The organism is Pseudoalteromonas phenolica (genome assembly GCF_001444405.1).
Classification (GTDB): Bacteria; Pseudomonadota; Gammaproteobacteria; order Enterobacterales; family Alteromonadaceae; genus Pseudoalteromonas; species Pseudoalteromonas phenolica.
The window spans coordinates 2,422,203-2,537,545 of sequence record NZ_CP013187.1 but is presented as its reverse complement, the minus strand read 5'-3'; the positions used below and the strand labels follow the sequence as shown (position 1 = coordinate 2,537,545).

General features: G+C 41.0%; 93 protein-coding genes (1 of these 93 only partly in view). 67 read left to right on the top strand and 26 right to left on the bottom strand.

The window, feature by feature from the left end:
- The 3 genes from PP2015_RS11080 to PP2015_RS11070 all read left to right on the top strand — a co-directional run.
- On the top strand, positions 1-180 hold the end of the coding sequence (locus PP2015_RS11080) for an Lrp/AsnC family transcriptional regulator (protein ID WP_058030403.1). 282 nt of this gene lie to the left of the window's left edge; the window shows 180 of its 462 coding nt (coding positions 283-462); the start codon falls outside the window, past its left edge; it ends in the stop codon at positions 178-180.
- Between the two features lie 196 nt (positions 181-376).
- Entirely contained in the window at positions 377-2,479 is a 2,103-nt protein-coding gene (locus PP2015_RS11075) for a TonB-dependent siderophore receptor (protein ID WP_058030402.1), read from the top strand.
- 141 nt (positions 2,480-2,620) lie between these two features.
- Positions 2,621-3,787, top strand: a complete 1,167-nt coding sequence (locus tag PP2015_RS11070; RefSeq protein ID WP_058030401.1) for an acetyltransferase domain-containing protein — start codon at positions 2,621-2,623, stop codon at positions 3,785-3,787.
- An 86-nt stretch (positions 3,788-3,873) separates the two neighbouring features.
- Here the strand turns inward: PP2015_RS11070 and PP2015_RS11065 are convergent, their stop codons facing one another.
- Together PP2015_RS11065 and PP2015_RS11060 are read right to left on the bottom strand one after the other, a co-directional pair.
- A complete protein-coding gene (locus PP2015_RS11065) occupies positions 3,874-4,626 on the bottom strand; it encodes a penicillin-insensitive murein endopeptidase (RefSeq protein WP_083496574.1) in 753 nt (250 codons plus the stop codon).
- 63 nt (positions 4,627-4,689) lie between these two features.
- Positions 4,690-5,565: a LysR family transcriptional regulator gene (locus PP2015_RS11060; RefSeq protein WP_058030400.1), complete on the bottom strand. Its 876-nt coding sequence runs from the start codon at positions 5,563-5,565 to the stop codon at positions 4,690-4,692.
- Between the two features lie 146 nt (positions 5,566-5,711).
- Between PP2015_RS11060 and PP2015_RS11055 the strand changes: the two genes are divergently transcribed.
- Positions 5,712-6,767: a LacI family DNA-binding transcriptional regulator gene (locus tag PP2015_RS11055; protein ID WP_058030399.1), complete on the top strand. Its 1,056-nt coding sequence runs from the start codon at positions 5,712-5,714 to the stop codon at positions 6,765-6,767.
- Positions 6,768-6,837: 70 nt separating this feature from the next.
- Here the strand turns inward: PP2015_RS11055 and gtfA are convergent, their stop codons facing one another.
- Positions 6,838-8,307 (bottom strand): sucrose phosphorylase, encoded by a 1,470-nt coding sequence (gtfA, locus tag PP2015_RS11050; protein ID WP_058030398.1) that lies wholly within the window; start codon positions 8,305-8,307, stop codon positions 6,838-6,840.
- 201 nt (positions 8,308-8,508) lie between these two features.
- Here gtfA and PP2015_RS11045 point away from each other — a divergent pair, with 201 nt between their 5' ends.
- From PP2015_RS11045 to PP2015_RS11025, 5 genes are all read left to right on the top strand, one after another.
- The gene (locus PP2015_RS11045) at positions 8,509-9,705 is read left to right on the top strand and encodes an MFS transporter (RefSeq protein WP_058030397.1); all 1,197 of its coding nucleotides are present in this window, start codon (positions 8,509-8,511) and stop codon (positions 9,703-9,705) included.
- Between the two features lie 238 nt (positions 9,706-9,943).
- Positions 9,944-12,340 carry a TonB-dependent receptor domain-containing protein gene (locus tag PP2015_RS11040; protein ID WP_058030396.1) on the top strand — a complete coding sequence of 799 codons (2,397 nt, stop codon included), beginning with the start codon at positions 9,944-9,946 and terminating at the stop codon, positions 12,338-12,340.
- Between the two features lie 24 nt (positions 12,341-12,364).
- Positions 12,365-13,315 (top strand): carbohydrate kinase family protein, encoded by a 951-nt coding sequence (locus PP2015_RS11035; RefSeq protein ID WP_227009238.1) that lies wholly within the window; start codon positions 12,365-12,367, stop codon positions 13,313-13,315.
- Positions 13,316-13,611: 296 nt separating this feature from the next.
- Positions 13,612-14,286, top strand: a complete 675-nt coding sequence (locus tag PP2015_RS11030) for a type 1 glutamine amidotransferase domain-containing protein (protein WP_058030395.1) — start codon at positions 13,612-13,614, stop codon at positions 14,284-14,286.
- 35 nt (positions 14,287-14,321) lie between these two features.
- Positions 14,322-14,930 carry a glutathione S-transferase family protein gene (locus PP2015_RS11025; protein ID WP_058030394.1) on the top strand — a complete coding sequence of 203 codons (609 nt, stop codon included), beginning with the start codon at positions 14,322-14,324 and terminating at the stop codon, positions 14,928-14,930.
- Positions 14,931-15,035: 105 nt separating this feature from the next.
- Here PP2015_RS11025 and PP2015_RS11020 read toward each other — a convergent pair whose 3' ends face one another.
- Entirely contained in the window at positions 15,036-16,061 is a 1,026-nt protein-coding gene (locus PP2015_RS11020) for an ankyrin repeat domain-containing protein (RefSeq protein WP_058030393.1), read from the bottom strand.
- Between the two features lie 175 nt (positions 16,062-16,236).
- Between PP2015_RS11020 and PP2015_RS11015 the strand changes: the two genes are divergently transcribed.
- From PP2015_RS11015 to def, 7 genes are all read left to right on the top strand, one after another.
- Positions 16,237-16,530: a hypothetical protein gene (locus PP2015_RS11015; RefSeq protein WP_058030391.1), complete on the top strand. Its 294-nt coding sequence runs from the start codon at positions 16,237-16,239 to the stop codon at positions 16,528-16,530.
- A gap of 30 nt (positions 16,531-16,560) precedes the next feature.
- On the top strand, positions 16,561-17,268 hold the full coding sequence (locus PP2015_RS11010; protein WP_058030389.1) for a helix-turn-helix domain-containing protein: 708 nt from the start codon (positions 16,561-16,563) through the stop codon (positions 17,266-17,268).
- 122 nt (positions 17,269-17,390) lie between these two features.
- Complete coding sequence (locus PP2015_RS11005; RefSeq protein WP_058030387.1) at positions 17,391-18,320, top strand: DMT family transporter; 930 nt, start codon at positions 17,391-17,393, stop codon at positions 18,318-18,320.
- A gap of 111 nt (positions 18,321-18,431) precedes the next feature.
- The gene (locus PP2015_RS11000; RefSeq protein ID WP_058030385.1) at positions 18,432-18,836 is read left to right on the top strand and encodes a hypothetical protein; all 405 of its coding nucleotides are present in this window, start codon (positions 18,432-18,434) and stop codon (positions 18,834-18,836) included.
- Positions 18,837-19,331 carry a nuclear transport factor 2 family protein gene (locus PP2015_RS10995; RefSeq protein ID WP_058030384.1) on the top strand — a complete coding sequence of 165 codons (495 nt, stop codon included), beginning with the start codon at positions 18,837-18,839 and terminating at the stop codon, positions 19,329-19,331.
- Positions 19,332-19,421: 90 nt separating this feature from the next.
- Complete coding sequence (locus tag PP2015_RS10990) at positions 19,422-19,613, top strand: hypothetical protein (protein WP_058030382.1); 192 nt, start codon at positions 19,422-19,424, stop codon at positions 19,611-19,613.
- Positions 19,614-19,697: 84 nt separating this feature from the next.
- Positions 19,698-20,198, top strand: a complete 501-nt coding sequence (gene def / locus PP2015_RS10985) for a peptide deformylase (RefSeq protein ID WP_058030380.1) — start codon at positions 19,698-19,700, stop codon at positions 20,196-20,198.
- A 95-nt stretch (positions 20,199-20,293) separates the two neighbouring features.
- On the opposite strand, the gene PP2015_RS10980 is transcribed toward def, so the two are convergent.
- A complete protein-coding gene (locus PP2015_RS10980; protein ID WP_058030378.1) occupies positions 20,294-20,932 on the bottom strand; it encodes an NAD(P)-dependent oxidoreductase in 639 nt (212 codons plus the stop codon).
- 129 nt (positions 20,933-21,061) lie between these two features.
- Here PP2015_RS10980 and PP2015_RS10975 point away from each other — a divergent pair, with 129 nt between their 5' ends.
- Positions 21,062-21,955: a LysR family transcriptional regulator gene (locus PP2015_RS10975; RefSeq protein ID WP_058030377.1), complete on the top strand. Its 894-nt coding sequence runs from the start codon at positions 21,062-21,064 to the stop codon at positions 21,953-21,955.
- A gap of 105 nt (positions 21,956-22,060) precedes the next feature.
- A complete protein-coding gene (locus tag PP2015_RS10970; RefSeq protein ID WP_058030375.1) occupies positions 22,061-22,876 on the top strand; it encodes a DUF4437 domain-containing protein in 816 nt (271 codons plus the stop codon).
- 26 nt (positions 22,877-22,902) lie between these two features.
- Here the strand turns inward: PP2015_RS10970 and PP2015_RS10965 are convergent, their stop codons facing one another.
- Positions 22,903-23,781: a LysR family transcriptional regulator gene (locus PP2015_RS10965; RefSeq protein ID WP_058030373.1), complete on the bottom strand. Its 879-nt coding sequence runs from the start codon at positions 23,779-23,781 to the stop codon at positions 22,903-22,905.
- A gap of 100 nt (positions 23,782-23,881) precedes the next feature.
- Between PP2015_RS10965 and PP2015_RS10960 the strand changes: the two genes are divergently transcribed.
- A complete protein-coding gene (locus PP2015_RS10960; RefSeq protein ID WP_058030371.1) occupies positions 23,882-24,250 on the top strand; it encodes a DoxX family protein in 369 nt (122 codons plus the stop codon).
- Between the two features lie 15 nt (positions 24,251-24,265).
- Here PP2015_RS10960 and PP2015_RS10955 read toward each other — a convergent pair whose 3' ends face one another.
- Positions 24,266-25,126, bottom strand: coding sequence for a hypothetical protein (locus PP2015_RS10955; RefSeq protein WP_138559184.1), 861 nt, complete (start codon positions 25,124-25,126; stop codon positions 24,266-24,268).
- Positions 25,127-25,762: 636 nt separating this feature from the next.
- Between PP2015_RS10955 and PP2015_RS10950 the strand changes: the two genes are divergently transcribed.
- Genes PP2015_RS10950 through PP2015_RS10940 form a run of 3 tightly spaced genes read left to right on the top strand, consistent with a single transcriptional unit; the run spans position 25,763 to position 30,738 of the window.
- Entirely contained in the window at positions 25,763-26,716 is a 954-nt protein-coding gene (locus PP2015_RS10950; RefSeq protein ID WP_058030368.1) for an ABC transporter ATP-binding protein, read from the top strand.
- Complete coding sequence (locus PP2015_RS10945; protein ID WP_058030366.1) at positions 26,706-29,639, top strand: Gldg family protein; 2,934 nt, start codon at positions 26,706-26,708, stop codon at positions 29,637-29,639. The genes PP2015_RS10950 and PP2015_RS10945 overlap by 11 nt, the downstream gene beginning before the upstream one ends.
- Before the next feature lie 10 nt (positions 29,640-29,649).
- Positions 29,650-30,738 carry a DUF4340 domain-containing protein gene (locus tag PP2015_RS10940; protein ID WP_058030365.1) on the top strand — a complete coding sequence of 363 codons (1,089 nt, stop codon included), beginning with the start codon at positions 29,650-29,652 and terminating at the stop codon, positions 30,736-30,738.
- Positions 30,739-30,891: 153 nt separating this feature from the next.
- Here the strand turns inward: PP2015_RS10940 and PP2015_RS10935 are convergent, their stop codons facing one another.
- Positions 30,892-31,815: a histone deacetylase family protein gene (locus PP2015_RS10935; protein ID WP_058030363.1), complete on the bottom strand. Its 924-nt coding sequence runs from the start codon at positions 31,813-31,815 to the stop codon at positions 30,892-30,894.
- 147 nt (positions 31,816-31,962) lie between these two features.
- Between PP2015_RS10935 and PP2015_RS10930 the strand changes: the two genes are divergently transcribed.
- On the top strand, positions 31,963-32,577 hold the full coding sequence (locus tag PP2015_RS10930; protein ID WP_058030361.1) for a flavin reductase family protein: 615 nt from the start codon (positions 31,963-31,965) through the stop codon (positions 32,575-32,577).
- 106 nt (positions 32,578-32,683) lie between these two features.
- Here PP2015_RS10930 and PP2015_RS10925 read toward each other — a convergent pair whose 3' ends face one another.
- On the bottom strand, positions 32,684-33,265 hold the full coding sequence (locus PP2015_RS10925; protein WP_058030360.1) for a DUF7010 family protein: 582 nt from the start codon (positions 33,263-33,265) through the stop codon (positions 32,684-32,686).
- Positions 33,266-33,478: 213 nt separating this feature from the next.
- On the opposite strand from PP2015_RS10925, the gene PP2015_RS10920 reads away from it, so the two are divergent.
- Positions 33,479-33,928: a nuclear transport factor 2 family protein gene (locus PP2015_RS10920; RefSeq protein ID WP_083496573.1), complete on the top strand. Its 450-nt coding sequence runs from the start codon at positions 33,479-33,481 to the stop codon at positions 33,926-33,928.
- On the top strand, positions 33,925-34,437 hold the full coding sequence (locus PP2015_RS10915) for a hypothetical protein (protein WP_058030358.1): 513 nt from the start codon (positions 33,925-33,927) through the stop codon (positions 34,435-34,437). Before PP2015_RS10920 ends, PP2015_RS10915 begins: the two co-directional genes overlap by 4 nt.
- Positions 34,438-34,543: 106 nt before the next feature.
- Here the strand turns inward: PP2015_RS10915 and ltaE are convergent, their stop codons facing one another.
- The gene (ltaE, locus tag PP2015_RS10910; protein WP_058031615.1) at positions 34,544-35,548 is read right to left on the bottom strand and encodes a low-specificity L-threonine aldolase; all 1,005 of its coding nucleotides are present in this window, start codon (positions 35,546-35,548) and stop codon (positions 34,544-34,546) included.
- 227 nt (positions 35,549-35,775) lie between these two features.
- On the opposite strand from ltaE, the gene PP2015_RS10905 reads away from it, so the two are divergent.
- Complete coding sequence (locus PP2015_RS10905; RefSeq protein ID WP_058030357.1) at positions 35,776-37,320, top strand: FAD-binding oxidoreductase; 1,545 nt, start codon at positions 35,776-35,778, stop codon at positions 37,318-37,320.
- A gap of 47 nt (positions 37,321-37,367) precedes the next feature.
- On the opposite strand, the gene PP2015_RS10900 is transcribed toward PP2015_RS10905, so the two are convergent.
- The 3 genes from PP2015_RS10900 to PP2015_RS10890 all read right to left on the bottom strand — a co-directional run bounded on the left by PP2015_RS10900 (position 37,368) and on the right by PP2015_RS10890 (position 40,943).
- Positions 37,368-38,774, bottom strand: coding sequence for an alanine/glycine:cation symporter family protein (locus PP2015_RS10900; RefSeq protein ID WP_058030355.1), 1,407 nt, complete (start codon positions 38,772-38,774; stop codon positions 37,368-37,370).
- Positions 38,775-38,869: 95 nt separating this feature from the next.
- On the bottom strand, positions 38,870-39,790 hold the full coding sequence (gene ctlX, locus PP2015_RS10895) for a citrulline utilization hydrolase CtlX (RefSeq protein WP_058030354.1): 921 nt from the start codon (positions 39,788-39,790) through the stop codon (positions 38,870-38,872).
- 31 nt (positions 39,791-39,821) lie between these two features.
- A complete protein-coding gene (locus PP2015_RS10890; RefSeq protein WP_083496571.1) occupies positions 39,822-40,943 on the bottom strand; it encodes an ornithine cyclodeaminase in 1,122 nt (373 codons plus the stop codon).
- 178 nt (positions 40,944-41,121) lie between these two features.
- On the opposite strand from PP2015_RS10890, the gene PP2015_RS10885 reads away from it, so the two are divergent.
- Positions 41,122-41,562: an Lrp/AsnC family transcriptional regulator gene (locus PP2015_RS10885; RefSeq protein WP_058030352.1), complete on the top strand. Its 441-nt coding sequence runs from the start codon at positions 41,122-41,124 to the stop codon at positions 41,560-41,562.
- A gap of 32 nt (positions 41,563-41,594) precedes the next feature.
- On the opposite strand, the gene PP2015_RS10880 is transcribed toward PP2015_RS10885, so the two are convergent.
- A complete protein-coding gene (locus PP2015_RS10880; RefSeq protein ID WP_058030351.1) occupies positions 41,595-42,479 on the bottom strand; it encodes a LysR family transcriptional regulator in 885 nt (294 codons plus the stop codon).
- A 113-nt stretch (positions 42,480-42,592) separates the two neighbouring features.
- Here PP2015_RS10880 and PP2015_RS10875 point away from each other — a divergent pair, with 113 nt between their 5' ends.
- The 9 genes from PP2015_RS10875 (at position 42,593) to PP2015_RS10835 (ending at position 55,157) form a co-directional block, all read left to right on the top strand.
- Positions 42,593-43,768, top strand: coding sequence for an MFS transporter (locus PP2015_RS10875; protein ID WP_058030349.1), 1,176 nt, complete (start codon positions 42,593-42,595; stop codon positions 43,766-43,768).
- Positions 43,769-43,955: 187 nt separating this feature from the next.
- Complete coding sequence (locus tag PP2015_RS10870) at positions 43,956-44,960, top strand: cytochrome-c peroxidase (RefSeq protein WP_171041592.1); 1,005 nt, start codon at positions 43,956-43,958, stop codon at positions 44,958-44,960.
- Positions 44,961-44,969: 9 nt separating this feature from the next.
- The gene (locus tag PP2015_RS10865; RefSeq protein ID WP_058030347.1) at positions 44,970-46,574 is read left to right on the top strand and encodes a methyl-accepting chemotaxis protein; all 1,605 of its coding nucleotides are present in this window, start codon (positions 44,970-44,972) and stop codon (positions 46,572-46,574) included.
- A gap of 29 nt (positions 46,575-46,603) precedes the next feature.
- Positions 46,604-47,509, top strand: a complete 906-nt coding sequence (locus PP2015_RS10860; RefSeq protein ID WP_058030346.1) for a helix-turn-helix transcriptional regulator — start codon at positions 46,604-46,606, stop codon at positions 47,507-47,509.
- A 131-nt stretch (positions 47,510-47,640) separates the two neighbouring features.
- Complete coding sequence (locus PP2015_RS21640; RefSeq protein WP_083496570.1) at positions 47,641-49,134, top strand: alpha/beta fold hydrolase; 1,494 nt, start codon at positions 47,641-47,643, stop codon at positions 49,132-49,134.
- Between the two features lie 104 nt (positions 49,135-49,238).
- Complete coding sequence (locus PP2015_RS10850; RefSeq protein WP_157599084.1) at positions 49,239-51,593, top strand: InlB B-repeat-containing protein; 2,355 nt, start codon at positions 49,239-49,241, stop codon at positions 51,591-51,593.
- A 43-nt stretch (positions 51,594-51,636) separates the two neighbouring features.
- The gene (locus PP2015_RS10845) at positions 51,637-52,755 is read left to right on the top strand and encodes an HD domain-containing phosphohydrolase (protein WP_058030342.1); all 1,119 of its coding nucleotides are present in this window, start codon (positions 51,637-51,639) and stop codon (positions 52,753-52,755) included.
- Between the two features lie 119 nt (positions 52,756-52,874).
- Complete coding sequence (locus PP2015_RS10840; RefSeq protein WP_058030340.1) at positions 52,875-54,080, top strand: low temperature requirement protein A; 1,206 nt, start codon at positions 52,875-52,877, stop codon at positions 54,078-54,080.
- 72 nt (positions 54,081-54,152) lie between these two features.
- The gene (locus PP2015_RS10835; RefSeq protein ID WP_058030338.1) at positions 54,153-55,157 is read left to right on the top strand and encodes an acyltransferase family protein; all 1,005 of its coding nucleotides are present in this window, start codon (positions 54,153-54,155) and stop codon (positions 55,155-55,157) included.
- A 92-nt stretch (positions 55,158-55,249) separates the two neighbouring features.
- Here the strand turns inward: PP2015_RS10835 and PP2015_RS10830 are convergent, their stop codons facing one another.
- Positions 55,250-57,466 carry a TonB-dependent receptor gene (locus PP2015_RS10830; protein ID WP_058030337.1) on the bottom strand — a complete coding sequence of 739 codons (2,217 nt, stop codon included), beginning with the start codon at positions 57,464-57,466 and terminating at the stop codon, positions 55,250-55,252.
- Between the two features lie 494 nt (positions 57,467-57,960).
- Here PP2015_RS10830 and PP2015_RS10825 point away from each other — a divergent pair, with 494 nt between their 5' ends.
- On the top strand, positions 57,961-59,187 hold the full coding sequence (locus PP2015_RS10825; protein ID WP_227009246.1) for a Xaa-Pro dipeptidase: 1,227 nt from the start codon (positions 57,961-57,963) through the stop codon (positions 59,185-59,187).
- Between the two features lie 48 nt (positions 59,188-59,235).
- On the opposite strand, the gene PP2015_RS10820 is transcribed toward PP2015_RS10825, so the two are convergent.
- A complete protein-coding gene (locus PP2015_RS10820) occupies positions 59,236-59,679 on the bottom strand; it encodes a hypothetical protein (RefSeq protein ID WP_058030335.1) in 444 nt (147 codons plus the stop codon).
- 342 nt (positions 59,680-60,021) lie between these two features.
- On the opposite strand from PP2015_RS10820, the gene PP2015_RS10815 reads away from it, so the two are divergent.
- The 3 genes from PP2015_RS10815 to PP2015_RS10805 all read left to right on the top strand — a co-directional run bounded on the left by PP2015_RS10815 (position 60,022) and on the right by PP2015_RS10805 (position 65,506).
- Positions 60,022-61,059 carry a tetratricopeptide repeat protein gene (locus PP2015_RS10815; protein ID WP_058030334.1) on the top strand — a complete coding sequence of 346 codons (1,038 nt, stop codon included), beginning with the start codon at positions 60,022-60,024 and terminating at the stop codon, positions 61,057-61,059.
- A 321-nt stretch (positions 61,060-61,380) separates the two neighbouring features.
- Positions 61,381-63,825, top strand: a complete 2,445-nt coding sequence (locus PP2015_RS10810; RefSeq protein ID WP_058030332.1) for a TonB-dependent receptor — start codon at positions 61,381-61,383, stop codon at positions 63,823-63,825.
- A 406-nt stretch (positions 63,826-64,231) separates the two neighbouring features.
- Positions 64,232-65,506, top strand: coding sequence for a hypothetical protein (locus tag PP2015_RS10805; protein WP_083496568.1), 1,275 nt, complete (start codon positions 64,232-64,234; stop codon positions 65,504-65,506).
- 89 nt (positions 65,507-65,595) lie between these two features.
- Here PP2015_RS10805 and PP2015_RS10800 read toward each other — a convergent pair whose 3' ends face one another.
- Positions 65,596-66,261, bottom strand: a complete 666-nt coding sequence (locus PP2015_RS10800; protein ID WP_058030331.1) for a DUF1826 domain-containing protein — start codon at positions 66,259-66,261, stop codon at positions 65,596-65,598.
- Between the two features lie 281 nt (positions 66,262-66,542).
- On the bottom strand, positions 66,543-66,890 hold the full coding sequence (locus PP2015_RS10795; protein ID WP_058030329.1) for a winged helix-turn-helix transcriptional regulator: 348 nt from the start codon (positions 66,888-66,890) through the stop codon (positions 66,543-66,545).
- Between the two features lie 104 nt (positions 66,891-66,994).
- Between PP2015_RS10795 and PP2015_RS10790 the strand changes: the two genes are divergently transcribed.
- From PP2015_RS10790 to PP2015_RS10780, 3 genes are all read left to right on the top strand, one after another.
- Positions 66,995-67,762, top strand: coding sequence for an SDR family NAD(P)-dependent oxidoreductase (locus tag PP2015_RS10790; RefSeq protein WP_058030327.1), 768 nt, complete (start codon positions 66,995-66,997; stop codon positions 67,760-67,762).
- A 35-nt stretch (positions 67,763-67,797) separates the two neighbouring features.
- Positions 67,798-68,448, top strand: coding sequence for a cupin domain-containing protein (locus tag PP2015_RS10785; protein WP_058030326.1), 651 nt, complete (start codon positions 67,798-67,800; stop codon positions 68,446-68,448).
- Between the two features lie 80 nt (positions 68,449-68,528).
- A complete protein-coding gene (locus PP2015_RS10780) occupies positions 68,529-69,437 on the top strand; it encodes a sensor domain-containing diguanylate cyclase (protein WP_058030324.1) in 909 nt (302 codons plus the stop codon).
- Positions 69,438-69,459: 22 nt separating this feature from the next.
- Here PP2015_RS10780 and PP2015_RS10775 read toward each other — a convergent pair whose 3' ends face one another.
- Positions 69,460-70,116, bottom strand: a complete 657-nt coding sequence (locus tag PP2015_RS10775; protein WP_058030322.1) for an NAD(P)H-dependent oxidoreductase — start codon at positions 70,114-70,116, stop codon at positions 69,460-69,462.
- Between the two features lie 200 nt (positions 70,117-70,316).
- Between PP2015_RS10775 and PP2015_RS10770 the strand changes: the two genes are divergently transcribed.
- The gene (locus PP2015_RS10770; protein ID WP_058030321.1) at positions 70,317-71,276 is read left to right on the top strand and encodes a sensor domain-containing diguanylate cyclase; all 960 of its coding nucleotides are present in this window, start codon (positions 70,317-70,319) and stop codon (positions 71,274-71,276) included.
- A gap of 12 nt (positions 71,277-71,288) precedes the next feature.
- Here the strand turns inward: PP2015_RS10770 and PP2015_RS10765 are convergent, their stop codons facing one another.
- Positions 71,289-72,236 (bottom strand): LysR family transcriptional regulator, encoded by a 948-nt coding sequence (locus PP2015_RS10765; RefSeq protein WP_058030319.1) that lies wholly within the window; start codon positions 72,234-72,236, stop codon positions 71,289-71,291.
- A gap of 253 nt (positions 72,237-72,489) precedes the next feature.
- Between PP2015_RS10765 and PP2015_RS10760 the strand changes: the two genes are divergently transcribed.
- Positions 72,490-73,491 (top strand): zinc-binding dehydrogenase, encoded by a 1,002-nt coding sequence (locus tag PP2015_RS10760; RefSeq protein ID WP_058030317.1) that lies wholly within the window; start codon positions 72,490-72,492, stop codon positions 73,489-73,491.
- A gap of 281 nt (positions 73,492-73,772) precedes the next feature.
- Here PP2015_RS10760 and PP2015_RS10755 read toward each other — a convergent pair whose 3' ends face one another.
- The gene (locus PP2015_RS10755) at positions 73,773-74,315 is read right to left on the bottom strand and encodes an acyloxyacyl hydrolase (protein WP_058030316.1); all 543 of its coding nucleotides are present in this window, start codon (positions 74,313-74,315) and stop codon (positions 73,773-73,775) included.
- Between the two features lie 234 nt (positions 74,316-74,549).
- Between PP2015_RS10755 and PP2015_RS10750 the strand changes: the two genes are divergently transcribed.
- From PP2015_RS10750 to PP2015_RS10705, 10 genes are all read left to right on the top strand, one after another.
- On the top strand, positions 74,550-75,170 hold the full coding sequence (locus PP2015_RS10750) for an MlaC/ttg2D family ABC transporter substrate-binding protein (RefSeq protein ID WP_058030314.1): 621 nt from the start codon (positions 74,550-74,552) through the stop codon (positions 75,168-75,170).
- Between the two features lie 279 nt (positions 75,171-75,449).
- The gene (locus PP2015_RS10745) at positions 75,450-76,241 is read left to right on the top strand and encodes a PhzF family phenazine biosynthesis protein (protein ID WP_058030312.1); all 792 of its coding nucleotides are present in this window, start codon (positions 75,450-75,452) and stop codon (positions 76,239-76,241) included.
- A gap of 243 nt (positions 76,242-76,484) precedes the next feature.
- Positions 76,485-78,119: a methyl-accepting chemotaxis protein gene (locus PP2015_RS10740; protein WP_058030311.1), complete on the top strand. Its 1,635-nt coding sequence runs from the start codon at positions 76,485-76,487 to the stop codon at positions 78,117-78,119.
- 122 nt (positions 78,120-78,241) lie between these two features.
- Positions 78,242-79,564 carry an MFS transporter gene (locus PP2015_RS10735; RefSeq protein ID WP_058031609.1) on the top strand — a complete coding sequence of 441 codons (1,323 nt, stop codon included), beginning with the start codon at positions 78,242-78,244 and terminating at the stop codon, positions 79,562-79,564.
- A 107-nt stretch (positions 79,565-79,671) separates the two neighbouring features.
- Positions 79,672-80,202, top strand: coding sequence for a TIGR00645 family protein (locus tag PP2015_RS10730; RefSeq protein ID WP_058030309.1), 531 nt, complete (start codon positions 79,672-79,674; stop codon positions 80,200-80,202).
- A 344-nt stretch (positions 80,203-80,546) separates the two neighbouring features.
- Entirely contained in the window at positions 80,547-82,448 is a 1,902-nt protein-coding gene (locus PP2015_RS10725; protein ID WP_227009239.1) for a methyl-accepting chemotaxis protein, read from the top strand.
- A gap of 127 nt (positions 82,449-82,575) precedes the next feature.
- Entirely contained in the window at positions 82,576-84,597 is a 2,022-nt protein-coding gene (locus tag PP2015_RS10720) for a S9 family peptidase (protein WP_058030306.1), read from the top strand.
- 658 nt (positions 84,598-85,255) lie between these two features.
- Positions 85,256-85,537: a hypothetical protein gene (locus tag PP2015_RS10715; protein ID WP_058030305.1), complete on the top strand. Its 282-nt coding sequence runs from the start codon at positions 85,256-85,258 to the stop codon at positions 85,535-85,537.
- Between the two features lie 608 nt (positions 85,538-86,145).
- Positions 86,146-86,598 carry an Hsp20 family protein gene (locus tag PP2015_RS10710; RefSeq protein ID WP_058030303.1) on the top strand — a complete coding sequence of 151 codons (453 nt, stop codon included), beginning with the start codon at positions 86,146-86,148 and terminating at the stop codon, positions 86,596-86,598.
- 163 nt (positions 86,599-86,761) lie between these two features.
- Positions 86,762-87,109, top strand: a complete 348-nt coding sequence (locus tag PP2015_RS10705; RefSeq protein ID WP_058030302.1) for an HIT family protein — start codon at positions 86,762-86,764, stop codon at positions 87,107-87,109.
- Here PP2015_RS10705 and barA read toward each other — a convergent pair.
- Positions 87,106-89,865, bottom strand: a complete 2,760-nt coding sequence (gene barA / locus PP2015_RS10700; protein ID WP_058030300.1) for a two-component sensor histidine kinase BarA — start codon at positions 89,863-89,865, stop codon at positions 87,106-87,108. The genes PP2015_RS10705 and barA overlap by 4 nt on opposite strands.
- 81 nt (positions 89,866-89,946) lie before the next feature.
- Here barA and rlmD point away from each other — a divergent pair, with 81 nt between their 5' ends.
- The 12 genes from rlmD to PP2015_RS10640 all read left to right on the top strand — a co-directional run bounded on the left by rlmD (position 89,947) and on the right by PP2015_RS10640 (position 110,833).
- Complete coding sequence (gene rlmD, locus PP2015_RS10695; RefSeq protein WP_058030298.1) at positions 89,947-91,260, top strand: 23S rRNA (uracil(1939)-C(5))-methyltransferase RlmD; 1,314 nt, start codon at positions 89,947-89,949, stop codon at positions 91,258-91,260.
- Between the two features lie 5 nt (positions 91,261-91,265).
- A complete protein-coding gene (relA, locus tag PP2015_RS10690) occupies positions 91,266-93,422 on the top strand; it encodes a GTP diphosphokinase (protein WP_058031608.1) in 2,157 nt (718 codons plus the stop codon).
- Positions 93,423-93,493: 71 nt separating this feature from the next.
- A complete protein-coding gene (gene mazG, locus PP2015_RS10685; RefSeq protein WP_058030297.1) occupies positions 93,494-94,294 on the top strand; it encodes a nucleoside triphosphate pyrophosphohydrolase in 801 nt (266 codons plus the stop codon).
- 166 nt (positions 94,295-94,460) lie between these two features.
- Positions 94,461-96,095, top strand: coding sequence for a CTP synthase (locus PP2015_RS10680; protein ID WP_058030295.1), 1,635 nt, complete (start codon positions 94,461-94,463; stop codon positions 96,093-96,095).
- A gap of 229 nt (positions 96,096-96,324) precedes the next feature.
- On the top strand, positions 96,325-97,617 hold the full coding sequence (eno, locus tag PP2015_RS10675) for a phosphopyruvate hydratase (RefSeq protein WP_058030293.1): 1,293 nt from the start codon (positions 96,325-96,327) through the stop codon (positions 97,615-97,617).
- Between the two features lie 136 nt (positions 97,618-97,753).
- Positions 97,754-98,884 (top strand): sensor histidine kinase, encoded by a 1,131-nt coding sequence (locus PP2015_RS10670; RefSeq protein ID WP_058030292.1) that lies wholly within the window; start codon positions 97,754-97,756, stop codon positions 98,882-98,884.
- On the top strand, positions 98,877-99,710 hold the full coding sequence (locus tag PP2015_RS10665) for a LytR/AlgR family response regulator transcription factor (RefSeq protein ID WP_058030290.1): 834 nt from the start codon (positions 98,877-98,879) through the stop codon (positions 99,708-99,710). The genes PP2015_RS10670 and PP2015_RS10665 overlap by 8 nt, the downstream gene beginning before the upstream one ends.
- A gap of 497 nt (positions 99,711-100,207) precedes the next feature.
- Positions 100,208-102,874: a glycoside hydrolase family 16 protein gene (locus tag PP2015_RS10660; protein ID WP_058030289.1), complete on the top strand. Its 2,667-nt coding sequence runs from the start codon at positions 100,208-100,210 to the stop codon at positions 102,872-102,874.
- Positions 102,875-102,941: 67 nt separating this feature from the next.
- Complete coding sequence (locus tag PP2015_RS10655; RefSeq protein WP_058030287.1) at positions 102,942-105,899, top strand: TonB-dependent receptor; 2,958 nt, start codon at positions 102,942-102,944, stop codon at positions 105,897-105,899.
- 125 nt (positions 105,900-106,024) lie between these two features.
- The gene (locus PP2015_RS10650) at positions 106,025-107,272 is read left to right on the top strand and encodes a sugar MFS transporter (RefSeq protein ID WP_083496566.1); all 1,248 of its coding nucleotides are present in this window, start codon (positions 106,025-106,027) and stop codon (positions 107,270-107,272) included.
- Between the two features lie 4 nt (positions 107,273-107,276).
- Positions 107,277-109,823 carry a glycoside hydrolase family 3 protein gene (locus PP2015_RS10645; protein ID WP_058030283.1) on the top strand — a complete coding sequence of 849 codons (2,547 nt, stop codon included), beginning with the start codon at positions 107,277-107,279 and terminating at the stop codon, positions 109,821-109,823.
- 2 nt (positions 109,824-109,825) lie between these two features.
- On the top strand, positions 109,826-110,833 hold the full coding sequence (locus PP2015_RS10640) for a glucokinase (protein WP_058030281.1): 1,008 nt from the start codon (positions 109,826-109,828) through the stop codon (positions 110,831-110,833).
- 6 nt (positions 110,834-110,839) lie between these two features.
- On the opposite strand, the gene mutH is transcribed toward PP2015_RS10640, so the two are convergent.
- From mutH to PP2015_RS10620, 4 genes are all read right to left on the bottom strand, one after another.
- Positions 110,840-111,514: a DNA mismatch repair endonuclease MutH gene (gene mutH, locus PP2015_RS10635; RefSeq protein ID WP_058030280.1), complete on the bottom strand. Its 675-nt coding sequence runs from the start codon at positions 111,512-111,514 to the stop codon at positions 110,840-110,842.
- A 212-nt stretch (positions 111,515-111,726) separates the two neighbouring features.
- Positions 111,727-112,086 (bottom strand): hypothetical protein, encoded by a 360-nt coding sequence (locus PP2015_RS10630; protein ID WP_058030278.1) that lies wholly within the window; start codon positions 112,084-112,086, stop codon positions 111,727-111,729.
- Between the two features lie 9 nt (positions 112,087-112,095).
- Positions 112,096-114,099: a HAMP domain-containing methyl-accepting chemotaxis protein gene (locus tag PP2015_RS10625; protein WP_058030276.1), complete on the bottom strand. Its 2,004-nt coding sequence runs from the start codon at positions 114,097-114,099 to the stop codon at positions 112,096-112,098.
- A gap of 179 nt (positions 114,100-114,278) precedes the next feature.
- Positions 114,279-115,085 (bottom strand): sulfite exporter TauE/SafE family protein, encoded by an 807-nt coding sequence (locus PP2015_RS10620; protein WP_058030275.1) that lies wholly within the window; start codon positions 115,083-115,085, stop codon positions 114,279-114,281.
- Positions 115,086-115,343: the final 258 nt, after the last annotated feature.

Genomic DNA, 115,343 nt, shown 5'->3' with positions numbered 1-115,343 from the left:
GTTTTATCTTGTCACAATACGACGGGAGATGCCGATTTCTTATTACAGGTAGTCGCCAAAGATTTAGATGACTACAGCAATTTTATTGACGGTGTTTTAAGAAAATTCAAAGGCATATCAGGGATTAAATCGAGCCTATCACTCAAAGAACTTAAATCATCATCTCGGCTGCCGATCTAACAACAGCAGCCATTTGCACTCAAATAACTCTTTCAATCATGTCTGCATTTTTTTAAAGCATCCGTCACGTCTATCAGTCAGTAGTTTTCGACTAAACGCAAAATAACGCGTTAATTTACTTTTTAGGAAATGACAATAATATAGTGGGTTATGTTATATTGTATCGAATTAATCATTCCTAAAAATAGAGATTTGTGTGAAAAAGAAATTACTACTCTCACTTTTGGTGGCATCGAATGGTGTCATTGCGCAAGATGCTGTTAAATCAAACGAAGACATTGAACACATTGAAGTTAATCGTGTGTGGCAACCTTATCGAGGAAATGTACCTTTAGTTCAAACTCCACAAGCTGTCGATACGATTAGCGCTGATGTGCTTGAAAGTGAAAGTATCACCCGCTTTATGGAAGCGCTCGAGCTTTCACCGAGTATAGTTAGGCAGAATAACTCAGGCGGTATGTTCGATAGTTTTGCTATTCGTGGTTTCTCGGGAGACGAAAATAACCCATCGGGTTATCTTGTGAACGGCTTTAACTCTCGCGGTTATAACGGTAATAGAAATACCGCTAACATCGAGAGCATTGAAGTGATGAAAGGCCCAGGCTCTGCACTTTATGGGCAAGGTGAGCCGGGTGGTACTATTAATATCATCACCAAAAAGCCGCAGTTTAATGAGCAAGGCTATGTTCAAGCAACGCTAGGTAATTACAGTAAAAAACAGTTTGAATTTGATTACACCAACGCACTGAATAAAGAGGCTGCATATCGACTAAATGGTTCGTATGAAGACTCAGATACACATAGAGATCATGTTTCAATTGAAAGCTTACATTTATCGCCATCGGTATTGTGGAACATTTCTGATGACACCAGCCTGAGCTACGAAATGGAAGTGCTAGATCAGAAAAAGCCTTTAGATAGAGGTGTATACATTCTGAATAATGACTTTGACGGTGTGAAAGCTGATGCTTTTTACGGTGATATCCGTGATGGCGCGCATCAAGTTGAAGCGCTCGGTCATCAGCTCGTGTTAAATCATAAGTTAAACGACGATTGGCATTTACTGACAGGCTTTGCTTATCGAGATTCTTCGTTTAAAGGTGTGTCTTCTGATACTGAATTATCAGGTGGTAGACAGCTGGTGTATAGCGACGAAAATCTACTGTCTCGCCAACGACGTGCGCGTGATTATCAAGCGCTTGATGTATCGGCCCGCTTTGAATTAAGTGGTGAAGTTAAGCTTGGCAGTCTAACGCATAATATTTTAGTGGGTGTGGATCACTATAATTTTGATATTGATACCGACTACAAAGTATGGCGCACAGCATGGGGCTCAGGCGATACGACTTATACCATTGACCCTAGCAACCCTGACTACACTCAAGCTCAACCTGAGCCAGTACAAAAAACGCTGACTGAAGAGAATCAAAAAGGTTTAGGCCTTTATGCCCAGGATCTGATTGAACTGACTGAAAAGTCAAAAGTATTAGTGGGTGTACGTGTTGATAAATTTGAACAAGACATTCTTAACTTACGCAGCGATGAAGCGCAAAGCCAAGAGCAAACCGAATTTACCCCACGTTTAGGCTTTATTTATAGTGCGAATGACCAAGTTAATCTTTATACGAGTTATGCCGAAGGTTTTAGGCCAAATCCGGGTCTTGATTCAAACCGCAATGCGTTTGAGCCAGAAGAAACTAAGTCATTCGAAATTGGCGCAAAGTGGCAAGATGTTGCGGGGCGTTTCTCGGGTAGCATAGCCCTTTTTGATGCGCAAAAAACCAATATGCTCACTGCTGAGCCAGATACGGGGTTATCAGCAACATTAGGCGAGGTTGAAAGCCAAGGTATTGATTTTCAGCTAACCACTGAGCTGACAGATAACACAGTACTTGAACTTGCTTACGCTTACACAGATGCAAAAACAGCAAATGATGTGATTAATGCCGATTGGGGCGTGCCAATTCCAAAAGGCTCGCGCTTAATTAATATTGCTGATCATATCGGCCATGTTTCACTAAAGCATTACACCACACTGTTCGGTAAAGCATCTTACCTTGGTGCAACCGTAAATTATGTGGGTGATCGTTTAGGCGAAACAACAGATGCAAACTTTATTTTGCCATCATATACGCTTGTTAACTTGTCAGCGTCGATTGAGGTAAATGACAAGGTAAGTATGAAGTTCGATATCAACAATCTGTTTGATAAGGCTTACTTTGAAAATTCTTACCATAAACTTTGGACTATGCCGGGCTCACCGACAACTTACAGTGCAACGATTAAATATCAGTTCTGATCTTTACTGTGAGTTAATGTCTTAGTGTGTTCTAAGTCATATTAGTAATTGAAAATAGCAGTCTGAGTAATTGTACTTAACCAAACCTTGGTTAAGTGGTTATTTAGGCTGTTTTTCGTTTAAAACACGAGAAAGAGTGTAATGAATCATCTTCAAAACAGTAAAACGCGCTTGCCGTCCATCGATATACTTCGTGGCATCGTGATGTTATTCATGTTGGTTGATCATGTCAGAGAGCGTTTTTTCTTACATGCTCAAGTGCTTGATCCAATGGACATTCAAACGACGAGTCCTGATCTTTATTTTACCCGTTTAAGTGCCCACTTTTGTGCGCCAATTTTTGTGTTTTTAACCGGTCTATCAGCATGGTTATATGAAAACCCCGCAAACGGTGCAAAGCGTTCAGCTCAATCATTTTTGCTAAAACGTGGCTTATTTTTAATTCTGCTTGAAATGACATTGGTCAATTTCTCTTGGTTTGGCGCTTATCAAACACTGTACTTGCAAGTTATCTGGGCGATAGGGGTGAGCATGGTGGTTTTAGCCATTGTGGTCGCTTTACCTCGAAGTATTATCGCCATATTAGGTATAAGCATAGTTGCAGGTCATAACTTATTATCGCCCATTGAATTTGCGCCAAATGAGATGGGTTATTCGCTATGGACGATTTTGCATGACCGAGGATATTTAGTCACAGATGCTTTCATCAAGGTAAAAGCCTCTTACCCCGTTTTACCTTGGATCGGGGTTATTTTGTGTGGCTATGCAGTGGGGCCTTTATTTTCGAGCTCGGTACCTTCGCAAAAGCGTAAAACGATTTTGTTGCAAAGCGGAACCGCGTTTTTACTAGGTTTATTAATTTTAAGAGGGCTAAACATTTACGGTGAAACTCTTGATTGGTCTCAACAGGCAACCTTGCTTTTGACTGTGATGGACTTCTTTAATTTCACCAAGTATCCGCCATCTCTTGATTTTATTCTACTTACATTGGGAGTAGGTGCCTTTGTGTTAGCGGTGTTAGAAACGAGCGTATTTAAGGTGTTAGAGCCTGTCAGAATATTGGGTTCTGCGCCTATGTTTTTCTACATCACGCATTTATACGCACTGCTTGTTGCTAGCATAGTGGCACAGTGGCTATTTGGCACAAATATGCATTATGGAAGTGCTCAGACTGCATATTTTGGCTTTTATCACGTCTGGCAAGTGTGGCTGTTTGCAATGTGCTTAAGTGTACTTTTATACCCACTATGTAAATGGTTTGCGAGTTATAAACGCAAAACATCAGCGCGCTGGGTTAAGTATTTTTAGTTGCATTTAAAAGTTAAATATTGGTTTTGCGAGCATATGCATGAATGTATGCTCGCTTATTTACTTCTTTAATTTATCGGCGTGATTTAAAGACGATATTTTAGCTTGTTGGCTTTTTTAATTGTGGCAAGGCAAGGCACGGCAAAGTCCACATGATAGTGTTCATCATGCCTCACCCATGAGCGCTTCTTTGAAAACTGTATATGCGTTTTAAGGTAATCTCCATATTTGGTTTTAAATAAATTGGGCTGTAGCTTTGGATCAAAAATAACTCGCCATAAATCCACACCAAGTTCTTTTGACGACTTGTGTAATGCAACCAGATGTGCTGAAAGCGCGTCATAATCTATCCGATATTCATCAAATTGACTTACACTATCAAACTCAATGTTATAACCGAATTTGTTAAAAGGGTGGGTAGGAAGATGGACTGATTCACCATTCTCATTTAATACAGGGGTCATGAAATCTACAGATAAACCATTTTGATGTGTTTTATGAGGTCGAAACTTTCCACCATCAACAAAACCTGTTTCAGCATACTTGAATACTTTATCAGGTTCTGTCTTTTCTAAACGAGAATAAGCATCAAGGATGATATCTTTGACTTTTGAATGCACGTATGTGCGCCCAGCTAATCTTGCTATTTCACTATAACCAACAAAGTTATTGCCTTCTTTTGGTAGCTGAACACCATTTTGTAAACTTCCGTTTGATGTCGTGCCATAGCAAACGCTTGAACTGGCCAAAGACGAAAAGGTGCTCAAGAGAAAAATAGAGCATATTGATAGCGTTTTGAGCTTATATAAAGCAGGTATAAAGAGAGTGTATAAATCCATTTGTATGTCGTTGTTTGAAAACGTACTAATAGTTTAAAAACCTAATCTGAATGCAGCTTTAATTTACCACTTTGCAAACCGCTCCAATAAAAAATCTATGGCTAGGCGTGCCCTGAGCGGCATAAATTGCTTGTTTTGATAAACAATCCAGCTGGTTGCGCCTTTAATGCAATATGAGTCTAAAAGTGGTACCAGCTTTTGCTGTTTTATTGATTCTGTGAAGGTGCTTTCGGGCATATAGGCGATACCTAGACCTTGTTCGCAGGCTTCGCGTACCACATTGGCGTTATTGCTACGCCAGTTACCTGTAACTTTTACACTTTGTTTGGTTCCGTCGATATTAAACGCCCAGTGGTCGTTATTAGCGATAATGCAACGATGGCTTTTTAGTTGGTTGGGATGGTTTGGTATGCCATAGGTTTTGAGGTACTCAGGGCTGGCAACCACCATCATAGAGCGGCTAATTAACTTACGGGCGATGAGGTTTGAATCATTCAATTCGCCGTAGCGAATAGCAAAGTCGATACCATCTTCAACAAAATTAACCAGTCTTGAATTGAAATCTATTTCTATATTGAGCTCAGGGTGCTGTTTGGCAAACTCCATCAGAGCAGGGGCGATGTAACTTTCGGCAAAGCCACCTGCGGCACTGACTCTGAGCGTGCCAGATAACTGATATTGCTGCTGGCTTAATTGCTCGTTGGCTTGCTGTAAGCCGGTAACGAGTTGTTTGCACTGTTGATAGTAAAACTCGCCATTTTCAGTCAAGCTAATTTGGCGTGTGGTACGTGCTAAGAGACGCGAGCCTAAACGTTCTTCTAAGCGAGAAACTTGTCGGCTGACATGGCTGGTGGAGCAGTTTAACTTTTTTGCAGCAGCCGAAAAGCCACCGCTTTCAGCAACAGCCACAAACTCAAAAATGCCTTCAAAACTGTCCATCACTACTTTGCCTATTTCGTAAATATTTGCAGATGTTATTTAACAATCACTTATCCTAAATAGCAAAGAAGATTGGCTGTCTTTTAATAGGTAAATTTATTACTATCTTCACTTATAGGAATTGTTTACTAAGGGTTTCAACGTCAATGACCGACAGAAAATGGACGCTAAAGAGTATCGCTGCACATTTAGGTGTGTCGAATGCCACTGTTTCAAATGCTTTTAATCGACCGGACCAACTGTCGAAAGCAAAGCGTGAAGAAATCCTCGCTGCGTGCCATGAACTCGGTTACTTTGGGCCAAATAAAGCGGCACGTTCGTTGCGAAAAGGCACGTTCAACATTGTTGCGCTCGTGCTTCCTGACAGCGTTGAATACATGGTGTCAGATCCGGTGGCGAGCAGCTTTATGCGTGGTGTTGCCAAAGTGCTTGAACCTCAAGGCATTAATTTATTGCTTTTCTCGGGTAATGCTGAAAGCGTCAATGACATTGTCGATTTTGTTGATGGCTTTATTTGCTATGGCCGTCCTCGTAATACCAAATTAATCACCCACCTTGAAGCGCTCAGCAAGCATGTCGTGACGGTCGACTTTGAGTTAGACAACAAAGCCAGTGTGAATATCAATAATCATGAGGCCGCTTACACTGTCGCAAAACAAGCATTTACAGGTTTTGAAACGACCAGTGATAACACAAGTGATAACATTGAAGCAGCTATTTTAGGCCTTCGCTTACTTGATACTGAGCTTATCTGCCGTGTGTATGACCATCATTTGCCTGAACTTAATACTTCGATTGCACATCAACGTCTAGCTGGATTTCGCCAAGCTATCAATGAGTTGGGTGTCGTTATTGCGGATGATAAAACTTGGAATATACCTGAGAGTAGCGAACGTTATGCGCGCATAGCTGCTAAAGAAGCATTAAATACATCGCCTCGACCCAATGTGTTGTTATGTATGAGTGATTTAATTGCACTCGCCGCAGCGAGAGAAGCCCAGGCGCAGGGCATTAAGATCCCTGAAGAGCTTAAAATTGTAGGCTTTGACGGTATTGATGAAGCAGAGCTTTTTCAACCAGCCATTACCACCATTCACCAAAACAGTGAGAATAAAGGGCAACAAGCGGCCGAGCTTTTTATAAATAAAGAAAAGCAGCAAGTTATGCTGCCTTTCAATCTTAAGTTAGGTCAGTCGACCTAACACCTTTGGAGTAATTAACAGATACGAAGTAGTCTGAGCTTTGGTTATGAGACTATATCTAGAGCTCAGGTTACTTAAGTAAATCTGCGATATTAAAACGTTTAGCGCCTTTTCTATCAGCAAAGGTCATTTCAATTAGGTGTGTTTCAAAGTCAATTTTCAAACAGGCCGTGTGCTGCTGGTTTTCCCACTCCATGATCAATAAACTGTCAGCGCCTTGCAAAGAGAATGCACCATTAAAAGCTTGGCTTTCATTACGCAATTTAATGAGTTTTGATAGGGCTTTAACCACAGGTTTTTGTAATTGAATATCGACCTTTTCTGGCGTTAAGTAGCTGCGGTTAATATCGCGGCCAACATTGGTGCTATCAAGTAATGCCATGTCATTATGCAATGCAAGTAAACCACCGTAATAAACCTGCGGTACACCCGGTGAGAAGAACTGAATAGCTCTTGCTGTTAGGTAGTCTAAGTCATTGCGGGCGAGGGCATCATAATAGGTGCAGTTCACTTGATATAAGTCGACGTTACTGGCTGCTGCGCCGGTCGCTTGACGGCTTTGTGAATTGCTATTTTCATGGATTTGTTCAACTAAGTTGTCGACTTGTGCTGCATTGAGCAACCCCGGTTTTTCACCTTCAGGACCCGCATCAACAATGCCAATACCATCGTGGGTGTCGAGCACAGTCAAGCAATTACGCGGCGCAATGGTTAGCCAAGACACCAAGGCATCCACATTTTGCGTAAACAAAGTGTGTAAGATGAGTGGTGGCAGCGCAAAGTCGTACACACGGTCAACTTTTTCTGCAACCGCAATTTGGGTCTGATAATGACTGTGAATTTCGGCAATGGTTTCCATGCCCATCTCATTGGCTTGTTTTGAGAGTTGTTTAATAAAAGCAAAGGCTTCATCGGTCATAAAACAGCTAGTACCTGCACGCTTAATAGCAAAACCTGCGGCATCTAAACGAATGATCTTCACTCCATTGTTGGCAAATAAGTTGAGTACTTTATCTAAGTAATTTTTACCCGCTTCGGTTTCAACATTTATATCAATTTGGTTGTCGGTAAAGGTCGTCCAGAAATTAACAACTTCGCCTGAAGCCAATGTTTTTGGTGTAAAACAGCTGGTAGGTCGAGGTCTAAAAATAGCGGCGGCTTCTTCGTCTGTGATGCCATTCGGAAACACATCTTGCTCTTTTAAAAACATACTCCAATACTTAGACGCCGTGCCATTTTCAAGCACATCCAAAAACTCTGGAGATTGACCAGAAGCGTGGTTAACGATGAGATCAGCCATTATTTCATAGCCTTCCCCTAGCGCTTTTAAGTCTGGCCAGCTACCTAAGCGACTATCAATTTGTGCATGGTCAATTGGGTCAAAACCCGCATCGCTACCATCGATAGGGTAGTAAAAAGGCAAAATATGTACGCCAGAGAATAGACCTACCAGTGGCCCGTCAAGCATCTGCTTTAACACTGGTAGGCCACTCCCTGTAAGCCTGTCTGCATAGGTGATCAATTGCACTTGGTTTTTCATAGTCGCACTCAATATCTCAAAGTTGATTCTTAATCGATTAAGTTATATCTTTAATCAGCAATCAAAGATATTCAAGTACTATTTACAATAAAAATTGGCTGAAGCTGGCCTGATTCAGGCTAGACTTATTTAAGATCAGCCAGTTATATCAACTGAATTAACCGCTTAATAAAGTTGGTATTAACCCTCGAGGTAACCATTATGACAACACACAACTTATCGACGCTTCGCTGGTTGACCTACATGATGTTTTTCATGTTTGCGATGACCTCAGACGCGGTGGGCGTGATTATTCCAGAGCTGATCAGCGAATATAACCTGACCATGACACAAGCCAGTGCCTTTCATTATGCGCCCATGATTTGGATTGCCATTAGTGGCCTGTGCCTTGGCTTTTTAGCAGATAAAATAGGGCATAAGCCCACCATAATTATTGGCTTTTTATTATTCTCAGTGGCGTGTTTTGGTTTTGCTTTCGGCAATACATTTACGTTATTTGTCGGCCTATTAAGTATGATAGGTCTGGCAATTGGCTTGTTTAAAACTGCGGCGCTGGCCTTACTTGGTGATTTGACGCCATCAAGTAAAGCGCATACTAAAACCATGAATACCGTAGAGGGATTCTTTGCTGTGGGTGCCATAGTGGGTCCGGCAATTGTTAGTTATATGTTGGTTGCTGGCGTCAGTTGGAAGTACCTATATTTACTGGCAGGTGTCATGTGTGTATTGCTATGTTTGGCGACTTTTAAGGTGTCTTTCCCAGCTAAAACAGAGAAAAAAAGCAACGAGCAGGCGAGCTTTAAACAAACGCTTGCGATGTTAAAAGACAAGCATGCCCTTGGTTTTTCTGCTGCCATTGCGCTTTATGTGGCGACTGAAGTCGCGATCTATGTCTGGATGCCAACGTTACTTAAAACCTACCAAGGTGATTGGACGTTACTGGCGACTTATGCGTTGACTATTTTCTTTGTGCTGCGTGCTGTGGGTCGATTTATGGCTGTATGGTTGTTGAATTTATTCTCATGGCAGAGCGTGATGCTTGCACTCAGTAGCGCGATATTCTTATGTTATTTAGCAACTTACCTGTTTGGTGTAGATGCGGCTGTGTTTACATTGCCACTGAGTGGCTTATTTATGTCGATGATTTATCCGACCCTGAACTCAAAAGGGATCTCCTGTTTTGAAAAACATCAACATGGCTCTGTCGCTGGGGTGATTTTATTCTTCACCGCGTTGTCGGCAGCGGTTGCGCCTTTATTGATGGGTATCGTGAGCGATCACTTTGGTCATATTGAATATGGCTTTGCATTGGCAACCGGCTTTGCTGCATTACTTATGTTAGGCATGTTGTACAACTATTTTAAAGATCCAGCAAAAGCGCGTTTAGCTCACGCTTAACTTAAATTTAAATCAAATCCCCTTGTCAAAGTGTTCAACTGCACCAAATCTGCCAATTTGGATGCACCGAGTTGGACACTTTTTTGTTATATATAACAACCACTTAATAAACTAAGCACAATAATCGAGCACTTTTTTATTGCAAAAGATGACATTTTTGCTAACTTACTTAATCGATTAAGTAAGAAAATCCACATTCGTGGTGCCATACTTTAAATTGACAACAATGAGGCACATTATGAGAACACATAACCCCACTTGGTTTGCCCTAAGCGCTATCGCACTCGCGATCAGCACTCAAACACTGGCTGAAGAACAACAAGCAAATATCGCAAAGCCACAAAATGAATTAGAAAAAATAATTGTTACTGGTGTGCCTCAACGTCGCACCGTGATGGCATCTAGTGTGTCAGTGAGCAGCATTTCTGCAGAGCAGATCAATGTATCAACACCAAGAACCACCGCTGAAGCATTTAGAATATTACCGGGTGTGCGCTCTGAGTCGACGGGTGGCGAAGGTAATGCAAACATTGCCGTGCGTGGCCTACCAGTGGCATCAGGTGGAGCTAAGTTTTTACAGCTTCAAGAAGACGGGCTGCCGATTTTACAGTTCGGTGATATTGCATTTGGTAATGCTGATATCTTTTTACGTTTAGACAACACTGTACAATCAGTCGAGTCTATTCGTGGTGGCTCAGCGTCTACGGCGGCAAGTAATGCACCGGGCGGTATCATCAACTTTATTTCTAAAACAGGTGACAGCGAGTCAGGCAGTATCGCAACAACCTTTGGTTTAGACTATGACGAGTTCAGAACTGACTTCGAATTTGGTACTTATTTATCAGACAGTGTGCGCTTTCATATCGGTGGTTTCGTTCGCCAAGGTGAGGGGCCAAGAGATACAGGTTACACAGGCAATAAAGGCGGTCAGATCAAAGCTAATTTAACCAAAGAGTTTGATAACGGTTATGTGCGTTTGTATCTAAAGCATTTAGACGACCGTAGCACCAGCTATTTACCAATGCCAATGCGCTCAAATGGCGATTCGTTAGCCAACTTTGACGCTTTATCTGATACACCACACTCAGCGTACTTTATTAAAACACAAGGCTTAGGCGCAAATAATGAAATTCGCCAAGGCGATATGCGTGATGGTATGCATCCACAAGTAGACAGTGTGGGTGTAGAAGCCAGTTTTGATCTCAGCAATGATTGGAAAATAGAAAATCGTTTTCGTGTTGCAAGTGTGAAAGGTTCTTTTAATTCTCTTTTCCCTGCTGAAGTTGGCAGTGCATCGAACATCGCTGCAAGTATTGCTGGAGAAGGTGCCACCTTACAATATGCAAACGGTCCACAAGCAGGTTCAGCCTTTAATGACGACACATTGATGCGTATTCACACCTTTGATGTTGAAATGCGTGATTTCGGCTCAATGGTCAATGACACCAAGTTAACTAAATCATTAAGCGATGATACGTCAGTTACATTTGGTTTTTATGCATCTGAGCAAACCATTGCCATGTCTTGGCTTTGGAACTCTTATTTAATGGAGTTACAGGGCGATAATGCCGCGCTCGTTGATGTATTTGCTGCTGACGGTACTGCATATTCAGAAAACGGTTTGTACGCCTATGGCACGCCAGCATGGGGCAACTGTTGTCAGCGTAACTACGACACAGACTATTCAACGCGAGCACCTTATTTGGTGATATCTTCTCAATTTGACGATATCACCCTAGATGCAAGTGTACGTTATGACTCGGGTGAGGCCAAAGGCACGTATGCAGGTGCTGTAGTGTCACAACGAGACATTAATGGTGACGGTGTTATTTCAAAACCAGAAGAGCAAGTAGCTGGCATCGATATCGCAAACCCAAGTGCTGTGAACTATGACTGGAGCTACACCAGCTATTCAGTCGGTGCGAATTATCAAATCAACCCAACACAAGCTGTGTTTGGCCGTGTCAGTGAAGGTGCACGTGCAAATGCTGATAGATTACTGTTTGGTAAAGTAAACGCCGACGGTAGCGTGGCCAAAGAAGATGCCATTGATGAAGTAACCCAATATGAGTTTGGCTTAAAGCAACGTTTTGAAAACGGCAGTTTATTTGCAACGGCATTTTATGCTGAAACAGAAGAGCAAAACTTTGAAGCAACCAGTCAAAAATTCTTTGATCGCCAATACGAAGCAAAAGGCATTGAGCTAAATGGGGTTTACTTTGTGGGGTCATTCGACTTCAGAGGTAACATGACTTGGACGGATGCAGAAATTGCCAAAGATGCGTTAACACCTGAGGTGGTTGGTAACACGCCTCGTCGTCAAGCTGACTTTATCTACTCACTGATGGCGCGTTACAACATGGAGCAAGGTGCCGTTGGTTTAAGTTTTATCGGCACCACAGATGCGTACGCACAAGATAATAATGACTTAAAGTTCGATGGTTACACTCAGGTTAATGCATTTGCAAGCTATGACGTGACTGACAACTTATCTGTCTCACTAAACATCAACAACCTGTTTGATACGGTGGGCATAACAGAAGCCGAAGAGGGCAGCGTACCAGCTAATGACATTATTCGCGCACGAAGCATTAATGGCCGTACCACGTCGTTCACATTGAACTATCAATTCTAAACCGCATATTGAGTTGGAGTTATTATGACTGAACAAACGACCATGCAACTAACTTGCTTTGGCGAAGCATTAATGGACCTTTTACCTCACGATGGCGAAGCTTTGCTTCCCATTGTGGGTGGAGCGCCCGCCAATGCCGCTGTGGGCTTTGCCAAATTAGGTGGTCACAGTGCGTTTTTAGGTGGGCTATCGAATGATGCATTCGGGCAGACCATTGCTAAGACATTGCAACATTATGGGGTAGACACGGCACATTGCCCGGTTATCAAAGCAGCAAACACCGCGCTGGCGGTTGTTCAGCTCGATGAGCACAAAGAGCGACAATTTAGCTTTTATCGTCAACAAACGGCAGATATCAGTGTATCAATGGATGACTTTAATGAATTCAATTGGCCGCAATCAGGTATTTACCATTTTTGTTCGAATACCTTAACGGACTCGTCAATTACAGCAACGCATATGGCGCTATTAGAGCAGGCCAAAGCGCATGGGCAAATTATTAGTTTTGATGTCAATCTTAGATTAAATCTCTGGCACGATTTAGCTGATTTACCGGCTCGCGTTGAAGCCTGCTTTTCGCTGTGTGATATCTTAAAATTCAGCTTAGAAGAGCTTGCATATTTAAGCCATGCGGCGTCGCTTTCAATAGAGCAATATATTCAGCGATTATGCGCGCTGGGTGTTCAGGTGATCTTGGTGTCAGATGGTAAAAATCCGGTGCAATTGATCACACCGCAACAGACGCAGTCAATTGCAACCCCGAGCATTAACGCTGTTGATACCACAGGGGCAGGAGATAGTTTAATAAGTGGCTTTTTGTTCGCTTTAGCTCAGCAGCAATTAAAGCAATCCCAGTTGAACGCAAATCTTGAGAAGCTGATTGATGCCGCTGAGTTTGCAGTCAAGTGTGGGGCCTTTACCTGCGCAAAGCTTGGCGCAATGCCGGCACTGCCAACTTACGACGAAGTGAATTAATTACTTTCTTTGTCTATATTATTTTGATTGAAGGCCATTCGTTAAAGCGACTGGCCTTTTTTATTTTAGGTTTTTAAAGAAATAAATAGAAAAGCGATCTTCCTGTGGGCTGCGTCGTATCTTATAAGCTTTAATCAATTACTTGTATTGATTGTTGCTAAATAGCAAAAGAGTTTCACTGATTTAGCTAATTATCATTCAATAGGGAACAATATACAGTGTCCTTATCGTCTTTTTAGCAGCTTGCACAAAGGCAACAAACAACTTTATGACAACATTGAGTTAAGGTAATCATCATGAAAAAAGTACTTATTCCAGTCACTAATCACGCAACACTAGGCAGTACAGATCAAGCTAATGGTACCTATGCACCAGAGCTAACGCATGTTGTTGATGTATTAAATGCGAATAACATTGGGTTTGATATTGTCTCTATTCAAGGTGGTAAAGCACCACTGTATGGCACCGACATTGAGGGTGACGAGATAAATAATAAAGTATTAGGTGACGCGTCATTCCAAACGCAGATCAACAATACCGTGCCTGTCTCTCAGGTCAACGTAGACGATTACGATGCTATTTTCTACCCAGGTGGCTTTGGCTTACTGTCAGATTTAGCAAGCAACGAAGAAGTCGCAGCAATGGCAGCCAAGCATTATGAAGCGGGTGGGATCATTGCAGCAGTGTGTCACGGCCCAGCTGCATTATTGCCAATTACACTCAGCAATGGCGAATTGTTAATTGCCGACAAAGAAGTCACTGCATTCACCCGAGAAGAAGAAGTCGACTTTGGTACCATCAATGATATTCCTTTCTTATTAGAAGAAGCGTTGACACGAAAAGCGGCTCAATATAGCAAGGTACAACCTTGGAATGAGTTTGTCATTCAAGACGACCGTTTAGTGACAGGTCAAAACCCAGCAAGTGCCCATGCGGTAGGTGAGTTTTTGGTGAAATTGTTAGCTGAGTAATTGGCTAGCAACATCTGTTAAATAAGGAATGATTTATGATTAAAGTACATCATCTTAATCAATCGCGTTCAACCCGCGTGTTATGGCTGCTAGAAGAGTTAGGTATGGCATATGAAGTTGAGAAACACGAACGCGATGCTGCAACGCGTTTAGCGCCCGCAAGTCTAGGTAAAGTACATCCATTAAATAAAGCGCCGATCATTGAGCACAATGACATAGTGATCTGTGAATCAGGTGCAATTATGGAGTACATTCTTGACCAAGACACAGAGCAACGTTTACGCCCAGAAAAAGGCAGCAAGGCCTACTATCAATATGTAGAGTGGTCGCACTTTGCAGAAGGCTCTTTGGGCTTACCGGTGATCACAAGTTTGCTGATGCAAATGGAAGAGCGCAGTGGCACAAACCCGATGGACGGGTATATTGCTAAAGAACTAAACCTAGACTTCTCATACATAGATTCGGTACTCGCTCAGCAAACCTACTTTGCTGGTGATGAGTTCTCAGCGGCCGACATCATGATGACTATTACACTTGAAATTGCAGGTAGCTTAAACTTGCTAGAAGGTCGTGAAAATATTGCCCGTTATCTTACTAATGTACAAAGCCGAGAAGCGTATTTGAAAGCGCGTTCATTCGGTTAGAAAGTTTTATTCTTTAGATTAGAAAGCCCGTTCAATATATTGAACGGGCTTTCTATGTCGCCAATTTAACTTCTTTTAATCCAACAGAAGATGTTTGTATTTAACCTATAAACTCCCTTTGATTAACTTAATAATCTCATCGTATTGATACCGCTCTGCTAGTTGCAGTGGCGTGTCTTTTTCGTAGGTAATCAAGTTTTGCTTAGCACCGCCTTTTAGAAATACTTTTGCGGCTTCAGTGTTGCCATGCCATATTGCGTCGTGAAGCGGTGTGTAGCCGTTATTAGGGCCTTGCGCATTAAGCACCAAAGGTGCGAGTTTATCTGCTAGTAGTAATTCAACAACCTTTGGATGACCCATGTAACCGGCTTTATGAAAGGCAATTGCATTCATAGGATAACCTGGAATAGTTTGATCAGCGCCATGCTGAAGTAGAAGCTTTACGATTTTGCTGTAACCCTCACGTGCAGCAATCAGTAGTGCGGTGTGCCAATCATTTTGGCTCGAATACACAGGGCGGCGTTGATTAACATCTTGTCCGTTGCTTATCAAAACAGCGATACGTTTTACTTTCTCGTCTTCGTCTAATGCGCTATCTTCAACGATATTTAAAATTTTTTGTTTACTCAGTTGCAGCTCTAATTCAGCTCGTTTCGCTAAGAATATTGCGTTTAAATGGTTATAAAGCTCTGCTTCGTGCGGCTCAATATGCCTATCCCAGCCACCGATCATATCTTCTGCCATCGCACCAGTACGGGTTTTGAGGTTAATGTTTAGCTCGTCGTATTCAAACAAAGCTTTGATATTAGCTTCTTTGGAATACCAGGCTGCGACCATAAGAGGCGTAAAGCCAGAACGAGGTGTTTGTAAATTGATAAATGCTCCCTGTTCAATAAGATATTTTACTATCTCTGTATGGTCTGTTTGAGCTGCAATATGGAGTGGTGCATTGCCCATTTTACTGTCAAGCTGATTAATATCAGCTCCATGAGACACTAGCCTTTTAACTTTTGCTAAATCTCCTGAGATAACTGCTTGATGAAGTGCGGGCAGCGAGTTATTTTGTGCCATTGATTTTGGTGCAAGCGAAATGAAAATTAATAATGAAACAAGAAAAAGATGCTTATGCATAAATACCTCTTTTATTAGTGCCGCCGAATTGTTAAGAGCGGCAGTATACGCTAGAGATTACGTTTGCATTAGAAGGGTAATGGCTAATTAATTAATAGCGAAAGGCTAATAATGAACATATTGTCTGAAGCAGTTTTACCTTGCATAGTCAATTGAGTAGAGAAGTATAAAGTTTATGGTTAAAACTGAATATGTCGCGGTTAGCGCATCAGGTGAGCAAATTAGGCTGTGCATTGAGGTTTCACCTTCAGAGCCTGATCCATTACCTGGTGGCGATTTTCGTTGTAGGGTTCGAATTAATGCATTTGACATAGATGAGTTTGCATATGGTGTCGATGCGCTACAAGCTTATTGCTTAAGCGTTAAATTACTTAAAATACGATTAGACGAAAAGCAACAACAAGGTTGGCAGTTTTACTTTCCGGGTCACCTTGACCATGCTATAGACTTTAATGAGGGTTACTTTTAGGTTTGAGTCACTAAATGTTTATATAAGATTATGAAAGATCTCTTATCAATTCGCTCTTATAGCACTCGCCCGACAGAGCATGCGCATAGCTATAACCAACTAGTATTGCCACTGCAGGGTATGATTAATATTCGAGTTGGGACGTTTAATGGCAAAGTGTCACCCAGGGAGTGTGTTATTGTGCGCTCAAATGAGATGCACCTCTTTACCGCAGAGAAAGAGGCGCGATTTATTGTCGCCGACTTGAAAAAACTACCAGATCTTATCGAAGATAGTCCCCATATCGTATTCGAAATCAGCAAACCGCTCTCACAATATTTGCTATTTATTGAAAGCCAGTTAGAGAATGAGCTTAGTACTGCCATAGAGCAAGCGATGTTAAACACTTTTAAGCTGCTGCTTTGTGAGCAACGTTTAACGCCTAAATTAGACATCAGGATAAACAATGCCTTGCTCTACATAGAACAAAATATGTCTGAGCCAATCATAATCTCAGACTTAGCTAAGGTCGCTTGCCTGAGTCCAACCCAATTCAAAAAGAACTTTAAAAAGCAGCTAGGTATCACTGTACTGGAGTACATAACCAGTTTAAGAATGAAGAAAGCCCAAGCACTACTGACGCACACCGATTACCCACTGCAAATAATCGCTGAACAAGTTGGTTACACTAGTTTGTCTGCTTTTAGTCGCAAGTTTTCTCAATTCTTTGGTTTATCACCAACCAAGTTTAAGCAGTAAATAACCTAAGCTCAGGTTAAATAGCGTCTTTGGAGTGAACTAAAGCGTCTGAATTGTCAAAACATACAGTCTTTTAAAGTTTATTTTCTTATCCATCAATGTTTTTGAAATAGACAAAATAAATGAATGACACTCAATACTTTAAAGGGGTAGCAGCTATCGTTTTTGCCAGCTTAGTGTGGGGCACAACAGGAACAGCTGCGAGTTTATCTGCAAATATCAGTGCATTTTCCATAGGTGCATTTTCAATGGGTGGTGCTGGCTTACTGTTTATCCTTGCTAACTTAAGAAAACTTCTCTTTTATCACAAAAAGTTTATTGAAAACTCGAAGCTTGTGCTTTTCGGTGGACTGTCTGTTGCCATATATCCATTAGCATTTTATTCCTCGATGTCCTTCTCTGGAGTTGCGGTGGGAACGATTGTTTCTATCGCCAGTGCGCCGTTATTTACCGTTATATTTGAGCGTTTTTCTGGTCAAGCAAGTGTATCGCTGCGCTGGTGGTTAAGTTTTATTTTAGGTGTAGCTGGAGTGTCACTTTTAGTAATTGGAAAACAACACGGCAACACTAGTGCACTGATAAGTTTAAATGACCAATTTGGTGTGATATTGGGATGCATCGCAGGTTTGACTTATGCCTGTTATACCTGTGCGATTAAAAGGCTAATTGGGCATGAGATTGACTCACAGACTGCAATGTCTGGGCTATTTGGGCTTGCAGCATTAATATTACTCCCTGCTGCCTTAGTTTGGGGTGACAACCTATTCGCAACAGTGACCAATACGGCGGTGTCTCTTTATATGGTAATTGTACCTATGTTCTGTGGGTATTTATTGTTCTCTTATGGGCTAAAAAATGTCAATGCCAGTGATGCAACATTAATCACCTTACTTGAACCACTCATCGCCACACTGTTAGCAATTGGTTTTTTGGGAGAGCGATTTAGTCTAGTTGGATTAATTGGTGCGGTTTTATTATTAATAAGCTTACTTACAAATTCGATAAAACAAGGAAAAAGTTTGGCTTACCAAGCAAAAAAGCAGTTTAACTAAGGTACGAGTTTACATAAGCGTATGGGCATGCAAATATGGGTACAAATGTAATGAGGGCAATCCACACTACTCATTGAACCAACTTGTTTGACGAAAATTTCAAGGAAGAATATGTTAAATTTCAAAAAGATAAGCACTTTTACCGCCTCAATCGCATGCTCTTTGTTTGCAGCATTTTTACTTTATCCTGAATTCCCCTTTAGTTTATTTGGCATAGAGCAAAGCAGCTCAGCACTTTTTGTTGGTCGAAGAATGGCAATGTTGTTTTTGGGATTAGCCATATTGCTATGGGTAGGCCGAAATGCTGAGCATTCAGAATCACGACAAGCAATATGCCTGAGCGTTGCCGTTTCGATGTGTGCACTTGCTGGGTTGGGGGTTTTTGAGTTTCAACAGGGGCTAGCAGGGCCAGGCATTTTGCTGGCGGTGATGATTGAATTGGCTATCGCCTTTTTATATCTAAAGGTATGGCTTAGTCATAAACAAGTGGCAGTTGATTTAATAAAAGGAGCTTAAATGACAGTCTTAAAATTAATTTTTACTTTATTTGTATGTACTTTTGTTTCGAGCACTTTTGCTACAAGTGCACTCGCAACTGAAGTGACACGAACAGAGCTAGAGCAAAAAAATTTAGATAAAGCTCTATATTGCATGGAAATCCTAGAGAATCGAAACGATCTTAAGCCCGCCAAACGCCTTGAGATTTTGAAAGCAGATTGTATTGTTGAAAACTATATTCAGCACTCGCCCCATGTGCCCGATGGTCGAGAAGCATTGTTAGCAATTTTTGCTAAGCGCTATAAAAAATTTCCGCAGTTATCAATGTCAGTAAAGCGTGCCGCATCAGAGGGCGATTTAGTTTGGTTGCATCTTCATGTAAAACGCACGCCTGATTCACTTGGCTCAGCAATTATGCATGTGTTTCGCATGGAAAATGGCAAGTTTGCAGAGCATTGGGGTGTGAGCCAACGCGTACCTGAAACTTCTAAAAATAATAATACGATGTTCTAGCTTCAATTAAGATTTGTTATTAATTTAAAAGTACGGCTAAATTGGGGAAGAGCTTAATTATTAACTTGATAAAAATAATAAGGAAACGGTATGTGGGAGCTGGTGTCATTTATGTTAGGTCTTGCGGTCTTCATGTTCATTATTAATTATATGTTCGAACCGCAGAAGATAATTGAAGATTTGAAGTCGATGAAAGGCTCAAATACAAAAATTGAAGCGCTTGAAAAAAGAGTCGAAGAGTTGGAGAGTACAGTTCAAGCCTTAAAACAAAAAGAGTTATAATAGAAAAAATTTAGCTGAGTAAACTCGTTATAGAATAAACTCAGTGTGAATAAGTCACTCAATAGCAAAAAACATAGAGGTAAAATGGCTGTTTTAGAGATTCTAAAAGCTCCAAATGAAAAATTGAAAGTCGTTGCTGAGCAAGTAACTGACTTTGAAAGTGTGCAAACTTTGATTGATGACATGCTGGATACCATGTACAACACCGACGATGGCATTGGTCTGGCAGCGACCCAAGTTGGCCGTAAAGAAGCCATCATCATCATAGATATTTCTGAACAAAGAAATGAACCGTTAATATTGATTAACCCAGAAGTGGTGAGTGGGTCTAACAAAGAGATGGGTCAAGAAGGCTGTTTGTCGGTGCCGGGATATTATGCTGATGTAGAACGTTTTACCTCTGTGCAAGTAAAAGGGTTAGACAGAACAGGTAAAGAAGTGTTTGTTGAAAGTGATGACTTTTTAGCAATTGTGCTACAGCACGAAATTGACCATTTGAAAGGTAAGCTGTTCATTGATTACTTGTCGCCTTTAAAGCAAAAAATGGCGATGAAAAAGGTTAAGAAAGCGATTAAAGCAGCTTAATCGCTTTTGGTAAATTAGCTAGAAATATAGCCTGTTATGCTAGCAAGCTTGAGTACTTGAAGCCTTGATGTTCACTGAACATCAAGGCCTTTTTCTTAGTAAGCCACACCCATTCTTTTGTTGATGTGCGCTGCTTTTTCAATTTCATCTACGAATGCGACGGCATAGTCGGCGACTGAAATACGGCTATTTCCTTGCTCATCGGTAATAAGTTGCTCAGCACCAGTACGATATTGGTTTAACTTATCACCCGGGAAAATCTCAGCAGCAGGGCTAATAAACGTCCAGTTTAATGGGCTACTAGAGTGTTTAAACACGTCAAGTGCTTCACCTTGCGCAATGGCCTCATCTTTATACTCAGCAGGAAATTCAGGGGTATCGATTAACTTTAAGTTTGGTGCCACTTCTAGCGAGCCTGCACCACCGACCCATAGCAAACGTTCAATGCTGGTGTTTGGTAACTCATTGAGTAATCGCTTAGCGGTATTTTTTACAATCTCGTGATTGCCCAAAGCTCGGCCGCCAATGGCCGCAACAAACACTGTTTCATCACTGATTAAAGCGCTTAAGTTATCTGATGCGTCATTTAAGTCGAATGACTTTACGGTGACGTTAGGTACGTCGTATTTATCATGTGCTCGAACTAGCGCTGTGATCTCATGACCTCTTGATTTTGCTTCTGCCACGATATGAGAGCCTATCCAACCTGATGCGCCTAATACGATTAGTTTCATAATATTTTCCTCTTGGGTAAGTGTTTTGAGTTGTGTCTAGGTTAGAAGAAAACTAAGATGAAATAATCGAGCGAAAATGAAATAGATTGTTTCTCATTTTCTATCTAATGATGGGGCTAAATTTTTAATATGGATCGTATTACTGCCATTAAAAGCTTTGTTGAAGTGGCGCATTTATCTAGCTTTACGAAAGCCGCTGAACGTCTTGATTTAAGTCGTCTTCAAGTAACACGTCATGTGCAAGAGTTAGAGCAATGGCTAGAACAAAGGTTATTGCATCGTACCACCAGAAAGGTGAGCTTAACCCAGCATGGAGAGCAAGCTCTACATAGGTTTGAGCGAATTCTCGATGAAACCAGCGCTTTAATTGCTGAGAGTACCGAAGGCAGGCAAACATTATCGGGTACGGTTCGCATTTCGAGTCCTATCGGTTTTGCCCAAAATATGTTGGTCAATGCCGCCAGTCAATTCATAGCGCAGCATCCAAACGTTAAAATTGATATTCATGCCAGTGATAGTTTTTCGAATTTAGTTGAACAGCGCATAGATATTGCGCTCAGATATACCAACACGCCCGATGAAAACTTGATTGCCAGACGACTGATGGTGATAGGCGCGTGTGTTTGTGCATCTCCAGAGTATTTGGAAAAACATAGAGCCCCCGAAAAACCTGAGGCGCTTGTAGAGCACCCTTGTTTAGTACATTTGTCACATGATAAATGGCGATTTATAAAAGCAGAGCAAAGTGTAGAGGTGAAAGTCAGCGGGCCATTAGTTTGTAATGATGTACCTACACTTGTGCAAGCTGCAATGAATGGTACGGGCATCGCGTGGCTGCCTTATGATATTGCCCGCAGCTACATAACAGAGAAAAAGCTCGTGCCTATTTTGCAAGATTATAAAATTGAGAATAATCAACTTTGGGCGGTGTACTTATCGAGAAGCTACCAATCGCCAGTTGTGCGTGCTTTTATCGATTTTGTCGCTGAGCTTTGGCAAGAGGACATAGTGCCATTCAATTAATTATCAAAAAAATGTTGAAACTGTTTTCGTGACTACAGGGCTAAAACAGTTTAATGCAAACCTTTAAAATCGTGTTCTATCGACAATCGATGAGTCACAATATTTATGCGTCATGTAGTTAAAACCCTTGTTATAGTCACATTCTTTCTCACTTTTATATCAACAAACGCTTTCACTGCAGAGCTCAAAGTAATTAAAGCGCAATCAGTAGAATGGGGCTATCTGAACCCACTTCGAGGTGCCAAGAGCCCGGGAGCTGCAGAGCTGTGGGGGGACAGAACAAAAAATAACGCGACAGGTATGCTTGTTCGATTTAAAAAAGGCTTTTCGTCACCTCCGCATATCCACAATATCTCTTACCGTGGCATTGTGATCAAAGGGTTAATACATAATGCAGATCCAAATGCAGAACATTTATGGATGCCTTCAACTTCATATTGGACGCAACCTGCGGGTGGCAATCACATTACCGCAGCAAACGGTGATGAAAATCTCATTTATTTGGAAATAGATAGTGGTCCTTATTTGGTTAAGCCAAGTGAAAAGCAGTTCAATAATCAGGAGTATCCACTCAACTTTCATGCTGATAATTTGGTGTGGCAAAGTGCAGATGAACTGACAGCGTTGAAAACAAGGCAAGCTATGTTTTTAGCACCTTTATGGCAGTCAAATGATGGCAGAACAAAAGGGCAGCTATTAAAGTTACCCGCTGATTTCAGCGGTAATGTGCATGTTATGTCAGAAGAGTTTAAAGCTGTGATCATTCAAGGTGCTGTAAACCTTGCTAGTTCAAAGGACAATGATTTATTAGAAGCTGGGAGTTATATAGAGTTAAACGGAGTTGGTAAATTTAACCTTTCTTCGTCACAACCTGCAATTTTATATATTCGTTCAAATGGTGAGTTTGACGTAAGGGATTAACCGCCTTTTAGAGCATGAATAAGAGACTATTCATGCTCTTTTAAATGAGCACTCAAGAAATCAATAAAAGCCCCAATCTTGTGAGGAATGTAATTGCTATTTTTATAAACTGCATACATTGGCAGCGAAAAAGCCTGCTTTTGAGGTAAAATTTCAACAAGTTCACCATTTTCAAAATACTCTGCGACCATCCATTTGGGCATAGCAGCTATGCCAGCCCCTAACCGTGCCATTTTCACTATCATGTCTGGGCTATCGCTTTTTATCACTTCGTTTACTTGTACTTTTCTGCCTTCAAAACTCCAGATATTAGAGGGACGCATTAAAGAGTAGGTAATGCATTGATGATTGCGTAATTGAGACGGATTTTGAGGTATGCCATTTTCAGCTAGATAACAGGGAGAGGCGAAGTAACATAATGAGTGCTCGATTAATTTTTTTGCTTTTAAGTTTGAGTCTTCAAGGTGAGCAGCCCTGATCGCAATATCAATATTGTCTTTGAATAAATCAGCGTGTTGATCATTCACTGAGATATCAAGTTCGAGCCCGGGGTGGAGTGCCATAAAGTGTTTCAAGGGCTCAGCGAGACGCTTTGTGGCAAACGCCGAGGGAGCAGAAATTCGCAGCTTGCCAACGACTTTAGATTGCTCGTTACGGATCTGGTGCTCAGTTAACGACAGTTTCTCAAGCACTTCTTGACTACAAGCTAAATATTCACTCCCAGCATCTGTAAGTGTGATCTTTCTAGGTGTTCGGTTAAATAAAGTAAAGCCCAAGTCTTGTTCAAGCCAGGCAATGCGCTTACTGACTGCGCCTTGAGTCATGTTTAATTCGTCTGCGGTTGCCGTAAAACTACCCAAACGTGCTGCGGTGGCAAACACCGAAAGGCATGTGAGTTTATCCATTATGCATTCCTATTTGGAATATCAATTATGTAATTAATAGCATTTATAGATAATTTTAGGAATGCTTAAATAGCACCAGTATTAAATACGGAGTTTAAACATGACGATTATTTCATTGGTGTTATTCGCGTTCTTTTCATTTGCAAGTTCAATTAAATTAACGGGGTGGCAGAAGACGATTTTTCAGATCCAGTTAGGTTTTTTCAAAAACTATGGCTTGAATCGTACCCATATGTTCTTAATTGGGTTGATAGAAAGCGCATCAGGACTGTGTTTGTTGTTATCAGTATTAACAGGTAACAGCTTACTCAATGCGTTCGGTGCAATTGGTATTTTATTTACATCAATAGGCGCTATTTTCTTTCATCTACGTTTTGACACACTAAAAGATGCGCTGCCTGCAATAGTCACTTTGTCTTTATCGGGAGCTTTACTTTTTAGTAATCAATATGTGTATAACGCCATATAACACCTATCGAAAAACTTAATCACTGAGCAATTTATATTTCAAAAATAAGTCGCTGATCCTGCGAGTTAACAGGCTTTGCTCAGTGTTTGGCACATGGTGTAAGTGCATCGATAAATATTCCTCAGTAGGATATATCTTTAAAAGAGCTTTATTTATTTCAGCGATGATTTTTTCAGACCTTGGTGTGCTGCTGCACGCAATATGGCCCGCAATAAAAAGAGGGTGTCTTGCTATGGCTACAGACGCAATATTACTCTGGTTATCAGAGTAATATTGCTTAAAAATGGTGGGGTATGAAATTAAAAAGTCTACGCGATGGCGCTGAAATAATTTGATCATGGCTTCATAGGCGTCGCTACCTGCACGAAACAAAATGTTCTCTTGATTTAGCTTAGTTAGTTGTTGATCAAGGTTTTTGCCATAAGAGCGGCCGGTTTCAATAGCAATATTTGCGGAAGTGTAATGTCCAAAAAGCTTGTTTAAATTAATGAGCTCTCCAGTCTGCGTGATCATACTATCAAGTAATGGAGTTCGATCTTTGAAGTAGTAAAGGCGATGACTAGGATATAAATGAACAGGATAAGAGTACAGGTTATAAAGAAGACGTTCTTCTGTTTTTATACGGTTTACTGCACAAATGGTTTTGTTTTGCCTGAGAAGCGAATCTATACGTGCAGTCGGTGCTATTTTTAGTTCAAACTCTACGTCCACTAAATTTTGCAATAATAATCGATATGAATCGCTGGCAATATCGTAGCGGCCATCTTTAAAAAAGAGTTCTAGATCTTTTGGGTCGTCACTTAAAAGTGTAATCGGCTTAGCTTCAACACTCATCGACAATAATATTAAAAGGCACAGCGAGAGAAAATACTTCATAAACACCACTTGAAGTTGATTTATTCCATTATAGCCAATAAACACAATAACTGATGGAGAGTTTTAAAACACGCTAAAAGTGGTAGGTGGTGTATTTGCACTAACGTCATATTCTAATTTTTGTTATTTAAAATCATGTGGTTGTAGATTGAGCCCGTAGAATAAAGAAGAGGCATAAACTTGAATAGATAAATTTAAAATTTCTCTCTTGAACTTTTTTAGTTTGCCCATATCAAAAAATGCGATTCGTTCTTTACTTTGTTTTGGGGACAAACCCAGCAACTATGGAGATAATAACAATGTATTTTTCGATAACGTCTCGAGCACTCTTTTCAAATAAAAATCTATTTATAAACAACTAGAAACTAAGCTGAGCTTTGGTTAAGAGATTTACTGACATAGCGATATTTAATCGATAAGCGTCATTTAAGTCTGCAGCCGGAAACTTTTAGGGATAACACCGCTCACGCGTCCTGCTATCGCCAAGGTACCTACTTCCATGTAGGCAAGGCGAATTTGCGCGTCAATAGCAGGCCTATTGCAAGTAAATTTAACGCAGTTAGCGTTGAAAGTAGCCGCTGCAGATAAATTTATTATCCAGAGTTCAGGTTAATTTAGCTTAATTCGGAGACTTCCATGTTAGAGGTGAGTAATTTAACTCGCAGCTATGGCAGTTTTAAAGCTGTAGATTCTGTGAGTTTTAAAATCCAAAAAGGTGAAATTATCGGGCTGCTTGGGCACAACGGCGCGGGTAAAACCACCATAATGAAAATGATCAGTGGCTATCTCGAAGCTGACATCGGTGATGTTAGCTTAGATGGCGTAACGCTTTCTAAAGACCCTAAAAAACTTCAAAGCCAACTTGGTTATTTACCAGAAAGTTTACCCGTCTACCCAGAAATGAGCGTGGCCGAGTACCTAGATTACGCCGCTGATTTAAAAGGGTTAAAGGGCAACACTAAAGTAGCCGAAATCAAACGTGCCATCAAAGCCACTGACTTATCGGCAAAATTGTTAGCCCCCATCGAAACTTTATCACGTGGTTATAAGCAGCGTGTGGGTGTGGCACAGGCAATTTTAGGGCAACCAAAACTATTGATTTTGGATGAGCCAACCAATGGCCTCGACCCAGAGCAAACACAACATATGCGTGAGCTGATTAGAGACATCGCTAAAAAAGCCACGGTGATTTTATCGACCCATATTATGCAAGAGGTGAATGCTTTGTGTGATCGCGTGTTGATCTTGAAATCGGGGCAACTGGTCCTCGATGAACAACTCGAAGCATTGCAGCACAGCAAACAGCTGGTGGTCGAAAGCGACTTAGCAGAAGTGAAAAAGCTCACAGACATTAAAGGCATTTTTGCTGTTGAACACGAGCCACAAAAATTTATCGTGAGCTTAGAAGACTTGGCGAACATGCAGCAAGTAGCAGCCACTATCAGCAAAACCATTATTGAAAGTGGCGCGCAATTGTTTGCCATTTACCCGCAAAAACGTGACCTAGAAACCGTCTTTAACCAAATCAATAACGACGAATTTGTCGCGACCACGAATAACACTAAGGGAGGAGCCGTGCATGCAGCCTAGTCAATCTGCGCAGTTTAATGCTGTTCGTATTGCGCAAAAAGAAATCGCGCTATTTTTCTCATCGCCCATTGCTTACTTGTTCATTGGCGCATTTGTGGGGTTAACCTTATTTATCTTCTTTTGGGCTGAGGCATTTTTCTCTCGTAACATTGCCGATGTGCGCCCGATGTTTGAGTGGATGCCCATTCTATTGATCTTCTTATCGGCAACCTTAACCATGAAGCTCTGGAGTGAAGAACGACGTAGCGGCACCATCGAATACGTGCATACCTTATCGGTGCCACTGTGGCACTTTGTATTGGGCAAGTTTTTAGGTTGTTTGGCACTGCTGGCGATAGCGTTAGTGATCACACTGCCTTTGCCGATCACCGTTAGCTTTTTAGGCGAGTTAGACTGGGGCCCCGTTATTTCGGGTTATTTGGCAGTGTTGTTATTGGGTAGCGCCTATATTGCCATTGGTTTAGCGATATCAGCGCGCAGTGACAATCAAATAGTCAGTTTGATCACCGCATGTGTGATTGGCGGACTTTTTTACTTTATTGGTACCGCTGCAATCACTGACTTTTTCTCTCATGAAGGGGCTGAATTTTTAAGACAACTCGGCACTGGCGCGCGTTTTGACGACATCACCCGTGGTGTCATTGATGTGCGAGACTTGGTCTATTATGTGTCGTTAACTTTGGTGTTCTTGGCTTTAAACACTTACTTTTTAGAGCAAGAGCGCTGGGCGAAAAACGACAACAAAGCAAATACACAATCAAGTCATCATAAAACCTGGCAGCTAGTAACAGGCTTGCTGGTGGTAAATTTACTCACAGCTAATGTTTGGCTTAGTCAGTTACCACAACTGCGCTTAGACACAACTGCAGGCAAACAATACTCGATTTCTGAGGCGACAGAGTCTTATTTGGCGCAATTACAAGAGCCTATGTTGATCCGAGGATATTTCAGTAATAAAACCCACCCGTTACTTGCGCCACTGGTGCCACAAGTGAAAGACTTATTACAAGAGTACGAAGTTGTTGCCGATGGCAGAGTGCGCGTAGAATTTATTGATCCGCAAATGCACCCTGAGCTTGAAGAAGAAGCCAACACCCAATTTGGCATTAAACCAATGCCGTTTCAGGTTGCCGACCGTTATCAAGCTTCCATTGTCAGCTCTTATTTTAATATTCTGGTGCAATACGGTGACGAGCATCAAGTACTAGGGTTTAGAGACTTAATCGAAGTTAATGCTCGTGCCGAGTCAGATGTTGAAGTGCTGTTACGTAACCCTGAACATGACATTACCCGCGCGATTAAAACCGTACTGCAAAACTATCAAAGCGGCGGTAACTTATTCGACACTGTGAAGCAAACACTGACGTTTAATGCCTATGTGTCGGCAAATGATAAACTGCCTGAGCAGTTACAAACCTTAAAGCAGGGCATTGAAAAGCATTTAAATGATGTACAAGCTAAGTCTTACGACAAGTTGGCTGTTAATTTTATTGAGCCAGAAGCCGAAGGCGGTAAAGTTGCAACTCAAATAGCCGAAGACTATGGTTTTGAGCCAATGGCAACCAGCTTTTTCTCAGATCAAACCTTCTACTTTTATCTGACTTTAGCGGGCGAAGATCAAATTGTACAAATTCCACTGGATGACTTTAGTGACGCAAGCTTTGAGCGCAACCTCGATGCGGCAATCAAGCGTTTTGCCTCTGGATTCACTAAAAACTTAGCGCTGGTAAAACCCGCCTCAGCCCCGAGCTATGGCTACGGCATGCCAAGCAGCAGCTTTAGAGAGCTAGAGCGCATGTTAGGCAGTGAGCTGAACATCATCAATGAAGATTTAACCGATGGCAGTGTTTCGGGTGAAGCCGACATTCTAATGCTCGTCGCGCCTAAATCACTGGATGAAAAACAGTTATTTGCTGTAGACCAATTCTTAATGAAAGGCGGAACGGTGATCGCAGCGACGTCGCCTTACAGCATCAACCTTGCCGGTGGCAGTTTGAATATGACCTCAGTCGACAGTGGGCTGACAGACTGGTTGGCACATCATGGTTTAAACATTGAAAACAGCCTAGTGATGGATGCTACAAATGCGGCATTCCCAATTCCAGTAACCCGTAATGTCGGTGGTTTCCAGCTGCAAGAAATGCGTATGTTGGATTACCCTTATTTTGCAGATATACGCGATGGGTTAAATCAAGACAATTTAATCACTTCTGAGCTACCGCAGCTGACCATGGCTTGGTCGTCGCCCATTACCCTTGCAGAGAATAAAGGCAATGTGACTTTCACTAAATTGATTGAAAGCTCTGATAAAGCGTGGACGTCATCGTCTCTTGATGTGATGCCGCAGCTAAACGCGCAAGGCGAGGCGAGTTATCTCTCAGAAGGTGACACCGCGAAGCAGTTAATGGGTGTGATGGCACAAGGTAAATTTACCTCATACTTTGCAGATAAAAGCTCTCCGCTTTTAGGTGCAAAAGAGTCCAATTCTCAAAGCGATGCATCGGCTGACAACGTTGAGAATGAGTCTGAAAACAGTGAAGCCCAGAGCGACACACAGTTTGATGTCAGCAGTGTGATTAAGCACGCGCCAGACAGTGCACGCATTATCTTGTTCAGCTCAAATGATTTTGTACAAGACCAAGTGTTGCAACTGACCGCAGGCGTATCGCAAAGCGATTATTTAAATAGTTTGCAGCTAATGATGAACGCCGTAGATTGGTCGCTGGAAGATCGAGCGCTCATGAGCATTCGCGCGCGCGGCAATTTCAACCGCACCCTACCACCAATGGAGCATGACCAACAGCTTATTTGGGAATACGGAAACTATGCGCTGGCCTTCGCATTGTTAATGGGCTTAGCCCTTTCTGATCGTCAACGTAGAAAGCGCAAGCAGCGTGAGTATTTAACTTGGATTTCGCAATAGGAGTGAAACCATGAATAAAGCAGTAACTATTTTATCTGTTGCCCTAGGCGCACAAGTGATTCTAGCTGGCTCACTATTTTATAGCGGTCAAAATAGCTTTGAGACGCAAGCGCCAGTGTCATTGTTAAGTCTAGAGCAACATGCCATCACCGAAATTACCTTGCAAGAAGGTGATAATGATAAGCCGCTTACATTGGTAAAAAACGGTGAAAGTTGGCATTTGGCTGAATATCCAAACTTGCCTTTACTTGATTATAAAGTGTCAGCTCTGACCGACACTTTAATCAACAGCAAGGTGAATTGGCCTGTATCAAGCTCACAAGCCAGTCATGAACGCTTTAAAGTGGCCGATGACAACTTTGAAAAACGTATCACTTACAAGCTAGGTGATGATGAAGTTGACATACTATTAGGTGAGTCACCCAGCTTTAAAAAGCTCTACGCGCGTAATGGCGACAATAATGATGTGTTCACCATAGAGTTCAGCGGCTATCAGCTGAGTGTTGATAAAAATGATTGGTTGAATAAGTCGTTGTTGTCGGTAAAAGATATCAGCGAAATCAGCCAAGCAGGATTAGCATTTGAAAAAGCCCAAGTAAAGCAAGACGCTGACCTAGACGAGCGCACAGAGTCAGTTAAAAACACAAGTGCAGATAAAAGCGCTGTTTTACCAGATATCATTAAGGCAAACGCCAGCTCAAAGACCCGTGTTGAAACCATATGGCAAGTAAAAGCGCCTGCAAAATTGCCTGAAGGTCAGACACTCGACACCGAGCGTATTGATGAGCTGCTTGAGCAATTTTCTAGCTTAACGGTGACGGCAATCGCCGAGCAAGAAATCGCTTTTTCAGAGATTGAAAAGCTCAGCGTGAAAGATGCCGACGGAAAGCAGTTCGACTTTGAGTTTGCTGAACATGAAGACAGCTATTATGTAAAACGCAGTGACTTTGCACCTTGGTTTAGCCTTGGCAAAGCGCAGTTTGACAACCTAGCTAATATTAAAGCCAATGATTTTTTCATTACCCCAGATGATGACGAAAATTCGCAGCAATTGAGTAATGAAACAAATCAACAAACGGACACTGAAACATCAGATTAATTCGCCGTAGCTCTACTCCAAAGTAGGCAAAGGTGCGACCTCAAAGGGTTGCACCTTTTTTATTTTGCGCGATATAAAATCATGCCTACCACTCAGAGCAAGCCTTGTAGGCGTTGGTTTATCCAACGCTTCTAAATCTTTTATATCACCTTTCTATAATAACGCCGCTTGTTTCACTACAATCGCATGACGCTTTGCCAATCGTAAATGATCTTTATCGTAACCACCACCGATCACAGTAGCCACTGGCACGCCTTTGCTTTGGCAGGTTTTAAGCACTAACGCATCACGCTTTTCTAATCCTTGCCATGAAATATTGAGCTTACCTAGGGTATCTTGCTCCCATACATCAACGCCTGCATCGTACAGCACCAAGTCGGGATTTAGATCGTCAATCAGCCCCGTTAAGGTTTCTTGCACAATATTTAAATATGCAGCGTCTTCTAAATGATTTTCAAGACCGATATCTAAATCACTGTCGTGTTTTCTAAACGGAAAGTTCTTCTCGCAATGAATAGAGCAGGTAAACACGTATGGGTTGTGTTTTAACATGGCGGCGGTGCCATCGCCTTGGTGCACGTCTAAATCAAAAATCAGTACATTATTCACTTTGCCTTGCTGAATAAGCGTTATCGAAGTAAATGCAAGGTCGTTTACCATGCAATAGCCTGAGCCAAAATCATAATGCGCATGGTGGGTGCCACCAGCAAGGTGACAGGCAACCCCATGTTGAAGGGCTAATTCTGCGGTTTTTAACGTACCAAGTGGTGCGGTAAAAGTACGCGCCATTAATTGCTCTGACCAAGGTAAGCCAATCCGACGCATGGTTTTGTCATCGAGCTGGTTACGCCATAGATCCCAAATATAGTCTTCGCAATGCACCAGCTCAAGTGGTGTAGGTGAGCCAAGTTCTGGTTGAACTAGGTTGTCACCAATTAAGCCCATGCTTTTTACTTCATTAAATAAATTAGCGAATTTACTCATCACAAAGCGGTGTTTCGGATCAAAACTAAACGAGTAATTTGGATGATAAACAAGCGGTAAACGGGTGTTGAGCGGGCTATGATTTGAGAGCATTAAAGACGGTACTTAGTTTAAATTGCGATAATTTTAACTGATATACGTATTAGGTAATAGTTGAGATTATTATCTGCACCTACAGGTATTTTTATCGCATGGTTTATGCAATCATGTTGGTCTTATTTTTCAAAGTGGTAAAGACAAATGGAACTGAATTTCTCTGACTTTTCTGGCAATCAAATCTATCACTTAATGACGCAAACCATTATCCCGCGTCCTATTGCTTGGGTGTTAACTGACTCGGGCGAGCAAAGCTACAATCTCGCGCCATTTTCTTACTTCACAGCGGTGTCGAGTGCGCCGCCTCTAATGATGTTTTCGGCTGGCAAAAAGCCAACAGGCGAGATTAAAGACACAGTTAAAAACGTGATAAATTCCAAACAATGCGTTATTCATATTGCCTCAGAGCAAGATGCCGATTTAGTCACCGCTACGGCTGCAACACTGGATCATGGTGAATCTGAAGTCAATGCCAACGACATTGAACTGGTGGAGTTCGAAGGTTGTGATCTACCTCGCATTAAAAACTGCCATATCGCTTATGGTTGTGAGTTATATGAGGTGCAACAAATGGGCGAAGCGCCGCAGTCGTTAGTGTTTGTGAAAGTAAAAACCTTATATGTGAATGATGAAGTCATTTCTTTGGATGCAAAGCAACGTTTAAAAATTCATGCCGATAAAGTCGCACCGCTGGCGCGTTTAGGCGGTGGGGAATACTCGGGCATTACAGCCCCCTTTGCGATGGCTAGACCGAAATAAGCAAAGTCTAAGTAAAACAAAACTAATTCGAGTTATTAGAATAAACAAGCGCAGCATCATGCTGCGCTTTTTTGTTGGAAGAGTTTTTTGTTTAGAGAGCTGGTATTCAAGCTGCTTGAGGTTTTAACGCTTTTTGCATTTGTAAGTTGGCCCATCTCTTTTCAAGGACCAAGATGGTAAATAAATAACACAGCACCACGATGATTGGTTGTAATACAAAGCTGTTCTCTGGACTGATGATAAATGCAGCGGTACATAAAACAGTTCTGACAATCGCGTGCGCTACACATACCTTAATCTTACAAATTGCACCATGTACTAACCACATTAAACCCGACTGTACAGCAATCGCAAATGGCAGGGCGTAAGGGTTTTGCATTGCAAAGGTAATGCTGATTGAAAAGGTCAAAAATGTCATCGCAACCGCGGCTAAAAAGATGGTATCGAACGGGTTACGCTCAGTGCCTTTTTTAAACTGTACGTCTTCACCAGTTAACTTCGCGAGACCTAACCCCAAATACACAATTGAACCTGTACCAATATAAATCGCCCAAGTTTGCATGTGTAACGTCAAAGTCATACCGGTAAAAATCAGTAAGCTCCACACAATCATGCCGGCCAGTGGTACAGCCAAAAAGCGTCGGTTTTTATAGTTTTGTAAATGTGTTTCTAGGTTAATGGTGTTCATGGCAATCTCCGTCTGTTGATGGAGTAAGTATGGCTAGAAGGTATGGCGTTTATCAGTGAGCTTTGTCACGAACTCAGATGACAAATGTCATTGCTTTAGTTCATGAGCGTGATTGAATGCTCGTATTTTGTAGGATTTAAATTAAAATGAACTCTGTTTACTTATCGTGGTAGTATCAATAAATAATAAAAACTTTAAAGGAAATATAAGGTTATGAAATTAATTTGCACTTTATTATCTTCTGCCATACTGTTTGGGTCTTCATCTTTATCAACGTCAGCTTTTGCGGCTTCAAGCACTTTAGAAGCAGCAAAAAGTGTCACAGACATTGTCGATATTCAGCTCAAAGCCTACAACAATCGTGATATTGACGCATTCTTAGCAACCTACCACAAAGACGTCGAGATTCACTATTTTCCAGAAGGTCTTAAATACAAAGGCATTGATAAATTGAAAGAAGAATACGAGTTGATGTTCAACAGAGTAAGCTATTTAAATGCAAAAATCACAAATCGCGAAATTCAAGGTCGTTTTGTTGTCGATACCGAAGAAGTGACAGCAAAGTTTATGTATCAAGGTAAAGAGCACGAAAATAAGTTTAAAGCGATCGCCACCTACGAAGTTGAAGATGGTTTGATAAAACGGGTGCTGTTTTTGAAATGACAGACAGTAATTTGAACCCAAATATATATTTTGAATTAAAAATAGGACCAGCTTTAGATGAGCTTTTACCTATATTTCCGATTGCATTAATCTTATTTTTATTGTTCAAGTTCCCAGAGTTTTCTTCACATATATCAGGGGTTTTAAAAACTAGTAGAAGCAAGGTGTTATGGGGTTGGAGTGTAATATCTTGTGTGATTATATTTCATAGTATTTTTTCATATTTTGAAATTGCTGAACTGCAAGTTTTAATTAAAGAAAAAAAATATGAGATGGTTGTTGGGTGTGTTGAAAACTACTCGGCTGAGGTTTCTCCCACAAAATACAAAACAGAAAGGTTTGTAATTAAAGATACTCAATTTGAGTTCAGTAATTTTACTAATAGTATATTTTTTACAGGAGATGACCACATTGATAACTTTATCGATAATGGAAAGTGTTTAGAAGTCAGTTTCATCCAGGACGGTTACGAAAATAAAATAATAAAAATCATTCAGTTACTAAATTAACACTCGAAACAGCTCAACGAAACCGCCAGATTTGCTCAAACCATTTCGAATAAATCTGACAGCCTCGCTTTCAGCTTTAAGTTTAGAACTTACCACTTACCGCTTACTAACTAAAAATATCCTTAAACCCTTCTACAACGCGTTTACAATCTGCGTGGCTCACATCTTTATGCAGCACAAAGCGCATATGCTCGCCAGCACAAATTTTGATGCCTTTTTCTAGCAGCTTGTCTGCAAGCTCTGAGGGTGAAAGCGAGCCTTGATATTCAACAAACAACATATTGGTGAATTGCTTTGTGACTGTTAGTTCATCTATTTCGGTAAGTTCTGTGGCTAAAAACTCAGCATTGTGGTGATCTTCTATTAATCTTTCGATGTTGTTGTCCAATGCGAATATACCGGCGGCTGCGACAATACCAGCTTGGCGCATACCACCACCGAGCATTTTGCGCCACTTGTGAGCTTCATGAATAAAGTCTTTCGGGCCACATAAAATACTGCCAAGTGGCGTGCCTAAACCTTTCGATAAACAAATAGAAACCGAATCCATCTGCGAAGTAATTGCCGATACAGGTACATTGTGATGCACCGATGCGTTGAATACCCGTGCACCATCAAGGTGTAAACCAAGCCCTGTGTCGTTACAAAACGCACGCGCCTCATCTAAGTAAGACATAGGTAAAGCTTGCCCGCCTACGGTATTTTCGATTGATAACAAACGGGTGCGTGCAAAGTGATGGTCGTTAGGTTTGATTTTCTTTTTCGCGATATCGAGTGGAATAGATCCGTTTGCTGCAAACTCTATTGGCTGAGGTTGAATACTGCCCAATACTGCTGCGCCACCGCCTTCGTATTTATAAGTATGGGCGTCTTGACCAACAATATATTCGTCACCGCGCTGACAATGGGCGAGTAGGGCAAGCAAGTTGCTTTGTGTGCCACTTGGGGCAAATAATGCCGCTTCATGGCCGGTTAGCTCTGCGGCTTTTTGTTGTAGTGCATTCACGGTTGGATCATCACCAAACACGTCGTCGCCAACAGGCGCGTTGGCCATTGCATCACGCATGGCTTTACAAGGTTGGGTGACAGTATCACTGCGCAGGTCGATTATTTTATTCGTCATTTTGTTGTTATTGATCTTTCAAAAAAGTGATAGTTCAGTCTAGCGCGTGGAGCGCGGCGATTCAATTATCACTTTGTTTTTTAGAAAGTGATGAAAATTATTAATAATCAATAAAATAGACAAAGTTTACCCTGTTTAAATACAGCGCTTTAGCATAATCTGAGTTGTTAAGTAGGTGATAAAAACAACAAAGTAGACCAGACCAAGGAATCGTTATGGACCGTCGACAGTTTCTCAGCTTTTCAGCCGCTTCGATATTTTTAACTGCCTGTGGTGGAGGTGAAAGCTCTGCCCCAGAAGTCACACCGCCACTCATAGATAATCGCCCAGATACAGGTGTGGTGAGCAAACTCACAAACGAGCAATGGCAGACGCTGAAAGATAATGTCTTAGGTCGGGTTATTCTCCCAACTGACGAGCAACCATATTCGTTAGCACGTTTAAGTTTTAGTACAAGGTTTGATCATATTTATCCGCAAGCTGTGGTGAAATGCGCGAATGCACAAGACGTGCAGACTGCGATCCGCTTTGCAAAAGAGCATGAGCTTCATATTGCCCCACGCTCTGGCAGCCATAGCTATGGTGGTTATTCGACAACCGAAGGTATGATAATAGACGTAGCAGATTTGAATGACATTTCATTACAAGGTGACATCGCCACTATAGGCTCAGGCGCAAGACTTACAGACGTGTATGATCAATTAACACAGCAGGGCGTGTCTATTCCTGCAGGTAGTTGTTTAAGTGTCGGTATTGCAGGGTTAACCATGGGCGGCGGCTTCGGTGTAGTTGATAGAGCACATGGTCTTACGTGCGACACGCTTCAAGCGGTTGAGATAGTCACTGCCGACGCTGAAATTATTAGCTGTGATGCAAACAATCACAGTGAGTTATTCTGGGCGCTTAGAGGTGGCGGTGGTGGTAATTTTGGCATTGTGACGCAATTTAAATTCAAAGCTCACGAAGCCAACGGCATTACCGTATTTGAAGCGAATTTTAGTTTTGATGATTTTGAAGACGTGTTCGCGGTTTGGCAAACTCTTGCAGAGCAGTGGCCCAATGAAATGTGGGCGCAGTGCCTACCAACTTGGGTATTTGGTGGTCCGAGAGTCAATGTTCGGGCATTTTGTTTAAACCCTGCTGCAGAAGCAGAAACTCTCTGGCAAAACTTTATTGCGCAAACAGGGGCTACACCGAGTTCTAACACCCAAAGCACAAGTAGCTATCGCAGTGTGATGCTAGGTACTTGTGAGAGTAATGTTGCATCTTGTCATCTAAGCACGCAATTTGAGGGAGGAACGATGCAGCGTAGCGCGTTTGGCGCCAGCTCTGACTTTTTTAACTCACTCATTCCACCAGCAGGCGTAAGAGCATTAAAAGCGGAAATTGAGCAGCAAAACAGCGATGGTCATAACGGCATGATCATCATGAATCTACTCGGTGGCAAAATTGATGAAATAGGAGAGGGTGAAACCGCATATCCACACCGCAAAGCCATAGTGAGTGCCGAATATTACTTACCACTTCACCCCAGTGCCAGCAACGCACAAATAGATACTGCGCAAGCTAAGCAAAATGGTTTTAGGCAAGTTATGGCGCCATGGAGTACGGGTGGTGCATACGTAAATTATATCGACCCTTTAATTACAGACTGGCAACAAGCTTACTACGGTGAGCATTATCAAAAACTTCAGGCTGTAAAAAATCAGTACGACCCAACTAATGTCTTTAATCATGGGCAGAGTATTTTGCCTGCTTAATTTATTAGACAATTTAAAGAGCGTGTTTAAACACGCTCTTTTGGCTGTTACTCCCATACGCCTTTTTCTGTTTTACCCTGAATATCAACATTGTCTAATTTAAACTCTGGAGTTTTATTGGTTTTTAGCTGACTTTGATAGTCTTTGGTAATACTAACAATGGTTGGGGTGAGCAGCACAATGGCGTAAACGTTCACTAAGGTCATTAAACCAAGGGCGGCGTCGGCCATGCTCCACACCTCTTTGAGTGATGCAGTTGCTCCCCAAAACACCATAAATAAATATAAGGCCGTATAGGCTGCGCGACCCAGTTTATTGTCGAGTTTGAACAAGTGAAGGTTACTCTCTGCGTAGGCGTAGTTTGCAACCACGGAAGTGAAAGCAAATAGGGTGATGGCCGCGGCAACAAAATAATGACCAAATTCACCAAAGTGGCTGCTCATGGCGTTTTGTGTCATACCAATGCCTTCCATTTCGCCACTGATGGTAATGTCAGACAGTAAAATGACCACGGCGGTACAGCTACATAAAACAATGGTATCGACAAATACTCCAAGCATTTGCACATAACCTTGCGCAACAGGGTGATTTGGCACAGGAGACGCACCTGCTGCAGCATGAGGCACGCTACCTGCGCCAGCTTCATTCGAATATAATCCCCGTTGAATACCATTTTTAATGGCTGCACCGAGTGCACCCGCCCCAGCTTCTGTTAAGCCAAATGCCGAGGCGAACATATCAGCAAACATAGCTGGCAGATGTTGAATGTTGATTGCAGTAATCACCAACGCCACGGCCACAAAGGCCAGTCCCATAAATGGCACTATGAGCTCGGCAAAACGGGCAATACTGCGAAGGCCGCCGACCACAATGAAACCTGCGATAACGGCAATCACCGCCCCTGTGTAGGTTGGGTCGATGGCGAAGGTATTATTTAGTGCATCGGCAATGGTGTTAGCTTGCATGGCGCTGAAGCTTACCCCATAGCCTAAAAACAAACACAGCGCGAACAGTACCGCGAGCCAAGGTTTGTTTAGGCCTTTACGAATATAATAGGCAGGACCGCCACGAAATTCATTGTTGCCGTCACGAATTTTATAAAGCTGACCAAGTACGCTTTCGGCGAACCCAGTCGCCATACCTAATAGCGCAATTAACCACATCCAAAATACCGCGCCACTGCCCCCTAATGAGATGGCAATGGCAACGCCAGCCAAATTACCTGTGCCGACCCGAGCCGATAAACCGGTACACAAAGCTTGAAACGAGCTGATACCAGATTTATCGCCTTGGGTGCTGTCTTTCATCACTTTGAACATGTATCTAAAGTGGCGAAATTGCACAAACTTGAGCTTGAATGAAAACCAGAAGCCTGCAAATAACAGCAAATAAATGAGTATTTGGCCTTGGCCCCACAGTAAATTGTTAATGGTACTAATTGCGCTATTTATCATTGTTATATGCTCTCTTTTTTATACCAATTAATACCAATCCTCAAAATAGCTACCTTAATTAAGAAGATAGGTATAAAACCCTTGATTTAGCAGTGTTAGCGTTTTGACAGATGTATGCCCGCTAGCATGCACCGAACTGAGCCGCCGGCTAGTTCAATGGCCGAAACGTCTAGCGGTACTAGCGTAACACTTTGCTCAAGCAATGCTTTTTGCGATTGACTGAGCGCTGCAAATGCGGTGCTCGACAATGCCAATAAACGTTTAGAACCTGCGTGTAACTCTAGTGCATTACCGCAAAATGCGCCTATTTGTGCTTCAGTTAAATGGATCACTTTTTTACCAGCAAATTCAAAACGTCGAATGATTTCATCACGGCGTTTGGTATCTGTCATCATCTCAAACCCAGCTATAACAAAGTCGCTGCCAATACACATCAAGACATTGGTATGGTAAACCGCTTTGCCATGCTTGTCTTGAGCGTCAAACACCATAGGTTCAAAATTAAAGTGCGAGCAAAAACGCTCTAATACGTGAGAGTCGGTGCGGTTTGAGCGAGCGGCATAAGCAACACGTTCAATGTGATCTAACACCATGGCCCCCGTACCCTCTAAAAACAGGTTGTCGTACTCAAGGCCAGAATAATCAATGACATCTTGTACGCGATAATGGGCTTTTAAAAATTCGATGACATCACTGCGACGCTCTTTGCGCCTATTTGGCGCATACATAGGGTAAATGGCAATTTGCCCACCAAGATGGGTCGAAAACCAATTATTAGGAAATACCGAGTCTGGAGTTTCGGTGCTTTCATCTTCAAAAATATGTACGTTAATACCATGACTGCGCAAGGTTTCAGCGGCTCTAGTAACTTGCTCATAGGCTAAACGACTTACCTCAGCGTGGTCGAATTTGCTGCTTGACTGAAAGCTGTTATCAACCGCAGTTTGCTCGTTTGGGCTAAAATGATGCGGTCTTATCATCACCACCGCATTAGGTGCTTGGGGAAATAAACTCATAGTGGTCTCTTATTTTTATATAACTCAGCATCTATGCGCTTGGGGTGCTGTGAGTTTGCGTTAAGCCAAACAAGTTTCTTGGGTCTTCAGGGCTTGCTAATAACTCAATCTGCTGCGCCTCTTTATTCTGTTTTATCAGCTCAAAAATAAATCGCAATGCCGAATAATCTTCAAGTGCAAAACCTACACCGTCGAAAATGGTCAGTTGAGCGTCATGGGTACGCCCTGATTTTTCACCCAAAATAACTTGGTACATCTCGGTCACTTTACTGTCGCTTGGTAGTTGCTGAATGTCGCCTTCAATACGCGTTTGAGGTTCGTACTCCACGAATACATCTGAACGATTGAGTAGGGCAGCATCGAGTTCAGTTTTACCCGGACAGTCGCCGCCAATGGCATTGATGTGAACGCCTTCACCTACCATGTCACTTTTCAAAATGGTGGCATTTCGTTTATCCGCGGTGCAGGTAGTGATGATGTCAGCCTCTTTAATAACCTCTTCGGATGAATGGCATATTTCAATATTTAGGTCGTTTTCTTTGCTATAACTTTGTAAGTTATTAAAGCACTTCTTGGTTGCATTTGGCTCTATGTCATAAAGGCGAACGTGGGTGACGCCTAGGATGGCTTTGAATGCGAGTATCTGGAACTCAGATTGCGCACCGCAACCTATCATTGCCAGCGTTTTACTCTGTTTTGGCGCAAGATATTTAGCCATCATGGCCGATGTTGCAGCTGTTCTAAGTGCTGTGAGTATGGTCATTTCGCTGAGCATCAGCGGATAACCACTGGCTACATCGCTCAGTACGCCAAATGCGGTAACGGTCTGTAGGCCGATTTTGGTGTTTTTTGGATGACCGTTCACATATTTAAAGCTGAATTGCTGGTGGTCAGCAACAGGCATCAGCTCGATTACGCCCTCCGCAGAGTGTGCTGCAAAACGGGGGGACTTATCAAAATCAAGCCAGCGTTTAAAATCAGCTTCAAGATACTCAACCATGCCAAGCATCAACTGCTCTACACCATATTGATTAATTAGTGCCAACATATCTGAGACACTCACAAAAGTGATATTTGAAGACTTGATATTTAATGACTCTAAGCCTGCTTGTTCAGCGTTAAAGTGTGTTTTGAACGGGGTTTCTGTGTGCATTTTTACTACCTAGTTAAACTTGGACTTTGAACTTAAGCAAATAATAGAAATGAGTTGAGCTAAACTAAATGTCAAAATATGATGCTTTTTGCGTTAATTTTTGGCACTTTGCTAGCTCTTTGTAAGCAAAGTGATATTTTAACGGCTGAGTAAAGGGTTAATTTAATGGAGAGTAATTTTGGATAATCGAAAACCTTATCTGTTTGATGCCATCGATAAAGAGCTGGTCGCCATTTTAAAAAGTGACGCCAGAGCGCCTGTGGCAAAACTTGCAAAAATACTCGGCGTATCGCGTGGTACAGTACAAAACCGCTTAGATAGGCTGGTAAGTAGTGGGGCAATTTTAGGCTTCACCATTCGCGCCCATGAGCAAATCGAAACAGATGCCATTAAAGCGGTGATGATGATCGAAGTCGTAGGCAAATCGACGACTCAAGTTATTCAAAAGTTACGGGGTATCCCGCAGCTGTTAAAAATGCACACCACCAATGGCGCGTGGGATCTAATCGCAGAAATTCAGACTTCGAACCTACAAGAATTTGATTTAGTGCTTCGAGAGGTGAGAGCCATTGACGGGGTACTGAATTCTGAAACCAGTATTTTGCTAAGCTCTGTCTAATTTAAACCCGGTCTAATTTAAGGTCGGTTTAATTATAGAGTGAGTCTCGGTGAGAAAAAGTCGATAAAAGCGTTTATACGTGCCGAGACACTGGAGTTTTTATAATACACCGCATGGATTTCTTCTCTTGGATTCGGAGTTTGCAAAGCACTAGGGAGCACTTCAACTAAACGCCCTGATCTTAGGTCGTCGTGCACCATAAAGTTTGAAAGCAGAGACAGACCATTACCAGCTAGGGTCAGCTGTCTTACAGATTCGCCGTTACTAGCAAATAAACTTGGTTTTATGCGTGCAGGCTCTTTCAAAGGCCAGTTATTGAGTTTAGGTGCTTCTGCAAAACCGATAAGGGTATGCGCCGAGAGTTCATGGCTGTTTTTAGGTGTTCCGCATTCATCAAGGTATTCAGGACTTGCAACAATGCGTAATGGGCTGGTTCCTAGCTTTTTCGCATACAGGTTTGAATCAGACAGTCGGCCAATGCGAATAGCCACATCAGTCTTTTTCTCAATGAGATCAACAATATTCTCGTGGGTGATCAGCTCTAGCTGGATCTGAGGATACGCTTGTTTAAATGCTTTAACCCAAGGGATTATTTGATGGAACATAAAAGGGCTAGCCGCATCCACTCTAAGTGGACCATTGGGAGAGCGCTTATTTACACTGAGTGCCGCAGTGCCTTCTGATAAAATAGCGAGGCTTTGTTTTGCAAAAGTTAAAAATGTTTGCCCATCTTCGGTTAAATCAATTTTTCTAGTGGTTCTGTTAAACAACGTGACATTTAATATGCTTTCTAATCGGGCAATTGCGCGGGAGATCTTGGCGACTTGCGTATTATGAAAGTTGGCAGCAAGGGTAAAGCTCTGAGACTCGGCCACAGTCACAAATATTTCTAAATCTTCAGTCTTTGGTTGTGCCATTTTACATGTTCACTTTTACAATAATCACAAAAGTATTTTGAGATTATTGCTGTTTTTGTCAATTTAAATTTTCTCCAAAATACCCTCACTTTAATTATGTGAGGAATCTAATTATGCCTTTGGCTTTATTCGCGCTGACTCTCAGTGCTTTTGCAATTGGCACCACTGAGTTTGTGATTGTCGGTTTGGTGCCGACCATAGCTGCAGACTTGGGCGTGTCTTTACCTTCTGCGGGTTTATTGGTGAGCTTATATGCGCTGGGTGTTGCAGTTGGTGCGCCCGTATTAACTGCACTGACAGGAAGGTGGGACCGCAAGTTGGTATTGCTGACATTAATGGCACTGTTTGTGGCGGGCAATTTGTTAGCGTGGCAAGCACCTAGCTATGAGTCTTTAATCACAGCGCGTATTCTCACAGGCTTAGCCCATGGGGTATTTTTCTCAATTGGCTCAACCATAGCTACAAGCCTAGTGAGTAAAGACAAAGAAGCCAGCGCCATTGCCATTATGTTTACAGGTTTAACGGTTGCGCTTGTAACCGGTGTGCCGCTGGGCACTTGGATAGGGCAAGAGCTGGGCTGGCGAGCGACGTTTTTAGTGGTATCAGTACTTGGCTTAATTGCGTTGATCGGCAGTGCTATTTTGGTACCAAAAAATCTCAAGCAGTCTGCACCTGCGAAAATAACGGATCAATTAAAAGTGTTAACACAACCAAGGCTACTACTTGTGTATGCGATGACAGCAGTTGGGTATGGCGGCACATTTGTGGCATTCACATATTTAGCACCAATTTTAGAGCAAGTATCGGGTTTCGCTTCAAGTTCAATTGGTTGGATCATGCTGGTTTATGGCGTTTCAGTGGCAGTGGGTAACATTTGGGGTGGTAAGCTTGCTGACAAAATGGGTCCTGTCAAAGCATTGCAACTCATATTTTCTGCACTGGCATTGGTTTTATTGGTCTTTACTTTCACAGCGCAAAGCCAAATAGGTGCAGTGTTGACCGTTTTAATTTGGGGCGCATTTGCATTTGGTAATGTGCCTGGCCTGCAAGTTTATGTGGTGCAATTGGCAGAGAAGCACACCCCAAACGCTGTGGATGTTGCATCAGGACTCAATATTGCAGCATTTAATGTTGGCATCGCATTTGGTTCTGTTGTGGGTGGTGTCATTGTTGAAGACATGGCTTTAACAGATACAGCTTGGATAGGTGCAGCAATTGTGGTGTTGGCATTCGCACTAACTCGTTTCTCAGGTTATTTAGATAACCGCGCCGAAAAATGTGTGGTCTAACCGTTAGAGAAATGCTACTGGTTTGAGACACGTTAACTTCAAAAGGGCATACGTAATTGTTTGCCCTTTTGCGCATGTTTGAGATAGGCATTTTTGTTAAGAACATGTGAACTTATTTTGTTTTGATGAAATTTATTCTCGTTTTGTCCTGTCTTTTACCCTATGCAATTCATAATGGACAAGAAATATGGGTAATATCAAATATACAGCATTGAAAGGGATAAGTTTTTTGATGCTATTAAGCGTGGGGTTATTGGCGAATGCAAGTTCTTTAAAAGCAGAATATAAAAGGCCATCTTCTATTCCATTTCCTGCTGATAACCCATATTCGGTTGAAAAAGCGGCTTTAGGAAAAATGCTATTCTTTGATCCAAGGCTGAGCAAAAATCACAATATGACGTGTGCCACTTGTCATAACCCAAGTTTTGGCTGGGAGGATGCGACGGCGACCTCTATTGGTGCGCAAAACTCTCATTTAGATAGACACTCACCGACCATTATTAATATGGCTTGGGGGTCTTCTTTTTTTTGGGATGGTCGAGCACGCACGCTTGAAGAACAAGCTTTGGGGCCGATTGAGAGCGCGGTAGAAATGAACTTACCTATAGACGAAGCGGTGCGCCGCTTATCTGAGGTACAAAGTTATCAAGCGTGGTTTCAGAGAGTGTTTCCTCAAGAGGGGATTAATAGTAAAAATATTCGTAAAGCGATTGCGACTTTTGAGCGAACCATAGTTTCAGGGCAAGCACCGTTTGATCTTTGGGTCGAAGGGAATGAGAGTGCCATATCAGAATCGGCAAAGCGTGGTTTTGCATTGTTTAATGGTAAAGCTGAATGTGCAAGCTGCCATAGTGGTTGGAATTTTACCGACAATAAGTTTCACGATATTGGCTTACAGACTGCCGATAAAGGCAAAGGCAAGCTGACAGGTTTAGCGAAAGATGCATTTGCATTTAAAACGCCAAGTCTTAGGAATATCAGTCAGCGCGCACCCTATATGCATCAAGGTCAATTCAAAGATTTGAGAAGTGTTTTAGTGCACTACATATCTGGGGGGATCCGTCGTGATAGCCTCTCTGAGCTAATGAAGCCAGTCCCGCTGACGCTTTCTGAACTCGATGATCTCGAGGCATTTCTGATGACCTTAACCGGTCGAGATGCAGCGGTTAGCCTACCCATTTTACCGCTTTAGGAGAGCAAGATGACAATACGACATAAACTTCTAGCCAGCTTTATAACCTTGCTCGTGGTATTTTCTGCATTATGTTTGTATTTAACGTATGCATTACACAAGCAAGGTGAGCAAACCATATTTGCGTTTAATCAGCCTTTAAATGCCGTTAATAGCTCAAGCGCAGCTGCCAATATTTTTAGACAGGCAAGCAATTTTTCTGCTGATGTACTGGCTTTTAAAACACCTAGAAATAGTGAGCAAGTTGCAGCTGAGTTTGCCCATTTTCAATCTGAGTTTGAATCGCATCTAAGTCAGGCCAAAGCGAGCAGCTTAACAGAAAGCGCGATGGAACTAAGTTCTGAAATTTTAACTTTATCAGAGCAATGGTTTGCGCAAACAAAGCATCATCTTTCAGGTGGTGCGCAGAGCGCACTCCTAGATTTAAGGGTGTTAAACTCTCTTGAAACAGATATCCAAACTCGCTTAACTAAGCTTGCAAACGAGACGCAAGCTTCTGCGCAGCAGCTTGCAGAGCAAGTGACAAGTGATATAGATGCGCAGATGTTGAGTGTGTTTATATTATTGTCGGTGATCGCGTTAGTGGCGATAGTTTCTGTGTTCTTTTTAACGTCGGGTTTGCTTAAGCCTTTACTCAATTTGAAAGATGCCGTAGTTGAATTAGCGCGTGGTGATGGCGACCTCACTCGTCGTTTAACGATCCAGAGGCAAGATGAAGTCGGTCAATTGTCATCGGAATTTAACCTTTTCATAGAAAAAGTACATCAATCAGTTTTAGCTATCAGCGAGTCGGTCTCTCAAACTCAACAAAAAGTACATGAGTTTTCAGCTATTTCTCAACAAACTCAAGAAGGTACCTCTGAGCAAAAAAATAAAATAGAAAGCATAAGCACTGCCATGGAGCAGGTTATTTTGTCTGTATCATCAGTCAGCGATTCCAGCCAACAAGCACAGCAGCAAGCAGGCAATATCTATCAAGATACCGAACAAGGCGTCTGCTTAATCAATCAAACCCATCAAGATATGTTAGGACTAGCAAATAAAGTAGAGCAAGCCAGTGATGTCATTTTTGAGTTAAGCCATTCAAGTAGTGAGATAGGGAGTGTATTAGAAGTCATAGAGACGATTGCAGAGCAAACCAATTTATTAGCTCTCAATGCAGCCATTGAAGCCGCACGAGCAGGCGAGGCGGGGCGAGGGTTCTCAGTGGTTGCTGATGAAGTTCGTAACTTAGCAATGAAAACGCAAGAGTCTACACTGAATATTCAAAAGACTGTCTCTAAAATCCAGCAGCAAGCTGCCATGGCAAAAGACATGATGGAGCAAGGTAGAGAAGAAGCAAGGGTATGTGCTGACAAAAACCAGCAGTTGGCTGTTGCACTTGAACAAATATTAAACCGAGCTGGGGATATTAAGTCTACCAGTGATGTCGTGAGCGAACATACTAAGCAACAAGATAAAGCCATTAATCATGTTAATCAGTTCTTAAGCAGTATTGTGAATATTGCTGATGACACAGCACAGGGGAGCTTGCACCTGCAAAATAATAGTAGCGAAGTGATTGCCTCAATGCTGCGAGTTGAAGCCAAAGTGGGTGAATTTAAGTTATGCTGATTGAATTAGTAGCCTTGGAGTAAATAGCAATGCGTTCTGAGCTGAAGTTCTATGATTATGAAAATCATCATTTGTCTGACTGTGGTGACGTGCTAGATATTGAGTTTTCCGGCGCTGCTTTGAACTGTGCTGAAGTGGTGCTCGAAAAAGGTTCGTCGCCACATTTTTACCCGAGTAATGTTTATACCCCTTATTTTTATTTTGCTTTGGCGCTAGAAAAAGATTTGAGTTGGCAGGTGTCGACAGATGTAGGTGTGACAGCGCTAAAAACAACACCGGGCAATATATGGATTAACCCACCAAAAACGCCCTTCACCCATAATATTTCAGAACCTTGTTTCTTTTTGATTTTAGCGATTGATGAGCAGACCTTTTTGCAGCATTGCCCGCTTGATTTAAAAGGTAAGCAGTTACAGTTCTTAAACAATTACAATGTAGAAGATGAAACAATTAAAGGGATCATGGAACTCTTTGTTTTAGAGGCAAAAAATAAAGGCAGAAATGGGCGGGTTTTCCTTCATAATCTGATTGCTCTATTAGCGAATCATTACATTACGAATTACTCGAACTTTAAAGACTTACAAGAAGAGCGGGTTAATCAATCTAAGTTAACTCAGCATCATATAGAAAAAATAGATAGATACATTGAAAACCATGTGAGCGAAACCATACATGTTGATGACTTAGCTGATTTACTTAATTGTAGTAAGTTCTATTTTCTTAGAGAGTTTAAGAAGCTCATGAATGTCACCCCATACCAGTACTTATTAAATTATCGTATGAGTCTTGCGAAAAAATTGCTGATAAATAATAACCCAAATATTGCTGAAATAAGCGGTTTGCTAGGTTTTAATGACCAGTCACATTTTACGCGCGTATTTAAATCTCATTTCGGTAATACTCCCGGCCAATTTATTAAAGAAGTAAACAAATAAACGCCGAGCAATATTGTTCTAAACGTCGAGCAGTATTGTGCAATCTCTGATTTCACTCTGTTGATAATCTAAACCCAGTTCAAAGCAAACTCGTTTGAGTTTGCTATTTAGGTTTAATTAGGAGTGAGCATATGACAACCCCCATTAATAAACTCAGTGCTATTTCAGTATGTCTACTGAGCTTGTTTTCATTTCATGAAACCCAAGCAAATACATTATCTCAGTCACAAATACATCGTCTTGAGCAATTAGAAACTCAGCAGCAGGTGAAGCAAGTGGTTGTTGAAATGGTCAATGCAATTGACAGCAAGCAGTGGTCAATTGCACAAAGTCACTTTGCTGATAAGGTATTTGTGGATTATTCAAGTATGACAGGGCAAGCAGGCAGTGAAGTCGCAGCTACAGACTTGGTGGGCGGTTGGCAAAGCTTATTAGCTCAAGTCGAGACACATCACCTTTTGAGCAATTTTGATATTCAAATTGATGGCAATAACGCACAAATGTATTCACATGTTTATGCCAGCCACACGGCTCAGAATATTCCTTACTGGGATATTTATGGTCGCTATTTTCATAAATTACAAAAAGTCGATGAACAGTGGCTGATAACAGATATGACCTTACTCACACATGGTCAAAAAGGTAACTTAAATTTTCTTCAAGAGGTAAGTCAAATGCAGCAAGTTGGCAATTCAGGTAATGATGCAAAGTCATTAGTGCAAAAAGTATCGTTTTTAAGTGAAGGCGAAAAAGTGGTGGGCGACCTGTATTTACCCAAAGATTTCGATGCTAATAAATCATATCCGGCGATTATTGTATCAGGCAGTTGGACAACGGTTAAAGAGCAAATGGCGGGCTTATATGCTGAAAAGTTATCTCAACAAGGCTTTGTTGCATTGGCTTTCGATTTTAGAAACTTTGGAGAAAGTGAGGGAGAGACGCGCTTTTACGAGAATCCAAAGCAAAAGGTGATTGATATTAAGCATGCAGTAAGCTTTGTTCAAACTTTGTCTATGGTAGACAAAGATAAAGTAGGTGCAGTTGGGATCTGTGCAGGAGCAATGTACACCTTAATGGCTGCGTCTGAAGATACCCGAATAAAATCCGTGGTAACAGCTGCGTCATGGTTGCATGATGCAGAGGCAGTAAAAATGTTTTATGGCGGTGAAGCAGGCGTGAAAGCAAAAGTAACGCAAGCCCAGCAAGCAAAGAAAAAATACCAACTAACGGGAGAAATTGAGTACATACCAAGTATTTCGACTACAGACGAATCTGCTGCTATGTATGGCCCTTACGACTATTATTTGAATCCTGAAAGAGGGGCGGTACCTCAGTGGAGCGATGATAAATTTGCGGTCATGACATGGGAAGATTGGCTAACACTTGATCCTATGCCGAGTGCAAAAGGGCTGACAACACCAACCTTAATGGTGCATTCCGATGGGGCAGTATTACCTCACTATACAAAGCAATATTTTGAAAATATTGCTGCAAGTGACAAGAAGCTACATTGGATAGACACTGAATTGGAATCACCTTATCACCAATTTAGCTTCTATGATCAAGTTGAAGAGGTTAATGAATCAATTAACGAAGCGACAAAATGGTTTAATCAACACCTTTAAGAAATATAGTGCCCTGAGATCTTCAGGGCGCTTGTTGCTGGAAGCTTTTTCATGATGTTCACGTTACAATAACGGCTCTTAAATCTACATAGACGATAATAGTTATGAAGCGGTCTTATCTGAGCATATTTTTATTAGCAATATTCTCTTTGTCTGGGTGTGGAGGTGGCTCAGGCTCAGAAGGTGATACTTCGACTGGCTCAATTCAGACTTATTCTGTCTCTGTTGATATTAATAGTAATGGCAGCATAGATAAAAATTCAGCTCAAGTGAAAGCGGGTGAGACAGTAACCTTTGAAATTACCCCCGATGATGGATTAGTGATTGATGCTGTTTCTGGCTGCGACGGAAGCTTATCAGGAACTACATATACAACTGGTGCAATTAATGAAAACTGTGTCGTAAAAGTCAGTTTTAAACTAAAACCTTTTCTGGTTTCGACGAACGTAGCAGAGGGGGGAACTATCTCCCCCAGCTTTGCCGAAGTCATTCAAAATAGAATTCAAAGCTTTCAAGTTTCTCCTAATGACGATCAGCTAGTTGAGTCGGTAAGTGGTTGTGGCGGTGAATTAAGAGATAATAATGTATATGTTACTGCGCCAGTGACTGAAAACTGTGAGGTTAAAGTGGTGTTCAAGCCAAAACTGGTGCTTGCAGAGATAATACAAGATCCGGCTTTATTGGCATGTACACAAGCCTCAGGCTATAAGTATGCAACCGATATTGCTGAGCTTACTTGTGATAGTGAGGTGACTTCGTTAGATGTATTACCATCACTGCCAAATCTGACAACTTTGAGGCTTGTAAATAGCCAAGCTCAGCAACTTGATGTTTCAAAAAATCCAACCCTAACAAGTATTTCACTCGTCAATACACTAATTACAAACTTAGATTTACAAGCAAACACGCAGCTCACAGCCCTTCACATTGAAAATAGCCCACTTTCACAAATCGATATTAGCGCTAATTTAGTCATGAGTGAGCTGACGGTAATTAATACATCACTGAACAGTATTGATGTGACCAATAACTCCGCATTGAAAAAGGTGGTACTAACGACGAATCAGCTCACAGAGCTAGATATCTCAAAGAACCCGCAGCTCCTTGAGCTAAGAGTGGAAGAAAACCAACTTACGAAACTAGATGTGAGTAAGGCGCCTCTGCTGCAAGATTTACGAGTCGACAATAATAATCTCTCTGTTTTAGATATCTCAAGCAACCTTGCACTTGAAGCATTAAGAGCATCAAACAATCAGCTTCAAACAATTGATACGAAGGCAAACCCTGCATTGTCAGTTTTAAGCCTAGGAAGAAACTCGACCTCAACAATAGATGTATCAAAGAATCTGGCGTTAACGGATTTAAGGTTGTTTGGGAATCAACTGACGGCGCTTGATGTCTCTAAAAATACGCAATTAACGTATCTAAGTTTGTACGAAAATCAACTAAAAGAACTTGATATTGCTAATAATTTAAATCTAACTGAGCTAAGTGTGGGCAGCAATCAACTGAGTGATATTGATATCAGTCAGCATGCGAAATTAGTGTCTCTTAAATTGTATAGAAATAACTTTTCTCAAGTTGATATTGCGAATAATCTTGCTTTAAAAACGCTGAATTTGGGAGGAAATACACTAGGTTCAATTGATGTCTCTAAGCATACTGATCTAGAAGAACTGAGTTTGTATGAAACAGGCCTAAGTGACATTGATATTTCTAACAACCTTGTTCTAAAAGTACTCAATTTAGGTGGGAATGACTTAGGCAATATGGATGTTTCAAAGCATGTTTTACTTGAAGAGTTAAACCTTTATGAGACTAATTTAACCAGTATTGATGTTTCAAAGAATACATTGTTAACAGAGCTTAGTTTGTATTCATCAAGCAGCAGTAGCACGCCTAATGATTTAAAAGAGCTTAATTTGGCTAACAACATCAAACTAATGGCCTTGAGTTTGGGTGGTAACAAGAACTTATCTAACTTAGATTTAAGTGCGAATGCTGAATTGGAGTCATTAAAACTCTATAGTATGGAACTCACTGAGATTGACCTTTCAAAGCATGAAAAACTTAAAGAGCTGAACTTAAATTTCAATAACCTTAACACTGTAGATTTAAGCAATAATATTGACCTTGAAAGTTTAAATCTGAAGAGCAACGATTTAACTCAACTTAATCTCACCGAGTTGACAGCATTAAAGGTTTTAAACTCAGAGAATAATGCCATCGATTCCATTGATTTGTCCTCACAAAGTCTGCTCATGGAACTTTTATTGACAGATAACCAGTTGTCAGAAATCGACCTATCGAACAATGTTGCTCTAGAAAAGCTATACCTTGAGGATAATAACTTAACCGAAATTGATTTGAGTAATAATACACAACTTAAAACGGAGAATATAAAGTTAGATGCTGGTGTAACTTGCAAAGGAGATGTTTGCCCAAATCTTGGAGAATAATGCTTATATAACGTATGCTTTAAGTAAGTAATATTGAGGTTATATGGAAGTGAACTTAAGGCATACATTAGCAACCAGAGAATACTTTACTGTTCGAGGCGTGTATCAAGACTTTTTAGAGCTAGTGGTTGAAATAAGTGAAAGTACAATTGGCTATTTTCATTTATACGATGATGACACCCAAACGCTGCAACTGAATATCTGGTCTAAGAGTGTTCTGACTTATTGCTCAGCAGTGAATGAATCCCATTACCCTTTATCTGAGGCTGGCATATGGGGAGATGCAATCCGACAAAACCAAGCGGTTATCCATAACGCGTATCCATCTCTAAAAACGAAGAATCACTTACCTGAGGGTCATTTTCCTCTAGAGAACCATGTTGCTTTTCCTATTCGCTTAGAAAACAAAATCGTAGCAGTACTTGGTGTTGGAAATAAAAGTACAGACTTTACAAAACAACAGGTTGCTCAGATTGAAAAGCAGGTTGATGCCCTATGGAGCATTGTTTGCAAAAAAGTGGGGGATATTGTTAAACGAGAAAAGCTGCTTGAAGAAGAGTTTGCTAAATATAGCTCTCATCAAGTTTTACTCGAAATGCTTAAAGCAATTTCACATAGCCTAGAAATGCGAGACCCATATACCGCAGATCATCAAAAGCATGTGGCATATATTTGTTCAGAAGTCGCAGCAAAACTCGATTTGCCTGAGAAACAAAAAATGGGTTTGTATATTGGCGCGCTAATTCATGATATCGGCAAATCAAATATTCCCACAATGATCTTAACCAAGCCTTCAAAATTAATGCCCGAGGAACTTGCGTTGTTAAGGACCCATCCAGCCAATGGCTTAGAAATATTTAAAGAGTGCCACTTTCCTTGGCCAATTCAAGAAATGATAGGTCAGCATCATGAACGACTTGATGGCAGCGGTTACCCTCAAGGCCTAATTGAAAATCAGATCTGCTTAGAAGCAAAAATTATTGCCGTGGCTGATACCTTTGATGCAATGGCAAACGATAGACCTTACCGCAAGGCCCGAGGGGCGCAAGCGGCTATTGAGGTACTTAAGCAAGGGCGAGGGAAAGAATATGACCCTTATGTGGTTGATGCCTTTATGGCGTGTTTTGAGCTTGACCCAACCTTTGCGGGCATTTACGAATAGGGCTGCCGATTTTGTTGGTAGATATAACCTTGAAAGAAGATTAGGTTACTAAAAAGAGACTAGTTGTTAAATTAAACAGTCAATCTAAAATTAGTCTAAAGCAATAACAGGTATAAAAAATGGCTTTAGACAAACACCCAATGTGGAAAGCGCCACAGCATCATATGGACAGTGACCATCAACATGATCATGTTCATTGGATTGAATTATTTTATGACTTAATCCATGTGGTCATTATATTCTTGCTCGGTAATTACTTGAGTGACCATTTAAACCCCATTGGTTTTGCAATTTTTACTGGGGTATTTATTGCAATCTGGTTTGCTTGGGCAGATTCCAGTGTCTTCAATTCCCTCTATGTCAGTACCGACATCAAACACCGTTTTATTATGAGCAGCCAAATTGTCACTGCTATGGTTATGGCGGCTTCGATTCCCCATATTCATGATAAGGGGTGGATGTACTTTGCTCTTGCCTACTCAGCGAACCGCTTTATAACTGCCTATTTATATTATCGAACCGATAGGTTGGGGATTGAAGAAACTGTATTGGCAAATAAAGTCAGTAAAAATTTTGCGGCTTTGACGGTTATTTTTGCAGTTAGTGCGTTGATTCCAGCCCCTTATAACTACCTTTTATTTGCTCTTGGCATCATCAGCATTCAGCTTTTGTACATGCTACCAAAAATAGGTGTTTTAGAATGCAGTCGGTTTTTACCCCGCCTTGGTCATATGTCAGAGCGATTCGCGTTACTTGTGTTAATTGTGCTTGGAGAAGGCTTTTTTAAGTTGGTGATCACCTTATCTGAGAAAGGCATTTATAAAGTAAGCCCTGATGTTTTAGTTAACTTCATTTTTGGTGGGATCTCTGTATTTGTTTTATGTTGGATATATTTTGATTTTGTAGGCAATGGTAAGCCTAAAAATACAAAAAAATGGACGCTTGTAAGCTGGTGGCTGGCCCACTTATTGGTTATGTTGGCTGCCGTAATGATAGGTGTAGCCTTATCAGGAGAAGTTAAAGTCGGGTTTTGGGAGCCTTACCCACTTAAATATGCAACGATCGGGTGTATCGGTCTGGCTGTTTATTTGCTCAGCTTACTTTGGATACAAAAGAATATCGAGTATCGAGTCGCACATCGATTTGCGACAGCCAAAATTCGATTCCTAGGCGTTTTTTTAGCGATGATCACTTTGGTTGTTGTGCCATTTGTGCCTGCTTTAATTGGTAATTTGTTATGGGGCAGTGCACTGTTTTCGCAAATCGCCATTCCAGTCACAAAAGCTTATGTCACTTTTCAAAAAGAAGAAGCGTCTGAGCCCTAATAATAAAATGACAAAGGCTGTTAATTTCGTTAGGGTTTTTAGCTGAAACTTTATAAAAATAATAATATTAGTTTGCAGATCAGAAGACTTAACACTATACGCGCGCTTGCGGCCATCATTGTACTAATTACTCACTTTAGTGATAAGACCGATTGGTTGGGTGGCATTTTAGGAGGGCGAGCAGGGCAGTACGGCGTCATGCTGTTTTTTATGTTAAGTGGGTTTTTAATGGCGTACTTGTATGCCGACAAGCCATTTAATACGGTCAAGGTTAAAACTTATTTAATGGCGCGTATTGCCCGGGTTTTACCTTTGTATTTGTTAGTGGTGCTGGTGTCATTTGGCACGCTACAGCTTGGGTTTCAAAGCTTATATAATATCCCTGATGGCAGTGCCATGGTCTCACATTTGTTGTTTTTAAAAGGCGACAGTGTACTTTGGACTATTGCTCCCGAAATCCATTTTTACCTGCTTTTTGTATTGCTCTGGGGCATTGCACAATGGCGTTTTGGCTACGTACATTTACTCGTATTTATTTGTTTACTCGGACTGTTTTTATCTAACTTTCCAAGGCCAATAGGGCAATTATTTGAGCTTGCTTATGACCTGCATATTTTTAGAAGTCTGCCGTACTTTTTAGTGGGAGTGCTATTTGGCTTACATTACGATAAAGCTCACATTCCTGATTATTTAAAAAGCCATGGCTTTGTTTTAATGCTCGGAGGCATTGTATTACTTTACCCTGATCTAAGCCCTGTACGATTTAATAGTGTGTATCGTATGTGGCTCAGTTATGAAGTGTTACTGATGATGTCGGCTATTTTCTTTGCGTTGGTGTATTTAGTACCCGATAAAAATGTGATTTTAGAAAACAAACTAGGCGACTTTCTTGGCAAAATTTCGTTCTCTTTATACTTGCTACATATGCCAATATTGACGCAAGTGGTTAAGTTAGAGATTTCAATATTAATGCAGTTGTGGGTATTTATTGGCTTATCTGTTCTGGCGGCGACACTCAGTTATCAGCTGCTCGAAAGACCTGTTGCTAAGCTGATTAGGTGCAGAGTACAACCTTAATTATCGGTAGCGCCGACTTTATATCGGGTGACATTAAATTATAAAAACAAACGGGGCACATGGCCCCGTTTTAGTATTAGCTTAATTGCGAATTAGAATGTTGCGCGATAGCGTACACCAAATTCACTTGCATCATTGCTCTTGATCACAAGCAGGTAATCACCAGTATTTAAGCGTGCATCATCATAACGCTCATCAAAGATATTACGACCGTATAGTGATACATCCCAGTTTGCGTTTGCAGGCGCGTAAGAGATATCGAAGTTCACTGTTGTGCGGCTATCAACTTGCGTCATGCGAAGTGGATCTGAGCTAGGCTCACCGTACATGCTGTCACGGAAAGATACGTCAAAGCGGCTTGTTACTGTCGCGTTGTTTTCAAGTTCAAACGTGTAAGAAGGGCTAAGTGATGCAGTCCACTCAGGTGTAAGTGGTGCAACTGGTTTAATGCCATTTTGCTCTTCAACGTCCACGTCCATAAAGCCGAAGCTTGAGTGAAGTGTGAAGTTATCAGTTACGTAATACGTGCTTTCAAATTCAACACCACGAGAGGTTTGCTCAACGATCAGGTTATTAGTATCAAAACCTGTCTCTGTTGACGTGTTTACTTGGTAAGGTAGGTCGTCATACTCGGTGTTGAAGAATGCCACACTCATGCTGAAATCATCTGTTAACTGGCCTTTGAAACCTGTTTCGTAGTTGATTGCACTGATGTTATCACTCGCCATAAATGCGTTGTTTGCACGTACAATTGCAGCGGCTTCTGGATTATCAAAACCACCTGCACCGAAGAATTGACCGATTAAGAAGTAAGGACGCGCAGGGTACTGGCCTGATTGGTAACCAGTTTGTACTGTACCGTACCAGTTTAGACCGTTTTCAAACGTGTAGTTTGCAGCGACTTCATAAGACACTTCGTCCCATTCACGGCTTGAGTGAATTGTACCTACTGGGTCAAATACGTTTGTAGAAGCTGACTTTTCATCTTCTGTATAACGCACACCGCCAGATAGACGTAAGTCGTCAGTTGCATCGTAGCCCACGTTTACGAATACAGCGCGGCTTGTCGTTTCTTGGTCAAGCTCAAGTTTTGTTGGGCCGCCATTAAACTGTGCTTCAGTGTCGCTTTGACGGTTGCTACCTTCTTCGTTAAACCAGTAAACACCCGTTACGAAGTCAACAGAGCCTAAATAACCTGTTAATTGTAGTTCAACAGAGGTTTGATCAGCTGTACCTCGCTCTGGGTAGTGGTCTAGTTTTACCGCTGTGCCATCATCATCAAGACCTGCTTTGTATTCTGATGAACGCTTAGAGAAGATGAACTTAGTACCTAGGTCAGCGTTGATGTCGTATTCAGCCGTTAAAGAAATGCCGTTTGCTTTGTTTGAAACGGTAGCAGTTTCGATTGTGCTGGTTGCATTGTCATATGGGTCAGATGCAACGTCAGCGTTTGTTAAACCGCTTTGCGCTAAACGACCGTGAGGTAGTTCGTCAATTAAAGTTGTGAATGGGCGTGTACCACCTTCACCATCGTTTGCATCAGCTGTGAACACAAAACGTAAGTCTTCGCTTGCATTGTATTTTACAGAAAGACGACCGTGGAATTCTTGGTTTTCGCCCACATCGTATTCTGCATTTGGTAAGTTGATGAACTCACCTAAACCACCGCGACGGTTAAAGCCCATGTTAAAGTTAAACGCTAAATCTTCGGTCACTGCTTGGTTGGTGAAGATGCTGCCTTTTAAGCGACCACGAGTACCCACTTCAGCACTTACTTTTGTGACTGCAGCTTGATCTGGCTGTTTAGTGATGATGTTGATTGCACCACCGATTGAGTTACGACCGTAAAGTGTGCCCTGAGGACCACGTAATACTTCGATACGTTCGATGTTTGCTAGGTTCCAGTTTTGACCTACTTGGCGACCTAAGTAAACGCCGTCAACGTAAACACTTACGCCTGGATCTGTAGTGATAAGGTGGTCTTGCAGACCAATACCACGGATGAACGGGTTCGCAGATGAGTTGTGGCCTGCTGAGAAGCCTGTGATATTTAAGTTAGGAACAAACTTGCCTACATCAGTGATGTCAGAAATACCTTGTGAATCAAGGTCATCACCTGAGAATGCACTCATCGCAATTGGCACTTCATAAATAACTTGCGAACGTTTAGTTGCTGTTACTGTGATTGCTTCGATTTTTTTGTCTTCAGCTTTAGCTTCGTCAGCCATTACTGAAGTTGAAGAGAAGCTGGTCAGTGCAAATGCCATCGCCGCAGCGATAGGAGATAAATTGCGTACAGGGGTGCTCATATTTATTCCTCAAGAAACTGTGTTTTAAATCTCGTGTGTGTGTTGGTTTCTTGCGAGGTGACTCGCCAACCTAATTGAATAACAGACATTTGTCTTCTAAATACAAAACACGCGCGCACAAAAACGCCATCACCTTAAAAGGGCGATTGCTTCCATGACAGATAGTTTTAGAAATAAGAAGGACAGCGATGTGCTGCTATTCGGTTGGGAGGGCATTATAGGGGAAAGAGTAATAATTCTGCAATAATAAATTAGATTTTATTCTCAAAAGAGGGTGTTTAGTTAAATAATTAAGCTGGCTATGTCGCTAAATTGGAAATTTCCGTACCTTTTTTTAATATAAGTTAATGGTTTTATAAAAGTCGCAAAAACTCGCATTAACAAACACTTTATGAATTAATAGGATGTGTGAAAACAAAAAACACTTAAAACAACAAGGGCTCCTGATGAAACTCACCTCAATTGCGCTGAGCATATTCGCTTTTACAGCGAGTATGTCAGCATTAGCCGAAGACTTAATTATTCATGCCGATGCGGCACTCGATGTTAAAACAGGCAAGCTAATTAAGCCTGTTACGCTTGTGGTTGATGACAATAAAATCTCTGAAATTAAACGCGGTCATTCAAAAGTATCGGGAGATTATAAAGTCATTGAATTACCGGGACATACATTGTTACCAGGGTTATTCGATATGCATGTTCACTTAACCAGTGATTCTCAAGTTCATGGTTATAAACGCTTACAACGCACTTCTCAACGTGCTGCGATAACAGGCGTACGTAACGCAAAACGTACCTTAGAGGCTGGGTTTACATCAGTACGTAACTTAGGTGCTGTGGGTTATTCAGATATTGCGTTAAAACAAGCAATTTATGATGGTGATGTGCCGGGACCACGCATTTTTGCCTCGGGCCCGTCGCTGGGTGTGACTGGTGGGCATTGTGATAACAATTTATTGACCCATGAACATGCTGTAACAGCTAAAGGGGTTGCTGATGGCCCTTGGGCGGTGCGTGCCAAAGTACGTGAAAACATTAAATTTGGTGCCGATGTGATTAAGTATTGTGCAACTGGTGGTGTACTTTCTAAAGGCACTAAAGTGGGGGCGCAGCAATATACTCAAGAAGAAATGGACGCCATTGTTTCAGAAGCACATTTACGCGGCTTAACTGTTGCAGCCCATGCTCATGGCACTGAGGGTATAAAATCAGCAATCAAAGCGGGCGTAGACTCGGTAGAGCATGTGAGCTTCTTAGATGATGAAGCTATTATGCTTGCCAAAAAACACGGCACTTATTTCTCAATGGATATTTACAACACAGAGTATATTTTAGGTGAAGGCGAGAAAGCCGGTATCTTAGAAGAAAGCTTGAATAAAGAACGTGTTGTCGGTGCTAGGCAGCGTGCGAGTTTTGGCAAAGCGGTTAAAGCGGGTGTAAAAATGGTATTTGGCTCAGATGCGGGTGTTTATCCTCATGGTGACAACGGTAAACAGTTTAGCCGTATGGTGAAATTTGGTATGACTGAGTTGCAAGCTTTACAAGCGGCGACGATCACGCCTGCAACTTTGCTCAAACAGGACCAAAAGCTTGGTTCGTTAGAGGTTGGCAAGTATGCCGATTTTATCGCCGTTAAAGGTAACCCGTTAGAGAATATTTCAGTGATGGAGCAAGTGAGCTTTGTAGTGAAAGACGGCGAAATTGAGGTTGATAAAAGGTGATTTTTAGGGAAATATTTTGCCCCGTAAAATAATTACGGGGCAGGCTCATTAGATAGAAAGCTTAGTGTCTGATGTTAACTCTTCAGACTTTTTATTTAGTAGTTTTTGACAGCTTTTAATTGGCTGCTTTTTTAAAACAAGCGGTTGCCATTCTTTCTTGTTGAAACTTGAGCTACTTGTATGCTCGGCGGCCACGTAATATCGAACACAAGGCTCAAACGTTAACTCGACAGTTTTATTATTATATTGTGCAATTGCACTTCCCACAGTTTGACTTGGCTTAGTTGTAGATAAGTTCAACTGAACTTTACCCGGTTTAACTGTTTTTCTAGCATGATTATCTAAGCTAGACTCGCCATTAATGCCAATAATATTAACACTATATAGGTTTTTCTTGGCTGTTTGATCTAAGTTACCTGATACTTCTGACCAAGGCTGAGTTGCACATGCTGACGTGAGTAAAGTTGCTAAAATTATTGCTGCTTTTTTCATAATTATTCCTTCTCTATCTAAAAACATAAATAATGCATAAATGACAATATATCCATATGGTTAAATTTGCAACATTATTTATGATGTTAAGCTTATTTAGAACGCTAAATGCTTCTAATTATTACAACAAACGAAAAGTGATTTTGAACTAGGTGATGTATTTGTTGATACTTATTATGCTGTTGAAGTTTCGGTTAAACTTTTATTTTTAATGTAATAATTTAGAGTGAAAAAAGAGGGTTAGGTTTAAACTCTAAATTTAACATATATTTACACTTTATCTGCTATAGTCAGCTTAAAATTATTTAAGATAGTGTTGGTTCATCTTATCAAGATATTATTATGACTATATCGCGCTTTGTTTTAACTCTCTTTTTGAGTACCTTTATTTCACCTGCTTTTGCAGAAAAAGCAGTTCAAAATGATGAATATCGAATAAATGAGGCTGCTTATTTTCTTAATTCGAACCCTAGAAAAGCATCATTGTTACTCAAAAAAATTGATCCAGTTAAATTAAAAACTGACGAGTTAATTATCGAGTATCACCATTTATCAATACTGGCATCTTTATTACTTCACGAAGAGCAAGCATCTGAGCCTTCATTTGCACTTCTTTTTAGTATGGTAGAGAGCAAATCTTTCCAAGATAAACGATTTAATATTCTTTATAACCTTGGAGTATGGCTAAGGCGCGGTGGCTATTACTCTCAATCTGAAAGCGCTTTATTGTGTGCTTTGAGAAGTGCAAATAATGCCGCTGATAAGATGAAAACACTCAATAGTTTAGGTGGTATTGCTCGTCATTATGGTAAAAATATTCAGGCTCAGGATTATTTTCAGCGTACACTTGAGCAAGCTAAGAAGGTGGAGAACAGTAAAGCCATTGCAATTAGTAATAATAATTTAGGCGTTATGGCTTTTGAGTTTAACCAAATTGAAAAGGCAAATGGCTTTTTTAAAGTGGCATATCGTAATTTCCAGATCAGTCAATATGAAAGCGGGGAGTTAAATTCGGGTATAAATTTATTATTTACTTTTGCTCTTTTAGAAGATCATGACATGTATAACCGCGCATTGCCTAGAGTGAAAGAATTAGTCGACAAATACAATAGTGATGCTAAAAATGCCTATTTTGCATGGGTAAATGCTTTCAGCGAAGTTCAACTCAGTGGGTATAAGCATACTACAGTGCAAAGAGGTGTCTTAAAGCAAAAATTTGAAAGTATTGATGAGGCAGGACTGCAAAGGCTATTACAAAAGTATATTGCTAAGCCGCTCGAGATAGAAGTCGCGTTATTACCTAAAAAAGCTTTAGGAACAAAATCATTGTCCATCGAAGCGCGACCTTGGCTAAAAAAAGCCATTGAATGTAATTTTTAGTCGTAAATTGAATTCAGCATATTCATTCTCAAATGTTATTAACTCCCAAAATCAAGAGTAAGTGTGAAACTTGAGAGACAGTTGTTGAATCTTGATTTAATTTTCCCACTTAAATAACTCATATATTTATAAGTCTTATAGTTGTACCTTAAAGGTGTAAAAAAGTTAATTTATTCCTACTTAAAACCCCATCTATAAACTTAAAACTTACAATGGTGATTTAATTTTGAACGAATAAAAATATTCCTTAAATGATCATTGCAATGATAATTGTTTTTATTTAGCCTGTGCGCGATTTGAAACTAGAGCACATATTGCAACATGAAAAAATTTAGCTTATCTCTCATCGCAGCCGCCTGCGCGGTTTCACCCCTCACTTATGCGCAAGCAAAAGTAGACACAAATAAAAACTCGGCTACAGATAGCTCTGACATTGAAGTGATCAGCGTTTATGGTCGTCAAAACCAAGTCGTTATGAATTCTGGTTTAGCGACTAAGTCAGATATGTCACTGATGGAAACACCTGCGGCGGTTGTGATTGTTGATAGTGAACTCATCAACGCACAAGGCGTTTCAAATCTTCAAGATCTTGTGCGCAATATCAGTGGTGTAACGCAAGCAGGCAACAACTATGGTATTGGTGATAACCTAGTGGTGCGTGGCTTAGGTGCCAATTATACCTATGATGGTATGTATGGTGGTGCAGGGTTAGGCAACACTTTTAACCCAACACGCTCGTTGACCAACGTTGAGTCAATTGAAGTATTAAAAGGCCCTGCAACAGGCTTATATGGTATGGGCAGTGCTGGTGGTGTGATCAATCTGATTGAAAAAAAACCAGAATTTGTAGAGCAACATAGTTTAACCACTGAGCTTGGTCAGTGGAACACATACTCTGTAGAAATGGACTCAACTGCTGGTATTACTGATGATTTGGCGTACCGTGTGCTAGTTAAAACAGAGCGCAGTGATGGTTATCGTGATTTAAGTAATGATAGAGATGAAGCGTATGTCAGCTTTAAATATGAGTTCAGTGATGCGCAAGACATCATGCTTTCAACGGCATATATCAAAGATGCCATTGCGGTTGACTCAATTGGTCATCCAATCCGGATTTACAATGCTGAATCTGTTAATGGCAAAACCGCAGGTGAAGCCAGCTGGCAAGATTTAATTAATGATCCTGAAGGCAATGGTGTGCAATTATCGGATGCCCAGCGTCAACAACTTGCAAACTCATTGGCAACTAATGATGGCTTAACGCCTTACACATTTGGCCATAACGGTATTATTTCGCCAATGGCAAAAGACAATGAAGGCGAAGAGTTACGTGTAAAGCTGACGCACAATATTGCTTTCAATGATGACTTGACCTTAAACCACCAACTGCAATTCCGTAACTATGATTCTGGCTTTGCTCGCCAAACCGGTGCGTATAACTATGTATACTGGAACCGTCGTGGCACCATCAATGCTGATCCGCGTGCACCTTTAGTGGTTGATGATGTACTTTATCCTTATGCTGCCCGTCGTCAGGAATATCGTAAAGTTGAAGCCGAAGAGCAATCTTGGCAGTACTTTGCAGATCTACGTTATGACTTTACGTTAGGCAATGTTGATAATGAGTTTTTAGTCAACGCAAACTACGAAGATCGCGATATCCGCTTTAAGCAATATTCAATCTATGATGCTGACAAAGTCATTAAGAACTCTGATGGCGAAGTGATTTACGAAGGTAAATTACCTTACATATTTGATATCCGTAATCCGAACTGGGCAACTGGCAGCTTTGAAGATCACGATCCGTTAAAAACCAGTGATTACAATAAAACAGTGAATGCGTGGGGCTTAGGCGCACAGCATGTTGCTTATTTTGAAAATGGCATTACAACGCGAGTGGGTGTGGCGTATAACCGTATTAAGCAAAGTTATGAGCACTTTGGTGTAGATGCAAGATATCGTGCAAGTGCTGCAGAGCCGACGCCAGAGCAAGATACCTCAGATAGCGGCTTAACGTTTAATTTAGGCGCGAGCTATAAGTTTACTGATGATGTATCGATGTTTGTTAACCATGCCAAAGGTCGTACGGCATATAGCGTACTGGGGACCATTTACGGCAATGAAAATGACCGTGAAGATTCAGAGTCAATCTCAAACGATATTGGCTTACGTGTTAAAGCATTTGATGATCAACTTGTCGCTTCATTCATCGTTTTTGAAAGCAGCCGTACTAATTTAGAGTATGCAAACCCGGATTATGAAGAAGGGGTGTCGGCCGCGAGCGTACCAAAGAGCTTCTTTGATGGGAAAGAGCAAACTAAGGGTGTAGAGCTTGATTTAAACGCAGTATTAACTGATGAGTGGAAGCTTAACTTTAACGCGGTTTATCAAGATGCACGTGATAAGAAAGATCCAAACCGCGATTCATTCGATACACGTCAAAAAGGTGTGCCTTATGTGACGGTAGGTAGTTGGGTTACTTACTCAAAAGAACTGTTTGATCTCGCTGAGCCGATTAACTTCAGTTTAGGTCACAAGTATGTAGATAACCGCAGCACGCACTCTACTTCGTTCGGTATTCCTGACGGATATGTGCCAAGCTACAGCATATTTGATGCCGGTGTGAGTTACAGCAACGACAACTGGAAAGTCCAAGCGAATATCTACAATTTATTCGACAAAGTGTATTACAACAAAGCTATGTTCTTAGGCGGTATGCCAGGAGACGAGCGCAATGTGAAATTAAAAGTAACTTACGCTTTCTAATTCACTGAACTGAGTACGACTAAGAGCGCTTCGTCGCTCTTTTTTTATGTTTTTGATTAAACCTTGAGCAAACAGTCAACTTGGGTTTAAGCGACTGAAAATTGAGCTTTTAGAGAGATTAAAGTTACAGTGAATTTACGATGTATGATCGGTTACGCAAAATAAAATATCAAGCTTATGATTTTTATCACATTTAATTGTATAACCTTGGCTTCTCACCTTCTTTTATAGCTATGCTAAACAGCACAAATTTTCTTATCATTTACATTGTTTACGAGTTTAAACAGCCTTTAAATTCTTCGCTTACATCACTAGCAGTTTTGCAATTTTCCCTAATTTGAATACACAAAGAGAGTAGGCTAGGCTTGCGCGAATTTTGTTACTCTCACCTCGGAAATTCGCTTTTATGTCTCTTTTTTCACCTCGTTTTTCGGCCTGTACGATGGCACTTTTTAGCACCACTATGGTGTCGTCATTTTTTGTATCAACTTATGTTGAGGCTGCAGGCAATACAGCTAATACTGAGCTTGAAAAGTTAGAGCAACAAATCGCTGTGTTAGAGCAACAAGTTAAACAGATCAAAGCGCATAACAGCAAAGAGGTGGTGGTAAATGCTGCCCCAGATATTCATGTCGGTGGCGCTATTCGATTTAACTACAACATGGTGTCGTATGATGATGACAACGAAAAGCGTGGCGGCGATATCGACTTTGATTTAGTGCGCTTGAATTTCTCAGGCGACATTGCCGATGTTGGTGTAAATGCAGAGATCCGCTTTTTAGATTATATGCGCGTGGTTAAGTTTGCCTATCTTGATTATGACTTCAGTGATGATTGGCATGGCCAACTGGGTTTAGCGCCAGTGCCATTTGGGAATGCACCACATAGTGGCTTTCATAGTTACTTTATGAGCCCTAATTACTTTATTGGCTTGCAAGAAGATTATGATTTAGGACTGGTACTCAAACATAAGGCAAGCGAAAACAGCGTATTAGACATCGCATTTTTCAAAAACGACGAACATGGTGGCGTTGATGGCGGTGCTGAAGAGCGCAAAGATCGCTATTCAGTCGATGCGTTAGGGATTAGGTTAAATGGTGAAAACATCCATGATGCACCGACAACGACTTTAGCTGAATATAACACACTAGTGGGTCGTTATACTTATCAACTTAAACATAAGTTTGGCACAAGCCATGTGGGTTTTTCAGCGCTTGATGGCGGTTTGCATGATGGCGTGAGTCGTATAGGCGACCATACTGCTTGGGCGCTGCATGTTTCAACGCATATCGGCCAATGGCGCGTGCATTTACAACATACTCAGTATCAATATCACATAGATGATGTGACACAAATCGTTGTAGGTGCTAACTCTATGTATGACACCATCGCCAGTGAGGCGACCAGCACTAATCTTACTGTGTCTTATGATTTATCGGTAGATATTGGGCCTATTTCCCAACTGAGTTTCTACAACGATTTTGGCACCATTTACAACAAGTCAGATGATACTGCCAATACGTGGATGAATATTACAGGTATGTCGATATCAGCAGGGGCGTTGTTTACTTATGTTGACTTGGTTCATGCGAAAAACCAGCCCTTTGTTGGTGGTTCGATTGCTGGCAACAGTGATGATTTTGAGAGAAGGCTGAATATTAACGTGGGTTATTACTTCTAAAAACGTCTAATCTAAGAGATTTATCGCTCTTAATTGTTTTATAAGAGCGATAAGTACCACGCCAAATTTGAGAAAATTAAGCAAAAAGCCTAATCAATCAAATCAAGCGTCAGCAATAAACGTTTTTTACCTTCGGCCAATTTTGGAGAACGGTGAACTAAGCCTTTACCTTCATTACCTGCCCAACCTTCGCCTTTTAGCAAGGCTACATCGCCGGCTTCGAGTGTTTGAATGGCATTTTTCACTGTCATAATACCTGACTGTTCGTCATCAAGTCCTTGGCTGCCCGCACCAAGTTTTGAGCGGTCAACATGTTCGTTAAGGAGCCATTCTGTGGCTACGCCTTCAAAAGTGGTAACTAAGCGACAAGGGATTTTGTCGACATGAAATTTTGGGCACATTGCTTTGTCTAAAACCGACAAACGCACACCAGCGCGTTTGGCTTCGAACAACGTACAAAACATATCGACTAGAACTGCGATGTGATCACACAGAGCTGGACTTGCTTTCAAGGCACGATGGCTGCTGCTTAATTGTTCAAATGCATGTTCAGGTTCAGCGGCAATCACTTCTTGAAGGCTTGGCGCGTTTTCAATGATGTATTGGGACTCTTTTAAAATGTTAGAAGATAATGTGTGTTGCCAAATCGCAATATTGATGTGTTCGTTGTAGATGTCAGTGAGTATTTGAAACTCGTCAGACACAGAGACGCTTGATACTACTTCAAGCTGCTCAGCGGTATTTGAGTAAGCCATGTTAATTTACAATTTAAGTGACGGTAGCTTGATTGTAATGTTATAGAGTATCAATTTCTAGTTGCGATTTGTCCAACTCATCACTTCAATGCTTATACGTATCTTTAAACTATGATTTTACTCGCCTTTTAAATAATACCAATCCTCAATAATACTCAATCATTTTGAGGGATTAAAACTGACGCTAACTTCGTTGATAATTTCTTATTTAGAACAACTAAATAGCAAAATACTCTCCTCGTTATCGACAAGTTTTTCTTGCCTCAAAATAGAATGCTTAATTAAGAGGATTGGTATAAATCTATCTCAGATTGTAAGTTTTCTAACTGCTCAAGAATGGCTAAAAACTTTTCGCCAAACGGGGTCACTTGATATTCAACGCGAGGAGGCAGTTCGTTGAATATTTGCTTTTCTAAAATACCAAACTCGACATTACGTTTGAGACATTGATTAAGCACTTTAGTAGTTAGCCCTTCAACTTGACGGACCATTTCACCGGGGCGATTTATCCCTTCATCTAATAATTGATACACAGTTAAAGACCATTTACAGCCATAAATGGTTTCGACCATACGGGCGCTAGATTGAGGCGCTAATTTTCTTGGAAATATTTTTTCGTTTGCTGTCATAAAGATGTACCAAAAAGTACCTACCTAACCAAATTGTGCTTACTATTCAGAGGCTTTTCGTAAAATTAATATTATCACGACTTTTACAAACAAGAGATGTGATTATGAAACTTTCAAATGCAGGCACAGTGATGATTATTGGCGGTTCTAGTGGCATGGGCTTCGCGACAGCAAAGACACTATTAGAACTTGGACTTAATGTAGAAATTTTAGCGAACAATGCAGAAAAACTCGATAAAGCCGTCAGTGAGCTGAGCGGTCTAGGTCAGGTCATCGGCACACAAATCGATTTATATGACATTGATGCTGTACAGGCACTTGCAAGCAAAATTACAGCATCGTCGACACACTATGCTTACTTAGTGAATGCGGCAGGCTATTTTTCCCCCTTGGCTTTTGTTGAGCACTCTTTAGCTGATTACAATCAATACCACGATTTAAACAAAGCAACATTTCTACTGACTCAAGCGGTGGTCAAGAATATGCAAAAAGCGGGTAGTGGTAGCATTGTAAATATTGGTTCTATGTGGGCAAAGCAAGCCATCAAAGCCACGCCTTCGTCAGCTTATTCTATGGCAAAAGCAGGCTTGCATGCTTTTACTCAGCATTTGGCGATGGAACTTGCGGATGACAAAATTCGCGTTAATGCGGTGTCTCCGGCTGTGGTTAAAACCCCGATTTATGGCTCTTTTATTGCGCCTGAAGACATAGACTCTACCTTAAACAGTTTTAATGCATTTCACCCAATAGGACGAGTGGGTGAGCCAAATGATATTGCGAACAGTATCGTCTTTTTATTATCGGACGATGCAAGTTGGATCACAGGCAGCATTTTAGATGTGGATGGCGGTGTGATGGCGGGAAGAAATTAATACATTGAGTACCTTTTGCTTTGTAGGAGACAAATATGCTGAATATGAATTTTCTAGAACGTTTAGTGATAGAAACAGCCGACATGCCATGGCAGCCTAGCCCTTCTCAAGGTGTGTGGCGTAAACCTTTAGAGCGTGAAGACAAAGAGTCAGGACATACCACAAGTATTGTGAAATATGACGCGGGCTCTGCTTTTAAGCCACATCCTCACCCTATGGGTGAGGAAATCTTTGTGCTAGAGGGCGTGTTTTCTGACGAGTTTGGTGATTACCCTGCAGGGACCTATATCCGTAATCCGCCAAACAGCGTTCATGCACCATTTAGTAAAGGGGGCTGTGTTATCTTCGTTAAACTTAATCAGTTTGATGAACAAGACACCGAAACGATAAGAGTGAACACCTTAGAAAACCAGTGGCAACAAGGGCAGGGTAACTTGCAAGTCATGCCGTTACATAGCCATGTTCATGAACACACTGCATTAGTGAAGTGGCCTGCGGGCGAGCAATTTGTGCCCCACAAACATTTTGGTGGTGAAGAAATACTAGTCTTAAGAGGTGAGTTTATTGATGAACAAGGAAGGTACCCAAAAGGCACATGGTTACGCAGTCCTCACATGAGTGAACATCACCCCTTTGTGGATCAAGAAACCATTATTTTAGTCAAAGTGGGTCACTTGCCTGTTTGACATATTATGCAATTGAACCTTGAGTCTGATAAAGCTTGTCTATAATTAAGTGTATTGTTCTGACTCGAGGTGCGCGTTTAATGGCAGAGATCCAAATTCCTTTTGAAGAGATCATGGATGAAACTGCCGTTGCTGTCGGCATGATGGACAAATATTTTGTGTATCAATACTGCAACAATAAAATGGCTGAACTACTTGGGTTGCCCGTTAAATCAATCTTAGGCCGCAAGCAGTCTGAAGTGATTAGCGAGATGTATGCAAAGTCAGTGGGTGTAAAAATAGACTCAGATGACTTAAAAGCCTGGTTAGAAAATGTCGAGCGAATGCAGTCAAGCACAACTGAGCGGCAATTTATAACGGATACCGTTGATGGACGATTTTTCAAAATGCAGCGAATGACACTTTCAGATGGCGGCCATGTTGTATTGGGTATGGACATCACTGAACTAGAGGTGGCCAAACAACAATTGACTCAGTTAAATGAGGTATTACATGAGCAGGCCACAACCGACGAACTCACAGGGCTGAGTAATCGCAGAGCTTTGTTCGACAAAGTGACGATAGAATTTAATAGAGCAAAGCGTTTACTTACGCCCTTATCTCTACTCATTCTTGATATCGATTTTTTCAAAAAAGTAAATGACAACTATGGTCACCCAGTGGGTGATAGGGTGATAAGTCAGGTAGCCGATGTGCTACAAAAAGAAGTACGAGAATACGACTTAGTAGGTCGACTTGGCGGCGAAGAATACGCCGTTGTGTTACCTAATACGGATGCAAAGCAAGCGGGTGTCGTTGCAGAACGCATGCGCCTATCAATAGAGAATACAACCATTGAGGGCGAGCAAATACATATTAAAGTGACTTGCTCCTTTGGTGTGGCAGAGATTTGTGCAAGTCATAATGATGTTGACGATGTGTTTTTATCCGCCGACAAAGCACTTTACAAGGCAAAGCAAAACGGTAGAAATAAAGTGGTAGTCGCCTAATTAACGACTACCAAAATAGCATTTAAATCACGCTAATGACTGCTTCACGAGGCAAACGCGCTTTAGGCAAGCCATGGTTCCAGTCTTCACCGTCTTTATGGTAACCAATTGCAAGGGCCACTTCACAGATATGTCCGTCTAGCTCTTCTTTAAATAATTCGCCCAATAGCTCAGAGTCAACGCCTTCCATTGGGGTAGAGGCAATCCCCATTCTGGCAAGTACATGCAGTAAATTACCCAATGCTAAATACACTTGCGCTTTTGTCCAAGCACCGTTGTAACCTGTCTCATCGGTGTTCATTTCTGCAAAAGCATAAGCGCCCATAAAAGTGTCATACATTTCAGCAGGTAAATGGCCAGAACTCACCTCGGCATCGACACGTTTACTGAACTTTTCTTTCGTAAACTGAGGGTCGTATGCTAATAGAATCGTATGCGAAGCTTCTTTGGCATGAAGCTGATTAAACTGATGCTTGTTGGCAAAGCTATCATGCAGTTTTTGTTTTGCTGCGTCGCTTTCAATAACGACAAATTTCCAAGGCTGAGAGTTTATAGATGATGCCGACAAGCGAAGTGCTTCGAGAATCGTATTTAAGTCATCGTTTGAAACTTTCTTCGTAGCATCGTATTTTTTAACGGTATAGCGGCGGTTTAAATCTTCAATAATCTGTTGTGACATAGTGTCTCCAATTCGGTTGAATGGGTTATTGGCGATTATTTTAACTTGAGCTTTAAAAATGATAATTGCTTATACAGATGAAACACTTTCAATAAAAAATTGATAATTAAGTTAGATCATGGCCTTCATATTGGCAGACTAGATCTAAATCACTTTCTTCTACTATCTTTATAAAAAGTTTATTGTCTTTAAGTAGCGAAATGAGTAGTTATCCTTATAAATCTTTTCATGAATTATCAGTAGAAGAAATAGATTGGCAGCGCTGGCAAAAACTGGTGAACACTGTTGCCAATTTATTCGCGGCGCCGGCGGCATTTGTGACTCAAGCAAGTAGTAAAGGGATTGAAGTGCTTGTTGCATCTGAGTTGCCTACAACCCACTACTCACCTGGGGGCGCTGCTGGTATGGACGAAAATGTTTATTGTCATTACGTAGTGCAAAACAGTCTCCCTCTGTATGTAAAAAATGCTGAGCAGCATCCTGAGTGGCACTCCAACCCTGAGTATACGGAAGATAATTATGTTTCTTATTTAGGCTATCCAATTCTTTGGCCCGATGGTACCTCTTTTGGCACGTTATGTGTCATGGATACCAAAACAAGTGATTATGCCGATCAACTTGTTAATACATTAGAGCTTATGAGTGAAGTGTTGAATAGTGACTTGGCACATTTATACACAGAAAGCCAATTACGAGTAGAGAGCAGAATCGATCCTCTTACTGGTATATTGAACCGAAGGGGGTTTGAAGAGGCCTATGAACAATATCGCAGATTATCTCAGCGCCTTGGTCGCAAGGCAAAACTGTGTTTTATCGATTTAGATGATTTTAAAAAAGTGAATGATGGCTTAGGTCATGAAATGGGCGATAAGTTACTGCAAGTTTTTGCGCAAGCCTTGGCTGAAGTAACGCGTTCGACAGATTTGGTTTGTCGATGGGGCGGTGATGAGTTTGTTATTCTATTTAATAGTGATAACAAGGTAAACTTGAAGCAGTTAATTGCGAGGATCAATGAATTTGTTCATGAACGATATCCAGCACATACTATTGGCTTTTCTTCTGGATTAGTTACTCTAGACTTAAACCAAGACAACACGTTAGAGCGAGTTTTAATCGACGCAGATAAAGCAATGTATCAACAAAAGTTATCGCTAAAGTAGCAAGCTTTACGGTTATTTTTGTTGATACAAGCCCTCTATGTTTGGAATATTTCTCTCCCAGATAGGCGTTTTATCACCAATATAATGTCTTGCTGCATCTAAAAATAATCGCGTTCTTACAGGTAAGTCACGATGCGGATATACGGCGTACATGGCACTATAATCAGGTAAATTCACATTGGTAAGGATTGGTACTAGATCACTTTCTTCCATGGGTTTTGCAAAAAAGAAAGCGGGGGCTGTCATAAAGGCATTATGAGAGAGTACTTTTTCAACTAATGCTTCACCGTCGTTTGATTTAAACACCGGGTTAATAGGCTGCTCTTGCGGTTCGCCTTTTTCATCTATGTAACTGATAGATTCAAAGCGGATATGTGAACTCGAATAGGCTGCTGCAGGCAGTTCTTCTAAGTCAGCCATAGTTTTTGGCTCACCGTAAATTTCTAAAAATTGTTTCGTGGCTAGGATAAGCATACGATTGCGAGCAATCTTTCGTGCAATCAATGAAGAGTCTCGAGGCTCACCGATTCTAAATGCTAAATCAAAGCCTTCAGACACCATATCTACAACTCTGTCGTCGTGTCTTAAATCTATGGTGACTTGCGGAAAACGTTTCTGAAAATCATTAATCACTGGCATGAGGTAGAACTTACCAATGTAACTCGACGCCGTAATGCGCAGTAAACCGCGAGGCTCTTGGTGATAGTTTTCAGCCAATTGAACAGTATCTTGTAGCAATAATCTAAGTTCTGCAGCTTTCTTTACCATTTCAGCACCAGCTGCAGTCAAAGAAAAAGAGCGGGTTGTTCGATTTAATAAGCGAACGCCTAAATCTTCTTCTAATTTACTCACTTGCTTTGAAATAACAGAGCGATCAATGTTTCTCAGTTCAGCAGCTTTTGAAAAAGAGCCTTGCTCAACAACTTCAAGCAACATGATCAAACGACTGGTTGTATCCACTATGCGATCCCAAAAATCAATATTGATGATAGTTTGGCACCAATGAAGTTGTAAAACTAGGTAAACTATCTACAAATAAATCATAAATTATAAATTTAATGGTTTCATTACCTTATGTTGACAATTGTCGCAGTGAGGTTGTTGAACTTGAATTGACATGTTTTAATAACAAAAAGCGACAAATTAGTATTTATTTTGCAAAAGTTTGCGTGCATTGGTAAGTACAACCGATTCTTTTAATGACAGGAAATGTATGTCTGCAGTTAACAAATCAATGAAAGTCTTAGAGCTTGTTCAAGCTGGAGAGGCATTCGACTTGCGATGTGCTGAGCAACAAGTACCTCAATTGGGCGCTAATGAGTTGTTGGTTGCCATCGATTATGTTGCTTTAAACCATGTTGATGCACGATTAGCGCAAGAAGGTTTCTCACAATGGCATTACCCGCATATATTGGGACTCGATGCCGTGGGCACTGTGGTTGACGCGCCAAAGGGCGTTTTCCCAAACAAGGGAACACGTGTGTTGTTTAATGCCTGCCTCTCTCAGCAGGGTATGTTAAAAGAATATGCAGTGGTGCCTAGTCACAGTGTGTCAGTGATCCCTGATGAGGTATCTAGCGACGTTGCAGTATCTTTGCCCAACGCTGGTATGGCGGCACTCATAGCCTTAAATAAATTGCAGTTGCAACCTGGTGAATCGTTACTAATTAACAGTGCTCAAGGTGCGGTTGCCCACTTTGCCATTCAATATGCGAAACAGCAAGGCGCACAAGTGTATGCATTTGCACAAAAGCCTCATCAGAAGCGCCTTGAAAAACTAGGTGCTGATTTAGCGTTTGATTGTGAGCAAGAAGGTGTTTGCGAACAAATTAAAAGAGAAATTGGCAATGCGGGATTTGACTGCATCATTAATACCCAAGGCGGTGAAACTTTCTTAGAAGATTTACAACATCTACGCTTTTGTGGTCGTATTGCGTGCCTGAACGGCTTTAGCACTATTCCTGAACAGCTACTTTTTGAAAAAGCGCCGAATATTGGAGTGGTTTCTGTGTCTGGTGCTTGGCTTTCAAATAGCTTATGTGCACAGCAACATTTACGTTTTATGGGCGAGCAGCTTTTACAAGATGTGGCACAAAAACGTATTCAGGCGCCTGAACTAAACATTATCGACTTCGAGGTGGCCGCAGTGCGCGATGCCTTGTCTATGCTGTTAACTCAAACTTGTACAAAGCGACCGATTATCAAAATTAGATAAGTCAAAGCCATTATATAAAGGGTTGAGTGGCCAAACCACATAACCCTTCAACAGCTTTCGGGAAACATAATACCAACCCTCAATAATCCTCACTCATTTTAAGGGACTAAAATTGATGCTAGCTGCGTTAAAACTTCTTATTTAGAACAACTAAATAGCAAAGTTTTTGTCTTGCCTACATGGATGTTGGTACCTCAGCGATAGCAGGACGCGAGAGCGGTGCTATCGAACAGTTTTCTTCGCCTCAAAATAGATCGCTAAATTAAGAGGGTTGGTATGAACTAAAAAAAGCTGGAATACGAAAGTGAAATAAAATCGAGCCCTGGATTTGGGCTTTTGAATCCCGCATTAGAGTAATGCATATACCTTACTGCTACTTTGGCATCTCCCAAGTCATAAACCAGTCCGAGTCTGTCTTCAAATTGATAATGAGTACTGACGTTTTTACCAGCAAAATGCGTGTCGTCTAGCAATGCCAATCCAATACCCAACTCTATGTAAAGTGGCTTTTCATACCAAGTTGAGAGCGGGTATTTGAATACAGGGGTGAGTGCCAATACGAAGTTTGTATCGTGTTTGCTTATTACACCTCTTTCAGTCGCAGAGTAATTCCAAAAGTTAATGCTGGTTTCAAAGTGTAAGTCGAAGTTCTTCCAAGAGTCAGGTAATAAGCCCTCAGGGTGATACTGATAAGCAAGCTTGACCCCATCTACGTCTCCTTCACCATGAATGTAGTGAATAGCATAACCATGTTTGTTGTTTGCAAACGCAGTTGAAGTAAATGTCATCAATAAGGCAAGCGCCAATAAACGGAGTAAATTCATAGTTAATGTGAACCTCATCATTTCAATGAGCGTATTTTCACAAAGCTATTTGTGTTTATATGCAAACAAATGTGCACGATATTGATGTTGAAATGGAAACAAACAAAAAACTAATTGAAATATATAGGTTTTTTATTAGTGTGCATTTTTGGCAACAAAAGAGTGCAAAAGAGTGTCTTTTTCATCATTAAACAAACTCGTAATATACGCACATTAACTAAACGGGGACACATTATGAAAACTGCAATACAGTATTTATTCTTTTCGGTATTAATTTTATTCAGTGCATACAGTGCTGGCGCGGGTTCTAAACAAGCAAATACTGAGACACCATATACATTAATTAAATCAGTCGGTGATCAGTTGTTTATCGATATTGGTAAGTTGAAAGATTTAGACGAAGACACAAAACGTGCTGAGCTTAAAAAGCTGGTCAGTGCTCAGTTGATGCCACATATCGATATTAAATTTGTTTCTTTTAAGTTGCTAGGCAAACACGTCAGAGAAGTAAAACGCGAGCAAGCGGTGAGTTTTATAGATGCGGTTGAGCAATATTTAACAGGCACATATGCCAATGTATTAATGAGTTACAAAGGCCAAGACGTACGCTTTATCGAACCAGTTTTAGACAGCAAAAGTAAGTTTGCCTCAGTTAAGTCAGAGATTGTAGAGCCTGGCGCTCCGAGTATCGACATTGTATTTAAGTTCAGGAAAAACAAGAAAGGCGAATGGCAAGTTTATGACTTAGTTGCTGAAAGTATTTCACTGTTGAATGCAAAGCAGAAAGAAATTGTGTCTCGCATTAGTGAAGTGGGTATAGATAAAGTAACTAATGAATTGATTGCTAAGAGTTAATTCAGTTTGCAGTCAGAAATAAGTGAGTATATTGAACTTGCTTTTACAGAGTCAGTTAACGCTCATTAAGCCAGTTACTTAGTTCCATAGTTGTTATTTAACAACACTCTTCAAGCGGGCAGTCCCCTTTAATTGCATCCCTTCGCAGTTTTGCCCGCTTATTTTCTTTTAATTCCATTGCTAACAATCACTAAAATTGTATGCATAACTCTTAATCCCTTCACTTGCCTTTAAATCTCAGCTAGTTTGTTGGTAATTAAAGATAAAGTGGATGGAATTATGAAGTTAAATATCGACATTGTGGATGCTTTTACATCCACTCAGTTTGGTGGCAATTCAGCGGCGGTGATCACGACAGACACTTGGTTAACCGAAAACTTGATGCAATCCATTGCTGCAGAAAATAACTTATCAGAAACAACATTCTTAGTGCCTGTTGAATCGGGCGTTTATGATATTCGTTGGTTTTCTCCACTGACTGAAATTGCATTTTGTGGTCACGCAACTTTAGCGTCAGCGTTTGTGCTTTTTAATAAAAATCCAACTTTTCAGCAGGTAACACTGAGCGCGCCTGCGGTAGGGTCTATGCTAATCAACAAGTTAGATAAGGGTTATATTGAAATGGACTTTCCTAGCTTTGCACCAAAAGCCATTCAAGATATACCTGAAGCGCTCATTGCAGGTTTATCTATAAGGCCTCAACAAGTACTAAAAAATCAGCAAGCTTACTTTGCTGTGTATAACAGTGAGTTTGACGTTAGAGCTGTTGAACAAAGTTCAGAGCAACTTAAACAATTAGCACCATTTGATGTAGTTGTGACTGCACCTGGAGAGATATACGATTTTGTGTCACGTTATTTTTGGCCAGCGAATGGCGGCGATGAAGATCCGGTTACAGGGTCTATCCATACCGGGCTGGCTCCTTATTGGTCAATTCGATTAGGTAAAAAAGAATTGCATGCTTATCAAGCCTCTAAACGAGGTGGAGAAATTATGTGTATTATCGACAAAGATAGAGTGAAGCTTCGGGGGCAAGCTGTACATTATTTATCAGGAAGTATTGAGGTCTAAAGTTTATTCATAGGAAAAATTTGTTATATGTCAAACAACAGTTAAATCGCTCTTGAAGAATCGCCTGAGGAGCTGTTAGCTTTGCCTTTGTGTCGAATATAAAATTCCTAGAGAGTAAATTGAAACATGCTGAGTTTTGTAATGAAGCGCATTTCGCGTATTGAAAGTCTTTAGTTTAACAATACTCATTTCTTAAAAAGAAACATGCTTTGTCAACTCAAGGATTAATGCTTAAGGATAATTATGGAGATAACACTCAGGCAGCTTTCTGTCAAAAAACGTTTGTGGGCGCAAGTTAGTGCTTGCTTCCTAGTCATAATCGTAATTTCATTCTTGATGCTTAGTTCGCTCTATAGTGAGCTAAAACATGCTAAACAGCTCGAAACTCAACATATTGTTGAAACAGCCTATGGGGTAGTTAACTTTTATGCCGAGCAAGTAAACAACTCGAAAATGACGCTTGAAAAAGCACAAATTGAAGCAAAGCAGGTCATTAAATCGATGCGTTATGCTGGTGATGAATATCTGTTTATTCTTGATAAACAACATACAATGCTAATGCACCCTATGAAGCCTAGTCTGAATGGTTCTAATTCTGCTAATTTAAAAGATCCACATGGTATTTATTTTATACGTGAAATAGTGGATGTTGCGACACGTTCAGGTGAAGGCAGTGTGCATTATATGTGGTCCAGAACAGCAAACACTGATCCCGTCGATAAAATCTCTTATGCAAAACAATTCGCACCTTGGGGGTGGATAATTGCAACAGGGGTTTATATTGATGATGTGCAAGCGACATTCTGGCAAGAAGTTTCAACCATGGTGGCCTTGATAGTCATCATTGCTTTGGTGACCGTCATCATCACAGTAAATGTAGTTAAAAGCATCATAAATCCATTAGATAGGATTGGTAACACTATTCAACGTTTGGAGGAGACGGGAGATTTAACACTAGCGGTAGATACACAAGGAAAAGATGAATTAACACATATCGCCATGGGTCTAAATAATATGGTATCCAGTTTTAGAGATATCGCCTTTAGTAGTAATGCTTCTGTCGAACAGCTGAATATTTCAACACATAGCTTAGAAAGTGTCGCGAACGAGACTAAACAAGCGATGGCGAATCAACAAGTTGAAATTGAACAAGCGGCAACAGCCATGAATGAGATGACATCTACAGTCAGCGAAGTTGCTCATAACGTAGTGAACACTGCGAATGCTGCGCATAAAGCCCATAAAGAGGCTGGTGAAGGGATGGCGCTATTAAATATTGCCATTGAGGCTATAAGTGGCTTGGCAAATGAAGTTGAAAAGGCGGCTGCTGTTATCCATAAACTGGGTTCTGTGAGTGAAGAAATTGGTAATGTTACCACTGTGATCAATGCCATAGCAGAACAAACCAATTTATTAGCTTTAAATGCTGCCATTGAGGCTGCCAGAGCAGGTGAGCAAGGCAGAGGGTTTGCTGTTGTTGCTGATGAAGTGAGAGCGCTTGCCCAGAGAACGAAAGAGTCTACGGAAAGTATTCAAAGTATGATTGAAGAGTTACAAAAGTACTCTCATGACGCAGTTGTAGTAATGGAAGAAGGCCAAGTCTATGCAGAACGTACAGTTGAGCAGGCTCAAAATGCAGATCATGCGCTAAAAGAAATTGTAGAAGATATTGCGATTATTAATGAAATGAGCACACAAATAGCAACGGCTTCAGAGGAGCAATCGGCTGTGGCTGAAGAAATCAATCGCGGAATTATAACAGTAAGCGATCATACTTCTTCTACTGTTGATGCAACAAAAGACATTGCTAAGGCTGGCTCTGAACTTAAAGCTTTGGCAGCTGATTTAAAAGCACATGTGTCGAAATTCAAAGTTTAATTAATATGTAAGCCGAATATACGTTATTCGGCTATTTTCTCACCTATAATTAATTTGATAACTGCGCTTGGCAAAGCTTTTTTCCTGCTCTAGTATCTCAAAAAAACATGCAACATTTTGTCATGAAATCATTTCTATCTTTATATTTCACGAATCTATTTTTAATAAGCGGTACTGGCTTGTTAACTACATATCTTGCGCTCTATTTAGGTCAAAAAGATGTGTCGACCTTTTGGATTGGTTTACTTACTTCGTGTTATTACTTGGGCCTTTTATTAGGTTCAAAATTAGGCTATCACTTTATAAAATCTGTCGGGCACATAAGAACATTTGCAGCAAGCACTGCCGCTGTAGTAGTTTGCGTTGCCACACATGGTATAAGCGATAACATTTATTTATGGCTGTTTTTACGATTGTGTGTTGGCTTAGGCATGATGGCTAATTATATGGTGCTTGAAAGTTGGCTTAATGAGCAAGCAGAACCCGAATCCCGAGGAAAAGTTTTCTCATTTTATATGATCACGTCGTATATGGGCATGGTGCTTGGTCAGTTTGCATTATCAAGTTTTCCTGAATTGGGTTATGCACCTTTGTTTTTAGTTTGTATGGCAGTATCGGCTGGTATTATTCCCATTGCTATCACACGGCGAATTCACCCTAAACCCATTAAACCAGTTCAGGTTAGTCTGTTTGACTATTTTAAAAAAGTACCTCAAGCACTGACTGCTGTTCTGTTTGCTGGCATTATTAACGGCAGCTTTTACGGTCTGGCGCCTACTTTTGCAAACGGAGTTGGGTTTAGTGCAGCGGATATTGCTAAATTCATGTCGTTTACGATTTTTGCTGGTTTATTAGCTCAGTGGCCGATGGGTATCATTTCTGACAAAGTACCAAGGAGTATTTTATTAAGAAGTAATGCAGTTGCTCTATGCCTCATCAGTTTGGCAATTTGCTTATTACCCTCTGAACCGACAGTTTTGATGGCCTGTAGTTTTGCTTTTGGTTTGTTTGCGTTTACGCTTTATCCGCTTTCATCAGCTTTGGCAAACTCACGTGTCAGTGATGAAGATCGGGTTGGCGTATCTTCTGCACTCCTAATGGTTTTTGGTGCAGGCGCCGCTTTTGGTTCAGCGCTTATTTCAAAATCAATGACTTTTTTCGGCCCTAAGGCTTTATATGCATCTATTGCAGTGCTCACTGTATTGATGTTTGGAGTGTTAACTTTTATTAATTCTCGTCAAAAAGCGGAAGTGCCTGAATCCAGCGACTATGTTGTGGGTAATTCGGATGTCACTAGTTCACCACTCGCTGCAGCGATGGACCCTAGAATAGAAGAAGAAATCGCGCATGAGCAATTATTGGTAGTTGGCGATGATGCTGAAAGTAAGTTAGAAGACGACTTGATTGATGAAAGTGAAGAGCATAAACCTGACAAAAGTAAGTGAAATAATTAGCTGCATAATGTGCAGTAAATTTATGTTTAGTGTCTAACTAATTGAAACAATGACAATGCTTAGACTAAAATGCCGCAAACTTATTTAAAGGTAACAAAATGAACGAACCTAAGTCGTTTGGTAATAAACTTGAGCATGCTTTAGAGTCAACCTTATTTAAAGGTCGTTGGTTACTTGCACCTTTCTTTTTAGGGCTGTTATTTGCGGTTATTTTACTGCTTATTAAATTTTTTAAGCAGCTTTACGTGATGACTATTACGGCTTTTAATACTGCAAACAATGATTTATTGGTTGGTATTCTTACTTTAGTTGATACGGCTTTGTTAGCAGGGCTGTTATTGATCATTATTTTTAGTGGTTATGAAAATTTTGTTTCAAAGCTTGATATTGATAACCATAGGGATAGACCTGCATGGATGGGAAAAGTGGGCTTTTCTGGACTTAAGATAAAACTTATTAGTGCTATCGTTGCTATTTCAGCTGTGGAGTTACTTAAAGTGTTTATTAGCTCTGAGTTACTCAGTAATGAAGAACTAGCTTGGAAAGTAGGCATTCACTTAACTTTTGTGATTTCTGGTGTTCTATTCTCAATAACTGACTACATCAATAGTAAGACACACAATCACTAGCCCTTATTCTCGAGAGATTATTGGCGCGACTTATATTTATTTGGGCGACAAGTGATCCTTTTTTCATAAACCTGTCTATTATTTAATCAGTTGATATCGAGTTTTATAAAGTTTTTAAGTAAATGCTTTACTCTTTGTTTAACAAGGCACTAATATCAATTTATTAGGAATAATTGCTTATATATCGGTTTTAACTATCTATATTTTAAAGCGGTTAACTTTTTATTAAACAATAAGTCGTCTCTATGTTTCTAGCTGTTGCCAAAAAGATATCAAGTCACCTCACTCTAGTTGTCCTCCTTCCCTGTATTTTGCTAGGAGCCATTATTACCTACGATATGAGCATGGCATTCAAAAAAATGAATAATGCTTATGATGCTGAATACAATGCTTTTTTGAGTCATGCGGTATTGGGTATCGTACATGAGACTCAAAAAGAGAGGGGGACGTCTGCAGGGTTTGTTGGTTCTAAAGGTGCAAAGTTTGGCCAGTCCTTAAGAGCGCAGCGCCTCAATACGAATTCGATGTTGAGTTTATTGAAGAGCAAACAAAAGGATTGGAGCTTATCAAAAGAAATGCATAAAGAGCTCAAGGAGTTTGAAGCTCTTTTCTTCGAATTAGAGTCGATGCGAAGAAAAGTAGATAGCTTAGCGACCTCAGTCCCTGATTTGCTAAATTACTACACTGCAATTAATTCAAAAGGTTTGCATATTGTTGTTAAAGCAGCACGTTTGAGTGATGACCCGATCATTTCAAAAGAGTTAACTGCTATATATAACTTTTCAAGTGCGAAAGAGTCATCGGGGATAGAGCGAGCAATATTGGCAAATGTTTTTGCCAATAATCAAATGAGCTTTGCGCAAAAGGCACGACATGTAGAGTTGTTAACACAACAAAAAGTCTATTTAAACGAAGCACTAGAAGTCGCGCCTAAAGCAATAAGGTCAATTTTACAATCAGCACTGAACCAAAGCTCATTTGCCGAAGTTGACCGTTTTAGAAAACAAGTCGAACAAAAAAACTCCAATTTTAATATTGACGCTGAAGCTTGGTTTACAGCTGCAACAAATAGAATTAATGCTTTAAAAAATGCTGAAGAAGAAGCGCTAACCGTAGTTGATAAAACAGCAATTCGAATTCAACAAGACGCCGTAGTAGTAGTCATTGTAGAAGCAGTTATATTTATTGTTGGCTTGCTCATTACCGCTGCGCTGTTTTTATCGATTCGATTAAGGCACCAACAATCAGAGTTAATAGCAAAAGGCATAGAAATTGCGATTAATAAGCGCGATATGGCTGATGAGATAGAAGTATTAAGCTCAGATGAACTTGGTGAATCAGCGCAAAAAATAAACGCACTGACAAAACAATTTGAAGAAGATTTAATTGAACTTGGCCTAGTCTCCAAGAAGATCACCGTCTCAATTCATGAAACTGCAGTTGCAATCAGTCAAAGCCAAGAAAACTTAGTTGAGCAACAAATGGGTATACAGACTATCGCATCTGCTTCTGAGCAAATGAGCGCAAATATCCAAGTTATTGCAAGTTCTATGTCTGACAACTCCGAGGCTGCAAAAACAGTTGCCAATGAATCTTTAAATGGACAAAGGGTGGTGAGTGAAGCTGTTGAAGTGATCCAAAGTGCGTCTGATGATATGGCTCGTTCGGCACAATCAGTCGATACGTTGAATGAACGTGTAGGTAGTATTTCTAGTATGGTTGATATGATCCGAGATATTGCGGAACAAACTAATTTGTTGGCCTTGAATGCCGCTATCGAAGCTGCAAGAGCTGGAGAGCAGGGTAGAGGTTTTGCGGTTGTTGCTGATGAAGTGAGAAGTCTTGCAAGTAGAACACAAAAATCAACAGAAGAGATATCCTCATTAGTGGCAGAGCTTCAAACAAGTTCAAAAGAAGCTTCAAACATTATTACCCAAGGTAAAGACAATGCCCTGGAAGCGGCCCAACGAGCAGAAGAAATTAAACTTGCTTTGGCAACCATAGTTGAACAAGCAAAACAAGTTGAAGCAGTGACTGAGGCTGTTTCTTCAAATACGCAGCAGCAAAGCAATGCGATTGAAGAAGTAAGTAAAAATATTGTCGATATTTATCAAAAAGCCACTGAGAATGTATCTGGTGCTGAAGAGATAGCTAAAGCTGCAACTAATATTGCTGGCTCTGCAATTGATATGGATGAGCTAATTGAGCGTTATAAAGTTAGCAAAGAATGTAATTACGAATATTAAGTCGTATTGTCAGTATTGAGTGATGTCTAGTTAATGGGCATCACTTTCGCTCAGTTCATCGCTAAACCAATGACATTTTATCCTGACTCTAGTATTCATATGCTAAATTTATTAATTAGGGATCACTATGGCTATTGGGATCAGAAAAACACTTTCAGCACTTGCATTATTACCTGTTCTTGCTCAGGCAAACTCAACATTTAATGCCAACGATATCTTTGCATTAGAATATGCAAACGACCCGCAAATTTCTCCAAACGGTAAACAAGTTGTATATGTCAGAAATTCTAATGACATAATGAAAGATAACACTCGCCGCAATTTATGGTTAGTAGACGTAAAAAGTGGTGAACAAACGCCACTATTTTCAGATGAAAACCAATACCTGCACCCAAGATGGTCACCAGATGGTAAAAAAATAGCATTTATCAGTAATGTTTCTGGCAGTTACCAAGTGCATGTGCATTACCTTGAGAAAAATCGCACTGCATTGTTAAGCCAACTTCAGTCAAGCGTAAGTAATTTAACTTGGTCTCCGGATGGTAAGTGGCTGGCATTTAGTCAACAAATCAACGAAAAGCCTTCGGTGATCGCAAAAATGCCAGCGAAACCAAAAGGCGCGAAATGGTCAGATCCTGCAATTGTTATTGATAAAGCTTATTACCAAGCTGATGGCAGGGGATTAGTTAAGCCGGGCTATCGCCAAATCTTTATTTTACCAAGTGATGGTGGGACGCCGCGTCAATTGACTTCAGGTAATTTTCATCATGGTGGGAAGCTTACTTGGCATAGTAACTCAGAAGAAATTGTATTCTCTGCAAATAGAATTAAAGATTGGGAATACAAGCGCTTAGAAGGTGATTTATTTAGTGTAGATTTAAAGGGCAAGCTTACTCAGCTCACTACTCAACCAGGCCGAGAGCATTCTCCTAGCTTTTCAAGAAACGGTAAAAAGTTAGCTTTCTTAAGTGCATCTGGTGAGTTGAATCCATATCGTAATCACAAGCTGAATGTCATGGATTGGTCAGATAAAGAGTTTGAAATGGTGGGTAAAGATTTTGACCGCTCTATCCAAAATCCAACTTGGATCAGCAATTCAAGATTGGCAATTGCCTACGATGACTTCGGTAAGCGCAAGCTTGCAGCGATTTCTTTAAGTGGCAATATCAAAGACCTTGCTGACAGCTTATCGGGCACAACATTGGGCAGACCTTATATTAGCGGCCAATTTAGTGCGAACTACTCAGGTAAAATTGCCTTTACCCATGGGACAGCGCAAAGGCCAGCGGATGTATCAATAGCATCTACTAAAGGGAATACCAAACAACTAACTGCATTAAACGAAGATTTACTTGCTCATAAAACACTGGGTGAGGTTCATGAAGTTAACTACAAGTCTTCATTTGATGGCGAGCAAATTCAAGGTTGGTATATCACGCCTCCTAATTTTGATCCTAAGAAAAAGTATCCGCTATTGGTTGAGATTCATGGTGGCCCTCACTTAGCTTATGGTCCACATTTTTCTGCTGAATTACAGCGTTATGCTGCGCAGGGTTACGTGGTGTTTTACGATAACCACAGAGGCAGCAGCTCTTATGGTGAACGTTTTGCTATGTTGCTGAAGTATAAGTACAGTTCAAAAGAAGACTTTGCTGACCATAATTCTGGTGTTGATGCCATGATAAGCAAAGGATTTATTGATAAAGGTAATTTATTCATTGCTGGGGGATCTGCTGGGGGCATTGCAACGGCGTATGCGATTGGCCTTACCAACAGGTTTAATGCGGCTGTTGTCGTTAAACCTGTGATTAATTGGTTAAGCAAAGTATTAACGGCTGATAGTGGGTTATTACAAATACCCACACAATTTCCAGGTATGCCATGGGAGCATGTAGAGCATTACTGGCAACGCTCACCATTATCTTTAGTTGGCAATGTGACTACGCCGACGATGTTAATGACTGGTGAAGAAGATTTACGAACACCGATGGCTGAAACTGAGCAATATTATCAAGCCTTAAAGCTTCGTAAAATCGATACAGTATTAGTTAAAATACCAGGCGCACCACATGGTATCGCAGGAAAACCATCTCGTATGATAAGTAAAATCGAGCACACCTTGGCGTGGTTTGAAAAGTATAAAAAGTAAAGCATCTTAGTAAGTGTGGTTAGTACATTATGTCATGCTAACCACACATTTAGTTCTGCCTGCTTATTAACTAAAACTCTGTGCAAAATCTATAATGCGTGGCCAGTTGAAGAGCGACTTAATTCAGTTGAATGTGCTCTTAAGAATCGCCAATTAACCATCTGTTTAATCTCTTTTAATCTGGTCTCTCATCGCTAGGCATGTTTAAGCTTCTTCATTAACTGAATGGATAATTTGCACCGAAAATGGTGTATCTATACCAACCCACAATAACATCTAATCAATTTGAGTGATTAAACCTGATGGTAGCGACTGAAGTCTACAGAAATAAGAAAACATGCTTTTGCCTATCATATCAAAACACAAATCAATAAATGTTAAGAGTTAGCATCTAGCGTCCAGTAAGGCTGAGCTTTCATTAAATTCAGATGAGATCTTAAAGCAAAAGCTCCAGACGAGTTCAATTTTCGCGAGAGGTTATTATTGTGTTTAAGTTAATTGTTAGGTGGGCTGATTCGTTATATGAGTATTTTCATAATATTCAAAAATAAAGCGTTTTATCTCTATTAAATATACATTTCCTTAACCTTGAGCTTGATTTGTAAATAATTTGGTATTAACTTTAACATATCGATTATTTAGTTTAAGGGATTAAAAAATGTTACATGGATTTAGGCTGATATTAATAATTGGTGTGTTTTTAGCGATAGCGGGTTCTGTTCAATCAGGTGATTGGCGTTACTCAGTTTGGATTGTACTCACTTTATCAGTTGCATTAGCTGTGAGCTTTAAAGTATCCAAAGACAATTTTTTAGAATCAAAAGAACAAAAAGATGCGCAGAATGATTCGTGTGCCTTGTTATTCTCTTCAACTCCTTACTTTTCAGATAAAAACGATCACAAAGTGAGGCATTCTTCCGTAAATTCAGAACGCTTTTAATATTGAAATGGATTCCAACCAATAGTAAGTAAACAAAGCCTGGGTTAATACTCAGGCTTTTTCTTTTAATCAATTTCTACTCGTAACTAATACCAATCCTCAATCATTTTGAGGAATTAAAACCGATGGCAGCTGCTTTGAAAATTTCTCATTTCGAATAACCAAATAGTAAAATTTTCGTATTGCTAGCAACATGTTTTCTTTGCCTCTTAATAGATTATTTGATTAAAAAGAGTGGTATAACACCAATCTTCAATGATTTTGCTATCGGTAAATTTTTCTCAGCTAAAACAGGTTTACGAATTAAGGAGGCTGAAAAGAGAGAACTTTAATCTTGAAATTGCAATTGTCATTTAAAAACAAGAAAAGTACGAATTAACTTTTTTAAATAATCATAAGTATATCAATTACCTAATTGCGTGATTGGATGCGCTGAAAAAATAAAATTTAATTTTTTTAAACTCTTCTCTTGAAAACTTTTAAGCAGACCTTATTTCTATTTGTGAAGACGCCTTACAGGGTCTTCGTTAACTTAATTTATTGAATTTTAAGGTATTCTTGCTCATGAGAGGAGATGCCATAACTTATCGCTCTAAGAGGGTATTATTATGCGTACAGTAGATTTATCACCACTTTACCGTTCATTCATTGGCTTTGATCATTTAGCTCAACTTATGGATAACGCTAGCCGCAATGCAAAACAATCAAGCTTTCCTCCATATAACATCGAGCTTTTAGGTGAAGACAAATATCAGATCACCATGGCGGTTGCGGGTTTTGTAGAATCTGAACTACAAATTGAAACTGAAAAAAATACTCTTACAGTAAAAGGGTTAAAAGAAACTAAATCAGCAGATGGTGAGCGTACCTTTATTCACCAAGGCATTGCTGAAAGAAACTTCGAGCATAAATTCCAATTGGGTGACCATGTAAAAGTTCGTGGCGCAGCATTAGAGAATGGTTTATTGAATATTGCATTAGAACGTGAAATTCCTGAAGCTGAGAAACCGCGTACCATTGCGATTAATGGGGTTAATCAAGAGCTTCTAAAAAGCGCGTAAACCATTAAATTCATTTTAAAGTCTCCCAATCAGCGGCTTACTTGAGTAAGCCGCTTTTTTATGTCTTTGGCTTACCATCTTAAATTCAACTGCTAAACTAAAATTATCAAAATAGCGCTCTGTTTAGGAATGCTTAGATATCAGACTTGATAGTGGAGGTGTTATGAGCAGCAAGTACGAAGGAAGTGATTTTTACTGTGACCTAGCTTTGAGCGGCAAACTAGAACTGGATGTTGTGTACGAAGATGAGCATGTACTCGCTTTCCATCATACTAACCCTTATTGGCCAGTACACCTTGTGGTTATCCCTAAACGACATATTCCTTCATTTACAGATTTGGGAGGGCACGAGTCTGAGCAGTTGGTTCACTTAGTGATGGTGGTTAAACAAGTTGCAGCTAAAATAGAAGAGGAGTATGGAGCGGCCCGTGTGCTTACCAATCTTGGAGAGTATCAAGATAGTAAGCACTTGCACTTTCATGTTAATTTTGGCGAACCAAAAACTAACTAGCTTATTTGTGAGACCAGTTTTAAATTCTCAAGTTCATCAAGCAGTTCAAGTACTTCGGGTTCGACATCGGCAATATTTTGGTAACGTTTTAAACCTGTCTCAATCGTTTCTGACAATTGTTTAAGTTTAGGGACTCCTGTATAACAACAAGCGCCATGAAATTTATGAATAACTGATAACAGTAGTGCAAAATCTTCGTTTTCAAGCGCTTGTTCTATTTGCTGGTGAGTGTCGCTTAAGCTGTCGAGCAGCATATTTAACATTTCAATAGCCAAATCAGGCTTACCGCCAGCGTGACGAAGCGCTAACGGCCAATCGAGTAAATGGCTTTCAAATGGAGCAGGACTCGGCTCAGCTTCTTCTTGCTTCACTTTGGTCGTTGAACTTACTGAAGAGCTGCTATAGTCACAAATTGTTTGTTTCAGCATGTCTTCGTCAATGGGTTTAGTTAAATAGTCACTAAACCCATCTTTGAGTAACTGGTCTTTTTCACCGCTTAATGCGTGTGCTGTTACTGCAATAATTGGAGTATCTTCATTGAGTGATGAATCCAAGATAGTTTTGCATGCCGTAATACCATCCATAATGGGCATTTGAATATCCATGAAAATTAAATCATATTTATGTGTTTTACACAGAGCTACAGCTTGCGCACCATTGTGTGCTGTATCAATACTTTCTATTTGCTCTGATAGCAGTGTAGAGAGTAGCTTTAAGTTTGCATCATTATCATCTGCAATGAGTGCTTTTAGCGGCAATATTGGCTGGTCGTGTTCATCCGTCGAAACATCAGGGTGATCTAGGCGGTATGGTGCAGCTAACATTTCACATAGCTTACGATAATGCAGAGGTTTACTTGCGCAGGCATCTGCGCCACTACCGACTAAAGACTCTCGCATATTATGAGAAATGGTACTAACCATGAGGTATAAATAGTCAGATAGCAGTCGAGCTTGAGTTATATAGTTCTTCAGTACTGGCATTTTTTCAACATCAGCTGTATTTCCTATTAAACAAATATCATAACTGAAGTCTTTTTCTAGAGCCTGATAAAAGGTCTCTTCTGTCAAACAGGGGGTTACCTGCATTTTCCATTCATTTAATTGAGCCAAGATTGCATAGTGAGTATGCTCCTGAGGTTCAAAGAATAAAATACGCTTGTTTTCGAGGCTATAAGTCGGTAAATCATTGTTAAACGCACGTTGGGGCAGTTCAAAAATGGCATTGAAGGTAAAACAGGTACCTTGACCAGGGGCTGAGTTTAAACTGATACTACCACGCATGGCTTCGACAATGTGTTTAGTTATGATAAGGCCAAGACCTGTACCACCAAATTTTCGAGTGATACTTGAGTCTGCTTGGCCAAACGGTGTGAATAGCGCATCTTGTTTCTCTGCGGCAATACCTACACCGGTGTCACTGACCGAAACTAACAGTGATGCATTGGTTTGCTTTATTACACGGTGAGTAATATCAATTTTAACCGCGCCTTTTTCTGTAAATTTAATGGCATTACTTATCAAGTTAATGAGTACTTGCTTTAACCTAGTTGGGTCACCTACTAAATTTTCTGGTACATGTGGATGGATAGAAATAGACAGTTCAAGTTTTTTCTCATAAGCACTTGGTGCTAGTAATGTCATGACTTCACTGATAACTTCTCGTAACTGAAAGTGGATACTTTCTAATTCCATCGCGCCCGCTTCTAATTTCGAGAAATCCAAGATGTCGCTGATAATAGTCATGAGGCTATTGGCCGAAAGCTCGATGGTGTCTAAATACTCTTTTTGGTGTTTATTTAGCGGCGTTTTATAAAGTTGTCTTGTAAAACCAATCACACCATTTAAAGGCGTTCTTAACTCGTGACTCATTTTCGCTAAGAAGTCAGATTTAACTCGGTTAGCATCTTGTGCCTCTTTTTTGGCGATATTGAGCTGAATATTTTGGGTTTCGTACTGTTCCAGCGTTTCTCTATAGTCACTGGTGGCTTGGTCAATATGCTTTTGCATTTCATCACGTTGGTTAGCCATTGCACCATTAATTGTATGCAGCCCTTGGCGTAATAATTCGAACTCTCCTTGCATTGGTACTTGTAGGCCAATGTCCTGCTTACCTTCGACCAATTTGTCTGTAGCGAGAAGTAATTGTGACAGAGGTGACACCAGTACTTTACTTATACGCAATGATAAAATGCCGCTCAAAATTAGAGCTATCACAATGATACTAATACTCATAATCAACGTTTGTTGTTGTGCGATAATGGCTTTATCTTTACTGACTTCGATAACTAAAAGTGCGAGCGGCGTGGCGTGGGCATCTTGCCATTGCTCTGAGGGTTGTGAGTTAAATTTAACTGGAGTGAAAAATATAAATGTATCGTCTCTTTTCACCATATCTGTATGGTGAAGCGCTTTAATGTCGTTAGAGAAGTTTAAGTTATTAAAATGCTCATGATAATTGCTGGTCAGTAGGAGTTCTTTTTCAACATCAAAAACAGCGATACTTTTGATAAGCGGAGAGTGTTTATTGTGTGCAGTACTGACTATACGCTTAAGTTGTGCTCTATCTTCACGCAGAACGGGTTGCTCTAATGCGATTGCCAATGGCTCTGAAATGCTACTTCCACGTTGGAAGAGAATTTCTTCAAGCTCAACATAACGATTTACTGTAAAATACCCCCCAAGAATTAAACCAATCAGCATGGTAGGGATTAAAGTTAGAACGAGAATGCTATCGCGCAGGCCTAATCTGGTCATGAATGAACTATTTCTTATTAATATTCTAGCTTTAAGAGTATCGACTTAGACACGGGTTGGCAAACATTAAGGGGCATTCGTATGGCACAGATATTTCGTGCTAAAAAAACGTCAAATAAAGGCAAAGTACTGACTTTGGATGTAAAGTCACTTGATCATCAAGGTCGAGGTGTTGCAAATCACAATGGTAAGGTGTGTTTTATTGATGGTGCATTACCAAACGAACGAGTAAAAGCGCAAATTCTCGATGAGAAGTCAAAGCTCATTGAGGCTAAGCAAGTCAAAGTACTTACACCAAGTGAAGAACGTATCGACCCTTTTTGCCAACATTATGGTGTGTGCGGTGGATGTCAGTTACAGCATTTAAAAGTAGACAGTCAGATCACTTATAAACAGCAAGCCGTTGGCAAACTATTTGAAAAATTTGCAAAAGAAACGCATCTAGCTTGGCAACCTGCTATCACCAGTGAAGATAAATACTACCGCCGCTCTGCCCGTATTGCTTGTATTTCAGATAAGAAAACGAAGCAATTTAAATTAGGCTTCAGAGCGCAAAAGAGTAAGCAAATAGTAGAAGTAGAAAATTGCCCAGTTTTAAATATTGCTTTTGAAGAACTATTCACGCAGCTAAGACTAGTTGTCACAGATAACAGCAAGCTTCATTCAATTAGTCATGTACAGCTTTGTGAAGCAGATAACGGTGTGTTTGTACTTATAAGGCATACCAAAGTAATTGATGACAATACGAAACAGATATTAATAACAGCATTAAGCGACTCAGGTGTGCAGGTTTTATGGGATGATGGTAAAGAGCCTGTGACATACGAGCAACTCCCTAACTATCGAGTTAATGGGATTGAATTTGGTTTTCAGCTCAATAACTTTATTCAAGTTAACGGCGAAGTAAATGAAAAGATGCTGATGCAATCATTAGATTGGTTAGCACTCAGTGAAAAAGACATCTTATTAGACTTGTTTTGTGGTATTGGTAACTTTTCTTTGCTTGCAGCCAAATATGCTAAACGTGTTGTTGGTGTTGAAGGCGTAGATAATTCGGTACAAAGAGCTAAGGCAAATGCAGCACAAAATCAGCTTGAAAATGTCTCTTTTGAATGTTTTGACCTGACGGATGATATCTCAAGTGCCACGTGGTTCGATAAACAAGCGAATGTATTGATTTTAGACCCGTCTCGTACCGGTGCGTATGATGTATTGAAGCAATTGCCACTAAATCAATTCGAAAAAATTCTCTATGTATCGTGCGATCCAGTTACTTTAGCGAGAGATAGTGCTTTAGTACTTGAAGCTGGCTTCACAATCAGTAAAGTGGGACTTATGAATATGTTTCCTCACACGGGGCATATAGAGACAATGGCGTTGTTCCAAAGGAGGTAATGCAGATGGTTGCAACCCGCCAATCACATCAAACTCATTTACCAGCCGATTTTTCGGCTCGGCTAGATCTTCTGAACCTGTCAGACGATAAACTCTCATATTTAGACCGAGCCCATGCTTTATGTCCTTCTGATGTGAATGCGACGACCTTGAACAAAGCCGTTGAGATGGTGGAAATCCTTGCCGAGCTGAATTTTGATCCTGAATCTTTGGCATCTGCTTATTTAACGCCCTATTTTCTTGAAGGGTTAATCAGTTTTGATGATGTAAAAGACGAGCTCGGCGACAACGTTGCTTTGCTGTTGCAAGGGGTTGAGCAAATGGCGACAATCAGCACCCTAGCACATCAGGGTAAAGGCAATGTACAGATTGATAACATTCGCCGTATGTTATTGGCTATGGTTGAAGATGTTCGAGCGGTAGTAATTAAATTAGCTGAACAAATTTGTCATTTACGTGAAGTAAAAAATGCTGATGAAGAAGAGCGTGTGGTGACAGCTAAAGCGACCGCAAATATCTTCGCACCACTGGCTAATCGTTTAGGGATAGGACAGCTTAAGTGGGAACTTGAGGACTTATCGTTCCGCTACCTTCACCCAGAGACCTATAAGCGTATTGCAAAGCAGCTGTCTGATAAGCGTTTAGACCGTGAATCCTATATGGAAAACATGGTGAATCTAGTGTCTAGTAAGCTTGCCGAAGCAGGCGTGAAAGCACAGGTTTATGGGCGTCCAAAGCACATTTACAGCATCTATAAAAAGATGTCGCAAAAGAATTATGAATTTGATCAGCTTTTCGATATTCGTGCTATGCGAATTGTGGTTGATGAAATTCAAGACTGTTATGCCGCGCTAGGTATTGTGCATACCAGTTGGCGTCATCTGCCAAAAGAGTTCGACGACTACGTTGCCACACCAAAACAAAATGGTTACCAGTCTATCCATACTGTGGTGTTTGGTCCTGAAGGTAAAACAGTCGAGATCCAAATTCGTACTGAAGAAATGCATCAAGATGCTGAGCTTGGCGTTGCAGCCCACTGGATGTATAAAGAAGGTGCTTTACCAGGGCGTGGCTCAGGTTATGAACAGAAAATAAGCTGGTTGCGTAAGCTACTCCAATGGCAAGAAGAAGTTGTTGATGGCAGTGACTTAGCTGATGAGCTGAAAAACCAAGTGGTTGAAGACAGAGTGTATGTCTTTACACCAAAGGGTGATATTTTTGATTTGCCACTCGGCGCGACGCCACTCGACTTTGCCTATTATATTCATTCTAATGTCGGTCACCGCTGCGTAGGTGCTAAAGTGTTCGGTAAAATAGTCCCGTTTACTTATAAGCTAAAAACCGGCGATCAGGTTGAAATTTTAACCCAGAAGAATCCAGCGCCAAGTCGTGATTGGTTAAGTCCAAGCCTAGGTTATATTTTCTCATCGCGTGCTCGTAGTAAAATTCATCACTGGTTTAAGCAGCAAGACAGAGATAAAAACCTACAAGCGGGTAAAGAGATGCTAGATTCGCATTTGTCGAAACTAGATCTTACCTATAAAGACTTAGAGCCAGCGGTTGAACGCTTTAACTTTAGAGAGCTTGACGACTTAATGGTGGCATTGGGGGCGGGCGATGTCCGCATCAACCAATTCTTAAACTTTATCCAAGCGAAGCCAGAACCTGAAGATACGTTAAAAATTACTTCACGCAAAAAGGTGAAAGGCGATAAAAATGGCATTGTGGTCGATGGGGTGGGTAGCCTATTGAGCCATGTCGCCAAATGTTGTCAGCCAGTCCCGGGCGATGAAATTGTTGGCTATATTACGCAAGGTCGTGGCATTGCAGTTCATCGTAGTGATTGTGAGTCGTTTTCGCACATTTGCGAGCAACATCCTGAGCGTGAAATAGCTGTCAGTTGGTCTGATGATATTAAGTCATCTTATGCGTTGAACTTACGAATTGAAGCGCAGGACAGACAGGGCCTTATTCGTGATATCAGCTCTGTGTTGGCCAATGAAAAAGTGAATGTATTAAACATGAACTTGCAAACTAACTATGAGCAAAATACAGCAGTATTTATAATGCAAATAGAGGTTTCTAATCTGTCTTCAATGAACCGCTTGATCACTAAGTTGGTTCAAATTGATGGCGTATTTGAAGCAAAGCGACAGCATTAACAGTTAAAAATATCAATTTAATAAAGTCGGCATTTGCCGACTTTATTGTTTTAAAAATAAGTGTTCTAAAAATGAATCAAACTGAAATAGATAAACTGCTTAATATCATGCAAACACTTCGTGATCCTAAAAAAGGATGCGATTGGGATAAAGCCCAAACATTTAAAACCATCGTGCCGCATACCTTAGAAGAAGCTTATGAGGTGGCTGATGCGATAGAGCGCGATAATATGGCAGATCTCAAAGATGAGTTGGGTGACTTGTTGTTCCAAGTTATTTTTTATGCACAAATGGCCAAAGAAAAGGGGCTGTTTGATTTCGACGAGGTGGTTGAGGTTTTAAACAACAAGCTGGTTCGCAGGCACCCGCATGTATTTTCAGAGCAAAAGACATTAACAGATGAAGAGCTTGAGCAACAATGGCAGGCGATTAAAGATCAAGAAAAAGCCGCAAAGCCGAACTCATCTGAGCAACCCTTATGGCATGACATTCCAAAAGTGCTCCCTGCATTAACGCGTGCTAAGAAAGTACAAAAACGCGCTGCAAACTTTGGCTTTGATTGGCCAGACTACCATGGCGCACTTGAAAAAGTATCAGAAGAAGTGGCAGAAGTAAGCGAAGCACTTGCAGAAAACCCTCAGTCCGAACACTCAGCTGAAGAAATAGGTGATTTACTGTTTGCGACAGTTAATGTGGCTCGCCATGCTAAACACGACCCCGAACAAATACTGAGAAACGCGACAGATAAATTTGTAGGCAGATTTGCCCAAGTTGAAGCCGTACTTAAACAACAAGGCAAGAGTTTAGATGCGTCAAGCCTTGAAGAAATGGATGAGGCTTGGGAGCTGGTGAAGAAAAGAGCAAAAGAATAAGACGGTATTAGGCAAACAATAACGACGATTTTTTTGAGGTCTTACTTGTCATTATTTAAAGCGCTTACGCTAAATTTTTGTGGATTGATGTTAAGTGCTTTGCTATACTATCGCCCCGTCTTGATTCTTATTTAAAATTCCATTTTCCTGATATTCTAGGGTTCGCATGAGTACAAAATTTATCTTCGTAACGGGCGGGGTTGTTTCGTCTTTGGGTAAAGGTATTGCCGCAGCATCGTTGGCAGCAATATTAGAAGCCCGTGGCTTAAACGTAACTATTCTTAAGCTGGATCCTTATATCAACGTGGATCCGGGTACAATGAGCCCAATTCAGCACGGTGAAGTTTATGTAACTGAAGACGGTGCTGAAACTGACCTAGACTTAGGTCACTACGAGCGTTTCATTCGCACCAAAATGACAAAGCGCAACAATTTCACGCAAGGTCGTGTTTTTGAAGACGTGCTTCGTCGTGAGCGTAAAGGTGAATACCTTGGCGCGACTATTCAGGTAATTCCACATATCACTAACGACATTAAGCGCCGTGTAATTGAAGGTGCTGAAGGTTACGACATCGCTATCGTTGAGATCGGCGGTACTGTTGGTGATATCGAGTCACAACCGTTCTTAGAAGCGATTCGTCAGCTTGGTACAGAACTGGGTCGTGAACACGCATTATTCATGCACTTAACGTTAGTGCCATTCCTTGGTGCTGCTGGTGAAGTTAAAACTAAGCCAACTCAGCATTCAGTTAAAGAACTTCGCTCTATTGGTATTCAACCAGATATTCTAGTTTGTCGTTCTAACTGTAAATTGCCAGCTAACGAACGTGCAAAGATCGCACTTTTCACTAACGTAGAAGAAAAAGCGGTTATTTCACTGCAAGACGTAGACAGCATCTATAAGATCCCTGCGTTATTAAAATCACAAGATCTTGATAACTTAGTGTGCCGTCGTTTCTACATTGAAGCACCTGAAGCTGATTTAGCTGAGTGGGAACAGGTTCTTTATCAAGAGTCTAACCCAACTGGTGAAGTGACAATTGGTATGGTAGGTAAGTACATTGAACTACCAGATGCATACAAGTCAGTAAACGAAGCGTTGAAGCATGCGGGTCTTAAAAACCGAGTAACAGTAAACATTCAATACGTTGATTCACAAGATATCGAAAGCAAAGGTGTTGAGTTATTACAAGACCTAGACGCTATTTTAGTACCTGGTGGCTTCGGCGGCCGTGGCGTTGAAGGTAAAATCCTAGCGGCTAAGTATGCGCGTGAGAACAAAGTACCTTACCTTGGTATTTGTTTAGGTATGCAGGTTGCGCTCATTGAATATGCGCGTAACGTTGCAGGTCTTGAAGGTGCAAACTCTACAGAATTTGACGCAGAATCTGCTCATCCAGTTGTTGGTCTAATCACTGAGTGGTTAGATTCAGAAGGTAACGTAGAAGTACGTGACGAAGCGTCTGACTTAGGTGGCACAATGCGTCTAGGTGCGCAACTTTGTCACTTAAAAGAAGGTTCAAAAGTTCGTGAAGTGTATGGCAATGCTGAAATCACTGAACGTCACCGTCACCGTTATGAAGTAAACAACAATTACATCGAGCGTCTTGAAAAAGCGGGCCTACACTTCACAGGCTTGTCTGAAGATAAGAAGCTAGTTGAAATCATCGAAAATAAAGATCACCCTTGGTTCATTGCAGCTCAGTTCCACCCTGAGTTCACCTCGACGCCTCGTGATGGTCACCCGTTATTTGAAGGTTTTGTGGGTGCAGCGTTTGCACATCAGAAAGCAGAAAAATAATCTGAAGAAGCCGTGCATTTGCACGGCTTTTTTGTCTCTAAACCAGCTACGTATTTTTTAATAATAGTTGGTGTGTAATAAACATTGTTGTGCAGCGTTATTTTTATTCAATTTAAACAATGCAGACCAATGGTTATTATGGGGTTAGGTAACAAGGTTATTTAATCCTATACAGGAAAATAGCTATCAATAAAACATTATCACCACTATGGGAATAAGAGGAATCAAGATGTCAAAAATCGTTAAAGTGATTGGTCGTGAGGTTATGGACTCTCGCGGTAACCCAACCGTTGAAGCTGATGTACATTTAGAGTCAGGCGCTTGGGGCCGTGCGTGTGCACCATCAGGTGCGTCTACTGGTACTCGCGAAGCACTTGAGTTACGTGATGGTGATAAGTCACGCTACCTAGGTAAAGGCGTACTTACTGCTGTTAACTACATCAATAACGACATCGCATCAGCACTAGCTGGTAAAGACGCGACAGAGCAGCGCGTTATCGATCAAATCATGATCGACTTAGACGGCACTGAAAACAAAGAAAAATTAGGTGCAAACGCTATTCTAGCTGTATCTCTAGCAGTAGCTAAAGCAGCAGCAGAAGATAAAGGTGTTGCGTTATACGAACACATCGCTGACATCAACGGTACTTCAGGTAAGTACTCAATGCCAGTACCTATGATGAACATCATCAACGGTGGTGAGCACGCTGATAACAACGTTGATATTCAAGAATTCATGATCCAGCCTGTTGGCGCGTCAAGCTTCCGTGAAGCGCTACGCATGGGTGCAGAAATCTTCCACAGCCTTAAGAAAGTTCTAAATGCTCGTGGTCTTAACACGGCTGTAGGTGATGAAGGTGGTTTTGCACCAGATCTTAAGTCAAACGAAGAAGCACTAGAAGTAATCGCTGAAGCTGTTGCTGCTGCAGGTTACGAGCTAAACAAAGACATCACACTTGCACTAGACTGTGCGGCGTCTGAGTTCTACGTTGACGGCAAATATGACCTGAAAGGTGAAGGTAAAGCATTCGATTCTGAAGGTTTTGCAGACTTCTTAGCAGACCTTGCTGCTCGTTACCCAATCGTTTCAATCGAAGACGGTCTTGACGAAAGTGACTGGGCTGGTTGGAAAGTATTGACTGATAAGATTGGTGACAAGGTTCAACTAGTTGGTGACGATTTATTCGTAACGAACACTAAGATCCTTAAGCGTGGTATCGATGAGAACATCGGTAACTCAATCCTTATCAAGTTTAACCAAATTGGTTCACTTACAGAAACACTTGAAGCAATTGCAATGGCACATGAAGCTGGCTTCACTGCGGTTATCTCTCACCGCTCAGGTGAAACTGAAGATGCGACTATTGCTGATTTAGCAGTTGCAACTTCTGCAGGCCAGATCAAGACTGGTTCACTATGTCGTTCAGACCGTGTAGCTAAGTACAACCAACTTCTTCGTATCGAAGAAGCGCTAGGTAACAAAGCGGTTTACAACGGTCGTAGCGAAATCAAAGGTCAGTAATTTTTAACTGATTTTATAAAAGCCGCCTAAAAAGGCGGCTTTTTTGTGCCTGTGTTATATACATTTTGCTTTTCTGCTTGCCTATTTATTTCTATTGAATAAAGTAATTAAAGAATAACGATAAATAGAGCCTGTTTTGAACGTTTTCAATAAAGCCCATCTCAAAGAAAATAGCCCATTGGAACTAGAATCTTCCGCCTTTAAAAGGCTGTCTAAACAATTTTGGAGCTTACAGATAGGCGGCTGGCTTGGTTACATGCTTGTGGTTTTTATTGCCATTATTCGCCCGCAATTTGATTCTCCCGACTTTAATTTAATCGGTCAAATAATTAACCTAGTTGTTGAAACACTCAGTGGCTTTTGCCTTTCTTTACTTCAGTGGTTATTCATTCAAAGAGTAATTCATAACACGCTTAAACAGACCCTAATATTGAGCTTCACATCTGCCGCTGTACTTGGTTTAGTCTATAACATAATTAAGCTAGGTAGTTACAAAGTAATAGTACATAGCCAGCAGTGGAATGAAGCATGGAATATGCTTGAATTTGGTGGTTGGTTGCTGTTTTCTTTGGCAACTATGTTTGTGTGGACTTCAATCTTTTTTATCATGTTTTATAACAGCAAATTACAAAGAGAACATGAGCAATTGTTAAGAGCACAGACTCTGGCCAAAGATGCGCAACTTGAGATGATGCGTTATCAGCTCAATCCTCACTTTATGTTTAATACAATGAATGCAATTTCGACGCTAATCTTAAAAGAAGAAAATGACAAAGCATCAGAAATGCTTGATAAGTTGTGTGGTTTTTTCCGCTATTCTTTAGAGGCAACAAAACAAAGCAAAAGTACTTTGAAAGATGAACTAGATTTGTTGGGGCTTTATTTATCGATTGAAAAAGTCCGCTTTGGCAAACGTCTCAAAGTAAACTTCGCTGTAGATAAAGACGTAATGAACTGTGTACTGCCCAACATGCTTTGTCAGCCAATTATTGAAAATGCGGTTAAATATGCGGTAGAGCCAAGCAAAGATGGCGCTGAGATCACTTTTAAGGCATACAAAAGCAATGAGAGTCTAATAATTAAAATAATGGATACGGGCCAAGCTGTAAAAGAATTAAAAAGAAAAGGGTTTGGTATTGGTTTACAAAATACCCGCTCAAGGTTAGAAGTAATGTTCAACGGCGAGTGTGAGGTGATTTTGACACCTAATCAAGAAAGAGGAAATACAGTGACCATGACGATGCCTTATGAGGTGAATAATGACTAAACAGTTAACGGCTGTAATTGTTGATGATGAACCATTAGCCCTTGAGGGACTGAGTCTTCGTCTGGCGAAAATTCCTGAAATAAAAGTAATTGGTCAGGCTGAAAATGGCGATGAAGCTATCAAGCTTTGTCAAACTTTAGAGCCTGATGTGTTATTTCTTGATTTACAGTTACCAGGGTTAAATGGCATCGAAGTTGTACAGGCTATGCAATCGGATACATTACCTATGATAGTGTTTGTCAGTGCTTATAGTGAGTATGCCATTGAAGCATTTGAGCTTAATGCCATTGATTATGTGCTTAAGCCGGCAAATTTGGGTCGCTTGCAAAAAACGGTATCGAGAATACTTGAGCGACAAAATCCCCATCAAGCCGAAAAAGAAAAATTTAAACTGCTAAATGCTTTAGGTGAAACGTCAGGCATTGAAGTGAGTGAATTAGAAGAGTGGCTAGAAACTGATGCACCGCTTCCTACCTCAATCAATCAAGAGATCGTGATTAAAAATAGCGATAATGAAAAAGTGCTCGTCCCAGTTAAAGAAATAAAATGGGTAGATGCGGCAGGTGATTATATGTGTGTCCACACCGAAAAAGACACCCATGTATTAAGGATCACAATGAAGAAACTAGAGTCATTATTAGATGAAAAACAGTTCGCACGAATTCATAAATCGACCATAGTTAATTTAAATCACGTAATAAGCATCAAGCCACTTCGAAACAACGAGAGTATAGTGACTTTGAATGACGATATTGAGCTAAAAGTCAGCAGAAATTACAGCCCAGTTTTGCAAAATTTTATTGCGGAAAAGCCAGTTATAAACTAAGCATGATTTAACACTTATCTTACATTTAATGCCTGAGCTGCATCAGTTCAAAGCAACTCATCAAATAATTGCGCCAATATGGCGCACGACCCCAATATAAAAACACTTCATTAACTCAAACAACAAAAGGCTTACACGTTTCGTCGTAATTTTGTTTCGTTTTGTCGCGCACTATTTTGACGCATATCACGGGCGTCTCAGCTCTATTTCATGATACCGAATCTGCATTGTAACAGTGAGGTTAATGGAACAGGATAAAGTCAGGCGCAGTTTACATACTTGTCTGTTTACTGCACACCATGCGCAATTTATGAGAAATCATTAATAATTAACTTGAGCTTCGAATAACTACTAATTCTCTAACGAGACGAGACAGTAAGATAAAAAATTTTAATAACAAATGTTTATCTTATTTTTATTCCCAGCCTCAAGTAAAAAGTGACAACGGATCTCATGAATTGTTATGACAACAAAGTCGCATATTTGGAACACACATTATGATAAAAGTTGCAAAGCATTTTTCACATGTTGGTGCCTTAATCGCAGTATCTACCTTAGTGGGATGTGGCGGTGGTGCTGAGACGAAAACAGATCCAACACCGATTAATCCTCAAGCTCCAGTGAGTGATTGGCAGCTGGTTTGGAGTGATGAGTTTGATGGGTCATCAATCGATGGGCAAAAATGGACTCATGAGGTTAATTGTTTAGGCGGTGGTAACGCCGAGAAACAGTGCTACACAGAAGATGAAGCAAACTCTTATGTAAGTGACGGCACACTGAAAATCGTTGCATTGCCTGCCGCTGAAGGTGCACAGCAGCCTTATACTTCAGCAAGAATGATTACCAAGAACAAAGCTGATTTTAAATATGGGCGCTTTGAAATGCGCGCTAAGTTACCAAGTGGCCAAGGTAGTTGGCCGGCATTTTGGTTGCTTCCAACTGATGAAGTATATGGTGGATGGCCAAAGTCGGGTGAAATAGACATTGTAGAAGCGGTCAATTTAAAAGCATCTGATGCGGATGGAAACCCTGAAAGTCATATATACGGCACCCTACATTATGGCAAAGAGTGGCCTGACAATGTGAATTCAGGTATGGCTTATAAATTACCAAATGATGCAAACCCAGCAGATGATTTCCATACGTATGCAATTGAGTGGCAAGAAGGTGAAATTCGCTGGTATGTTGATGATTATCTTTATGCCACGCAACGCCGTTCAGAGATTCGCACAAATTCAAAAGGTGAAACAGTTGGTTTAAAACATCGCGGCTGGTTTGCAGAATATTTTGACCAAGTTAGTGGCGAATTGACGACTCATTATGATAATGCGCCTTATGACCAAGAGTTTCACATGCTGCTTAATTTTGCTGTAGGTGGAAATTGGCCAGAGAATGTAAACGAAACAGGCATTGATGCTAGTGCTTTTGAGAACGGTCAAATCTTCGAAATTGATTTTGTACGTGTGTATCAATGTCAGCAGAATGTAGACACTGGTAAAGGGTGTGAAACAATTCGTGCAGGCTATGATTCTTTAGAAGATGCACTTGTTGAAGGTAAAGCCCCAATTCCATCACCGCCATCAACGGGGATAGCTCAAAATTTAACGATTTTTGATGGTTCGTTTAATCCTAACTGGCCTGCTTGGGATTGCTGTGGTGGTTCAACACCAGAGATTGTTGAAGATGAAATGAAGGGCAATGTGGTTGAGTTTGTAGTCGGTGCAGAGCCTACAGTAAATGGTTTTATCACGCGAGAAGCATTTATTACCGACGAAGCGGGCAAACCATCGCCTTTTGACGCATCTCCTATGATTGAAACTGGCATGCTCAGTTTTGACATGAAAATAGTAACTGCACCGAATAATGCAGATTCGACTTGGATGCTTAAGCTTGAAAGTTCAGAAGGCACAACAGCGATTGAAATTCCTCTTTCTCAAAATAAATCAGGTACTGAACCTGTCGTTGGGCAGTGGCAAACTTTTGAATTTTCTCTTCAAGCGTTAGCTGATGGTGGTCTTGATCTTAGTGCGATTGATGTTGTTATGATTTTTCCAGCTTGGGGCACCGGTGAGGGGGCACAGTATCGTGTAGCAAATTTAAAAATCGAAGATTCAGAAATTGCTGCTTCACCTGAACTAATCGTATTCGAAAACGAGCAAAATCCAAGTTGGCCTTTATGGGACTGTTGTGGTGGTTCAACACCTACAGTTGAGCTTGATGATGATGCTCATGGCAACGTAGCTGAATTTAAAATTGGTGATTCACCGACGGTAATGGGCTTTATTTCTCGTGCTGACAATATACTTGATGGTGGTTCAGTGAGCCCGTTCGATGCGACATCGATTCTGTCAAACGGTGTGATCGAATTTGAAATGAAAATCACTAATGCACCTGATAATGCCGAGGCTCCTTGGTTATTTAAAGTTGAGTCAGTGGATGCTGCATCATTTGCTGAAGTCGATTTATCAACCAGTGTGGAGCAAGCTGCACCTGTTGTGGGCGAGTGGCAAAAATACACATTTAAATTATCTGACTTAGCGAATGCAGGTTTAGATGTAAGCGCAATTGATGTGTTAATGATTTTCCCTGCATGGGGCCAAGGTGCCGGTGCGATTTACCGTGTTGATAATGTGAAAATCTACGATCCAAATGCGTCTGATGCATTCATGGGACATGTATTATTTGCTGATGATGTGAAAGAAAAATGGTCGCTTTGGGATTGCTGCGGCGGCTCTACGCCAACGATCGAAAATGACGATACAGCACATGGCATGACGGCAGAATTTAAAGTGGGTGCAGAGCCTACTGTACTTGGTTTATTTGCTGAAGATGAGCACTTTATTGATGCATCAACGTTGTTTGAAACTGGCGTTGTGCAATTTGAGCTAAAAGTAGTGACAGCACCGAATAATGCTGATGCAGCTTGGTTATTCAAAATTGAGTCATTGGGTGCAAGCAGCTTTGCTGAATTCCCTTTAAGCGCAAGTCAAGAAGGCAAAGCGCCAGTGGTGGGGGAATGGCAAACATACACCTATTCATTAAAAGATTTATCTGATGCTGGTTTAGATATCAGTGCCATCGATATCTTAATGTTCTTCCCTGCTTGGGGAGCGGGAGAGGGTGCGGTCTATCGCGTAGATAACGTGATGATCAAAGCACTTTAACACGAACCGATAAGGTCGAGCGTGATTATTCACGCTCCTCACTGAGCAAGATTTTAGTAGGGCAATTATGAACACATTTAAATTCCAACAATCAAAAATCGCACTTTATGTATGTGCGGCATTAAGCACAGGCTTTACAGTCAACGCACAAGCGAATGAAGCTGATAAAGAAAAAGACGTTGAAGTTATTGAAGTACGTGGAATCAAAGGCAGTTTGATCCGCTCGATGAATGTAAAGCGTGATATGTCGGGTGTCGTTGATGCTATTTCAGCAGAAGAAATGGGTAAATTCCCAGACACTAACTTGGCTGAATCACTTCAGCGTATAACGGGGGTTGCAGTTAGCCGCAGTAATGGTGAAGGTAGCCAAATCACGGTGCGTGGCTTCGGTCCTGATTTTAACCTAGTGACTTTAAATGGTCGCCAAATGCCTGGTACGGGTAATACTCGCTCCTACAGCTTTGAAAATTTATCCTCAAGTGGTGTATCGGCATTAGAAGTCTATAAAACAGCGCGAGCTGACAACCCAACAGGTGGTCTGGGTGCAACGGTTAACATTGTGACAGCAAAACCTCTTAGCAGCGCCACAGAGAAGTTTTCGGTGTCGGCAAAAGCAATTCATGATTCATCAAATGAAGCAGGCGAAGATATCACGCCTGAGTTCTCAGCACTTTACTCAAACACGTATCTAGATGATACCGTGGGCTTTGCCATTTCTTTTAACCATCATCGTCGTGATTTTCAACAGCAAGGTGCCAATATTCAAGGTTGGCAAGCTAATGTCGATTTGCCCAGTAACTTAGATGCGGACAAAGTTGTTGATCCTCGCCCGTTAGATGATGAAGGAAACCGAGTGGGAGACCACTTTTTTCCGCGGGATATGAACTACGGTATTGCCGATTTTCAACGTGAGCGCACCAATGGGCATATAGTTTTCCAATATGCACCAGTTGATGACATGGTATTCACATTAGACTATGTGGGTACCAAAGCGGTGACAGGTATGAACTCTATTGGTTGGGGGATGTGGAACGACTATGGTGGCAATATCAATGCGTATGAGCTAGATGAAAATGGCACTGTTATTTATGCAGATATCGGTGGTAATGATGGCTCTTTTACAGCCTCCCGTGCGACAACAGAAGTAGATGAGCGTTCTTTAGGCTTTAACTTTGATTGGCAAGTTACAGACTCTTTGAAGCTGACCTTGGACTACCATGATTCTCAAAGCGAGACAGATAATGGTGCAGACAAGGGCTTAGGCAGCCATGGTTCATTGGTTTTAGGATCAGACCAGCTTATTACAAAAATGTACGACTATCGTACAGGTGAAGTACCTCACGCGAATATCCTTTGGAACAATGGTACAAACGAATTGCTAGCCAGTGAAATGGATTCACACTTTAGTCAATTTGTTCACTCTCCAGGTAAAGCAACTGTAGATCAGATTCAATTAGATGGTATTTGGGATGTTTACTATGACGATATTGGCTTAGTAAATATTCAATTTGGTGCTGCACGTACCGAACAGGAAATGAGTGGTTCTAATGCTTGGAGTGGCTTAATTGGTGGCTTTTTGTTTAACCCTTCTTGGCCTGAATTGTTCCCTGATGGCATGTTCACTAAGCACGATACCAGCGATTTCTTAGATGCCTTTGCTGGTGGTGGCAGTGATTTAAATCCACATTATTATTACACCTTCGACTTTGATGAAGTTGTAGCTCGCTCTGAAGCGTTTTTAACCAATGAATTGTTAGGTGGTGACGATTCCTTCGCAACAACCGCGTATCACGATTTGGGTACTTTCTCGAAGGGCTCGGTTACAGAAGAAACAACCAGTATTTATTTATCAAGCTTCTGGGAGTTTGAAATTGCAGATTTCCCTGTGCAATTAAATGCAGGTGTACGTTACGAAGAAACTGATGTAACCAGTAATGTATTCCAACCAGTTCCAACTTCAGTTTGGTGGAAAGGCGGCAGTGAATGGCACACTCAATATCTTCCTGGTGAAAACAACACACTAACGCTGACAGGTGAGCATGATGTGTTTCTACCTATGCTTGATATTAAAGTAGAGTTAACCGATGACCTAGTGTCACGTGTGTCTTGGGGTAAAACCATTTCGCGCGCGCCTTTAGGTGATTTAGCAGGCGGTCGTAGCCTATCAGGTAGTCCAAAAATTGGCTCGCGCAATGCGAGTGAAGGTAACACTAACTTGTTACCATTTGAATCAACAAACTTCGATTTAAGTTTAGAGTACTATTACGCAGAAGGCAGCTACGCAGCGATTGGTTACTTTGACAAATCGGTTAAAAACTTCATAGGTAGTCAAATTGTGTCTACAACGATTGAAGGTTTTAATGATATTTACAAAGGCCCTCGTTGGAATCAGGCTGTGGCTGACATTGAAGCGCGTGGAGAGCAAGCTACCAACGATGCTATTTTTGCTCAAATACAAGCGAATGGTTCAACACTAAACGAGCAAGGTTATATCACGCCCAATTCGGATGATCCTTTGATGGTTTGGGACATCACGCGTCCATTTAATGCGCCTGATACTAAGTCAGTAGATGGTATTGAAGTTGCTGTTCAGCACCTTATTGGTGAAACAGGCTTTGGTGTTGGCGTTAATGCGACTTTCGTAAACGGCGATGTTGAATTCGATGTGAACAGTTTAGACCAGCAAACCCCTTTAACAGGTTTAAGTGACTCAGCAAACTTACAAGCGTTTTATGAAAAAGATGGTTTATCAATCAAGTTAACTTATGCATGGCGTGATGAATACTTGATTGGTGTTGGTCAAGATCAGGGCTCTTCAGATAACCCCCCACAATTTGCTAAGGCATTTGGACAGTGGGATATGAGTGTGAACTATGATCTGAACGACCAAGTAACCGTGTTCTTTGAAGGCATCAACTTGAATAACGAAACAGAGCAAGGCTATGGCCGTTACGAGCGTCAGTTCTTATTTGCAAGAGAATATGGCCCTCGTTATGCGGTAGGTGTTCGTTATTCGTTCAATTAATTCAATATAACTCATAACAAGTGCTTACCTCTTTTTTGAGGTAAGCCATTCAAGATTAATTAAAACTCAGGTGCTAGCAATCTCTATATGCGAGCGCTCTGGGTTTGGCATGCTGGAATATGACTATGGCAAGCTCTATAGGTACTTTTGATACAAACAATCAGGTTGAACAACCGCAGAATAATACTTTTGCGTTGATCACCTTAACCACTTTGTTTTTTATGTGGGGGTTCATTACCTGTCTAAATGACATTTTAATTCCTTATTTAAAAAACGCTTTCTCCCTCACTTACACTCAAGCCATGCTAGTGCAATTTTGCTTCTTTGGCGCTTATTTTATTGTGTCGATCCCTGCTGGCACTTTAGTGAGTAAAATTGGCTTTAAAAAGGGCATAATCACGGGTCTTACAATAGCAAGTCTTGGGTGCTTTTTATTTTATCCTGCGGCGGCTTTGGGCGTTTATGCCTTATTCTTAGGGGCGCTATTTGTACTGGCTGCAGGTATCACGGTCTTGCAAGTATCAGCGAACCCATTTGTGAGCGCACTTGGGCCTGCAAAAACCGCTTCTTCGCGTTTGACTATGACGCAAGCGTTTAACTCTTTAGGTACAACCGTCGCGCCATTTTTTGGTGCTTGGCTGATTTTCTCAGAGACAAATGCAGCTGCGCAAACTGACGCGACAGCGGTACAAATCCCTTATTTATTTTTAGCACTGACGTTATTGGCTTTAGCTGTGGTTTTTGCGTTTATTAAGCTGCCTGAGCTGGGTAAAAGTGAACAATCAAAACCATCGATTAAAACCGCATTGAAATATACGCACCTTAAACTTGGCGCAATTGGCATCTTTTTATATGTAGGTGCAGAAGTCGCCATTGGTAGTTTTTTAGTGAACTTCTTACACGACCCAAATATCGCAGGTTTGAATGAAGCGCAAGCCGCTAAGTTAATCGCCTACTACTGGGGTGGTGCTATGATCGGCCGCTTTATCGGTGCTGTTGTGATGCAAAAAATCGCAGCGGGTAAAGTGCTGGCATTCAATGCAGTGATGGCCATTGTATTGCTTGTGGTTGCAGTGATGTCAGAGGGCGCAGTGGCGAAGTGGTCAATTCTGGCTGTTGGCTTATTCAATTCAATCATGTTCCCAACCATCTTTAGTTTAGCAATCAATAAACTAGGCGATGCAGCAAGTCATGGCGCGGGTTTACTTTGTCTGGCCATTGTTGGTGGTGCAATCGTGCCATTATTCCAAGGCATGCTTGCCGATGTCGTCGGTGTTCAACTGTCTTTCTTATTGCCAGCACTGTGTTATGTGTTCATTGGCTACTTCGGCTTAAAAGGTCATAAACCTGTAAATAGCTCTTCTGAGAGGTAATAAAATGAAGCGTTTAAAAAAATCATTAGTTGCAGTGATGGTCACAGGTTTACTGGCATCATGTGCAAAACAAAACGACACTGTTGAAGTAGAAAAGTCTGGCTTAGATATTTGGCCGACGATTAACTCTGAAGTGAAAAAAGATCCAGAGATTGAGCGTAACGTCGCTGAACTGTTGGCGAAAATGACGCTAGAGCAAAAAGTCGCGCAAATGATCCAACCTGAGATCCGTGACATCACAGTAGAAGATATGCGTCGCTATGGCTTTGGCTCATACCTCAATGGCGGTGGTGCATTTCCAAATAACAATAAACATTCCAGTGTGAAAGATTGGGTTGATTTAGCTGAGGCCATGTATCAAGCGTCGGTTGATGATTCTCTAGACGGAATCAACATTCCAACCATGTGGGGCACAGATGCGGTACATGGCCACAACAATGTGATTGGCGCGACGCTGTTCCCGCATAATATCGGGTTAGGCGCCGCAAATAACCCAGACTTGATTGTTAAAATTGCCGAAGTGACCGCAAAAGAAGTGATGGCAACTGGTATCGATTGGGTGTTCGCGCCAACCGTCGCTACGGTTCGTGATGATAGATGGGGCCGAACTTACGAAGGTTACTCTGAAGATCCTGAAATAGTGAAAGAATATGCTGCTGCAATTGTTCATGGTTTGCAGGGTACACAAGGCGATAACTTCTTAGGCGATGATAGAGTCATTAGTACGGTTAAGCACTTTGTGGGTGACGGCGGCACGGTAAAAGGCGACGACCAAGGTAATAACATCGACTCAGAGTTGGATTTATTCAACATTCACTCGCAAGGATATGTGGGTGGTTTGACTGCGGGTGCACAGTCTGTAATGGCGTCTTTCAATAGCTGGAATGGTGAGAAAATTCACGGCAATAAATATCTACTTACCGATGTCTTAAAAGACAAAATGGGTTTTGATGGGTTTGTCGTAGGTGATTGGAACGGCCATGGTCAAATCAAAGGGTGTAGCAACCACGACTGTCCACAAGCGGTGAATGCAGGTCTTGATGTGTATATGGTACCAACGGATGCGTGGAAACCCTTGATGGAAAACACCATTAAACAAGTGCGTGCTGGAGTTATTCCAATGTCGCGTATTGACGATGCGGTAACGCGTATTTTACGTGTGAAATTCCGTGCAGGCTTATTCGATAAAGCAAGTCCTGCAAATCGTCCATATGCCAATAAAACAGATTTGATCGGGCATGCTGAGCACCGTGAGGTTGCAAAGCAGGCAGTGCGTGAATCTCTAGTGTTGCTTAAAAATAACGATAACTTACTGCCACTTTCTCCTAAGCAAAATATTTTGATTGCGGGCGATGCGGCAAACAATATTGGCAAGCAATCGGGTGGTTGGACAATTACTTGGCAGGGCACCAACAATGAAAATGCCGACTTCCCAGGTGGTTCTTCAATTTACGACGGCCTAGCTGAACAAATCAAAGCTGCTGGTGGCAAGGTTACGCTTAGCGAAGACGGTAGTTTTGAAAACAAACCTGATGTTGCCATTGTGGTGTTTGGTGAAGAGCCATACGCGGAAGGCCATGGAGACAAAGAAAACCTCGTGTATCAACAAGGTGATAAACGTGATTTAGCCTTATTACAAAAGTTAAAAGCGCAAGGTATACCGGTCATTTCAGTGTTTATCAGTGGCCGTCCACTTTGGGTCAATCCAGAGTTGAATAGCAGTGATGCTTTTGTCGCTGCTTGGCTACCAGGCTCTGAAGGCGATGCAGTTGCAGATGTGCTGCTGACAGATAAAGCGGGTAAGGTGCAAAATGACTTTAAAGGTAAATTGTCATTCTCTTGGCCTAGTCACCCAAGTAAGCCGGTAAATCGATTTGACGCCGATTATGCACCATTACTGCCTTATGGCTTTGGTTTGCAGTACGGTGATAAGTCTGTGTTATCAAATAACTTGAGTGAAAAAGTTGAGCTTGATAACGGTGCAGATGCAAACAGCTATGTATTCAAAGGGAAGACTTTCGCGCCTTGGCAAATGCGTTTGTTCTCAGGGGCAAACAATCAAGCTGTGATGTCGAGCAGTATCGCTCTAAAAGGCCTTGAGTACCGCACAATAGATAAACATATCCAAGAAGACGCATTCAAACTGGTTTGGACAGGTCTTGAAAATGCGGGTATGGAATTTGTCAGCAAAAGTTGGTTTAGAGAAGACTTATCTATGATGCAAGCCAGTAATGCCGCACTAGTGATTGAGCTCATGCGCGATGGCCTTGCAGAGCAGCCTGTGATTATTTCGAGTCATTGTGAAAGTGAAGGCGATAAACCAGGTAGCTGTAGAGCGCAGGTAGACATCACTGAGCAGCTGAATAGGCTACCGGACACGCAATGGCAGAATTTATCAATTGACTTAAATTGCTTTGCTAAACAAGGTTTGAAATATAGCCAAGTGATTATGCCATTTGCGATTTCTACCAGCGGTAAGGCAAATCTTTCTATCAGTGACATTCACTTTGCGCCAGAGCAAGGTCAATCCGCCAGTATTCAGTGTGAGTAATTATGGATAATGTAACTGAAATTAGACTTGTTGCGGATATTGGTGGTACCAATATCCGCATTGCGCAAGCAACGAAAGACAATCAGTTAACGCATGTCAGCACATATAAATGTGCTGACTATGATGAACTGTCTGATGTGCTTAAGTTGTATATTGCTGAACAAAAAATCAGAGGCAAGTCTTTACATGCGTGTCTTGCGATTGCCTGTCCGACTGATGAAGACTGGATCTCAATGACAAACTTGCCTTGGGCGTTTTCGCAAACTGCGCTTGAGGCTGAGTTAGGCTTACAGAGCTTGTATTTAATTAATGACTACAAAGCCATCGCGATGTCAGTGCCTTTTTTAAGTGATGAGCAAAAGTGTCACATCCGAGGGCCATTGCAAGGGAGGGCAAACAGTACTATTTCGATTTGTGGGCCAGGTACTGGGCTTGGGGTTGCGACTCTTACACCGGTTACAATGCAAGACAATCATTTTTGGCATTGTATTAACTCAGAAGGCGGGCATATTGATTTCGCACCGGTAGATGAGCTGGACTTGATTATTTTCAACTATCTCGATAGCAGAAAACCACGGATCTCTTATGAGCAGCTATTGTCAGGTTATGGATTAGAGCAAATTTACAGCGCAATAGTGGATTACCAAAACTCCATTAAAGGAAGCCATTCATCAGTACATCAAGCTGCTCTGAGCGCGGCTGAGATTTCTCATAATGCTATTACAGTAAAATGTGGTTTATGTTGTTTGGCACTGCAACAGTTTTGTAAAGTGTTAGGTAGCTTTTCAGGTAATCTTGCATTACTTAATAGCAGTTTTGGTGGGATCTATATCGCGGGTGGTATTGTGCCTAGGTTTATCGAATTTTTAAAACAAGGTGATTTTGGTGAGCGCTTTATCGCAAAAGGGCGTTTATCTCATATTGCTGAGCAGACGCCAGTATTTGTGATCACTGAACCGCAACCGGGCTTGTTAGGCGCGGCTGTATTCTTGAATCAGGAGATAAATTAGTAAATCTTAGAGTCCAAATTGATCTGCTAGGATCTGGGCGGTGAATGGAATTTTCAAGTAATAACCGCGCGGCAAGGTTTGCGTCATTGTACCATTTGGGCCAATGACATCAGTTAACGCTTTGCTGTTCGCGGCTTTTGGTCTAATTTGCATCACCTCACCTAAATGGCCAGATATTTCATTTATTCGGCCAAGTGCGATCAGCTCCATTTGCTCTTCCCAGTCTCTTTGCAATTGATGCTCTTGCGCTAAGCTTGGTTGCCACAAAAATCCAGATCCGATAGTTCTATCTATCGGTTGAATGGTTTTTTCAGCAAGAATCGGCAGCCATAAAACATGGGTAAGCTTTTTCTTTACGGTACTCGATTGCCAAGTCATACCTGTCAGGTTAGTTAGCGGAACAACCGATACATAAGTCGTTTCAAGTGGTTTGCCGTTAAAGCCAATGGGTATGGTTTTAAGCTCGATGCCTAAGTGCTCAAAGTCAGGAACTGGTTTTGAGCCTGCGGTGGCACCCAGTACATATTCTAATAATTGACCTTGCCAGCCTTTTTCACGTAATAAATGTTCTGGGGTTTTAAAGTTAAACTCAGCCGCAATCTCGCCTAGGGTCAGCCCTGCAATTTGCTCAACGCGTTGCATGAGTTCATTAATGGTGAGTGGCGGAGAAGGTTTTAGCATTGAAATATCTCTGAGTTATAACAGAGCTATTGTAACTAATGCTAATACAAGCAGCTAATTTAAATTTTATTGAAATTGATAATGCTAAGGCATGTTTGCCTTTGAAGTTTGAATCGTACTCAAATCAAATGGCAACACGCCTCAGGTTCACTCAAGCAGCATGTCTTCTCAAAACATTTTTTAAAAAGTGATGAGAAGTTTTAATTACTTTATTACCCATCACATTTATTAAATTCTTCGCTGGCTTTTTCATAAACTGTACAAAAGTCATCATTGCCATTACTTGCTTTAATTTGTTGCCCATCAAACAGTGCATTGATGACTTTAGACTTAGTCACCGTTAGGCGCTTATTTCGACATGATTTAACAGCCATTGTGCCACACTCAGCTGCGGTTGCGGCTTCTTTGAATTTTGAACATTTTTGCTTCCCTTTACATTTCTTGTAACTAATTTTCTCTTTCCCAGGGCAAGCCGTTCGCGTGTACTTTATTTCGCAAGTACCGGCCTGTGTTGCGCCACTATAGGTAAAAGAAGGGATGACAATTATTAAACATAATAAAAATAATCGCATGGGTTGCTCCTAGGTTTTAAATTTACTCAAAAGTTCTCTTTGGGTTTCGGCCATAGAAGCTAACTGCTGACTTGCTTGATTATTTTCTTCAGCATGAGAAGCAGAAAGCTCCGTGATGTGTTGCATCTCTTTCATATTTTCATTTTGCGTGACAGCGGCAATACTCTGTTGTTCAGCGGCGGTCGCAATGTGTTGGCTCATATCTTTAATGTTTGTGATACCACTTAAAATTGAGCCAAGCATTTCATCCACATTTTGAATGCCGTCGACGCATTGCTGAGTTTCTTGCTGAGATTTAGACATGGTTGCAACAGCTTGCTTTGCACCTTGTTGCAGGTTCTCTATCGCTTGTTGAATTTCTTGTGTTGCGTCATGGGCTTTACTTGCCAAAGTTCTCACCTCGTCGGCAACAACCGCAAAGCCTCGACCCTGCTCTCCAGCTCTTGCTGCCTCAATGGCTGCATTTAAAGCCAATAAGTTAGTTTGCTCAGCAACGCCCCGAATAATGTCTAACACAGAGCTGATGTTATTCGTGTCATCGTTCAATGTTTCTATCACTGTCGCTGATTGCTTAATGGCATCGGCAAGTAAGTGAATGTTGTCTATATTTTGATTAAGTAATATTTGTCCTTGTTCAGCATCATTATTCGACTTTTCAACTTGTTCCAAAGTGTGGTGAATACTGTTAGACACTGATTGCACAGTGTCAGTCATCTCCGCAATAGAGTGGGTCATTACCTGCATTTTGTCGTTTTGAGAAGAGGCACTGTCAAAACTCTGTTTGGCGATGGTATTAGTTTCCTCTGCTGTGGTCGCTAGGCTATTAGAATTATGGGCTATTTCTTTTAATGTCTGCCTTAAGGTATTGACCAAACTTTGCATATTATCAGCGAGTTCACCTAATTCATCATCACGCATTTTAGTGAAGTGAACGGTCATGTCTCCTGTTGCAGCCTGTTTTATTTGTGTAACTGCATGATGTAATGGCTTTTTGATAGAGTTAGTCACAAAATAGGCGACAGATGCAGACAAGCATAGAGTGATCAGCGTTAAGACAGTGGTAATTAACTGATGTTGACTTACCGATTCAAGCGCATCATTTTTTATTTCGTTGGTAGCTAATTTTATTTTGTCATTAAGTTGGATCAATATTTCTCTGGTACTATCACCCAGCTGCTGAGCTTGTTTAAGTTGCTCTGACACTTCTTTTCGGCGTTTTAGACTATCTAATCTTGCTTTAATAGCACTTTGCTCGCCGACAAGTGCAGCTAAAAATCGTTCTAAATTGTCTGCCATTGAAGAAACTGATTCATCGTCTCTGAGTTCTGGCGATTGCGAAAATTTATTAAATAAACTCTTTAATTCCCCTTTAGAGTCTTTCAAAGCAGATTCGATACTTAGAATTTCAAAAGTGATATTGGAAGCTAAAGCAGCGTTTGCTTCATCTACACTGCTTTCTATGAGCGTGACAAATTCAGTGATAGAGTCATTGATACTCTCATCTTCACTTAACCCTTCTAAATCATATGCAAGGCTTAAACTTTCGTCACCCATGTCTCCAAACTCTCGAGCGCGTTCTTGTGTAATAGAGAGTAACGTAAGTAATTTAAAGTAATCAGTAATAACCTGATCACTCGCTTCAAGGAAGGTAGTGTTTAATGCTTTAGTTTCTTTTAATAAAGCGAATGAGTCACTATTCGGTTCAATAAATTGACTGAGTGATTGAATGGCTAAGTTATTACTTTGATTTGCTTGCTTTATTAAATCACGTAATCGAGTAGCTTCTTGCTCATTTTCAGTCGTGGAAAGCTCTATCAGTGATAACTCAGTGATTAATATGTTTTGTGCCAGATCTGCGCCTGCAATAAGTGTAGGTACGCTTTTTTCACTCATTTGCTCAACCCCGGAACCGATAGAGCGTATTCCCATTAAGGCAACTAGATAAATAACTATGGAGAGCAAAAGTAATATTGCAAAACCACCAAATATTCGAAGTGATACTGTTAGTTTCATATTAACTCTACACTTTTCAGAGATTGTTTAACGTATAGCAGTAATTTGCTTGTTTTTCGAACAGCTTTTTGATTGGTGATAAATTTGAGCTGGATTTATAGCCAGAAGAACTCTAGCTTTCGCAATGAATAGTTTTGTGATGTTGCTGTAATAAGGGGCTTTTAAGCCCCTAAAAATGATTAAACGACCATGTTTACAGCCATTATGACTAACAGGCCTGAGAACGCTTTTTTAATGGTAGATACCGGTAAGCTCTGTGTAGCCTTGGCACCTAGGGGGGCGGTAAACCAAGACGTGCAAACAATACCAAGTAGTGCAGGTAAATACACAAACCCGGCAAAGCCATCAGTCAGTGAAAAATGGCTACTGCCTGAGCTGATATAACCAATTGAGCCAAATAGGGCGATTACGATACCACAGGCAGAGGCGCAGCCAATGGCCTTTTTCATATCGACTGAGAAAAAGCTTAACAGCGGCACTAAAAGTGCACCGCCGCCAATACCTATCATGGCTGAAAGGCCACCAGTTATAGTGGTTAATGTGGTTAATACACCTTTATTCGGTAAAGTGCGCTCACTAGGTGTGTCGGTTTTACTGCTTAAAAACATTTTTAGTGCAATAAGTACAACACTCACTGCAAATACAATTCTTACAATGTGCTCAGGTAAAAGTGCAGCCATAAAGCCGCTTATTAGGGCGCCAAAGGCGACACCTGTCATGATCCAAGGAGCTAATTCCCATGGCACGTTACCATTTTTATGATGTGCAATAGCCGAAGAAGTCGAGGTGAACAAGATTGAAGCCAAAGAAGTCGCAATGGCTGCAACAACCACTTGCTCAGCAGGCAGCACTTCAAAATGCAGTAAAATAATACTTAATATTGGTACAATAACTAAACCGCCACCAATACCTAATAACCCAGCTAAAAAGCCCACAACACTGCCAAGTAATGCGCAGTACAACACCAATAATATTAACTCACTCATTCCATTTTCTCTTATTAAAGTTAACCATTGCTTAGATGTGATTGATAAATAGACATCCAGACTGCTCGGGAGTATATCAACATCTCAATGGCTTGTTTTTCTTAAATGAGAGATAAGTTTTGAAAAATCCTCATGTTTTGTATGAAGGAAATAGATACAAGAGAAAATTAATTCTAGACGTCTAGATTTCTATTGTGGTTTTCTAAATAATTTGGCTTTTCATTGTTCAACATGGGTAAGTATGACCCCTGCAACGTG

Excerpts from the sequence above, each read along its gene's own strand:
- PP2015_RS10960 (WP_058030371.1), top strand. The coding sequence starts at position 23,882 with ATGACGATTATTTCATTGGTGTTATTCGCGTTCTTTTCATTTGCAAGT.
- PP2015_RS10940 (WP_058030365.1), top strand. The coding sequence starts at position 29,650 with ATGAATAAAGCAGTAACTATTTTATCTGTTGCCCTAGGCGCACAAGTG.
- PP2015_RS10840 (WP_058030340.1), top strand. The coding sequence starts at position 52,875 with ATGGCTTTAGACAAACACCCAATGTGGAAAGCGCCACAGCATCATATG.
- PP2015_RS10680 (WP_058030295.1), top strand. The coding sequence starts at position 94,461 with ATGAGTACAAAATTTATCTTCGTAACGGGCGGGGTTGTTTCGTCTTTG.
- PP2015_RS11045 (WP_058030397.1), top strand. The coding sequence starts at position 8,509 with ATGACAACACACAACTTATCGACGCTTCGCTGGTTGACCTACATGATG.
- PP2015_RS11040 (WP_058030396.1), top strand. The coding sequence starts at position 9,944 with ATGAGAACACATAACCCCACTTGGTTTGCCCTAAGCGCTATCGCACTC.
- PP2015_RS10865 (WP_058030347.1), top strand. The coding sequence starts at position 44,970 with ATGACAATACGACATAAACTTCTAGCCAGCTTTATAACCTTGCTCGTG.
- PP2015_RS10915 (WP_058030358.1), top strand. The coding sequence starts at position 33,925 with ATGACAGACAGTAATTTGAACCCAAATATATATTTTGAATTAAAAATA.
- PP2015_RS10850 (WP_157599084.1), top strand. The coding sequence starts at position 49,239 with ATGAAGCGGTCTTATCTGAGCATATTTTTATTAGCAATATTCTCTTTG.
- PP2015_RS10645 (WP_058030283.1), top strand. The coding sequence starts at position 107,277 with ATGAAGCGTTTAAAAAAATCATTAGTTGCAGTGATGGTCACAGGTTTA.
- PP2015_RS10935 (WP_058030363.1), bottom strand. The coding sequence starts at position 31,815 with ATGCTCTCAAATCATAGCCCGCTCAACACCCGTTTACCGCTTGTTTAT.
- PP2015_RS10810 (WP_058030332.1), top strand. The coding sequence starts at position 61,381 with ATGAAAAAATTTAGCTTATCTCTCATCGCAGCCGCCTGCGCGGTTTCA.
- PP2015_RS10890 (WP_083496571.1), bottom strand. The coding sequence starts at position 40,943 with ATGCACACAGAAACCCCGTTCAAAACACACTTTAACGCTGAACAAGCA.
- PP2015_RS10735 (WP_058031609.1), top strand. The coding sequence starts at position 78,242 with ATGAAATCATTTCTATCTTTATATTTCACGAATCTATTTTTAATAAGC.
- eno (WP_058030293.1), top strand. The coding sequence starts at position 96,325 with ATGTCAAAAATCGTTAAAGTGATTGGTCGTGAGGTTATGGACTCTCGC.
- PP2015_RS10930 (WP_058030361.1), top strand. The coding sequence starts at position 31,963 with ATGGAACTGAATTTCTCTGACTTTTCTGGCAATCAAATCTATCACTTA.
- PP2015_RS10975 (WP_058030377.1), top strand. The coding sequence starts at position 21,062 with ATGGATCGTATTACTGCCATTAAAAGCTTTGTTGAAGTGGCGCATTTA.
- relA (WP_058031608.1), top strand. The coding sequence starts at position 91,266 with ATGGTTGCAACCCGCCAATCACATCAAACTCATTTACCAGCCGATTTT.
- PP2015_RS10740 (WP_058030311.1), top strand. The coding sequence starts at position 76,485 with ATGGAGATAACACTCAGGCAGCTTTCTGTCAAAAAACGTTTGTGGGCG.
- PP2015_RS10950 (WP_058030368.1), top strand. The coding sequence starts at position 25,763 with ATGTTAGAGGTGAGTAATTTAACTCGCAGCTATGGCAGTTTTAAAGCT.
- PP2015_RS10750 (WP_058030314.1), top strand. The coding sequence starts at position 74,550 with ATGAAAACTGCAATACAGTATTTATTCTTTTCGGTATTAATTTTATTC.
- PP2015_RS10715 (WP_058030305.1), top strand. The coding sequence starts at position 85,256 with ATGTTACATGGATTTAGGCTGATATTAATAATTGGTGTGTTTTTAGCG.
- PP2015_RS11020 (WP_058030393.1), bottom strand. The coding sequence starts at position 16,061 with ATGCATAAGCATCTTTTTCTTGTTTCATTATTAATTTTCATTTCGCTT.
- PP2015_RS10815 (WP_058030334.1), top strand. The coding sequence starts at position 60,022 with ATGACTATATCGCGCTTTGTTTTAACTCTCTTTTTGAGTACCTTTATT.
- rlmD (WP_058030298.1), top strand. The coding sequence starts at position 89,947 with ATGGCACAGATATTTCGTGCTAAAAAAACGTCAAATAAAGGCAAAGTA.
- PP2015_RS10880 (WP_058030351.1), bottom strand. The coding sequence starts at position 42,479 with ATGGCACAACCAAAGACTGAAGATTTAGAAATATTTGTGACTGTGGCC.
- def (WP_058030380.1), top strand. The coding sequence starts at position 19,698 with ATGGCTGTTTTAGAGATTCTAAAAGCTCCAAATGAAAAATTGAAAGTC.
- PP2015_RS10755 (WP_058030316.1), bottom strand. The coding sequence starts at position 74,315 with ATGAATTTACTCCGTTTATTGGCGCTTGCCTTATTGATGACATTTACT.
- PP2015_RS10965 (WP_058030373.1), bottom strand. The coding sequence starts at position 23,781 with ATGGATAAACTCACATGCCTTTCGGTGTTTGCCACCGCAGCACGTTTG.
- PP2015_RS10655 (WP_058030287.1), top strand. The coding sequence starts at position 102,942 with ATGAACACATTTAAATTCCAACAATCAAAAATCGCACTTTATGTATGT.
- PP2015_RS10780 (WP_058030324.1), top strand. The coding sequence starts at position 68,529 with ATGGCAGAGATCCAAATTCCTTTTGAAGAGATCATGGATGAAACTGCC.
- PP2015_RS10970 (WP_058030375.1), top strand. The coding sequence starts at position 22,061 with ATGCGTCATGTAGTTAAAACCCTTGTTATAGTCACATTCTTTCTCACT.
- PP2015_RS10630 (WP_058030278.1), bottom strand. The coding sequence starts at position 112,086 with ATGCGATTATTTTTATTATGTTTAATAATTGTCATCCCTTCTTTTACC.
- PP2015_RS11030 (WP_058030395.1), top strand. The coding sequence starts at position 13,612 with ATGAAAAAAGTACTTATTCCAGTCACTAATCACGCAACACTAGGCAGT.
- ctlX (WP_058030354.1), bottom strand. The coding sequence starts at position 39,790 with ATGAGTTTATTTCCCCAAGCACCTAATGCGGTGGTGATGATAAGACCG.
- PP2015_RS21640 (WP_083496570.1), top strand. The coding sequence starts at position 47,641 with ATGACAACCCCCATTAATAAACTCAGTGCTATTTCAGTATGTCTACTG.
- PP2015_RS10660 (WP_058030289.1), top strand. The coding sequence starts at position 100,208 with ATGATAAAAGTTGCAAAGCATTTTTCACATGTTGGTGCCTTAATCGCA.
- PP2015_RS10720 (WP_058030306.1), top strand. The coding sequence starts at position 82,576 with ATGGCTATTGGGATCAGAAAAACACTTTCAGCACTTGCATTATTACCT.
- PP2015_RS10900 (WP_058030355.1), bottom strand. The coding sequence starts at position 38,774 with ATGATAAATAGCGCAATTAGTACCATTAACAATTTACTGTGGGGCCAA.
- PP2015_RS10905 (WP_058030357.1), top strand. The coding sequence starts at position 35,776 with ATGGACCGTCGACAGTTTCTCAGCTTTTCAGCCGCTTCGATATTTTTA.
- PP2015_RS10705 (WP_058030302.1), top strand. The coding sequence starts at position 86,762 with ATGAGCAGCAAGTACGAAGGAAGTGATTTTTACTGTGACCTAGCTTTG.
- gtfA (WP_058030398.1), bottom strand. The coding sequence starts at position 8,307 with ATGAAAAACCAAGTGCAATTGATCACCTATGCAGACAGGCTTACAGGG.
- PP2015_RS10625 (WP_058030276.1), bottom strand. The coding sequence starts at position 114,099 with ATGAAACTAACAGTATCACTTCGAATATTTGGTGGTTTTGCAATATTA.
- PP2015_RS10725 (WP_227009239.1), top strand. The coding sequence starts at position 80,547 with ATGGCATTCAAAAAAATGAATAATGCTTATGATGCTGAATACAATGCT.
- PP2015_RS11025 (WP_058030394.1), top strand. The coding sequence starts at position 14,322 with ATGATTAAAGTACATCATCTTAATCAATCGCGTTCAACCCGCGTGTTA.
- PP2015_RS11005 (WP_058030387.1), top strand. The coding sequence starts at position 17,391 with ATGAATGACACTCAATACTTTAAAGGGGTAGCAGCTATCGTTTTTGCC.
- PP2015_RS10775 (WP_058030322.1), bottom strand. The coding sequence starts at position 70,116 with ATGTCACAACAGATTATTGAAGATTTAAACCGCCGCTATACCGTTAAA.
- PP2015_RS10995 (WP_058030384.1), top strand. The coding sequence starts at position 18,837 with ATGACAGTCTTAAAATTAATTTTTACTTTATTTGTATGTACTTTTGTT.
- PP2015_RS10825 (WP_227009246.1), top strand. The coding sequence starts at position 57,961 with ATGTCAGCATTAGCCGAAGACTTAATTATTCATGCCGATGCGGCACTC.
- PP2015_RS11065 (WP_083496574.1), bottom strand. The coding sequence starts at position 4,626 with ATGGATTTATACACTCTCTTTATACCTGCTTTATATAAGCTCAAAACG.
- barA (WP_058030300.1), bottom strand. The coding sequence starts at position 89,865 with ATGACCAGATTAGGCCTGCGCGATAGCATTCTCGTTCTAACTTTAATC.
- PP2015_RS10710 (WP_058030303.1), top strand. The coding sequence starts at position 86,146 with ATGCGTACAGTAGATTTATCACCACTTTACCGTTCATTCATTGGCTTT.
- PP2015_RS10860 (WP_058030346.1), top strand. The coding sequence starts at position 46,604 with ATGCGTTCTGAGCTGAAGTTCTATGATTATGAAAATCATCATTTGTCT.
- PP2015_RS10785 (WP_058030326.1), top strand. The coding sequence starts at position 67,798 with ATGCTGAATATGAATTTTCTAGAACGTTTAGTGATAGAAACAGCCGAC.
- PP2015_RS10980 (WP_058030378.1), bottom strand. The coding sequence starts at position 20,932 with ATGAAACTAATCGTATTAGGCGCATCAGGTTGGATAGGCTCTCATATC.
- PP2015_RS11010 (WP_058030389.1), top strand. The coding sequence starts at position 16,561 with ATGAAAGATCTCTTATCAATTCGCTCTTATAGCACTCGCCCGACAGAG.
- mutH (WP_058030280.1), bottom strand. The coding sequence starts at position 111,514 with ATGCTAAAACCTTCTCCGCCACTCACCATTAATGAACTCATGCAACGC.
- PP2015_RS10820 (WP_058030335.1), bottom strand. The coding sequence starts at position 59,679 with ATGAAAAAAGCAGCAATAATTTTAGCAACTTTACTCACGTCAGCATGT.
- PP2015_RS10870 (WP_171041592.1), top strand. The coding sequence starts at position 43,956 with ATGGGTAATATCAAATATACAGCATTGAAAGGGATAAGTTTTTTGATG.
- PP2015_RS10620 (WP_058030275.1), bottom strand. The coding sequence starts at position 115,085 with ATGAGTGAGTTAATATTATTGGTGTTGTACTGCGCATTACTTGGCAGT.
- PP2015_RS10845 (WP_058030342.1), top strand. The coding sequence starts at position 51,637 with ATGGAAGTGAACTTAAGGCATACATTAGCAACCAGAGAATACTTTACT.
- PP2015_RS10875 (WP_058030349.1), top strand. The coding sequence starts at position 42,593 with ATGCCTTTGGCTTTATTCGCGCTGACTCTCAGTGCTTTTGCAATTGGC.
- PP2015_RS10770 (WP_058030321.1), top strand. The coding sequence starts at position 70,317 with ATGAGTAGTTATCCTTATAAATCTTTTCATGAATTATCAGTAGAAGAA.
- PP2015_RS10790 (WP_058030327.1), top strand. The coding sequence starts at position 66,995 with ATGAAACTTTCAAATGCAGGCACAGTGATGATTATTGGCGGTTCTAGT.
- PP2015_RS10665 (WP_058030290.1), top strand. The coding sequence starts at position 98,877 with ATGACTAAACAGTTAACGGCTGTAATTGTTGATGATGAACCATTAGCC.
- PP2015_RS10730 (WP_058030309.1), top strand. The coding sequence starts at position 79,672 with ATGAACGAACCTAAGTCGTTTGGTAATAAACTTGAGCATGCTTTAGAG.
- PP2015_RS11035 (WP_227009238.1), top strand. The coding sequence starts at position 12,365 with ATGACTGAACAAACGACCATGCAACTAACTTGCTTTGGCGAAGCATTA.
- PP2015_RS10745 (WP_058030312.1), top strand. The coding sequence starts at position 75,450 with ATGAAGTTAAATATCGACATTGTGGATGCTTTTACATCCACTCAGTTT.
- PP2015_RS11060 (WP_058030400.1), bottom strand. The coding sequence starts at position 5,565 with ATGGACAGTTTTGAAGGCATTTTTGAGTTTGTGGCTGTTGCTGAAAGC.
- PP2015_RS10830 (WP_058030337.1), bottom strand. The coding sequence starts at position 57,466 with ATGAGCACCCCTGTACGCAATTTATCTCCTATCGCTGCGGCGATGGCA.
- PP2015_RS10650 (WP_083496566.1), top strand. The coding sequence starts at position 106,025 with ATGGCAAGCTCTATAGGTACTTTTGATACAAACAATCAGGTTGAACAA.
- PP2015_RS10800 (WP_058030331.1), bottom strand. The coding sequence starts at position 66,261 with ATGGCTTACTCAAATACCGCTGAGCAGCTTGAAGTAGTATCAAGCGTC.
- PP2015_RS10945 (WP_058030366.1), top strand. The coding sequence starts at position 26,706 with ATGCAGCCTAGTCAATCTGCGCAGTTTAATGCTGTTCGTATTGCGCAA.
- PP2015_RS11015 (WP_058030391.1), top strand. The coding sequence starts at position 16,237 with ATGGTTAAAACTGAATATGTCGCGGTTAGCGCATCAGGTGAGCAAATT.
- PP2015_RS10640 (WP_058030281.1), top strand. The coding sequence starts at position 109,826 with ATGGATAATGTAACTGAAATTAGACTTGTTGCGGATATTGGTGGTACC.
- PP2015_RS10920 (WP_083496573.1), top strand. The coding sequence starts at position 33,479 with ATGAAATTAATTTGCACTTTATTATCTTCTGCCATACTGTTTGGGTCT.
- mazG (WP_058030297.1), top strand. The coding sequence starts at position 93,494 with ATGAATCAAACTGAAATAGATAAACTGCTTAATATCATGCAAACACTT.
- PP2015_RS10760 (WP_058030317.1), top strand. The coding sequence starts at position 72,490 with ATGTCTGCAGTTAACAAATCAATGAAAGTCTTAGAGCTTGTTCAAGCT.
- PP2015_RS11070 (WP_058030401.1), top strand. The coding sequence starts at position 2,621 with ATGAATCATCTTCAAAACAGTAAAACGCGCTTGCCGTCCATCGATATA.
- PP2015_RS11000 (WP_058030385.1), top strand. The coding sequence starts at position 18,432 with ATGTTAAATTTCAAAAAGATAAGCACTTTTACCGCCTCAATCGCATGC.
- PP2015_RS11055 (WP_058030399.1), top strand. The coding sequence starts at position 5,712 with ATGACCGACAGAAAATGGACGCTAAAGAGTATCGCTGCACATTTAGGT.
- PP2015_RS10805 (WP_083496568.1), top strand. The coding sequence starts at position 64,232 with ATGTCTCTTTTTTCACCTCGTTTTTCGGCCTGTACGATGGCACTTTTT.
- PP2015_RS10955 (WP_138559184.1), bottom strand. The coding sequence starts at position 25,126 with ATGAAGTATTTTCTCTCGCTGTGCCTTTTAATATTATTGTCGATGAGT.
- PP2015_RS10795 (WP_058030329.1), bottom strand. The coding sequence starts at position 66,890 with ATGACAGCAAACGAAAAAATATTTCCAAGAAAATTAGCGCCTCAATCT.
- PP2015_RS10925 (WP_058030360.1), bottom strand. The coding sequence starts at position 33,265 with ATGAACACCATTAACCTAGAAACACATTTACAAAACTATAAAAACCGA.
- PP2015_RS10990 (WP_058030382.1), top strand. The coding sequence starts at position 19,422 with ATGTGGGAGCTGGTGTCATTTATGTTAGGTCTTGCGGTCTTCATGTTC.